This window comes from Mesorhizobium sp. M0598 (genome assembly GCF_040320865.1).
Lineage (GTDB): Bacteria > Pseudomonadota > Alphaproteobacteria > Rhizobiales > Rhizobiaceae > Mesorhizobium.
Genome location: NZ_JAMYQL010000007.1, coordinates 112120 through 225074 on the forward strand (window position 1 = coordinate 112120; position 112955 = coordinate 225074).

At 63.3% G+C, this 112955-nt stretch carries 102 protein-coding genes, 2 tRNA genes and 1 pseudogene (2 of these 105 only partly in view); 47 read left to right on the top strand and 58 right to left on the bottom strand.

Annotated features, from left to right (window positions below):
- From trmFO to NKI59_RS12070, 3 genes are all read left to right on the top strand, one after another.
- Window positions 1-442 carry the final stretch of a methylenetetrahydrofolate--tRNA-(uracil(54)-C(5))-methyltransferase (FADH(2)-oxidizing) TrmFO gene (trmFO, locus tag NKI59_RS12060; protein ID WP_352704434.1) on the top strand. It extends 968 nt beyond the left edge of the window, so 442 of the gene's 1410 nt are visible here — the last part of the coding sequence; the start codon falls outside the window, past its left edge; it ends in the stop codon at window positions 440-442.
- A 70-nt stretch (window positions 443-512) separates the two neighbouring features.
- Window positions 513-803: a type II toxin-antitoxin system ParD family antitoxin gene (locus NKI59_RS12065; RefSeq protein WP_352704436.1), complete on the top strand. Its 291-nt coding sequence runs from the start codon at window positions 513-515 to the stop codon at window positions 801-803.
- On the top strand, window positions 787-1119 hold the full coding sequence (locus NKI59_RS12070) for a type II toxin-antitoxin system RelE/ParE family toxin (protein ID WP_352704438.1): 333 nt from the start codon (window positions 787-789) through the stop codon (window positions 1117-1119). Before NKI59_RS12065 ends, NKI59_RS12070 begins: the two co-directional genes overlap by 17 nt.
- An 86-nt stretch (window positions 1120-1205) precedes the next feature.
- Here NKI59_RS12070 and NKI59_RS12075 read toward each other — a convergent pair whose 3' ends face one another.
- The 5 genes from NKI59_RS12075 to yajC all read right to left on the bottom strand — a co-directional run bounded on the left by NKI59_RS12075 (window position 1206) and on the right by yajC (window position 6700).
- A complete protein-coding gene (locus NKI59_RS12075; protein WP_502901052.1) occupies window positions 1206-2033 on the bottom strand; it encodes a phytoene/squalene synthase family protein in 828 nt (275 codons plus the stop codon).
- 25 nt (window positions 2034-2058) lie between these two features.
- Window positions 2059-2448, bottom strand: coding sequence for an Mth938-like domain-containing protein (locus NKI59_RS12080; protein WP_352704440.1), 390 nt, complete (start codon window positions 2446-2448; stop codon window positions 2059-2061).
- A gap of 15 nt (window positions 2449-2463) precedes the next feature.
- Window positions 2464-5016 carry a protein translocase subunit SecDF gene (gene secDF / locus NKI59_RS12085; RefSeq protein WP_352704442.1) on the bottom strand — a complete coding sequence of 851 codons (2553 nt, stop codon included), beginning with the start codon at window positions 5014-5016 and terminating at the stop codon, window positions 2464-2466.
- Between the two features lie 186 nt (window positions 5017-5202).
- Complete coding sequence (locus NKI59_RS12095; RefSeq protein WP_352704444.1) at window positions 5203-6303, bottom strand: SecDF P1 head subdomain-containing protein; 1101 nt, start codon at window positions 6301-6303, stop codon at window positions 5203-5205.
- Window positions 6304-6358: 55 nt separating this feature from the next.
- Window positions 6359-6700 (bottom strand): preprotein translocase subunit YajC, encoded by a 342-nt coding sequence (gene yajC / locus NKI59_RS12100; RefSeq protein WP_352451381.1) that lies wholly within the window; start codon window positions 6698-6700, stop codon window positions 6359-6361.
- Between the two features lie 291 nt (window positions 6701-6991).
- Between yajC and NKI59_RS12105 the strand changes: the two genes are divergently transcribed.
- Window positions 6992-7867: an ATP-binding protein gene (locus NKI59_RS12105; protein ID WP_352704446.1), complete on the top strand. Its 876-nt coding sequence runs from the start codon at window positions 6992-6994 to the stop codon at window positions 7865-7867.
- 97 nt (window positions 7868-7964) lie between these two features.
- Here NKI59_RS12105 and NKI59_RS12110 read toward each other — a convergent pair whose 3' ends face one another.
- The 13 genes from NKI59_RS12110 to NKI59_RS12170 form a co-directional block, all read right to left on the bottom strand.
- Window positions 7965-9497, bottom strand: a complete 1533-nt coding sequence (locus NKI59_RS12110) for a peptidoglycan DD-metalloendopeptidase family protein (RefSeq protein WP_352704448.1) — start codon at window positions 9495-9497, stop codon at window positions 7965-7967.
- A gap of 353 nt (window positions 9498-9850) precedes the next feature.
- Window positions 9851-10516, bottom strand: a complete 666-nt coding sequence (locus tag NKI59_RS12115; RefSeq protein WP_352500868.1) for a protein-L-isoaspartate(D-aspartate) O-methyltransferase — start codon at window positions 10514-10516, stop codon at window positions 9851-9853.
- Entirely contained in the window at window positions 10513-11271 is a 759-nt protein-coding gene (surE, locus tag NKI59_RS12120; protein WP_352467008.1) for a 5'/3'-nucleotidase SurE, read from the bottom strand. Before surE ends, NKI59_RS12115 begins: the two co-directional genes overlap by 4 nt.
- A gap of 244 nt (window positions 11272-11515) precedes the next feature.
- Window positions 11516-12823 carry a serine--tRNA ligase gene (gene serS, locus NKI59_RS12125; RefSeq protein ID WP_352704450.1) on the bottom strand — a complete coding sequence of 436 codons (1308 nt, stop codon included), beginning with the start codon at window positions 12821-12823 and terminating at the stop codon, window positions 11516-11518.
- A gap of 620 nt (window positions 12824-13443) precedes the next feature.
- Window positions 13444-14307, bottom strand: a complete 864-nt coding sequence (gene tatC / locus NKI59_RS12130) for a twin-arginine translocase subunit TatC (RefSeq protein ID WP_023678927.1) — start codon at window positions 14305-14307, stop codon at window positions 13444-13446.
- The gene (tatB, locus tag NKI59_RS12135; RefSeq protein WP_352704453.1) at window positions 14304-14990 is read right to left on the bottom strand and encodes a Sec-independent protein translocase protein TatB; all 687 of its coding nucleotides are present in this window, start codon (window positions 14988-14990) and stop codon (window positions 14304-14306) included. The genes tatC and tatB overlap by 4 nt, the downstream gene beginning before the upstream one ends.
- Before the next feature lie 28 nt (window positions 14991-15018).
- Window positions 15019-15240, bottom strand: a complete 222-nt coding sequence (locus NKI59_RS12140) for a twin-arginine translocase TatA/TatE family subunit (protein ID WP_254818320.1) — start codon at window positions 15238-15240, stop codon at window positions 15019-15021.
- A 178-nt stretch (window positions 15241-15418) separates the two neighbouring features.
- Window positions 15419-16198, bottom strand: a complete 780-nt coding sequence (gene scpB / locus NKI59_RS12145) for an SMC-Scp complex subunit ScpB (RefSeq protein ID WP_352704455.1) — start codon at window positions 16196-16198, stop codon at window positions 15419-15421.
- Window positions 16195-16995: a segregation and condensation protein A gene (locus tag NKI59_RS12150; protein WP_352618501.1), complete on the bottom strand. Its 801-nt coding sequence runs from the start codon at window positions 16993-16995 to the stop codon at window positions 16195-16197. The genes scpB and NKI59_RS12150 overlap by 4 nt, the downstream gene beginning before the upstream one ends.
- 58 nt (window positions 16996-17053) lie before the next feature.
- Window positions 17054-18073 carry a beta-N-acetylhexosaminidase gene (nagZ, locus tag NKI59_RS12155; RefSeq protein WP_352704457.1) on the bottom strand — a complete coding sequence of 340 codons (1020 nt, stop codon included), beginning with the start codon at window positions 18071-18073 and terminating at the stop codon, window positions 17054-17056.
- A 116-nt stretch (window positions 18074-18189) separates the two neighbouring features.
- Window positions 18190-21807, bottom strand: a complete 3618-nt coding sequence (locus tag NKI59_RS12160; protein WP_352704459.1) for an SPOR domain-containing protein — start codon at window positions 21805-21807, stop codon at window positions 18190-18192.
- Window positions 21808-21910: 103 nt separating this feature from the next.
- Window positions 21911-23668, bottom strand: a complete 1758-nt coding sequence (gene argS, locus NKI59_RS12165) for an arginine--tRNA ligase (RefSeq protein ID WP_352704461.1) — start codon at window positions 23666-23668, stop codon at window positions 21911-21913.
- Between the two features lie 61 nt (window positions 23669-23729).
- Complete coding sequence (locus tag NKI59_RS12170; protein WP_352704463.1) at window positions 23730-24944, bottom strand: deoxyguanosinetriphosphate triphosphohydrolase; 1215 nt, start codon at window positions 24942-24944, stop codon at window positions 23730-23732.
- A 73-nt stretch (window positions 24945-25017) separates the two neighbouring features.
- Here NKI59_RS12170 and erpA point away from each other — a divergent pair, with 73 nt between their 5' ends.
- The 4 genes from erpA to NKI59_RS12190 all read left to right on the top strand — a co-directional run bounded on the left by erpA (window position 25018) and on the right by NKI59_RS12190 (window position 26977).
- The gene (erpA, locus tag NKI59_RS12175) at window positions 25018-25365 is read left to right on the top strand and encodes an iron-sulfur cluster insertion protein ErpA (RefSeq protein WP_254818314.1); all 348 of its coding nucleotides are present in this window, start codon (window positions 25018-25020) and stop codon (window positions 25363-25365) included.
- A 2-nt stretch (window positions 25366-25367) separates the two neighbouring features.
- On the top strand, window positions 25368-25757 hold the full coding sequence (locus NKI59_RS12180) for a VOC family protein (protein ID WP_352451394.1): 390 nt from the start codon (window positions 25368-25370) through the stop codon (window positions 25755-25757).
- Between the two features lie 30 nt (window positions 25758-25787).
- On the top strand, window positions 25788-26582 hold the full coding sequence (gene xth / locus NKI59_RS12185; protein WP_023678937.1) for an exodeoxyribonuclease III: 795 nt from the start codon (window positions 25788-25790) through the stop codon (window positions 26580-26582).
- A 77-nt stretch (window positions 26583-26659) separates the two neighbouring features.
- Window positions 26660-26977, top strand: coding sequence for a hypothetical protein (locus tag NKI59_RS12190; protein WP_023678938.1), 318 nt, complete (start codon window positions 26660-26662; stop codon window positions 26975-26977).
- Between the two features lie 24 nt (window positions 26978-27001).
- Here the strand turns inward: NKI59_RS12190 and NKI59_RS12195 are convergent, their stop codons facing one another.
- The 8 genes from NKI59_RS12195 to NKI59_RS12230 all read right to left on the bottom strand — a co-directional run bounded on the left by NKI59_RS12195 (window position 27002) and on the right by NKI59_RS12230 (window position 38147).
- Window positions 27002-27838 carry a tetratricopeptide repeat protein gene (locus NKI59_RS12195; protein ID WP_023678939.1) on the bottom strand — a complete coding sequence of 279 codons (837 nt, stop codon included), beginning with the start codon at window positions 27836-27838 and terminating at the stop codon, window positions 27002-27004.
- Window positions 27825-29549, bottom strand: a complete 1725-nt coding sequence (gene ilvD, locus NKI59_RS12200) for a dihydroxy-acid dehydratase (RefSeq protein ID WP_352577585.1) — start codon at window positions 29547-29549, stop codon at window positions 27825-27827. The genes NKI59_RS12195 and ilvD overlap by 14 nt, the downstream gene beginning before the upstream one ends.
- A gap of 279 nt (window positions 29550-29828) precedes the next feature.
- The gene (locus NKI59_RS12205; RefSeq protein WP_352470410.1) at window positions 29829-31049 is read right to left on the bottom strand and encodes an OmpP1/FadL family transporter; all 1221 of its coding nucleotides are present in this window, start codon (window positions 31047-31049) and stop codon (window positions 29829-29831) included.
- A 425-nt stretch (window positions 31050-31474) separates the two neighbouring features.
- A complete protein-coding gene (locus NKI59_RS12210; RefSeq protein ID WP_352704465.1) occupies window positions 31475-34258 on the bottom strand; it encodes a valine--tRNA ligase in 2784 nt (927 codons plus the stop codon).
- A gap of 389 nt (window positions 34259-34647) precedes the next feature.
- Window positions 34648-35538, bottom strand: a complete 891-nt coding sequence (locus tag NKI59_RS12215; RefSeq protein WP_352704467.1) for a DUF2497 domain-containing protein — start codon at window positions 35536-35538, stop codon at window positions 34648-34650.
- Window positions 35539-35737: 199 nt separating this feature from the next.
- Complete coding sequence (locus NKI59_RS12220) at window positions 35738-37129, bottom strand: TolC family outer membrane protein (protein ID WP_352704469.1); 1392 nt, start codon at window positions 37127-37129, stop codon at window positions 35738-35740.
- 186 nt (window positions 37130-37315) lie between these two features.
- Complete coding sequence (locus NKI59_RS12225; RefSeq protein ID WP_352704471.1) at window positions 37316-37984, bottom strand: protein-L-isoaspartate O-methyltransferase family protein; 669 nt, start codon at window positions 37982-37984, stop codon at window positions 37316-37318.
- Between the two features lie 89 nt (window positions 37985-38073).
- Window positions 38074-38147 (bottom strand) — tRNA-Cys (locus NKI59_RS12230).
- A 217-nt stretch (window positions 38148-38364) separates the two neighbouring features.
- Between NKI59_RS12230 and NKI59_RS12235 the strand changes: the two genes are divergently transcribed.
- On the top strand, window positions 38365-38565 hold the full coding sequence (locus NKI59_RS12235) for a hypothetical protein (RefSeq protein ID WP_352704473.1): 201 nt from the start codon (window positions 38365-38367) through the stop codon (window positions 38563-38565).
- 64 nt (window positions 38566-38629) lie between these two features.
- Here the strand turns inward: NKI59_RS12235 and NKI59_RS12240 are convergent, their stop codons facing one another.
- Window positions 38630-38890: a hypothetical protein gene (locus tag NKI59_RS12240; RefSeq protein WP_023676401.1), complete on the bottom strand. Its 261-nt coding sequence runs from the start codon at window positions 38888-38890 to the stop codon at window positions 38630-38632.
- Between the two features lie 220 nt (window positions 38891-39110).
- Between NKI59_RS12240 and NKI59_RS12245 the strand changes: the two genes are divergently transcribed.
- Window positions 39111-39185: transfer RNA gene (locus NKI59_RS12245), tRNA-Asn, on the top strand.
- Window positions 39186-39696: 511 nt separating this feature from the next.
- Here NKI59_RS12245 and NKI59_RS12250 read toward each other — a convergent pair.
- A pseudogene (locus NKI59_RS12250) lies at window positions 39697-40591 on the bottom strand (LysR family transcriptional regulator).
- Between the two features lie 155 nt (window positions 40592-40746).
- On the opposite strand from NKI59_RS12250, the gene NKI59_RS12255 reads away from it, so the two are divergent.
- Window positions 40747-41397 (top strand): hydrolase, encoded by a 651-nt coding sequence (locus tag NKI59_RS12255; RefSeq protein ID WP_352704475.1) that lies wholly within the window; start codon window positions 40747-40749, stop codon window positions 41395-41397.
- 432 nt (window positions 41398-41829) lie between these two features.
- On the opposite strand, the gene NKI59_RS12260 is transcribed toward NKI59_RS12255, so the two are convergent.
- A complete protein-coding gene (locus tag NKI59_RS12260; protein ID WP_352704477.1) occupies window positions 41830-42699 on the bottom strand; it encodes a LysR family transcriptional regulator in 870 nt (289 codons plus the stop codon).
- An 83-nt stretch (window positions 42700-42782) separates the two neighbouring features.
- Between NKI59_RS12260 and NKI59_RS12265 the strand changes: the two genes are divergently transcribed.
- The 6 genes from NKI59_RS12265 to NKI59_RS12290 all read left to right on the top strand — a co-directional run bounded on the left by NKI59_RS12265 (window position 42783) and on the right by NKI59_RS12290 (window position 48905).
- The gene (locus tag NKI59_RS12265; protein WP_352704479.1) at window positions 42783-43856 is read left to right on the top strand and encodes an alkene reductase; all 1074 of its coding nucleotides are present in this window, start codon (window positions 42783-42785) and stop codon (window positions 43854-43856) included.
- Window positions 43857-43983: 127 nt separating this feature from the next.
- Window positions 43984-44283: an alcohol dehydrogenase catalytic domain-containing protein gene (locus NKI59_RS12270; RefSeq protein WP_352704481.1), complete on the top strand. Its 300-nt coding sequence runs from the start codon at window positions 43984-43986 to the stop codon at window positions 44281-44283.
- Between the two features lie 17 nt (window positions 44284-44300).
- Window positions 44301-44963: an NADP-dependent oxidoreductase gene (locus tag NKI59_RS12275; RefSeq protein ID WP_352704483.1), complete on the top strand. Its 663-nt coding sequence runs from the start codon at window positions 44301-44303 to the stop codon at window positions 44961-44963.
- Window positions 44964-45214: 251 nt separating this feature from the next.
- Window positions 45215-45700 (top strand): (2Fe-2S)-binding protein, encoded by a 486-nt coding sequence (locus tag NKI59_RS12280; protein WP_352704485.1) that lies wholly within the window; start codon window positions 45215-45217, stop codon window positions 45698-45700.
- The gene (locus tag NKI59_RS12285) at window positions 45697-46686 is read left to right on the top strand and encodes an FAD binding domain-containing protein (RefSeq protein WP_352704487.1); all 990 of its coding nucleotides are present in this window, start codon (window positions 45697-45699) and stop codon (window positions 46684-46686) included. The genes NKI59_RS12280 and NKI59_RS12285 overlap by 4 nt, the downstream gene beginning before the upstream one ends.
- Window positions 46683-48905 carry a xanthine dehydrogenase family protein molybdopterin-binding subunit gene (locus tag NKI59_RS12290; RefSeq protein ID WP_352704489.1) on the top strand — a complete coding sequence of 741 codons (2223 nt, stop codon included), beginning with the start codon at window positions 46683-46685 and terminating at the stop codon, window positions 48903-48905. The genes NKI59_RS12285 and NKI59_RS12290 overlap by 4 nt, the downstream gene beginning before the upstream one ends.
- On the opposite strand, the gene NKI59_RS12295 is transcribed toward NKI59_RS12290, so the two are convergent.
- Complete coding sequence (locus tag NKI59_RS12295) at window positions 48883-50082, bottom strand: amidohydrolase (RefSeq protein ID WP_352704491.1); 1200 nt, start codon at window positions 50080-50082, stop codon at window positions 48883-48885. The two genes, NKI59_RS12290 and NKI59_RS12295, sit on opposite strands and share 23 nt — an antisense overlap.
- A gap of 84 nt (window positions 50083-50166) precedes the next feature.
- Here NKI59_RS12295 and NKI59_RS12300 point away from each other — a divergent pair, with 84 nt between their 5' ends.
- Complete coding sequence (locus NKI59_RS12300) at window positions 50167-50997, top strand: AraC family transcriptional regulator (RefSeq protein ID WP_352704494.1); 831 nt, start codon at window positions 50167-50169, stop codon at window positions 50995-50997.
- A gap of 70 nt (window positions 50998-51067) precedes the next feature.
- Window positions 51068-51499 (top strand): cupin domain-containing protein, encoded by a 432-nt coding sequence (locus NKI59_RS12305; protein WP_352451930.1) that lies wholly within the window; start codon window positions 51068-51070, stop codon window positions 51497-51499.
- Between the two features lie 37 nt (window positions 51500-51536).
- On the opposite strand, the gene NKI59_RS12310 is transcribed toward NKI59_RS12305, so the two are convergent.
- Genes NKI59_RS12310 through NKI59_RS12320 form a run of 3 tightly spaced genes read right to left on the bottom strand, consistent with a single transcriptional unit; the run spans window position 51537 to window position 53616 of the window.
- Window positions 51537-52088 (bottom strand): nuclear transport factor 2 family protein, encoded by a 552-nt coding sequence (locus tag NKI59_RS12310; RefSeq protein ID WP_352704496.1) that lies wholly within the window; start codon window positions 52086-52088, stop codon window positions 51537-51539.
- Window positions 52085-53056 (bottom strand): alpha/beta hydrolase, encoded by a 972-nt coding sequence (locus NKI59_RS12315; protein ID WP_352704498.1) that lies wholly within the window; start codon window positions 53054-53056, stop codon window positions 52085-52087. Before NKI59_RS12315 ends, NKI59_RS12310 begins: the two co-directional genes overlap by 4 nt.
- Before the next feature lie 56 nt (window positions 53057-53112).
- On the bottom strand, window positions 53113-53616 hold the full coding sequence (locus tag NKI59_RS12320; RefSeq protein WP_352704500.1) for a nuclear transport factor 2 family protein: 504 nt from the start codon (window positions 53614-53616) through the stop codon (window positions 53113-53115).
- Window positions 53617-53738: 122 nt separating this feature from the next.
- On the opposite strand from NKI59_RS12320, the gene NKI59_RS12325 reads away from it, so the two are divergent.
- Window positions 53739-54647, top strand: a complete 909-nt coding sequence (locus tag NKI59_RS12325) for a LysR family transcriptional regulator (RefSeq protein ID WP_352704502.1) — start codon at window positions 53739-53741, stop codon at window positions 54645-54647.
- 27 nt (window positions 54648-54674) lie between these two features.
- Here the strand turns inward: NKI59_RS12325 and NKI59_RS12330 are convergent, their stop codons facing one another.
- Window positions 54675-55130 (bottom strand): carboxymuconolactone decarboxylase family protein, encoded by a 456-nt coding sequence (locus tag NKI59_RS12330; protein ID WP_023720025.1) that lies wholly within the window; start codon window positions 55128-55130, stop codon window positions 54675-54677.
- A gap of 242 nt (window positions 55131-55372) precedes the next feature.
- Between NKI59_RS12330 and NKI59_RS12335 the strand changes: the two genes are divergently transcribed.
- Together NKI59_RS12335 and NKI59_RS12340 are read left to right on the top strand one after the other, a co-directional pair.
- Window positions 55373-56137: a copper homeostasis protein CutC gene (locus tag NKI59_RS12335; protein ID WP_352704504.1), complete on the top strand. Its 765-nt coding sequence runs from the start codon at window positions 55373-55375 to the stop codon at window positions 56135-56137.
- Window positions 56138-56168: 31 nt separating this feature from the next.
- Entirely contained in the window at window positions 56169-56657 is a 489-nt protein-coding gene (locus tag NKI59_RS12340) for a GNAT family N-acetyltransferase (protein WP_352704592.1), read from the top strand.
- A 19-nt stretch (window positions 56658-56676) separates the two neighbouring features.
- Here NKI59_RS12340 and NKI59_RS12345 read toward each other — a convergent pair whose 3' ends face one another.
- The gene (locus tag NKI59_RS12345) at window positions 56677-57699 is read right to left on the bottom strand and encodes an acyltransferase family protein (protein WP_352704506.1); all 1023 of its coding nucleotides are present in this window, start codon (window positions 57697-57699) and stop codon (window positions 56677-56679) included.
- Between the two features lie 372 nt (window positions 57700-58071).
- Between NKI59_RS12345 and NKI59_RS12350 the strand changes: the two genes are divergently transcribed.
- The 3 genes from NKI59_RS12350 to NKI59_RS12360 are packed head-to-tail and all read left to right on the top strand — an operon-like array spanning window position 58072 to window position 60504.
- Window positions 58072-58782: a fumarylacetoacetate hydrolase family protein gene (locus tag NKI59_RS12350; protein ID WP_352704508.1), complete on the top strand. Its 711-nt coding sequence runs from the start codon at window positions 58072-58074 to the stop codon at window positions 58780-58782.
- Complete coding sequence (maiA, locus tag NKI59_RS12355; RefSeq protein WP_023676422.1) at window positions 58779-59429, top strand: maleylacetoacetate isomerase; 651 nt, start codon at window positions 58779-58781, stop codon at window positions 59427-59429. The genes NKI59_RS12350 and maiA overlap by 4 nt, the downstream gene beginning before the upstream one ends.
- Window positions 59430-59463: 34 nt before the next feature.
- Window positions 59464-60504, top strand: a complete 1041-nt coding sequence (locus NKI59_RS12360) for a zinc-dependent alcohol dehydrogenase family protein (protein ID WP_352704510.1) — start codon at window positions 59464-59466, stop codon at window positions 60502-60504.
- 19 nt (window positions 60505-60523) lie between these two features.
- On the opposite strand, the gene NKI59_RS12365 is transcribed toward NKI59_RS12360, so the two are convergent.
- Window positions 60524-61417, bottom strand: coding sequence for a LysR family transcriptional regulator (locus tag NKI59_RS12365; RefSeq protein WP_352618506.1), 894 nt, complete (start codon window positions 61415-61417; stop codon window positions 60524-60526).
- A gap of 139 nt (window positions 61418-61556) precedes the next feature.
- On the opposite strand from NKI59_RS12365, the gene NKI59_RS12370 reads away from it, so the two are divergent.
- On the top strand, window positions 61557-63005 hold the full coding sequence (locus NKI59_RS12370; protein WP_502901047.1) for an MFS transporter: 1449 nt from the start codon (window positions 61557-61559) through the stop codon (window positions 63003-63005).
- A gap of 43 nt (window positions 63006-63048) precedes the next feature.
- Here NKI59_RS12370 and NKI59_RS12375 read toward each other — a convergent pair whose 3' ends face one another.
- On the bottom strand, window positions 63049-63957 hold the full coding sequence (locus NKI59_RS12375) for a DMT family transporter (RefSeq protein ID WP_352704512.1): 909 nt from the start codon (window positions 63955-63957) through the stop codon (window positions 63049-63051).
- Window positions 63958-64061: 104 nt separating this feature from the next.
- On the opposite strand from NKI59_RS12375, the gene NKI59_RS12380 reads away from it, so the two are divergent.
- The gene (locus tag NKI59_RS12380) at window positions 64062-65465 is read left to right on the top strand and encodes an aminotransferase-like domain-containing protein (protein ID WP_352704514.1); all 1404 of its coding nucleotides are present in this window, start codon (window positions 64062-64064) and stop codon (window positions 65463-65465) included.
- Window positions 65466-65495: 30 nt separating this feature from the next.
- Here the strand turns inward: NKI59_RS12380 and NKI59_RS12385 are convergent, their stop codons facing one another.
- From NKI59_RS12385 to NKI59_RS12395, 3 genes are all read right to left on the bottom strand, one after another.
- A complete protein-coding gene (locus tag NKI59_RS12385; RefSeq protein ID WP_292664992.1) occupies window positions 65496-65993 on the bottom strand; it encodes a MaoC family dehydratase in 498 nt (165 codons plus the stop codon).
- 138 nt (window positions 65994-66131) lie between these two features.
- Complete coding sequence (locus tag NKI59_RS12390) at window positions 66132-66560, bottom strand: phasin family protein (protein ID WP_352454553.1); 429 nt, start codon at window positions 66558-66560, stop codon at window positions 66132-66134.
- Between the two features lie 84 nt (window positions 66561-66644).
- Window positions 66645-67949, bottom strand: coding sequence for a DUF445 domain-containing protein (locus NKI59_RS12395; RefSeq protein WP_352704516.1), 1305 nt, complete (start codon window positions 67947-67949; stop codon window positions 66645-66647).
- Window positions 67950-68140: 191 nt separating this feature from the next.
- Here NKI59_RS12395 and rirA point away from each other — a divergent pair, with 191 nt between their 5' ends.
- A complete protein-coding gene (rirA, locus tag NKI59_RS12400; RefSeq protein WP_352704518.1) occupies window positions 68141-68602 on the top strand; it encodes an iron-responsive transcriptional regulator RirA in 462 nt (153 codons plus the stop codon).
- A gap of 219 nt (window positions 68603-68821) precedes the next feature.
- Here the strand turns inward: rirA and NKI59_RS12405 are convergent, their stop codons facing one another.
- From NKI59_RS12405 to hemP, 5 genes are read right to left on the bottom strand one after another with little or no spacing between them, the layout of a single operon-like run.
- Window positions 68822-69610: a heme ABC transporter ATP-binding protein gene (locus NKI59_RS12405; RefSeq protein ID WP_352704520.1), complete on the bottom strand. Its 789-nt coding sequence runs from the start codon at window positions 69608-69610 to the stop codon at window positions 68822-68824.
- Window positions 69611-69620: 10 nt separating this feature from the next.
- Window positions 69621-70724, bottom strand: coding sequence for a FecCD family ABC transporter permease (locus tag NKI59_RS12410; RefSeq protein ID WP_352704522.1), 1104 nt, complete (start codon window positions 70722-70724; stop codon window positions 69621-69623).
- Between the two features lie 5 nt (window positions 70725-70729).
- The gene (locus tag NKI59_RS12415; RefSeq protein ID WP_352704524.1) at window positions 70730-71638 is read right to left on the bottom strand and encodes a heme/hemin ABC transporter substrate-binding protein; all 909 of its coding nucleotides are present in this window, start codon (window positions 71636-71638) and stop codon (window positions 70730-70732) included.
- A gap of 11 nt (window positions 71639-71649) precedes the next feature.
- Window positions 71650-72708 (bottom strand): hemin-degrading factor, encoded by a 1059-nt coding sequence (locus NKI59_RS12420; RefSeq protein ID WP_352704526.1) that lies wholly within the window; start codon window positions 72706-72708, stop codon window positions 71650-71652.
- 9 nt (window positions 72709-72717) lie between these two features.
- The gene (gene hemP, locus NKI59_RS12425) at window positions 72718-72924 is read right to left on the bottom strand and encodes a hemin uptake protein HemP (protein ID WP_352451949.1); all 207 of its coding nucleotides are present in this window, start codon (window positions 72922-72924) and stop codon (window positions 72718-72720) included.
- A gap of 199 nt (window positions 72925-73123) precedes the next feature.
- Between hemP and NKI59_RS12430 the strand changes: the two genes are divergently transcribed.
- From NKI59_RS12430 to NKI59_RS12440, 3 genes are read left to right on the top strand one after another with little or no spacing between them, the layout of a single operon-like run.
- Window positions 73124-75337, top strand: coding sequence for a TonB-dependent hemoglobin/transferrin/lactoferrin family receptor (locus tag NKI59_RS12430; protein WP_502901049.1), 2214 nt, complete (start codon window positions 73124-73126; stop codon window positions 75335-75337).
- A gap of 2 nt (window positions 75338-75339) precedes the next feature.
- On the top strand, window positions 75340-75774 hold the full coding sequence (locus NKI59_RS12435) for a hypothetical protein (RefSeq protein ID WP_502901050.1): 435 nt from the start codon (window positions 75340-75342) through the stop codon (window positions 75772-75774).
- A gap of 48 nt (window positions 75775-75822) precedes the next feature.
- Window positions 75823-77100, top strand: coding sequence for an energy transducer TonB family protein (locus tag NKI59_RS12440; protein WP_352704530.1), 1278 nt, complete (start codon window positions 75823-75825; stop codon window positions 77098-77100).
- Window positions 77101-77166: 66 nt separating this feature from the next.
- Here the strand turns inward: NKI59_RS12440 and putA are convergent, their stop codons facing one another.
- On the bottom strand, window positions 77167-80778 hold the full coding sequence (gene putA, locus NKI59_RS12445) for a bifunctional proline dehydrogenase/L-glutamate gamma-semialdehyde dehydrogenase PutA (protein WP_352704532.1): 3612 nt from the start codon (window positions 80776-80778) through the stop codon (window positions 77167-77169).
- Between the two features lie 162 nt (window positions 80779-80940).
- On the opposite strand from putA, the gene NKI59_RS12450 reads away from it, so the two are divergent.
- Window positions 80941-81393: an Lrp/AsnC family transcriptional regulator gene (locus NKI59_RS12450; RefSeq protein WP_023676441.1), complete on the top strand. Its 453-nt coding sequence runs from the start codon at window positions 80941-80943 to the stop codon at window positions 81391-81393.
- Window positions 81394-81593: 200 nt separating this feature from the next.
- Here the strand turns inward: NKI59_RS12450 and NKI59_RS12455 are convergent, their stop codons facing one another.
- Together NKI59_RS12455 and NKI59_RS12460 are read right to left on the bottom strand one after the other, a co-directional pair.
- Window positions 81594-82793 carry a cytochrome-c peroxidase gene (locus tag NKI59_RS12455; RefSeq protein ID WP_352577026.1) on the bottom strand — a complete coding sequence of 400 codons (1200 nt, stop codon included), beginning with the start codon at window positions 82791-82793 and terminating at the stop codon, window positions 81594-81596.
- A 7-nt stretch (window positions 82794-82800) separates the two neighbouring features.
- Window positions 82801-83247, bottom strand: coding sequence for a FixH family protein (locus NKI59_RS12460; protein ID WP_352704599.1), 447 nt, complete (start codon window positions 83245-83247; stop codon window positions 82801-82803).
- 157 nt (window positions 83248-83404) lie between these two features.
- Between NKI59_RS12460 and NKI59_RS12465 the strand changes: the two genes are divergently transcribed.
- On the top strand, window positions 83405-84334 hold the full coding sequence (locus NKI59_RS12465; RefSeq protein ID WP_352505788.1) for a sugar kinase: 930 nt from the start codon (window positions 83405-83407) through the stop codon (window positions 84332-84334).
- Here NKI59_RS12465 and NKI59_RS12470 read toward each other — a convergent pair.
- The 3 genes from NKI59_RS12470 to NKI59_RS12480 form a co-directional block, all read right to left on the bottom strand.
- Window positions 84327-85328: an NADP-dependent oxidoreductase gene (locus NKI59_RS12470; RefSeq protein WP_352704535.1), complete on the bottom strand. Its 1002-nt coding sequence runs from the start codon at window positions 85326-85328 to the stop codon at window positions 84327-84329. The two genes, NKI59_RS12465 and NKI59_RS12470, sit on opposite strands and share 8 nt — an antisense overlap.
- 5 nt (window positions 85329-85333) lie before the next feature.
- The gene (locus tag NKI59_RS12475; RefSeq protein WP_352704537.1) at window positions 85334-86233 is read right to left on the bottom strand and encodes an alpha/beta fold hydrolase; all 900 of its coding nucleotides are present in this window, start codon (window positions 86231-86233) and stop codon (window positions 85334-85336) included.
- A 132-nt stretch (window positions 86234-86365) separates the two neighbouring features.
- The gene (locus NKI59_RS12480; RefSeq protein WP_352451958.1) at window positions 86366-87181 is read right to left on the bottom strand and encodes an oxidoreductase; all 816 of its coding nucleotides are present in this window, start codon (window positions 87179-87181) and stop codon (window positions 86366-86368) included.
- Window positions 87182-87288: 107 nt separating this feature from the next.
- Here NKI59_RS12480 and NKI59_RS12485 point away from each other — a divergent pair, with 107 nt between their 5' ends.
- On the top strand, window positions 87289-87873 hold the full coding sequence (locus NKI59_RS12485) for a TetR/AcrR family transcriptional regulator (RefSeq protein ID WP_352451959.1): 585 nt from the start codon (window positions 87289-87291) through the stop codon (window positions 87871-87873).
- Between the two features lie 12 nt (window positions 87874-87885).
- Here the strand turns inward: NKI59_RS12485 and NKI59_RS12490 are convergent, their stop codons facing one another.
- Window positions 87886-88935, bottom strand: a complete 1050-nt coding sequence (locus tag NKI59_RS12490) for a LacI family DNA-binding transcriptional regulator (RefSeq protein ID WP_352704538.1) — start codon at window positions 88933-88935, stop codon at window positions 87886-87888.
- Between the two features lie 343 nt (window positions 88936-89278).
- On the opposite strand from NKI59_RS12490, the gene NKI59_RS12495 reads away from it, so the two are divergent.
- The 5 genes from NKI59_RS12495 (at window position 89279) to NKI59_RS12515 (ending at window position 93889) form a co-directional block, all read left to right on the top strand.
- Window positions 89279-90121 (top strand): ABC transporter substrate-binding protein, encoded by an 843-nt coding sequence (locus NKI59_RS12495; RefSeq protein WP_352704601.1) that lies wholly within the window; start codon window positions 89279-89281, stop codon window positions 90119-90121.
- 127 nt (window positions 90122-90248) lie between these two features.
- Window positions 90249-91286: an ABC transporter ATP-binding protein gene (locus NKI59_RS12500; RefSeq protein ID WP_352454570.1), complete on the top strand. Its 1038-nt coding sequence runs from the start codon at window positions 90249-90251 to the stop codon at window positions 91284-91286.
- A complete protein-coding gene (locus NKI59_RS12505; RefSeq protein WP_352704540.1) occupies window positions 91283-92170 on the top strand; it encodes an ABC transporter permease in 888 nt (295 codons plus the stop codon). Before NKI59_RS12500 ends, NKI59_RS12505 begins: the two co-directional genes overlap by 4 nt.
- Window positions 92163-92954: an ABC transporter permease gene (locus NKI59_RS12510; protein WP_352451964.1), complete on the top strand. Its 792-nt coding sequence runs from the start codon at window positions 92163-92165 to the stop codon at window positions 92952-92954. Before NKI59_RS12505 ends, NKI59_RS12510 begins: the two co-directional genes overlap by 8 nt.
- A 14-nt stretch (window positions 92955-92968) precedes the next feature.
- Window positions 92969-93889 carry a phosphorylase family protein gene (locus NKI59_RS12515; RefSeq protein ID WP_352704542.1) on the top strand — a complete coding sequence of 307 codons (921 nt, stop codon included), beginning with the start codon at window positions 92969-92971 and terminating at the stop codon, window positions 93887-93889.
- 379 nt (window positions 93890-94268) lie between these two features.
- On the opposite strand, the gene NKI59_RS12520 is transcribed toward NKI59_RS12515, so the two are convergent.
- The 6 genes from NKI59_RS12520 to NKI59_RS12550 form a co-directional block, all read right to left on the bottom strand.
- On the bottom strand, window positions 94269-94751 hold the full coding sequence (locus NKI59_RS12520) for a GNAT family N-acetyltransferase (protein ID WP_352451965.1): 483 nt from the start codon (window positions 94749-94751) through the stop codon (window positions 94269-94271).
- A 187-nt stretch (window positions 94752-94938) separates the two neighbouring features.
- Window positions 94939-96675 carry an adenylate/guanylate cyclase domain-containing protein gene (locus NKI59_RS12525; protein WP_352704545.1) on the bottom strand — a complete coding sequence of 579 codons (1737 nt, stop codon included), beginning with the start codon at window positions 96673-96675 and terminating at the stop codon, window positions 94939-94941.
- A 1316-nt stretch (window positions 96676-97991) separates the two neighbouring features.
- Entirely contained in the window at window positions 97992-99920 is a 1929-nt protein-coding gene (locus NKI59_RS12535; RefSeq protein ID WP_352451967.1) for an adenylate/guanylate cyclase domain-containing protein, read from the bottom strand.
- Between the two features lie 330 nt (window positions 99921-100250).
- Window positions 100251-101276: an aldose epimerase family protein gene (locus NKI59_RS12540; protein WP_352704547.1), complete on the bottom strand. Its 1026-nt coding sequence runs from the start codon at window positions 101274-101276 to the stop codon at window positions 100251-100253.
- An 82-nt stretch (window positions 101277-101358) separates the two neighbouring features.
- The gene (locus tag NKI59_RS12545; protein ID WP_352704549.1) at window positions 101359-102816 is read right to left on the bottom strand and encodes an NAD-dependent succinate-semialdehyde dehydrogenase; all 1458 of its coding nucleotides are present in this window, start codon (window positions 102814-102816) and stop codon (window positions 101359-101361) included.
- Window positions 102817-103007: 191 nt separating this feature from the next.
- On the bottom strand, window positions 103008-103958 hold the full coding sequence (locus NKI59_RS12550; RefSeq protein WP_352451970.1) for an AEC family transporter: 951 nt from the start codon (window positions 103956-103958) through the stop codon (window positions 103008-103010).
- Between the two features lie 149 nt (window positions 103959-104107).
- Here NKI59_RS12550 and NKI59_RS12555 point away from each other — a divergent pair, with 149 nt between their 5' ends.
- The 8 genes from NKI59_RS12555 to NKI59_RS12590 all read left to right on the top strand — a co-directional run.
- The gene (locus tag NKI59_RS12555; RefSeq protein WP_352704551.1) at window positions 104108-104362 is read left to right on the top strand and encodes a caspase family protein; all 255 of its coding nucleotides are present in this window, start codon (window positions 104108-104110) and stop codon (window positions 104360-104362) included.
- 50 nt (window positions 104363-104412) lie between these two features.
- Window positions 104413-107109, top strand: a complete 2697-nt coding sequence (locus NKI59_RS12560) for a caspase family protein (protein ID WP_352704553.1) — start codon at window positions 104413-104415, stop codon at window positions 107107-107109.
- A 106-nt stretch (window positions 107110-107215) separates the two neighbouring features.
- Window positions 107216-107764 carry a histidine phosphatase family protein gene (locus tag NKI59_RS12565; RefSeq protein ID WP_352454578.1) on the top strand — a complete coding sequence of 183 codons (549 nt, stop codon included), beginning with the start codon at window positions 107216-107218 and terminating at the stop codon, window positions 107762-107764.
- Window positions 107765-107977: 213 nt separating this feature from the next.
- A complete protein-coding gene (locus NKI59_RS12570) occupies window positions 107978-108262 on the top strand; it encodes an acyl carrier protein (RefSeq protein WP_023676462.1) in 285 nt (94 codons plus the stop codon).
- A 39-nt stretch (window positions 108263-108301) separates the two neighbouring features.
- Entirely contained in the window at window positions 108302-109489 is a 1188-nt protein-coding gene (locus NKI59_RS12575; protein WP_023676463.1) for a beta-ketoacyl-ACP synthase, read from the top strand.
- A gap of 75 nt (window positions 109490-109564) precedes the next feature.
- On the top strand, window positions 109565-110854 hold the full coding sequence (locus tag NKI59_RS12580) for a beta-ketoacyl-ACP synthase (protein ID WP_352704555.1): 1290 nt from the start codon (window positions 109565-109567) through the stop codon (window positions 110852-110854).
- Between the two features lie 82 nt (window positions 110855-110936).
- Window positions 110937-111965 carry a zinc-binding dehydrogenase gene (locus NKI59_RS12585; RefSeq protein ID WP_352704557.1) on the top strand — a complete coding sequence of 343 codons (1029 nt, stop codon included), beginning with the start codon at window positions 110937-110939 and terminating at the stop codon, window positions 111963-111965.
- Window position 111966: 1 nt separating this feature from the next.
- Window positions 111967-112955 carry the 5' portion of a lipid A biosynthesis lauroyl acyltransferase gene (locus NKI59_RS12590; protein WP_352704560.1) on the top strand. 4 nt of this gene lie beyond the right edge of the window, so the window shows 989 of its 993 coding nt (coding positions 1-989); it begins with the start codon at window positions 111967-111969; its stop codon lies off the right edge, out of view.

The following is a 112955-nucleotide window of genomic DNA, read 5'->3' on the forward strand; positions in this document are numbered from 1 at the left end:
CACCTACATCAATTCGCCGACGCTGCTCGACGCTTCGCTGCAATTGAAGTCGCGGCCCGGCCTGCGTTTTGCCGGCCAGATCACCGGCTGCGAAGGCTATGTCGAGAGCGCCGCCATCGGCCTGCTCGCCGGGCGCTTTGCCGCTGCCGAAAGGCTTGGCCATGCGCCGTCGCTGCCGCCCTTGACCACCGCCTTCGGCGCCTTGCTCAACCACATCACTGGTGGCCATATTGTCTCCGACGACGAGCCGGGAAAGCGCTCCTTCCAGCCGATGAACGTCAATTTCGGCCTGTTCCCGCCGGTGGACGCGCCGAAGATCGAAGGCAAGCGGCTGCGCGGCAAGGACAAGACGGTCGCCAAGCGGCACGCCGTGACGTCGCGCGCGCTCGCCGACTGCCGCGAATGGCTGGGGCTGCCTTTTCGGGCGGAAGCGGCGGAGTAGCTCCCTGCTTGCGGATTGCGCGGCGCAGAAGTAGGATAACATCCTACTTTGTATCGCGAGGCCAAATTCCATGGAATCCGCTGAGAAACTGTCAATCACCGTAACGCCCGCCATGGCGCGTATGATCCGCGAAAAGGTTGAAGACGGCTCCTTCGGTTCGGCCAGCGAAGTCATCCGCGCAGCGCTTCGCGCCTTCCAGCGCGAGGAGGAAGAACATGCCGAGCGCATGGCCTCGATCAGGGCGCGTATAAAGGGGTCGATCGAGGATACCAAGCCTGGCTATACCGGAGAAGAAGTGCGCGATCATCTCCGAGGACTGTTTGCTCAGTATTCAGGCCGCGCTGATGATTCAGCGGCTTGAGGTCGACTACCGTGAAACCGCCAGAAACGATCTGGCTGACATTTTCAAGCATATCATCGAGCCCGGCGGAAATCCGGACATAACGCTGAAATTCGTGCTTCGAATCGAAGATCGCTGCCGAGCATCGGCAATGCACCGCGTGGAGGCCGGCCGCGCGATGACATTTGCACCAGGGTTGCGAACGGTGCCGTTCGAGCACTCGGCTATTATCGCCTATGTTGGCAGCCACGATCTTGTTCGCATCGTCAGCATCTTCTGCGGCGGTCGCGATTATGAGACGCTGATGCGCGACGGCGGATCGAGTAATCCATCGTGATGAAAAACTACTCGGCCGGGGCGATGCTCGCCGCCTGCAGTCCAGGCTTGGCGGCCTCCCCGGACTTCCTCATTGGTCATCAGCCTTCATGCGGCCGGCCAGCCTCGCGTCGCTCGCCGGAACAAAAGCCAATGCCGGCGCAGGACAGAGAGCCGCACCGCGCTATCAAGCGGTGAGTGGCGGGAGCCCTCCATCTTGCCGAGATACGCGCCCGTCAGAGCCAGCGGCAGAAAGGCCGGGCGTAGCGAAACCGGCAGAGCGGACGCCCCCTGCTCGAAAGCGGAAAGATGCTCGCGTGCCAGCGCGATCATCGCGGCAACGGCGCGTTCCGCGCCCGGCCCGCCGTCACCTGTAACGAACTCTTGCGGCGACGATCCCGCCGCCGCCAAAATATCGGCCGGGACAAAGCACTGTCCCCGCTTGCGATGCAGCGGCAGCAGAAGCAGGAGACCGGTCATCGCCTGCGCACAACCTGCCCTGCCGGCAAGTTCGGCAAAGCGTGGTGCTTGGACCGGATCGAGCACGATCGCCGCAAGCTGGATGAGCGCGGCGGCAGTCTCGCCGCAATAGCCTTCGAGGTCAGTGCGCGACGGCATCGGGTCGTCATAGAGATCGAAGATTCGCGCTTCGAGCATGTTCTCGAAAGCGGCCTTGGGCAGATGGTGGGCGGAAATAGTCGCCTTCAGCGCGTCCGCCACGGGATGGCCGACCTCAGCCCCATCCTCTTCGGCGGCGATGACATCGCGCCACCATTGCAGCCGCACCTCGCCCGGCAGCGCCTCGCGGATGCGATCGCGAATGCCGGCAATTTCGGCGTTGAAGGCATAGAGCGAAAACAGCGCGTCCCGCTTGTCTTCGGGCGCGTAGAGCGCGGTCAGGTAGCGGTCATGATCGGCGGCGCGCACCGTCTCCATGACGAGTTTGGTGTTTTCGGCCACGTCAGTCGACGGCGATGAGTGCTGCGGCCACGGCGCGGTCTTCAGCCAGCAGCACATTGTAGGTCCGCACAGCCGCCCCGGTCGACATCGGATCGGCGGAGATGCCCGCTTCTTTCAGTGCCGTACGCAGCGCGGCGGGCAACGGCCTCAAATCCTTGCCGCTGCCGACCAGCAGGATCTCGACCTTGTCTGCCTCGTTGAACAGCTTGGCGAAATCCGCTGCCGTCAGCGCCAGCGGATCGGCCGGCTCCCAGCCATAGATGCCCGAAGGCAGGCACAGCAGCGAGCCGCGATGCGACATGTCGGCAAAGCGGAAACCGCCATTGCCGTAAGCCTCGATCGGTGCGCGGCCGGGGAAATGCGCCTCGCGGATGACGATGCCCTTGGCCACTTTTGAGGCAAGCCGTCAGGTGGCTATGGCTTTGCCGCCGCCCACCGGCTTTTCCTCGTCCGACGCTGTGGCCTGCGGCCGCAGCTTGAACAGGATAAGCAGTGGCGCGGCGATAAAGATCGACGAATAGGTGCCGAACACGACGCCGAACAGCATGGCCATGGTGAACGAGCGGATCACCTCGCCGCCGAACAGCACCAGGGCCAGCAGCGCCAGGATCGTCGTCACCGACGTCAGCGTCGTCCTCGACAGCGTCTCGTTGATGGCGTTGTTCAGCAATTGCGGCAGCGGCATTCGCTTGTATTTTCGCAGATCCTCGCGAACACGGTCATAGACGACGATCGTATCGTTGAGCGAATAACCGATGATGGTGAGGATCGCCGCCAGCGATGATTGGTTGAATTCGAGGCCGGTGATGACGAAGAAGCCGATCGTCATGACCACGTCGTGAACGGTCGCAACGATGGCGCCGACCGCGAACTGCCATTCGAAGCGGAACCAGACATAGATTAGGATGCCGAGCAGCGCGACCAGCATGGCAATGGTGCCTTGTTTGGCAAGCTCGCCCGAGACCGTCGGCCCGACCACTTCGACGCGGCGGAAATCATACTGGTCCTGCAGCTCGCCGCGCACCTTGTCGATGACGGTCTGTTCGGCGTTCTCGCCGCCCTCCTGCGTGCCGACGCGGATCAGCACGTCGTTCGGTTCGCCGAACTGCTGAACCTGCACCTCGCCGATGTTGAGTTCCGTTAGCCTGCCGCGGATGTCGGCGAGATCAGCATTGCCGGTCTTGGCCTGCACCTCGATCAGTGAGCCGCCCTTGAAATCGATGCCGTAATTGATGTCGATGGTCATGAAGCCGATGACCGACAGCACCGAAAGCACGCTGGACAGTGTGAACGTCCAGCGGCGGATGCCCATGAACGGAATTTTCGTGCCGGGTGGAATGAACGTCACTGGCGCCCGCGGCAACTCCTTCGGACGGGCGCGGCGAAGCCAGATCGACACCAGCAGGCGGGTGAAGGTGAAGGCGGTGAAGACCGTGGTCAGGATGCCGATGGCATAGGTGACGGCAAAGCCCTTCACCGGCCCGGTTCCGAGCCAGAACAGCACCACGGTTGCGATCAGCGAGGTCACGTTGGAATCGACGATGGTCGCCAGCGCCTTGCTGAAACCGGTATCGATCGCCTGAATGACCGAGCGGCCGGCACGTCGCTCCTCGCGGATGCGTTCATAGATGAGGACGTTCGAATCGACCGCCATGCCGATGGTCAGCACGATACCGGCGATACCAGGTAGGGTCAGCGTCGCTCCAAGCAGCGACAGCAGCCCGACGATCATCGCAACATGCACCGCCAGCGCGATGTTGGCGAGGAAGCCGAGGAAACCGTAGGCGACGAACATGAACGCCACCACCAGGATTGACCCGATGATACCCGCGACCTTGCCGGCATGGATGGAATCCTGGCCGAGACCAGGCCCCACGGTGCGCTCCTCGATCACAGTCAGCGTCGCCGGCAAAGCGCCGGCACGCAGCAGCACGGCGAGGTCGTTGGCGCTCTCGGCAGTAAAATTGCCCGAGATTTGGCCGCTGCCGCCAAGGATCGGTTCGCGGATCTGCGGCGCCGAAATCACCTGATTGTCGAGGATGATGGCGAACAGCTTGCCGACATTCTGCGATGTCGCCTGGCCGAACCGCGTCGCTCCCCTGGAATTGAAGGTGAACGAAACCACCGGCTCGTTGGTCTGGGAGTTATAGGTCGCACTCGCTTTGTCGAGGTCTTCACCCGAGACGATGACGCGGTTCTCGATCAGATAGGGAACGGGCGGATCGTCCTGCGAATAGAGCACCGAGGACCCCGCCGGCGGGCGGCCCTTGAGCGCATCCTGCACCGGCATCGACTGGTCGACCATCTGGAAGGTCAGCTTGGCGGTCTGGCCGAGGATCTCCTTCAGCCGCTGCGGATCCTGCAGGCCCGGCACCTGGACCAGAACGCGATCGTCGCCCTGCCTTTGCACGATCGGCTCGGTGGTGCCGAGCTCGTTGACGCGGCGACCGACGACCTCGATCGACTGCGTCAGCGCCGCCGAGGTGCGGTATTTGATGCCGGCATCGGTGACGGTGAACTTGAGCAGGCCGGGCTGGGATTCATCCAGTGTCATCTCCCGGATGGAGCCGCCGCTGAACAGGCCAGCTTGCACCGGATCGGTTAATGTCTTCAACGCATTCTTGGCTGCATCGACCTGATTGGCATCGGTGATGCGGACCTGAACGCTGCGGCCCGATCCGGAAAGCCCGGTATAGCCGACCTTGGCATTGCGCAGCAGCGTTCGAATTTCGTCGCGCGTCGTCTCCAGCTGGTCCTTGATCAGATCGTTCGGATCCATCCTGAGCAGGATGTGCGAGCCGCCCTGCAGGTCGAGGCCGAGCGTCATCTGCCGCTTCGGCACCCAGTCGGGCAACTTGGCCAGCGTGCTGGCGGAAAAAAGGTTGGGCGCAGCGAGGACCACTGTGGTGGCCACGGCCAGCCAGATCAGGATCATCTTGAAGCGCGAGAAATAGAGCATTGGTTATCGTCCGTTCAGGCGTACAAGCGGCTGCGTTCCGCCTTCAATTCGGTTATTTCTTGGCATTCTGGTTCGCCACCGGCTCGCCCTTAACCTGCACATCGTCAATTGTCGAGCGCGGTGCAGTCAATTTGGCGCCGCCGCCGGGATCGGTTCCGACGTAATTGGCTGATCTCCTGCCCTATTCTAATTCTGCCCGCCGCCAGGCGCTATAGTGCGTTCTTCAACTATTTTCAGTCTTGCCGGCAACGGACCAGAACGCAAAAGCAGGGCAAGTTCTTTGGCGCTCTCATTGGTGAAGTTGCCTGATATCTGGCCGGAGCCGCCAAGGATCGGCTCGCGGATAACTGGCGCCGAAAGCACCTGACTGTCGAGGATCATTGCAAACTGCTTGCCGACATTCTGTGAGGTCGCTTGAGCAAAACGCGTTGTACCCTTGGAATCGAAATTGAACGATACAACCGGCTCATTCATGGCCGAATTGTAGGTCGCCCGGGCATCGACGATGTTGTCACCGGAAACAATCACACGATCTTCGACCAGATAGGGAATTGGCGGATCGTCCTGCGAATAGAGCACCGAAGAGCCTCGCGGCGCCCGGTTGTTGAGCGCATCCTGCACAGGCCACGACGTATCGACCATTTGAAATGTCAACTTGCCAGTCCGTCCGAGAATGTCCTTGAACCGGACTGGGGTCCGCAAGCCGGGCACCCGAACCAGTATTTGGTCATCGCCTTGCTGCTGCACGATCGGTTCGAAAGCGCCACTCTCGCTAACCCGGAGTTTGATGACTTCCATCGACGGCACCAGCACCATCAATGTCCGAAGCCTGACGCCAGCATCCGTTATTGTGAGGCTGAGCAATCCGGGTTCCGGCTCATCAAGCGCGATCTCCTCGACTGGGTTCGTCCCGGCAACCGGATCGGTGAATATTTTCAGGGCTGTTTTGGCGGCATCGATCTGAGCCGGATCCGAAATGCGGACCTTGACCTCGCGACCCCATCCAGCAAGGCCCGTATAGCCGATCCTGGCATCGCGCAGCAGCGAGCGAACGCCATTGCGCACCGTCTCCAGCCGGTTCTTGATCAGATCCTCCTTATCCACCTCAAGCAGAATCTGCCAGCCACCTTGCCGGTCGAAACTCGCCTGCCGCTTCGGCAGCCAGGCAAGAAGGTCGACGAGCGTACCGTCCGGCTTCATAGCGCGCGCGCCAAGCATCACGCCCAAGACCACCATGCCGGCAACAGCCAGCCAGATAAGAATCTTGGTAAGGCGCGAAAACCACATATGGCGTTGCCCGTTGCGGATCGTGCCGCCCGAAGACCCGGTTATCTCCTGAGCTTTATTTCTTGGCGTTCTGGTTCGCCACCGGCTCGCCCTTGACGCGCACGTCGGCGATCGTCGAGCGCAGCGCCGTCACCTTGGTGCCGCCGCCAAGGTCGATCTCCAGCTCGTTATCGTCGATCACCTTGGTCACCTTGCCGACCAAGCCGCCGCCGGTGACAACGGTATCGCCGCGACGAACCGCCGCCAGCATCTCGCCGCGCTTCTTTAGCTGCGTGCGCTGCGGCCGGATGATCAGAAAATACATGATCACGAAAATCAGAGCAAACGGCACGATCTGGATAAACATTGCGGACGAGTCCCCGCCGATGCCTTGGGCGTATGCCGGTGTCACGAACATCGAGGTACTCCTGAATTTTAAAAACAGCCGCCAAACCGTTCTGGGAATTTGACGGCCCCGCCAAATTTGGCCGGAATATAGTCGGTAACGTTGCCAATGCAACTGCGCGGCCGGGCAAATCGGCTGCTTTTCCGGCCTGGTGAGCCGTGTTACAGGGTGATCCCGAAAAGCGACGCTCGGTTTTCGCAAAAGATCATGGCCGAACAAATGCTTGGGGCGAGTTTCGAAACCGCTGAAATCAGGTAGGTTGCGCTGCCGCACCGTCCTGAACGCGAAGCAAAAAGACAAGAGATGACCGACAGTACCATCGATATCCTGAGCCAGAAGCTCGACCGCCTGATCGAGGCGGTCGCCCGCCTCGCCTCGCCGCCGGTGCCGCAAACCAACCTCGGCGATGCCGACTGCTTCGTCTGGCAGGCAGATCCCGGCTATCTGGAACCGGTGCGCAAGGTCAACCGCGTCGACATCGGCCTGATCCGCGGCGTCGACCGCGTCCGCGACATATTGGTCGACAACACCGAGCGCTTCGCCTCCGGCTACGCCGCCAACAACGTGCTGTTGTGGGGCGCGCGCGGCATGGGCAAATCGTCGCTGGTCAAGGCGGTGCACGCCGCGGTCAACGCTTCGGCCAAGCCCGACCTGCCGCTCAAGCTTATCGAGATCCATCGCGAAGACATCGACACGCTGCCGAAGCTGATGGGCCTGCTGAAGGCAGCGCCCTTCCGCTTCATCCTGTTCTGCGACGACCTGTCATTCGACCATGACGACACGTCCTATAAATCGCTGAAGGCAGCTCTTGAAGGCGGCGTCGAGGGCCGCCCGGCCAACGTCATCTTCTACGCCACCTCGAACCGGCGGCATCTGTTGCCGCGCGACATGATCGACAATGAGCGCTCGACGGCGATCAACCCGTCGGAAGCGGTCGAGGAGAAGGTTTCGCTGTCGGACCGCTTCGGCCTGTGGCTTGGCTTCCACAAATGTTCGCAGGACGAATATCTCGACATGATCGACGGCTATGTCCGCCATCACGGTCTCGCCATCGATCCCGAGACGCTGCGCGCCGAGGCGCTGGAATGGGCGACGACGCGCGGCAGCCGTTCGGGCCGCGTCGCCTGGCAGTTCACCCAGGATCTGGCAGGCCGGCTCGGCAAATCGCTCAAGGATTAGCCGCTCAAGGACTAACAGCAGAAGAAGCCCGCACCTTGCGGAGCGGACTTCCTCGGCGGGCTGAAGGTCAGGTGGCCCGCAAATCGCTTTTCGTCGTCTATTCGAGATAGGTCGAAGGATCGACCGGCGCCGAGTTCTTGCGCACTTCGAAATGCAGTTTCGGCGAGTCGGTGGTGCCGCTCATGCCGGACAGGGCGATTTCCTGGCCGCGCTTGACCTTCTGGCCGCGCTGCACCTCGATCGAGCTGGCGTGGCCATAGACGGTGACCAGACCGTTTTCGTGACGCACCAGCACCGTGTTGCCGAATTCCTTGAGGCCGTCACCGGCATAGATGACGACGCCGTTTTCAGCTGCCTTGACCGGCGTCCCCTCGGGCACGGCAATGTCGACGCCGTCCTTGCCGCCGCCGAAGCTTGAGATCACGCGGCCGCGCACCGGCCAGCGCATCTTGCCGATGCCGGTTGCGTCCGGCGCCACCGCATCGTCGTCCTCGGCCTGCTGGATGACTTTCGCGTCCTTCTTTGGCGGCGTGTAGGAGGCGAGCGTCTGCGTCGGCGTGGCCTTGGCAGGCGGCTGGGTGGTGGCCGTCGTCACCGGATCGACCTTTGCCGGCTTCACGCCGGCGATGACAGCGGTTCCGCCTGCCGGCACTTTCAGGGTCTGGCCGATCTTGAGCAGTCCATCCTGCATGCCGTTCGCCTGCTTCAACGCGACGACGCCGACGCCGGTCTTTCTGGCGATGGCCGACAGCGTATCGCCTTGCTGAACCGTGTAGGTGCCGCCGGCACCGGCTGGCTTGGCCGTCGCCGAAGCCACTTTGGGCGCGGTCTTTCCATCCTTCGGCTGGCTTGCGGCAGCCGAGGCGTCCACCTGCGCGGCAGACTTGCCTTCCCTGAGCTTCGGCTGCTGCGGCAGCACGGCCACCTTTTCCGGCGCGTCGGCCGGCTGGTCGTGCCTGGTGCCGTTCGCAGGCTTGGCGTCGGCGACTTTCGGCGTGGCGCCGTTGCTCGAATACGCATAGGCCGGGATGACGAGCTTCTGGCCGGTCTTCAGCCCCTTGGTCGCGCTCAGCCCGTTTACTTTCATGATGGCATCGGCCGGCACGCCGTAGCGCCGTGATAGGCCGGAAATGGTCTCGCCATCCTTGACGACTATCTCGGTTGCATGTGGCGCGCCGGCGGCCGTCGCCATGCGCGGCGCGTCGGGCTCGGCGTTCTTGAACGGCCTTGCCGCCGGTGCGACGGTGCCGGTTGCCGTCCTGTCGACACGAGGGGCGGCAGGCGCCAGGGCCGGCGCGGCAGCGGTACGCACCGGACGGGCGGCGGGTGCCAGGGCGGGAGCCGGCGGCGGCAATTGCTGCGCCGTGACCGGTTCGAGGCTTGAGCGGCTGACCGACTGGGTGTGGCTGCCGTCGATCGGCGCGGCCGCAACATCGCCCGGATAGGGCTGGGCAGCATCCTGCTTGTCGATGATGGCGCGCTGGTTGTTGGTCGAGGCGGTGAACACGTCATCGACGCTGTTGAACCGCGCCACCTGGGAACTACACCCCGTCGCAGCGCCTGCGATCATGAGGACGGCGCAGCCACGCGCCAGATTGCGTCCGTTTGCCTTCAAAACACTGAATTGCATCGCACTAACCCGCACAGACCCGGTACAACTGAGTGTGATTAAAGCGCGTTAATGTTACCGGTCGGTTAAACCTGTAGAATCAGACGCAAATTTTCTTAAAATAGTCGAGGAAGGCTCTCAACTTCGTCGTCCTAGGGCGGAGCAGGAGCGAAGCTCCGTCGCGGAGACCCTGGGATCCGTTCCGTGACCTTGGCCGAATAATGCGGCGGAGCAGCATTCTGCACCCTTGCAACGCCTCAAGGGCGCGGCATGGATCCTAGGGTCTGCGCTGCGTCGCTTCGCTCCTCGCTGCGCCCTAGGATGACGAAACGACAGGCTTCGGCTGATCCCCAAGCGGCGCGATGCACCCGGAATCAGATCACCGCGGCGACACCGTGCAGAATCGGCTGCAGGCGCACCAGGCCGATATCCTCGCGTTCGAAGCGGCTGCCGACCTTGGTCAGCTTGGCCAGCACCTGCTCGCCTTCGTCGGGTCCGATCGGCGCGATGACGATGCCGCCGCTCGACAATTGGTCGAGGAGAAAGCGCGGCAGGCTGTCGAAGGCCGCCCAGGCTACGATGCGGTCGAACGGCGCTTCGTTGGCCAGCCCGTTGGAACCGTCCGCCTGGCGCACGATGACATTGCCGATGGCGAGCGCCTCGAGCCGCTGCCGGGCCTGTTCGGCCAGCGTCTTGTAACGGTCGATGGTGACGATCCGCGCGGCAAGCCGCGACATCACCGCCGCCGTGTAGCCGGACCCGGTGCCGATCTCGAGCACCCGGTTGCCCGGCTCGATGGCAAGTGCCGCGATCACCGCCGCCTGCAGGTCGGCGCCTTCGATGGCCTCGCCGCATTCGATCGGCAGCATACGGTCCGACCAGGCTATCGAGTGGAAATGCGGAGACAGAAAGCCGCGCCGCGGCGTCGCCTCGAAGGCGGCGATCAGCGCCTTCGGCACCGTCCCCCTGCCGCGCAGGCGAAGCAGGAAGGCAGCGAAACCTTCGCGCTCGTCGACCGTTGCAGCGTGGTTCAAGTTCATGCGAGCGCCTTGGCCAGTTGATCGCGGATTTCATGCGCGGTGAGATCGAGCTGCAGCGGCGTCACCGACACCAGCCGATTGCGCAAGGCATGGAGGTCGGTGCCTTGCTTGCCCTCGACTGGCTCGCGGCCGAAGCGCAGCCAGTAGTAGGGCAGGCCGCGCCCGTCGCGCCGCTCGTCGACCCACAGGCTGTGGACCAGCTTGCCCTGCGAAGTGACTACAGTTCCGGCGATCTCTTCCGGCGCACAGTTCGGAAAATTGACGTTGAGCAGCACGCCGTCCGGCAACGGCATGGCGACGAGCTTTTCGAGCAGGGCCGGCGCCAGCGCTTCGGTGGTCTCGTAGGGAACGACGCGGTCCTCGCCGACATAGGAATAGGCCTGGCTGATGGCGATCGATCGCACGCCGAGCAGCGCGCCTTCCATGGCGCCGGCGACCGTGCCCGAATAGGTGACGTCGTCGGCGATGTTGGCGCCGGAATTGACGCCGGACAGGATCAGGTCAGGCGCTTCGGGCAGGATCTTCTTCACGCCCATGATGACACAGTCGGTCGGCGTTCCGCGCACCGCAAAGTGCTTTTCGCCGATTTTCCTGAGCCGCAGCGGCTCCGAGATCGACAGCGAATGCGCATAGCCGGACTGATCCTGTTCCGGTGCCACCACCCAGACGTCGTCCGACAGCGTGCGGGCGATGCGTTCGAGCGACGCAAGGCCCTCGGCATGGATGCCGTCGTCGTTAGTCAGGAGGATGCGCATGAGACCGCCTTTGCAGAATTGGATTGACGGCAGCGCTCTACGATACCCCCCTCTGTCCTGCCCTCTTTTCCACCACTTGACATCTCCCCCTCAAGGGGGGAGATCGGCAATACCGTAGCCGCCGCCTTCCTTGCTACGCCAACAGTTGGCGAAAGCTGTGATGACGGCGCAATCTCCCCCCTTGAGGGGGAGATGTCCGGCAGGACAGAGGGGGGCGCGAAGGAACGCGGGGCCGACAATCTTGTCACTTCGATGATTCGATCTTTGCGAGACCGCCCATGTAAGGCCGAAGCGCTTCAGGAATGGTTACGCTGCCGTCCTCATTCTGGTAATTTTCGATGACGGCAATAAGCGCGCGGCCGACGGCGGTGCCCGAACCGTTCAGCGTGTGGACGAAGCGGTTGCCCTTGCCGTCCTTGTCCTTGTAGCGGGCGTCCATGCGCCGCGCCTGGAAATCGCCGCATACCGAGCACGACGATATCTCGCGATAGGCATTCTGGCCGGGCAGCCAGACCTCGATGTCGTAGGTCTTGCGCGCGCCAAAGCCCATGTCGCCGGTGCACAGCGTCATGGTGCGGAACGGCAGGCCGAGCCGCTTCAGCACCTCCTCGGCGCATTCGGTCATGCGCTCATGCTCGGCAACCGAAGTCTCCTGGTCGGTGATCGACACCAGCTCGACCTTGTAGAACTGGTGCTGGCGCAGCATGCCGCGCGTGTCGCGCCCGGCCGAACCCGCCTCGGAGCGGAAGCACGGCGTCAGCGCCGTATAGCGCAGCGGCAGTTTTTCGTGCGGCGTGATCTCGTCGCGAACGAGATTGGTGAGCGGCACTTCGGCGGTGGGGATTAGGCCAAGCCTGCCGTCCCCGTGCCGAACGAAGAATAAATCCTCCTCGAATTTCGGCAGTTGCCCGGTCCCGAAAAGCACCTCGTCGCGCACCATCAACGGCGGCTGGATCTCTACATAGCCGTGCTCGGTGGTGTGCAGATCCAGCATGAACTGGCCGAGCGCGCGTTCCATCCGCGCCAGGCCGCTTTTGAGCACGGTGAAGCGCGAGCCGGAAAGCCGTGCTGCCCGCTCGAAATCCATCATGCCGAGCGCTTCGCCGATCTCGAAATGCTCCTTCACCCAGTTCGGCCGCCTCGGCACCTCGCCGACGACACGCTTGACGACGTTGTCGTGCTCGTCCTTGCCGACCGGCACGTCCTCGAACGGCACGTTTGGCAGCACTGCCAACGCATCGTTCAGCGCCTTGTCGAGTTCGCGCTCGCGCGCCTCGCCATTCTGGATGAAGGCCTTGATCTCGCCGACCTCGGCCTTCAGCCGTTCGGCAAGGGTGGCATCGCCCGAGCGCATGGCATTGCCGATCTCCCTCGATGCGGCGTTGCGGCGTTCCTGCCTGGTCTGCAGCTCGGTCAGATGCTCGCGCCGCGCCTCGTCCCGTGCGATCAAATCATCGACCGTGGACTGCGCATCCTCAGCCGACCACGAGCGCTTCTGAAGCGCTTCGACAAGGACTGTCGGGTTGTCGCGAATCCATTTGATGTCAAGCATGGTCTGTTCGTCCTCAGGGGGGCATGTCGCCCACAAGTGCGCAGCGGATTTGGGGCAACGAGATGCCCAAAACAAAGACCAGAGGGCGTAAACCGCATCGATGCAAGACGTCAAGGCAGAGTTCCTTCGCGCCGACCTCAGGTAGGCAGCACGCGCAACGTTCGATCGAAAGAACCCTGGAAACAAAAAACCCGCCTCGGGAGGCGGGTTTTTGGAGCCAATTGGCACCATACCGAAATTAATAGCATAGCTGCCGGCACAAAGCAAGAACAAAGTTGCTCCTTCAGCGAAGAATCGTGGCCTAATTCCGGCTTGGGTTCCTCGCCCCACGAAGTGGGGAGAGGTGGCTCGGCGAAGCCGAGACGGAGAGGGGAAACCGCGCCCTACGAAAGACCCACTCTCCGGGCGCCGGGCGGCCCCCCAACCCCCCCCAACCCGGGGGGCGGGGCCCCGCGCCCCGGTAGCGGGCAACCCGCCCCCTCCCAAACCCCCACGCGCCGGCCGCTCCGCGGCCACCTCTCCCCCGCTTCGCGTGGGCGAGGAACCCAGGTCTTGAGAGGTCGAGCGCAAGACAGAGGGAGCGCTGTCCCACGGATTTCGAAAACTGCCCGCCTCAATCGCTATGTCGAAGACGCGTCCGCCGGCTTTTCGGCCACCTCTTCGGTGGCGTCCTGCTTTTCGCGGGCCACACGGTCGCGCTCCTTGCTGCGTTCGATCAGCCGGGCCGACCAGATCGAGACCTCGTAGAGCAGGATCGTCGGAATGGCGAGGCCGATCTGGCTCATCGGGTCGGGCGGCGTCAGCACCGCCGCCACCACGAAGGCGATGACGATCGCCCATTTGCGCTTCTCGGCCAGGGCCGTGGACGACAGCATGCCGACCCGCGTCATCAGGCTTGTCACCACCGGCAGCTGAAACACCAGGCCGAAGGAGAAGATCAGCGTCATGATCAGGCTGAGATATTCGGACACTTTCGGCAGCAGCGAAATCTGCACCTGGTCGTTGGTGCCGGTCTGCTGCATGGCGAGGAAGAACCACATCACCATCGGCGTGAAGAAAAAATAGACCAGCGATGCGCCCATCAGGAACAGGATCGGCGAGGCGATCAGGAACGGCAGGAAGGCGTTGCGCTCGTTTTTGTAGAGGCCGGGCGCGATGAATTTGTAGATCTGCGTGGCGATCAGCGGAAAGGCGATGACCATGCCGCCGAACATGGCGAGCTTGACCTGGGTAAAGAAGAACTCCTGTGGCGCCGTATAGATCAGCTCGACCTTGTGCGGGTCGAGCCCGGCCCATTGGGTCGCCCATCTGAACGGAATGACCAGAAGGTTGAACAGCCGCTTGGCGAAAAAGAAGCAGACCAGGAAGGCAACAAAAAAACCGCCAATCGACCAGATCAGCCGCCGGCGCAACTCGATCAGGTGCTCCATCAGCGGAGCCGACGATTTTTCTATCTCGTCCTTTTCCTTGTCCGAAACGCTCACTTGGCGGCTCCCGCCGTTTTCCTGGCGGCCGGCTTCTTCGTTGCTGACGCCGGCTTCTTCGCTGCTGACAACTGCGCTTTTTGCTCAGCTTTTGCGGCAGCCTTTGGCGCAGCAGTCTTTGCCGGCTTGGCCGGGACGGCGGCCGCGGCTTTCGCGGGCGCTGGCTTCTTCTTTGCCGCAGGTGCTTTTCTCGGCACGGCCGCTGCAGCCGTTTGCGCCTGCACTGCCGGCGCTACGACGGACTCGTCCGTCATCGCCGGAAAGATCGGCGTGGCCGGCGTCGGCTCCGGCGGGCTGACGCCCGGCATCGTCGTTGCGCCGTTCTTAAGCGGCTCGGCCGCCTGCTCCGTCGAAGCGGCGGCATCGACGGCCGGCTTGGGTTTCATCACTGCGTCGACGCCGGAACGGACGTCGGCGGCGGCCTGCTCGAATGGATTGAGCTGCTTCCTGATCTCGGCTGCCGGATTGAGGCTTCTCAGCGAATCGACCGACTTCTTGACGTCGTCGAGCTCGGCTTCCTTCAACGCATCGTTGAACTGCCGCTGGAAATCGGACGCCATGGCGCGCAGCTTCGCCGTCGTGCGGCCGAAGGTGCGCAGCATGTTGGGCAAATCCTTGGGCCCGACGACCACGATCATGACGATCGCGATCACCAGCATCTCGGTCCAGCCGACTTCGAACATAGCTATACGTTCCGACTAAAGTTTGGGCTCAGCCTTTGCTGGCCTTTTCCTTCGGTACCGAAACGGTTTCGTCGGCACGGTGTTCAACGGTCCGCTTGTCCTCGGCAGTCTCGTCGTCCGCCATACCCTTCTTGAAGCTCTTGATGCCCTTGGCCATGTCGCCCATCAGCTCGGGGATCTTGCCGCGGCCGAACACCAGCAGCACGATCACCAGAACGATCATCCAGTGCCAAATCGAAAATGAACCCATAGCAAATCTCTCTCGAACGGTTTCCCAGACGCTGATCTATGCGCTTTCGGGTTCGGATTCAAACAGAACTGCGACAGAGTTCATGAATGAGTCGCCGAAGTCACGCACTTTCGGCACGGCGGCCCGCTACCAATCGGCGCAGTTCCATCCTGCCTGTGGCTTTAAGATGGCGCTCGGCTCAATCTTCCGTGACGCGCGGCGTCAAAAGGCCGAGTTCTTCGAGGTCGATGTCGGTCAGCGGATCCTCGTCGTCGGTGAGCGCATCGGGGTCGGCCGGCGGCAGCGGCACCGAGAAATTCGACGGCATGCGGCCGGACAGCAGCCCCGCACCCTTCAATTCGTCCATGCCGGGGAGATCGCGTATCTCCTCCAGCGCGAAATGGTCGAGAAAAATGTCGGTCGTGCCGTAGGTGACGGGACGGCCGGGCGTGCGGCGCCGGCCGCGCATCCTCACCCATTCGGTCTCCATCAGCGTGTCGAGCGTCCCCTTTGACGTCTCGACGCCGCGGATATCCTCGATCTCGGCGCGCGTTACCGGCTGGTGGTAGGCGATGATCGCCAGCACTTCGAGGGCAGCGCGGGACAGTTTGCGCTGCTGCACCGTGTCACGGCTCATCAGGAAGGCGAGGTCGCCGGCGGTGCGAAAAGCCCAGGCATCGCCGACGCGCACCAGATTGACGCCGCGCCGCACATAGATCTGCTGCAGTTCGGCCATTGCCGCGGCAATGTTGATGCCGTCGGGCAGTCGCGAAGTGAGCTGTTTTTCGCTGACCGGCTCGGCGCTGGCGAATACGATCGCCTCGGCCATCCGTACGGCCTCCGCCATATGCAGCCGCTCGCCAGGATTCCGCGACAAATTCTGCCCCTGATTTTGTGCCGGGTTTTCGGCGACTGCGCCTTGCTCGGCGTCGTCGTCGACCTTGAACGGAATGACCGAAGCGTTGGCGCGTTCGCTCATGGTGTTACCTCGACTATCTTGATGGCCTGGGCGCGGCCGCGCAGATAAAGCGGCGCGAACACCTGGTCCTGCCGCATTTCCATCTTGCCTTCGCGCACCAGTTCCAGCGTCGCCGCAAACGAGCTGGCAACCGCGGTGCGCCGCTCTTCCGGGCCGGCCAGATATTCGACCAGGAAACCGTCGAGCGCCGTCCAGTCGCGCAGCGACCCGATCAGCCTGGTCAGCACGTCGCGCGCATCCTTGAGCGACCACACGCCGCGCCTGGCGATCGTCACATTGGTTATTGCCTGCTTCTGGCGCTGCTGGGCATAGGCGGTCAACAGGTCGTAGAGCGAGGCCGAATAGGCATTGCGCTTCTCGACGATGACCATTTCCGGCATGCCGCGTGCAAACACGTCGCGTCCGAGCCGGTTGCGGTTGACCAGCCGTGCCGCCGCGTCGCGCATCGCCTCCAGCCGCTTCAGCCGGAACTGCAGCACCGCCGCCAGTTCCTCGCCGCTTTCGCCTTCGTCGCCGGGCTGCTTGGGGATCAGGAGCTTCGACTTGAGGAAGGCCAGCCATGCCGCCATCACCAGGTAGTCGGCGGCAAGCTCCAGCCTCAGCGCCCTCACCTTCTCGACGAACGCCAGATACTGTTCGGCCAGCGCCAGGATCGAGATGCGCGACAGGTCGACCTTCTGATTGCGGGCAAGATGCAGCAGAAGATCGAGCGGACCTTCGAAGCCGGCCACATCGACGACCAACGCCGGATCGCCGGTCAGCCGGGAATCGTCATTCTCGGCCCACAAGCGGTCCATCGGTGCGGCCTTGCCGGCCTTCAGGTCCAATGTTTCCGCCACTTCGCTTCCTTTGATGCTAGGCCACCGCGTCGAAATAACTGGCAAATTCGGCCCGAATCTCGGTCTCGTCCGCCACGTCACGGTTCCTGATATAGGTCAGCGCCCGCTCCGCGCGCTCAAACGACTTGCCTTCAAGCCCGGTCGTGCGCGATGCAAGGCCGGCCATCTCCTCGAACACGCCGTTGCAGTGAAGGACCAGATCGCAGCCCGCCGCAAGGATAGCGGCCGCCTTTGACGGGAAATCCCCAGAAAGTGCCTTCATCGAGGTGTCGTCGCTCATCAACAGGCCGTCGAAGCCGATTTCGTCGCGGATGATCTTTTCGATGACCTTGCCGGATGTGGTGGCCGGGTTCTTCGGGTCGATCGCGCTATAGACGACATGCGCCGTCATCGCCATCGGCAAATGGTTGAGCTCCCTGAACGGGGCAAAATCATGCCGCTGCAGGTCGCCGATCGAGGCGTCGACGGTCGGCAGTTCGAAATGCGTGTCGGCGAAGGCCCTTCCATGACCGGGAATATGCTTCATCACCGGCAGCACGCCGCCCGCCATCAGGCCTTCCGCCGCGGCGCGACCCAATTCGATGACGGCGCGCGGCTCCTTGCCATAGGCGCGCGCGCCGATGACGTCGCTGGCGCCCTCGATCGGCACGTCGAGCACCGGCAGGCAATCCGCCGTGATACCGTAGCGCAGCAGGTCGAAGGCATGCAGCCGCGCCATCAGCCAGGCGGCACGGGTGCCGGCGTCATGGTCGTCGCGCCACAAGGCGCCGAGTGCACCGGCAGCCGGATAGTTCGGCGCCAGCGGCGGCCGTAGGCGCTGCACCCGGCCGCCCTCCTGGTCGATGAACACCGGCGCATCCGCACGCCCGACGCAGTCGCGCATGGCGGCCACCAGATCGCGGATCTGCTCGGTCTCGCCGATATTGCGCGCAAACAGGATGAAGCCCCACGGGCATTCGTTGCGATAGAAACGGATCTCGTCGCGGGTCAGTGATTTCCCGGCGCAGCCGAGGATCATGGATTTTGATTCGGTCATGCGGAACAGTTTAGAGCTTCGCGCCGACAAAGGGAATCGCCCGCAATTGCCTTCAGAGGTTTCCGTTCACGCAAAAAAGCCGGCGCGGACGCCGACTTTTCGAGAGGTTTTGGTGCCTAGTGGGACACGAAGCAATTGCCGCCGGCAGCCTTGTAGCTGGTGCACAGTTTGATCGCCTCGTTGCGAGACTGCGCCGGAACGCGGACGCGGTAGAAGGTGCCCTTGCCGGCGATCTCGGCCTTGACGATGTTGGCGGTGCGGCCGGAAAGCACGCTGCCGTAGCGGCGCTGCAGATCCTGGTAAGTCGCCTGGGCGCTTTCGACTGTCGGCTGCGAAGCGATCTGTATCGACCACGAACCAGCCCCGGCCGCGGCCGGATCGATGGAAGCAACCTGATCGGGCTTGACCTCGCCAACCACATCGACCGGTTGGTCGGACGGACGCTGCGGCGCCACCGGAACCGTGGCCGGGGTGCTGGCGGACTGCTTGCTGGCTGACGGCTTAGCTTCAGCCTTTGTGTCGGGCTTGGGCGCCGGCTGCAGCTTGGAGGTTTCGGCCTGATCGCCGCTCGCCTGGTCGCCACTCGGCTGGTCGCCAATCTTCGGATCACTTGTGATTTGGTCGATCAGGGGCACGGTGCCGGTCTGCGCGGCGGCGTCGGCCTGGGCCGACGGAGCGACGTGCTGCGGCGCCGGATCGGCCGGCTCGGCAGCAGCCATCTGCGGGGCGGCAGGCGCCGGATCCTCGCGCGCCACCAGCGAACCGTCAGGTTTCACGACCATGGTCCGTACCTTGCGCGGCGCAACGGCGACGATCTCGGGGGTTGCACCCTTCTCGGCCTCCTGCAGAACCTGCGCGATGCGATCCTCGGACTTGGGTGCCGGTGCGGCGACGGTTTCGGTAGCGCCAGCCGCATTGGCGCCAAGCGCATTGGTGTCAGGCGCGCTGGTGTCACGCGCGTTGGTGCCAGACGCATTGCTATCAGACGCCTCGGTGCCGGGCGCGTCGATATCGTCCGCGGCATCGGGGTCATTGGGCGAAAGATCGACGACGCGGCTCTCCGGTTCGTTGGCTTTCAGGTCCACGGGCTCTTCGGTGTTGGTGACCAGCTTCTGCTGAACCGGCTCGGCGGGCTTGGCGCCCTTGACCACAGCGTCATAAACCTTGTTGTCCTGGTTCGGCACGACGGTGCCGCCTGGATTTTCCGGCTTGATCTTGATCGGCCTGTTGTCGGCCTTGACGATAACCGGCGCATCGCCGCCGCTCTTGCCGCCGAGGGTCAACGCAAAGGCGCCAAGGCCTCCGGCGATCGCCACGGCGCCGACCACCGCTCCTATCAGCAGCCCGCGCCTGCGCGGCTGCCTTTCGGCCCCGCGTTCGGCAAGGCCCGGAACCGACATCTCCTCGTCCAGTTCGGGATCGTAGTCGAGCTCATCGAAGGTGAAATCGTCGGCCTGCGAAACCGGCTGGCCACCGGGCAATGGGCCCAGATCGAAACCGTCCGCTGCATCGGCATAGGAAGCGGCCGCCGCGCTGACGGGGGCTTCCGCAGGCTTGGCGCCATAGGCGCGCGTCTCGCTACGATCTTGCTTGTAGCCCGACGCGAAGCCGGCATCGTATTCATCGTCATAGCCAGCACTGCGCACCGGGGCAGGCGCGATGTCAGTTGCATTCATTTCGGTGAGAAGGCTGGCAAAATCGGCATCGAGATCGTCGTAGGCGGGCGCCACCGGCTCGTCATCGTCGAAGTTGAGCTCCGGAATGTCGAGATCGTCCGCCAGCGCCACCACGCGCTCGGGCACGTCGACCGTCTCGACATCGGGCATCTCGTCATAGGCGGAAGGCTGTTGATGCGAGGTTGGTGCAGCTTCCGTGTAGGCGGGCCGATCTTCATAGGACGGCCTCTCTTCGACCGGTGCGGCCCGATAGGACGGCGTTGCGGCCGGCTGCGGCGGTGGTGCCGGACGCGCCGAAGCCACCGGCTGGCTTGCAAAAGCGGGCTGAGGCTGTGCGACCGGTGTCACGCGGCTCCACGAGCGGGCCGGCTCGGGCGGTGTGGCGCGTGTTGTCAGCCAGTTCAGCGCATCGAGCGGGTCTTCCTCGGCAGCAGCTGCCGCACTCTTGTCGGCCGAGTCGTGATCCAGGCCGATATTCCTGGCGAAGTCGGCATCGAGCGCATCGCTGTCGAGATCATCCGCGCGTCCGGCAGCGGCTTCGACACCGAAATCCTCGCCTTCAAGCTCATCGAGGAGGACACTGCCAAGATCGGCGTCATCGGCGGCACTGGACTGCTGCGGCTCAGCGGGCTCGTGCTCGTCGAGTTCCCAATCCAGCTCGTCGACAGCATGCACCGGTTCGTTGGCGACGTCTTTGACCGCCGCCATTGGCTGTTCAGCGGCCACTGCTGGCTTCTGAACTACCGGCGCGATAGGCTGCTGAACAGCCATCACGGGCTTCTGGGCAGTCTGCGGGCTTGTCTGAGGTTCGTTGACCGCTTGTGCCGGCCGTGTGCTCATCGCACCGAGCAGCGCGTTCAGTTCGTCTTCCAGGCTGCGTTCCTCAGCCACTGGGGCCGTCGGGACGACAGCGGCCGGCGCCACTGGTTCGGCCGCAACTTGCGCCATGGGTTCTTCGGCTTCCTCGGCAGGCGCATCGTCGAAGCTCAGATCGAAATCGTCGTCGAACGCCGCTTCAGCGGCCGCGCCGGAAAGCCGGGCGGCCTCTGGCTCTTCGATCGACTGCTCTTCGATAAACTCTGGTTCTTCGATTTCGGCAGGCCCGTTCGAGCGAACATCGAAGTCCATGTCGACATCGGCCATGGCATCATCGAATTGGCCGGCAAGATCCTCATCGGCCGAAACCGCCTCAACCGGCGATGACGTGGCGGCGACGTTTTCCGCCGGCTCATGCTCGTCGAACATCAGCTCGTCTTCGAGCGAGCTTGCAACGGCATCGTCGAACTCGTCATCGAACGCGGCCGCTTGCGCGGCGGTTTCAACGGCGACGGTCTGCTCCATCGGCTCATGCTCTTCGAGCATCAGCTCGTCTTCGAGCGAACTTGCCACGGCGTTGTCGAACTCATCGTCGAAGGCGGGCTCGTCGACCGGCTCGATCGCCTCGGCTGCGGCCCTGGGTTCATCCTCGCCGGTCACCGCGATCTTGGCCGTCACACCGTCGTCGTGCCGAAAATCCTGGTCGAGCGATGCGGCAAGTTCGTCGTCACTCGAAAGGTCGTCCTCGAACGGCGACACGTCTTCGAGCGAGCCGGCGACGGCGTTATCGAAATCGTCGTCGAGCTCCGGCTCGACGGCGGGAGCGAACGCCCTTTCGGGGGCGGAGGCAATTTCGTCGGCGGCAACAGGAGCGGCGGCAACAGGAGCAGCATCATCCGCCGCACTGTCGTCGAATGCGAAATCCTGTTCGAACGAGGCAGCAAGCGCGTCCTCCATTTCGTCGGCGGCGGCCGGTTCGGGCGCCGGCTCGCGAAGCTTGGCCGGGGAAGCATTGTCATTGGCGTCGGCGCCGAATTCGCCCATCAACTCCTTCTCGAGATCGATCTCGAAATCGCCCTCGTCCACCGACGGTTCGGCGGCAGCGGTTTTCGGCTGGGCCGGGGTTTGCGGTTTGACCGGCTGGCGCGGGTCGAACCCCATGATCCTGGTCAGTTCCGCGAACGGATCATCGTTGGCGATGTCGTTGTGGTCGGCTGCTCTCAGCTGGGTTCTGTCTGCCATTATTGTTCCCGAACTCGCACTCATTCGGACGCCATGGACGTCGCGTAGGGTTGGCCCTTACCAGCGCAATGTGGGCAAAAGGTGACAGGTTTTTTACTCAAACCTAACGCATTTCGGTGGGCGCATTGGCTCCGATCAGCGTCAGGCCGGACGTCAAAACGTCCGAAACAGCCTGCACCAGCCCTAGTCTGGCATGCGTCAATTGTCGGTCGTTAACCTTAACAAAACGTAAGTCGGGATTATCGGTGCCCCGGTTCCAGTGTCCGTGGAAGCTGGAAGCGAGTTCGTAGAGGTAAAATGCCAGCCGGTGGGGCTCGAGCGCGAGCGCCGCGGCTTCGATCAGCCGAGGATATTCGGCGAGCTTCCTGATCAGGCCGATCTCCCCCTCATCGGTCAGCAAAGCCACTTCGGCGGCCAGCTGGTTGCGGTCGAACATGGCCTCGCCCAATTGCTCGCTCGCCTGCCGGAATACCGAATGGCAGCGCGCCGAGGCATACTGCACGTAGAACACCGGATTGTCCTTCGACTGCTCGGTTACCTTGGCGAAGTCGAAGTCGAGCGGCGCGTCGTTCTTGCGGTAGAGCATCATGAAGCGAACTGCATCTCGTCCAACTTCTTCGATGACCTCCCGAAGAGTGACGAAATTCCCAGTTCGCTTTCCCATCCGCACCGGCTCGCCGGCGCGAAAAAGCCTCACCAGCTGGCAAAGCAGCACGGTAAGCTTCACCTCGTCGCCGGCAATCGCCCGGGCAAGCGCTTCCAGCCGTTTCACGTAGCCGCCGTGATCGGCGCCAAGCACATAGATCAGGTTGACGAAGCCGCGATCGACCTTGTCCTTGAGGTAAGCGACATCGGCGGCGAAATAGGTGAAGGTGCCGTCCGACTTGACCAGCGCCCGGTCCATGTCGTCGCCGACCGCGGTCGAGCGGAACAGCGTCTGCTCGCGGTCCTCCCAGTCGTCCGGCTTCTCGCCCTTGGGCGGCGGCAGCTTGCCCTTGTAGATGTGGCCCTTCAGCGTCAGGTCGCTGATCGCCGAGCGTATCTTGCGGGCGTTGTTCGCATGCAGCGTCCGCTCGGAGAAGAAGACGTCGTGATGCACGTTGAGCAGCGCCAGATCCTCGCGGATCATCGCCATCATCGCGTCGATCGTCCTGTCCTTGACGATGGCAAGCGCCTCCTCGTCCGGCATCTGCAGCAGGGAGCGGCCGAATTCGCTGGCCAGCGCCTGACCAACGGGGATCAGATAGTCGCCTGGATAAAGCCCGGCCGGAATGTCGCCGATCTCATCGCCGAGCGCTTCGCGGTAGCGCAGCATGACTGAGCGCCCGAGCACGTCGATCTGCGAACCGGCATCGTTGATGACGTATTCCTTGGTCACGTCGTAACCGGCGAAGGCCATCAGATTGGCCAGCGCGTCGCCGACTACAGCACCCCGGCAATGGCCGACATGCATCGGGCCGGTCGGGTTGGCCGAGACATATTCGACATTGGTTTTCTTGCCGCCGCCGATAGTCGAGCGGCCATAGTTGCGGCCTTCGCCGAGCAGCGCCGTCAGATGCGCCTGCCAGAAGCCGTCCTTGAGCCTGAGATTGACGAAGCCCGGGCCTGCGATCTCGGCGGCCGCGATATCCTCGTCGGCGCGCAGCGCCTCGGCCAGCCTTTCGGCCAGCGCACGCGGGTTCTGGCCGGTCGGCTTGGCCAACACCATGGCTGCGTTGGTCGCGAGATCGCCATGGCTGGCATCGCGCGGCGGCTCGACGGCGATGCGCGACAGGTCCGGCGACACGCCATCCTTGTCTTTCAAATCAAGCGCTTCGACGGCCTTTATGATTCGCGCGTTGAAATCGGCGAAGATGTTCATTGCTGTGGCTCTGACGGTTTTGCAGGGATCCGGCTCGTTGGCCGGCAAAATCGCGCCCGCCCTAGCTCAAATCCGGCGTATGGTCAAACAAACGCCTGTGTTCCTTGAGTGCATAAGTGTCCGTCATGCCGGCCAGGAAATCGGCAACACTGCGCGCCTTGACGCGGTCCTCTGCCCGGTCGAGCCCTTCGCGCCAGCCATCCGGCATAGCGCGCGGATCGGCGAAATAGACGTCGAACAGGTCCCTCACGATCTGGTCGGCATCGGCGCGCACCCGCATGACCTCCGCATGCCGGTAGAGGTGCTTGTAGAGAAAGGCCTTCAGCTCCTTTTCCAATACGGCCGTCTCGGCGGAGAAGCTCACCATCGTCTCGCCGGCCGCCCTTACCGCTTCGGCGCTGTCAGGCTTGATGCGCGCCAGATTGGCCGTCGTCGAGAGGATCACGTCCTCGACCATGATGGTGATCTGCCGGCGCATCAGCTCGTGGCCGGTGCGTACGTCATCGAGCGCCGGATAGCGCTGACGCACGCCCTTGAGGATCGACCCCGGCAGCGAGACGCCCTCCAGCATATCCAGCGTCAACAGCCCTGCCCTCAAGCCGTCATCGATGTCGTGGGTGTTGTAGGCGATGTCGTCGGCAATCGCCGCACACTGCGCCTCGATACCAGCGAAGCGGTCGAGTTCGAGGTCGTGCAGTTCGGAATAGTCGCGGATAGCCTGCGGCACCGGCCCCTTCAGCCCTTTGCCCTTGGCATCGGTCAGCGGGCCATTGTGCTTGACCAGCCCCTCAAGCGTTTCCCAGGTGAGGTTCAGCCCATCGAACTCGGCATAGCGCCGCTCCAGCCGCGTCACCACACGCAGCGACTGCGCATTGTGGTCGAAGCCGCCCCAGGCGGCCATCTTCTCGTTCAGGGCGTCCTCGCCGGTATGGCCGAAGGGCGTGTGGCCGAAGTCGTGCACCAGGGCCACCGCCTCGGCCAGGTCCTCGTCGCCGCGCAGCGCCCGCGCCAGAGCGCGTGCGATTTGCGCGACCTCGATCGAATGCGTCAGCCTCGTGCGGTAATGGTCGCCTTCGTGTGCGACGAACACTTGCGTCTTGTGCTTCAGCCGGCGGAACGCCGTCGAATGGATGATGCGGTCGCGGTCGCGCTGGAACGGCGTACGCGTCGGGCTTTCCACCTCGTCGAACAGCCGCCCGCGCGACTTCGCCGGGTCGCTGGCATAGGCCGCGCGCGGCCGATAGCCGAATCCGATGTCGCCCAACTCGTTGGTCATAGCGTATGCCGCAGTTGACTTGCCCCGTCGCGCTTCATACCTATCATACGAAACCGAAAGCAAGGTGACGCCCATGGGCGCTGATGCCAAGACCGCCATGAAAGTCGAGATGACCGACGCCGCCGCCAGGCGAATCGCCAAGATTGTGGCGAGCGAAGCCGGTAAGACGGCGCTGCGCGTTTCGGTCGAGGGCGGCGGCTGTTCCGGCTTCTCCTACAAGTTCGACCTGGTCGACAGGCGCAATGACGACGACGTCGCCATCGAAAAGGACGGCGCCACTGTGCTGATCGACGACCTGTCGCTGGTCTATATGGGCGGCTCGGTGATCGATTTCGTTGACGATCTGATGGGCCAGTCGTTCCAGATCAGAAACCCCAATGCGGTCGCCTCCTGCGGCTGCGGCACCAGCTTCTCGATCTAGAAATGCCCGACATCGGCGCGGTCCGTCAGGTCGCGCTTTCCGCCGGGCGCGACCTCGATGCGACGCTGGCGTTCTGGCGCGAAGTGCTCGGCATGAACCTGCATGCGCGTTTCGATCCGCCGGGCATCGCCTTTATCATGGCCGGTGACGTGCGCCTGCTTTTCACCGACGGCCTGCCCGCCGGCACCGTCTATCTCGACATATCGGGCCTCGACGAGTTCCACGCTTCGGCAAGGGCCGCCGGTGTTCCCTTCACCGCGCCGCCGGCGCTCGTCCATCGCGACACCGAAGGCCTGTTCGGCCAGGCGGGGGAAAGCGAATGGATGGCCTTCCTAAAGGACCCGGCAGGCAATACGATCGGCCTTGTCGAACGTCATCCACCGGATAGCTAGTCTCCGGATCACCAGCCTATCGAGGCCGCCATGAAAATCGTCACCTGGAACATCAACGGCGTTCGCGCCCGCATCGGCAATTTGACCCATTGGCTGACGGAAAGCGCGCCCGACATCGCCTGCCTGCAGGAGATCAAGACGGTCGACGAGCAGTTTCCCCGCGCCGAGATCGAGGCGCTCGGCTACAATGTCGAGACTTACGGCCAAAAAGGCTTCAACGGCGTCGCCATCCTGTCGAAGCTGCGTTTCGACGAGGTCAATCGCGGCTTGCCGGGCGACGATGCCGACGAACAGGCGCGTTTTATCGAGGGCGTGTTCTCGACCGACAAGGGCGCCTTGCGCGTTGCCTCGATCTATCTGCCGAACGGCAACCCGATCGACGACGAGAAGAAGTTCTCCTACAAGCTTTCCTGGATGGCGCGACTTGAGCGCTGGGCCGAGGAGCGGCTTGCACTGGAAGAGCCGCTGGTTCTGGCCGGCGACTACAATGTCATTCCCGAGCCGATCGACGCGAAATATCCGGAAAACTGGCTAAGCGACGCGCTGTTCCAGCCCGCGACGCGGCAGGCGTTCCGGCGGCTGAAGAATCTCGGCTTCACCGAAGCCGTGCGTGCCGTCACCGACGCCCCGGACATTTTTACGTTCTGGGACTATCAGGCCGGCGCCTGGCAGAAGAACAACGGCATCCGCATCGACCACCTGCTTCTGTCGCCCGAAGCCGCCAACTGGTTTTCCTCGGCTTCGATCGAAAAACAGGTGCGCGCCTGGGAAAAACCCTCCGACCACGTGCCGGTGGCGATCGATCTGGCGCTGCAGCCGGCCTGACCGGAGCTGCTGTCCGGCGGCACATTGATAAGTTGACCTCTTATCGCCACAAATCGCGCGCTTGATGAGAAATCATCATGGTGGCTGGGGTTCCCATGACTACTCGATTTGCACTCTGCCCGATCGGCTGCGCGCTTGCGATGGCGGTGGCGACGCCGGCTTTTGCCGATGCAGAGTGCCTGGCTAACGGCAAATCATTCCAGATCGGCCGGGTCGCCTGCCTGACGCTTGCCGGCCAAAGCTACCTCGCCCGTTGCGAGATGGTGCTCAACAACACGTCCTGGACAAAGCAGCGGGATGGCTGCCCGGAGAACACGCTGGCCCCACATCTGCAGGGCACGCCGATCTCAACACCGGCGCCCAGCGGCATGCCGGCGGAACCGACCGATAATTGATTTCAAAACGGAATTTCTGCCGGCCTATTGGTCGCCGCCACCCTTGGTGAGGATGTCGTCGGCCAGCGAGATCGCGGTGCGGCGGTCGGCTTCGCCGGCGGCCGCAAACGCTTCTTCCTGCATGCCGCGGATCCATGGCTGGTCGGCGGGTGAGGCCCGTTCGAGCGCCGCGGTCATCATCGCCAGCCCCCGCACGATCTTGCCGCTTTGGAAAAGCAGGTTGCCGAGCGTCGCCTGCGCGCCCGCATGGCCCTTTTCGGCCGCCAGCTGGAACCAGCGTCCGGCCTGCTTGACGCTGGCCTTGACGCCGCCCTCACCCTTGAGGAACATCTGGCCCATCTCGAACTGAGCGTTCGGATTGCGGTAGTTGGCGGCGGCACGCATGTAATATTCCTGGGCTGCCACTTCGTTCTCCTCGACGGGGCTGCCGGGAATGCCCTTCCTCAGATAGTCGCCAAGCGCCACCAGCGCGTCCGAAACATAGCTTTCCTCGGGCGAACCGGGCTCGACATCCTGGTCGACGATCTCGCTGAAGAACTTGAATGCCGCGTAGTCGTCTCGCGCCACGCCATCGCCTTCGGCATACATGCGCGCAAGCTTCCAGGTGGCGCCGATCTGCCCGTTCTCCGCGGCATATTTATAGGCTTCCGCGGCCTGCTCCTTATGGCCGTTCTTGTAGGCGGAAAAGCCGAACTGGAACACCGCCCAAGGGCTCGACTGCGGCTTCACGCCGGTCTTGTCATCGAACACCTTGTCGTCGAAGGCCATGGCCTGGCCGACGGCGCCCAAGGTCGCGCCAAACGTGGCGAGCGCAACCAGTGCCGAAAGGACAGACGACCTCAACAACTCAGATGTCCGCATAGCAGTGTGTTTCTTTGGCACCGCCGGGATGGGTGACCGCGCCGTCGCGGGCAGATCCGACCGTCTGTGCGTATTTCCAGATCGCGCCCGACTGATAGTCGGTCGTGCGCGCCTTCCATGCTTTTGCCCTCGCCGCCAGTTCGGCTTTGGACAATGCAACCTCGATCGTGCCGTTCACCGCATCGATCGAGATCAAGTCGCCATCCCTAAGCAGCCCGATCGGGCCGCCCACTGCCGCTTCCGGCCCGACATGGCCGATGCAGAAACCGCGCGTTGCGCCCGAAAAACGCCCGTCGGTGATGAGCGCCACCTTGCCGCCCATGCCCTGGCCGTAGAGAGCCGCCGTCGTCGACAGCATTTCGCGCATGCCCGGGCCGCCGCGCGGACCCTCGTAACGGATGACGAGAACCTCCCCTTCGCTATAGTTACGGTGCGTAACCGCTTCGAAACATTCCTCTTCCGAATCGAAGCAGCGTGCCGGACCCGAGAATTTCAGTTCCGCCATACCAGCGACCTTCACGATCGCGCCTTCGGGGGCAAGGTTACCCTTCAAGCCCACGACCCCGCCGGTCTGGGTAATCGGCCTATTGGCGGGACGGACCACATCCTGGCTGTCATTCCAGGAAACATGTTCCATATTTTCGGCCAAAGTGCGGCCGGTCACCGTCAGGCAATCGCCGTGAAGATAGCCATGGTCGAGCAGCGTCTTCATCAAGAGCGGAATGCCGCCGGCCTCGAACATGTCCTTGGCCACGTATTTGCCGCCCGGCTTGAGGTCGGCGATATAGGGTGTTTTCTCGAATATCTTGGCCACGTCGAAAAGATCGAACTTTATCCCGGCCTCGTGCGCGATCGCCGGCAGATGCAGCGCCGCGTTGGTCGAGCCGCCGGTGGCCGAGACCACGGTCGCGGCATTTTCCAACGCTTCTATGGTAACGATGTCGCGCGGGCGGATGTTCCTTGCGATCAGCTCCATGATCTTTTCGCCGGAAGCGAAATTGAAGCGGTCGCGCATCTCGTAGGGTGCCGGCGCGCCGCAGGAATAGGGCAGCGCCAGGCCGATCGCCTCAGCGACGGTGGCCATGGTATTGGCGGTGAACTGGGCGCCGCAGGAGCCGGCCGACGGACAGGCGGCTTGCTCGATCTCGAGCAGTTCGGCGTCGCCGATCGTGCCGACCGAATGCTGGCCGACCGCCTCGAACACGTCCTGCACGGTGATCTGCCGGCCACGGTAGCTGCCGGGCAGTATCGAGCCGCCATAGATGAAGATCGACGGTACGTTGAGGCGCACCATGGCCATCATCATGCCGGGCAGCGACTTGTCGCAACCGGCCAATCCAACCAGCGCATCGTAGCAATGGCCGCGCATGGTGAGCTCGACCGAGTCGGCGATGACCTCGCGCGACACCAGCGACGACTTCATGCCCTGATGACCCATGGCGATGCCGTCGGTGACGGTGATGGTGCAGAATTCGCGTGGCGTGCCGTTGGCGGCCGCCACGCCCTTCTTGACCACTTGCGCCTGGCGCATCAGCGAGATGTTGCAGGGCGCGGCCTCGTTCCAGCAGCTGGCGACACCGACCAGAGGCTGCGCGATCTCGGCCGCCGACAGCCCCATAGCATAAAGGTAGGAGCGATGCGGCGCCCGCTCGGGACCAACGGTCACGTGGCGGCTCGGCAGCTTGGCCTTGGAGATCGCTCTGGCGTCCATACTCGTCCTTGCCGCGGGCGGTGCGGCCTGCCTCTTCGCCTAGCCTTTTGGCGCATGTCCCGAGACAAGTTCGAGGTGCGCCGGGTTTATGGCGGGAAATGGGCAATGTTCCCGGGCGGCCGGGTGGCGCGAGGGTTGTTCAGAAACTGTTGCCAAAACGTCACAATTACAGAAGCGAACATCATGGGGACAATTGTTGCGCCGGACGAATGCCGGACGCCACGCATCCAACCAACGGCCGGGCAGTGCCCGGCCGTTTTGTCGTTTAAAATTTAATAGTTAGAACTTGATCTTGACGGAAGCCGAACCGGCGAGAAGCAGGTCGTTGCCGTAGGTATAGGTAACGGCATTTGCCACGTCGCCGACACCGCTGAAAGTCGATGACCCGCTCGTCAGCACACCGATCGAGCCACCGAGCCTGACCTCGACCTGGTCGTTCGGCGAATAGGAGACGCCGCTGGCAACGGCCCAGGTATCCGATTGATAGCCGGAGGTCGTCGAGGTGCCGCGATCCCAGGTCAGCGAAACCACGCCCGACAATTGATCGGTGAACTTGTGCCCGATACCGCCCGTGACCGTCCAGCCGTCGCGATAAAGCAGGTCGAATGAAACGGGCGAGGGCAAACCGGTTACCGGACTGCGCACGCCATTGATGGCAATGACGCCAAGCTTGCTCCACTCCTGCCAGCGGATGGAACCAAAGGCCAGCCAGCCAGGAGCTATACCGCTCTGCAGCTTGAATTCCAGAGCCTGAGGTATCTCAGCCGACGCCGAGACTGGGTACACGCCGGTAGAGCCAGGAATCAGATCCGCCGGAAAGGCGCCCCTGAAGCCGGTAGTGTCGACGGTTCCCGATAGCCCGTCATATTTGTAGCTTGAAGAGTACATCAGGCTGGCGCGCAGAGCGATCTCGGGAATCTCATAGGCTGCGCCCGCACGCCAACCCCATGCCTCGTCGGATAGCTTGAAGACGCCGAGGCCGGTATTGCCGAAGGCGAGCAGTGTCTGACGGGACAGAAACGCGTCTACCTGCTGGTAGGAGACACCGCCGATGAATCGTATGGCGCCCTTGCCGACGTTCACCTTATAGGAGCAGGTGAGACCGAAATCGTCTGTGTCGACGGCGTATTTGACTGCTGTCGGCGAATAGGCGTTGTTCATGCCGAAATTCGCGTCCGCACCATACGGTCTCGTATAGGTGGCAAGACAGTCTACGGGCTCAAAGATGTTGGCTTTGATGCCGACATGCGGCACCGCATAATCGCCACCAACGTCCACCGCCGATGTCGACAAACCCGAGCCATCGAGGCGCTGCACATTCTTGAGTTTGCGCTGTGGCGAAACATAGGTGACGCCTGCGTCGAACGAATATGGCGCCGCGTCGAACAGCTGGTCGATATTGACGCCGCCCCGGTCAAAGCCCCCGGCTTGCACCGTCCCAGCCAAAGCCAGCGAAAAAGCCCCCGCGCCCAGTAGCACTTTCAGACGCGAATAACACATGAATCTCCTCCCCGAAATGTCCTTGCATCAAGCTAGAACCAATTCAGGTTAACGGCGCAACAACGAATTCGCCGTGCGTACATGTACAGCTTGGCTGAACGCATTTCCGACAAGGTGTCGGCCTTCTTACCGAGGCGGGAAAATGGCCGCCACAATACAGATCGACGAGAAAACTCGGGAAAAACCCCTAAATCACTACAAAACAGGGCATTTTGCGTGCCCAGTCAGCCATTGTTACATTACGGCAACAATGGGGCAAAAACATTCAGTTTGCCTCAAGATTTACGCTGCGGAATGCCCGTTTTCGTGGCAGGCGGCTTGTCTGGAAGGCAGATTCGTGACCGGCGAATCTATTGCGGCCAGCAGGCCCAATTTGTTTGATCAGCCGGCCCAATCTGTTCGATCAACCGGCCCAATCTGTTCGATCAACCGGCATCGCGCACCCGCGCCAATGCCACCGAAAGCTTCTCTTGCGCCTCGCGATATTCGGCGAGTTTCTCACGCTCGGCCTCCACCACCTCTTCCGGCGCGTTGGCGACGAATTTCTCGTTGGACAGCTTCTTGTAGAGCCGCGCTATTTCCTCGGTCACCTTCGCAAGCTCCTTGTGCAGGCGCGCTGCCTCGGCGGCAAGGTCGATCAGGCTGCCGAGCGGCAGGCAGATCGTCGCCTCGTTGACCACGATCTGGGCGGATCCCCTCGGTGGCGCCTCGGCGAGCGAGATGTCGCCGACCCGCGCCAGACGCTTGATAGCCGAGCCCTGACGCTCGAGCCTTTCGTGTGTCGCGTCGTTGGCGCCGATCACCACGAGCGGTGCGATAGCCGCCGGCGGCACGTTCATCTCCGAACGCACCGAGCGGATGCCGGAGACAAGGTCGACCAGCCAGTTGATATCGGCGGCGGCCGCCTCGTCCTCGAAGTCGGGCGACGGCCATGCCGCATGACAAAGCAGCGATTGCCGTTGCCTGCCCTCGCCGGCGGTTTCGGCCCACAGTTCCTCGGTCATGAACGGCATCATCGGATGCAGCAGCTTGTAGATCTCGTCGAGTACGAAGGCGACACATGCCCTGCTCTCGGCCTTGGCGGCCTCGTCGGTGCCCATGAACACCGGCTTCAGCAGTTCCAGGTACCAGTCGCAGAACTGGTTCCAGACGAAGCGGTAGGCGGCACCCGCCGCCTCGTTGAAGCGGTATGAGGTGATACCGTCCGTTATGTCCCGCGCGGCTCGCGTCAGCTCGGTCAAGATCCAGCGGTTGACCGCCAGCTTGGCGTCCTGCAGCCAGAAATCGTCGTCGCGCGCCACTTCGTTCATCTCGGCGAAGCGCGTCGCGTTCCACAGCTTGGTGCCGAAATTGCGATAACCGGCAATGCGGGCCGGATCGAGCTTAACGTCGCGCCCTTGCGCTGCCATCACCGTCAAGGTGAAGCGCAGCGCATCGGCGCCGTATTCGTCGATGAGCTCGAGCGGATCGATAACGTTGCCTTTCGACTTCGACATCTTCTGCCCGTTCTTGTCGCGAACCAGCGCATGGACATAGACGGTATGAAACGGCTCCTGATCCATGAAATGCAGGCCCATCATCATCATGCGGGCGACCCAGAAGAAGATGATGTCGAAACCGGTCACCAGCACGTCGGTCGGGTAATAGGTCTTCAGCTCCCGCGTCTGGTCCGGCCAGCCAAGCGTCGAGAACGGCCACAGCGCCGACGAGAACCATGTGTCGAGCACGTCCTCGTCGCGGATCAGGATCTCGCCAGGCTGGAAATTCTCAAGCTTGTCCTCGACCCAGGCCTTCCACGGCCCTTCCAGCGCCAGATAATATTCGACGGCGGCACCGAGCGCCTCTTCCTCGGTCTTTTCGACAAAGACATGCCCGTCCGGCCCGTACCAGGCAGGGATCTGGTGACCCCACCAGAGCTGGCGCGAAATGCACCAGGGCTGGATGTTTTCCATCCAGTCGAAATAGGTCTTTTCCCAGTTTTTGGGCACGAAATTGGTACGGCCCTCGCGCACCGACGCGATCGCCGGCTTGGCCAGTTCCGCCGCATTGACATACCACTGGTCGGTCAGAAACGGCTCGATCGGCACGCCGCCGCGGTCGCCGTGCGGCACGGCGTGGCGATGCGGCTCGACCTTCTCGAGAAAGCCGCCCGCCTGCATCAGCTCGACGATCTTCTTGCGCGCATCGAAACGGTCCAGGCCGTCGAGGCCGTCCCAGTCGGTCTGGCGCTCCGGCGTCACGTCCAGTCCGGCGAGAAAGTCCTCATTGTCCTTGAGGCTCACCGCCGCATTGACGGTGAGGATGTTGACCGCCGGCAGCCGGTGACGCTTGCCGACCTCGAAGTCGTTGAAGTCATGCGCCGGCGTGATCTTGACCGCACCACTGCCTTTTTCGGGATCGGAATACTCGTCCGCCACGACCGGGATCCTGCGGCCGACGATCGGCAGGATGAGGTTCTTGCCGACGAGATGCCGGAAGCGTTCGTCGTCGGGGTGGACGGCGACAGCCGTATCGCCCAGCATCGTCTCCGGGCGGGTCGTCGCAACGGTGATGAAGGTCTTCGGATTTTCCGGATCGAAGGTCATGCCTTCGACCGGATAGCGGAAGTGCCAGAGGTTGCCGTTGACTTCCTGCTGCTCGACCTCGAGATCCGAGATGGCGGTCAACAGCTTCGGGTCCCAGTTCACAAGGCGCTTGTCCTTGTAGATCAACCCTTCCTTGTAGAGCGTCACGAACACTTCGAGCACGGCCTTGGATAGGCCCTCGTCCATGGTGAAGCGCTCCCGGCTCCAGTCGGCCGAGGCCCCGAGCCGCTTCAGCTGGTTGAGGATGGCGCCGCCGGACTCGGCCTTCCACTCCCACACCTTGTCGATGAACTCATCTCGCGTCAGGTCGCGGCGGTGGATCTGCTTTTCCATAAGCTGGCGCTCGACCACCATCTGCGTGGCGATGCCGGCATGGTCCATGCCTGGTTGCCAAAGAACGTTCTTGCCGCGCATGCGCTCGAAGCGCACCAGAATGTCCTGCAGCGTATTGTTGAGCGCGTGGCCCATATGCAGCGAGCCGGTGACATTCGGCGGCGGGATGACGATGGTGAAGGCTTCAGCCCCCTCCTCGGCCCCGGCGCCGGCCCGAAACGCGTCGGCCTCTTCCCAGATCCTGGCAATCTTCGGCTCGACGGCTTTGGCGTCGTAGGTCTTTTCGAGCATGGGAAAACGGTCCGCGCTGTCCGGAATTTGTGGTCCGGTGTAAATCGGAAGGTTGTTGCCAAGTCAACCGCAAGGGCGGCATGGCCAATAGATAGCGCCGGGATGGTTCGGTGCAACTCGCGGAACTGAATGTTGCAAGGCAATCGCTTCAGGTTTGCGCCGCCCCTCATTGCCCTGCCGGGCATTTCTCCCCGTATAGTGACGGGGAGAAAAACGCCTGTACTGAAGCTTTCGCCAGTCACGAACGTTGCGGAAAAGGCGCCTAAATTGCGGTCAACCCCTTCTCCCCGTCACTATACGGGGAGAAGGTGCCGGCAGGCGGATGAGGGGCAGCGCCGACTTCGACAATTCGCCGGTCGAGCGCCGCCCATTGGCGGCTCTCCGAATTGCTACTGCGCGCCGCGCGCGACGCGCTCGATTTCCTCGCGCACCAGCCGCTCGACCAGCGTCGGAAGGTTGTTGTCCAGCCAGTCCTGCAGCATGGGCAGCAGCATCTCCTCGGCCATCTCGTCGAAAGTCTTCTTGCTGCGGCTGGCAAACGCGTCGGAAAGCTCGCCGAAGGCGGCGGCAACCTGCCGGCCCGTATGCTCCGAAAGGATTGCCGGACGTGCGGGCGGCGCCTCGCTGGCCGCCGGACGCGCCAATCCGATTTTCGAAGATTCCGGGCCGATTTTCGAAGATTCCGGGCCGATTTTCGAAGGTCCCGGGCCGCTTTCCGAAGGCTCCGGCCCAATTTCCGAAGGCTCCGGCACAAGTCCAGCAGTCGCCTCGTTCTCGAAAACCTCGGCTTTCGGCTCGGCTTCCGGCGTCCGGAGTGGCTCGGCGCGCTCCGGCTTGGCCATCGCGTCGCCGACCGCGGCGATCTCGCGCCGCCAATCGGCGATGATGGTGTCGGTCGTCTCGGCAGCCTTGGCTGTCGCAGGCCGATCCGGCTTTGCGGGCGGTTCGGGAGCGGCGTTCACCTCAGCCAGCGTCACCGCTGCCTTTACCGGGCCGGCGCGCAGCGGCGCTTCCAGGCGATCAACGACCGGCGCGGCCGTTGGCTGCACCTCGGCGCGCGTGGCCGGCTTGGCGATCTCCAGTCCGCCGCGCAGTTCGGAGCGGAACGCATCCCCCTCCGCTGCCCGTCCGGCTGCCGGCGCCGGTTGCAGATCCTGGCGCAGCTCGTCCGCGTCGCCCGGCTGCTTGCGGCCGGTATCGCTGTCCTCGATGATCCTTCTGATGGAAGCCAGTATTTCTTCCATGGAAGGTTCGCGCTGTACGCTGCTTGCCGTCGCCATCGTCACATCCGCCGCCCTTGTGACTCGTTCTCAGATTTCCTGTCCGGCAATGCCGGATTCGAATCATGGCAACAGCGTAACCGACGGAACGGCTTGCGAGAATCCCCAATCTGGCGACATCTCGGATTTCAACAGATTAGGGTCGGGAGTTGAAAGCCCGCGCGTCGTTCGAGCGCGGGCTGAAAAGACGGCTTGGCGATCAGCGGCCGTCCGGCGTGCGCAGACCGATCCACTTGTCCTTGACGGCGTTGTAATGCTCTTCGGGCCTGTACTTCGTCACGTTGAGCGCAAGGCGCTCCGCCGACAAATGGCCAACCGCCGAGAGGATGGCGTAGCTTGCCACCACCACGTCGCGTTCGGCGCTGACAAGATTGATCTTGGCGGTGATGAGGGTCGCTTGCGCGTTGAGCACGTCGAGCGTGGTGCGCTGGCCGACATTGCGCTCTTCGATGACGCCGTTCAGGGCAAGCTGCGCGGCGGCGACCACCTGCCGGTTGGCCGTGACGCTTTGCTGCGCGGCGGTGTATTGCGACCATGCCGATGTCACGGCCTGACGCACCTGGTCGCGACTAACGTCGACTTCGATCCGCGCCTGGCTGAGCGATTCCTTAGACTGGCGCACAGTCGCCGAGGTCCGTCCGCCCGAATAGATCGGCACAGTCAGCGTGGCACCGATGTTCGCCGACGTCCTTGTGCCGTCCTGCGTTGCCCCAAGGACGCCCGGAACCGTGTTGCGATAGTCGCTGGAGACGCCGGCGCTGGCCGAAAGCTGCGGCAGCAACGCGCCTTCGGCCGATTTCACCGAAAACGCCGCCGCGTCGACCAGATGCGCGGTGGCGAGGATGGCCGGATGCTCGGCCGACGCGATCGCGATCGCCGCATCGAGGCTCGACGGCAACAGCTTCGAAAGCGGCGAAGCCGGCCTGAGCCTGCCCGGCTCGTCGCCGACGATCTGGCGATAGGTCGCAGCACTTGCCAGTGCCGTGGCGCGGGCGGCGCTCAACTGCGCCACCGCGGAGGCACGCTGGGCGTCGGCTTGCGCGACGTCGGTGCGGGTACCCTCGCCGACCTCGAAGCGCGAACGCGCCGCACGCGCCTGCTCGGTCAGGAATTGCAGGTTCTGTTCGGTCAGCACAGCGATCTGACGATCGCGGATAACGTCCATATAGGCGCTCGCCGCGTTGAACAGCGTGTTCTCTTCGGTGTTGCGCAAGCTTTCGAACGATGCGCTGACTCGCGCTTCGGCGGCGGCGACGTTGTTCTTAGTCTGGAAGCCGTCGAACAGGGTTTGATTGATCTGGACGCCAAAGTTGCCCGTGGTTATGCGCGCGGTTCGACTGGTACCATTGATGTGGGTGCTGGTGTAGTCGATGTCCGCGGAACCGGTGACGGTCGGACGCCAGCCGGACTTGGCGATGGCGACGCCCTCGTCGGTGACACGAACGCCGGCGCGTGAAGAATTGAGCGAGGAATTGTTTTGATAGGCCTTTGAAAGGGCTCCGAGAATGGTTTCGGCCGAGGCGGCCATTGGAGACAGCGCTGTCGCCGAAACGAGGACAGCGGTAAAAAGCAACTTGCGTACAGACGGCACGTTATATTCCCTCATTCGTTTTGCACGGGAACTGCGCCACGCTGGCTTCTCCTTCTGATCAGCCGGCGCCGCGTTTTTTATCGTTCCCCCGCTGAAAGCCCCCAGAAACGCCCGGTTATGCAGATCAGCAACGATTGTTCAAACGCAAGCGATCATGACAGCGCCTTCGCTGCAAGGCAAAATCACTCAGAATTCGAAGGCGGGAATGCGTTCGAATCCCGGTAGTGGCTTAATTGCCGCATTAAATGCGCGTCTTCCCGTTACAACCCCTCCAGTCTTAAAAAAAAGCCGGGCTACGCCCGAATTGCCCTGCCCCTCCACGGCGACGAGTCGGCCGCCTTCGGCAAGCTGGTCGAACAGCGCCGCCGGCACCTCGCCGACGCTGCCGCCGATCAGGATGACGTCGTAAGGCGCCTTATCTGCGTGGCCTTGCGGCAGCGGCCCGTGGACCACGGTGACATTGCCGCAACCAAGTGCCGCAAGCGTCGAAGTGGCGGTCTCGGCCAGCACCGGATCGCTTTCCAGCGCCACCACGGACCTTCCCAGCCGCGACAGGATCGCCGCCGCATAGCCGGTGCCGCAGCCGACATCGAGTGCCGAATCGCTTGGGCCGATATCGGCCAGTTGCATCAGCTTGGCCAATGGCGACGGCTCCATCACATAGCGCGGGCCATCGGCCGTATCGGCGATGCGGATGTCCTCGTCGATATAGGCAAGGTCACGCTGGCCGGCGCCGACAAAGGCCTCGCGCGGCACGACAAGCATCGCCTCGAGCAGCGGTGCGCTGGTCACGTCGGTGGTGCGGATCTGGCCGTCGACCATCTTCACCCGGCGTTCGGCAAAATCAGCGCTCATGTTCCAACCATCCGCTTGCCGCGCAAAGGCCGCGGCTGTTTCGACCGGAACTGAAGCCCCCTGGCGCTGACGCGCGGGAGCTCGGGCATTGGAGGCCTCGCCCGGAATCGAACCGGGGTGCAAGGATTTGCAGTCCTCTGCGTAACCACTCCGCCACGAGGCCTCATTGCTCCCGGCGTTCCACCCGGCTCCAATAGGTTGCGGCGAAAATGCCGTCAAGCGGCCACCATGCATTCCCAACGGTTCCTCGACATTCCATGCCCTGCCTTATCAACGCAATGCCCATGTTAGCAATAACATATTAGCTTATCGTTAAGCATGATTCTGGGCGGCGGGAACCCGAAACCGGCGGCCACGTTGGGCAAAGAGGAGGCTCCGCCATGCGTCGAGCAGCTACGAAGGACGGCACGTCGCGCGGATTGTCGCAGTCTGCAGAGCTTGTGCGCTATGTCATCGACCGCCTCAGCATAGAAGGCGCAAACAGCCTGCCGCCGCGCGACCGGGCGCGGCTGGCATCGGCTACCGCCGTTCTCAACGAGCTTTGCGAACGTCTGGAGAGCTGCTTCGACCAACCTCGGTGATGCCTGGACGGACCACGCCGCTCTCCGACATTTTGCCGGATACCGGCCTGTCAGCAGGGCAGTCTCAATCCGGCCGGCGCCGTCGCTCCCACCAGACGACGAAGCGGCGCCGGTGACGGCGCACCAACGCGAATTCGTAGGAGAGCACCAGCAATCCGATCGGCACCATCCAGAAACCCAGGATCGGCAGGAAGCCGAGAATGCCGCCGATGATCAGCACAACGCCGATCGCAATCCGGAGGCCGCGCGAGCGCGGCATGGTGAACTGGCGGCCGAAGACCGAGATTTTCCGGGCCGGTGGCTGTTCGTCGCTCATTGCCGTCATGTGAAATGTCGATCCGTTTGCATCAGTAGCACCGTCAGCCGGAGAAAGCCGCAACGGCCTTTTCTGTTCCGTGACATGCGAGAGATAGCTCATATGAGGGCGCTCGCCGGCCATTGCCAGCAAGCCCTGCGCCAAAAAGCACCGAAAAAATGCGAAATGCTTCTTTGCAAAGCCGAAACGGGTTTGCTATAGGCTGCCCCACTCACGCAAGAGCCTCTGTTCCCCGGTAGCTCAGTGGTAGAGCAACCGGCTGTTAACCGGTTGGTCGCTGGTTCGAATCCGGCCCGGGGAGCCACCGCCTCTTCTACGCCATAGCGCGATATTGCGCGCCAGCGTGCAATTTCTCCCCACGCGTCGATCTCGATAGTCCTGCCTCCAGAGTGTCAGAGCATCGAGGACCGATGAAATCAGGCGTAGAATAGCAGGGCTCGCCCGCCCACGCCTATTCGGCGGCTACCGGGCGGAAATACTGATGACCGGCGGCTTCGCGCCCGAGTGCGCCGTTCAGTTCGCCGCGGCGGCGTCCGAACGTTGCCGCCCGTTATTACTTGCCGTCGCTGCCTCAACGACAGCAGCTTACAGACGGGCGCGAGGTGTTCGTGGACGGCGGATTGCATAGCTTTGAGCCTGCGCGCGCGAGGCGTCGCTGGGACAAAGCGGAGAGGCCTCGCGCCAGATCTGCACAGGCAAGATCTCAACGCCTACTCGGTTGAACATGATCCGCGTGGACGTCGCGCCTGCGGCGTTGCCTGGAGAATTTACCCCCGTGCCTCCTGCCGGTGGGGAGGCTTCGCACCGTTCGTGTCCTAGTTGTCAAGACCCCAAAGATCCGTGTTCCGTTTGAAGTACTCAATCAGCATCTCGGTGAGCACCCGCACTTTCCGCGTGGGATGCTGACCCGGCGGTCGGACGACATACGCGGCCCCCGGAGGTACCGGATAGCGTGTCATGATCGGGACCAGCGCGCCGGAGGCCACATATTCATGTGTGATGCAATCGGGGAGCCAGGCGATGCCGAGACCTGCCGCCGCCGCGGCGGCAAGCGCCGTGGCGCTATCGGCCTTGAACCTGCCCTGCGGCTGGACCGTAACAATCTTGCTGCCATTTATGAACTGCCAGGCTTCCGTTCCCTGCATGAGGGCCTGATGGGTGACGAGTTCGTCCAGAGTCTCGGGTGACCCGTGCACCTCGATATAATCCGGGCTTGCGACAAGCTTTCCATGGATCGGCCCGACGCGCTTCGCGATCAGGTTGGAGTCTTGAAGGTAGGCGCCCCGGATCGCGCAATCGAAACCTTCTGCGATGAGATCGACGAAGCGATCGCTGTAGGAAGTATGGATGTGAAGCTTCGGGTGCAGACGCGCCATTTCCGCGAGCACGGGGGCGAAGTGGGTCCGCGCCGAAAGTAAGCGGCATGGCAACCCTCAGGCGGCCGCGCAGCTCACCGGTGGGGAGGATCGTTTCCCGAGCCGTATCGATCTCTGCGCTGGCCCGGGCCGCATGGTCTCTGAACGCGATTCCCGCTTCGGTGAGCGCGGCGCCGCGGGTCGTTCGTGCAAGAAGCTGGACGCCAAGTTCCGCTTCAACCCGAAAGAGCCGCCGACTGACGATTGACTTGGAGACGCCGAGCCGGCGCGCGGCGGCCGATACGCCCCCTGCATCGGCCACTGCGACGAATGTCTGTAGATCTTCGATGTCCAATTCAGCGTTCCTCATTTCGCGACACAGCTTGCCTGATTATGGCACTACTGCATCACCATAAGGAACGGCAAATTGCGTCCAGGCAACGCTCGCCCGCTGGCGCATGTCTCCCGTGAACCCATTGCCGTCCATAGCGGCAGAGAAAGGAAGTCTTGATGACCCCTCGCAACGGCCTTGATTCGCTTCTTCGTCCTGAAGACTCGGTACTCGTTCTGATCGACCACCAGCCTTACCAACTCGCGAACCTGAACAGCCACGATCCGCAAGCTGTGGTCAACAACGCGACCGCGCTGGCGAAGCTAGCAAAAGGCTTCAATGTTCCGACCATTCTCACCAGCGTGATCGCGGGTCGTGGCGGCATCCTCTTCAAGCAGATCACTGACGTCTTCCCGGGGCAGGAAGTGATCGACCGGACTTGGGTGAACACCTGGCAGGACGAGAACGTGGTGGACGTGGTCAAGGCGACCGGCCGCAAACAACTGATTATCGCAGGCCTTTGGACCGAAGTCTGCGTCGCGATGCCTGTCATCCAAGCCCTCGGCGAAGGCTGGGACGTGTCCGTGATCACCGATGCGTCGGGCGGCGTTTCGACCGGGTCCCACCAGATCGCCATCCAGCGGATGATCGCGGCTGGCGCAAACATGATGACCGTGATGGCGCTCGCTGGCGAATGGCAGCGCGACTGGGCGCGCACCGAGCATGTCGAAGAGCTGACCGAGATTCTCATCCAGCACTTCGGCGGCAGCGGCATCGCCTTCCTGTGGGAGCAACAACTCCTCAAGACACCTGTGCCGAGCGAAGGCTGATTCGGGCCGGGATGGCGAGCATTTCGGTGAGGGTCGGAATCGATCCGTTTGCCGGCCCTCGCCATCTCACCTCACAGGGAAGCCTTGTGATGCCGAATCCACCTTCACGAGCAGTCGCTCGTCGCACATCCTGGATAGATAGCATCGGGGATGCCGATGGCCGTGAGTTCAGCCGTGCGCACCTCGCCCCGCCCTCGCGGTAGAGCGATGGCCCGCTCCCTGAGCGTCGGTGTCGGCCCGCCGGCGAGGCGTAGGGCTTCTGCGCCGTCCGGTCACGTTTGCGCATTTTTGGCGACTCTGGTGTATCTGGTGTAGGGGTATGGCAAATTCGTATTTCTCAGCTTCATCGACTCCGGCGAGCCACCGTCTTTTCGACGCTAAGGCGTGATGCAGCGCGCCGCCGTCCGACTTTTTTCCGCGTAACGATCTGGGTCAAGTTTCCACCAGCCTGGCGGACAGGAATTCGATGAAGCGCTGGGTCTTGGCTGGAATGAGGCGAGTTTCGGTGACGGCGTGAATGCTGACCGACGATCCCTGCCATTCGGGCAGGACACGCCGGAGCCTGCCCGAGGCCAAATCTTCGGCGACGATCTTCTCGGCAAGCAGGGCGATGCCCTGGTGGTTGACCGCCAGGGCGCGGATCATCCCAACGCTGTTGACAGTGAAGCGGCCTCCAACCTCGACTTCGACCTTGTTCGTCCCCTGATGCAAGGTCCAGATCTTCGGCATGCAGATGCATTCATGCTCCGCCAGATCCGCCGGTGTCGCCGGCTCGTCGGACGCTTCGATGTAGCCAGGAGACGCATAGAGGTGGCGCGCGTGGCGCCCGATCAGGCGAGCGATCAGGCTGGAGTCTTCCAGCTCGCCGATGCGGATCGCTACATCGAACGGCTCGGCCACCAAATCGACGCGGCGCGGGGTCAGGTCGAACTCGAAGGTGATGCCGGGATAGTGCCGCACGAAATCGACGATGATCGGCGTCAGGTAAAGCGTGGCGAAGTCGACCGGGAGCGAGACCCGCAGGACACCGCTCGGCTGCTCCAGCATGGCGCCGAGCTGCTCGTGTGCGAGCCGTGCCTCGTCGACGATGCGCTTGCTTCGTTCGTAATAGAGCTGGCCGGCCTCGGTGAGCTCGATCTTGCGCGTCGTTCGATGCAGAAGCCTCAGGCCGATCGCCTTCTCCAGCGCGCTGATACGTCGCGACAGAGTCGAGTTGGGCATGCCCAGAGCCTCAGCCGCCTTCCGGAAGCTCCTCGCTCTCGCCACCTCCACGAACAGCGCCATGTCGTTCAAGTGGCTCACACTATTGCTCCATATTTGGAATATTGATTTCACTTCTGCCGGATTTATCCCGACATTGGAATAGTGGACAAGCGCTCCAGCAAATGGAGATCCCAATGAGTCCCTTATTCACCCCTGTCCGCGTCGGCCGCTACACTCTGCCTAACCGCCTCGTCATGGCCCCGATGACCCGCAGCCGCGCCGGGTTCGACGGTACGCCGGGCGAGCTTGCCACAGAATATTACTCCCAGCGCGCCGGCGTCGGCCTGATCGTCACCGAAGGCACCCAGCCCTCTGATGACGGCCAGGGCTATCTCACCACACCGGGCATCTACACGCCTGGCCATGTCGCCGGCTGGCGGAAGATCACTTCCGCCGTGCACGACAAGGGCGGCCGCATCTTCATCCAGCTGATGCACGCCGGGCGCATGTCGCATCCCGACAATACGCTGCATCACCGCCAAGCCGTCGCGCCTTCCGCAATCGCGCCGGCGGCGGGTATGTTCACGATGACCGGGATGCAGGATATTCCTGCGCCACGCGCGCTTACGACCGAAGAGGTGCGCCAGACGGTCGCCGATTTCCGCCATGCGGCCCGCTCGGCGATCGAGGCGGGCGCCGACGGCATCGAGATTCACGGCGCGAACGCCTACCTGGTCCAGCAGTTCTTCGCGCCCAGCGCCAACACGCGCACGGACGAATATGGCGGGTCGATCGAGAACCGAGCGCGCTTCGCCATCGAAGTCGCCACGGCGATCGCCGAGGAGATTGGCGCGGACCGCACCGCGATCCGCCTGTCACCGGGGACGACGATATGGGGGATCGACGAAGGCGCCGAAGGGCCGGACCTCTACCGCTATCTGGTCGCCGAACTCGACAAGCTCGGGCTCGCTTACGTGCACATCATGCACCAGGGCGACGAGGCGCTGCTGGCCGATATCCGCAAGCTCTGGCACCAATCGCTGACCCTCAATCGGCCAAGTCGTCCGCGTGACCAGATCGGCGCCGACGTAGCTTCGGGGCTGGCCGATCAGGAGTCCTACGGCCAGATGGTCCTGGCCAATCCGGACTTTGTGGAACGGTTGAAGACCAATGCGGCGCTGAATGCGGCAGTCCAAGCCACTTTCTATGGTGGCACCGCCCTGGGCTACACCGACTATCCTGCTTTGAGCGCGTAAAGCGCAAGCAAGTAAATCCCCAAGCGCCGGTAGTCTAATAACATTTCTCACCCGAGGTGGACTGCATAATTCGAAGTTCTTCTTGAGAGACTTCAAACTATATCGTCCAACAGGAAGGAGAAGCCTGATGAACCAACACAATGACTTCCAAAGCGCCCCCGGCCGGGCTGAACCGCTTGGCTCCGGCCGGGCCCTACGTCTTCAAGCATATGGCGGCACAGAGAGCTTGAAAGTCGATTGGCTATCCGCCCCCGAGCCTGGTCCCGACCAAGTGCTCGTCCAGGTCAAGGCTGCCGGAGTAAACGGAATCGACTGGAAAATCCGTGAAGGCTACGTCCGCGACAAGTTCAAGTTATCTTTGCCCGCGACGCTTGGCATCGAAATGGCGGGGGTCGTGCTGCGGACCGGCTCCACGTCGAAGGCGTGAGGGTCGGAGACCGGGTCATGGCCGCGCTGGGTGGCCTGGGCGCTTATGCCGACCACTTGCTGATAAATGCCGAAAAACTCGTCAAGACGCCTGCGGTCCTGTCAGACATTGACGCAGCGGCAGTACCGGTGGCGGCGATGACGGCATGGCAAGTCCTTCAGGTCGCCGATTTCAACCTTCGGGGGCGGCGGGTGTTGATCCACGGCGCGGCTGGTGGGGTGGGCAGCTTCGCTGTCCAGTTCGCCAAGACGGCTGGAGCGACCGTCTATGCTACAGCCTCAACCAAGAGCGTGGCCCATGTCCAAGCCTTGGGCGCTGACGAAGCGATCGATTACCAGAAACAGAACTTCGAGGTTCTTGCGAGCGACATTGACCTTATCGTCGATCTTGTCGGGGGCCAGGTCTTAGACAAATCTTGGTCGGTCCTATCGCCTAGCGGCGTCCTGGCCAGCATCGCTGCAACTGATGTGGTTTCGCGCGCCCCGGCAGGCCGTCATGGCATCTGGTTGTCAGTCAAACCTGACACCGCGCGCCTAGCCACAATCGCTCAAGAGATCGCTGACGGCTCGCTGCGGTCCACGATTGCAGAAATGGTCGGCTTCGACGATCTGGCATCCGCGATCGAGCGCAATCGCACCGGCCACGCTCCCGGAAAGATAGTCTTAGACCTCACCAGGTGACTTCAGCTCATGGTAATCGTCCCTAAAGGGGGACCGTCTGCATTCGGCTCATGTTGGGATGGCCGTGAACCACAGTTATGCAGGGCCTTTCCGCTCCGCCGCAAATCTCAAATGCGCGTTTTTTAGCCTTCCCTGACCGGCGGCGCCTTTTCACCGGAATCGACCGCCCTATTTTCGCCTCGACAGGTGGGTGGCTGCTTGCTGGACGAGTCCCTGCGACGAGTACGGCATGTGCTTCGAGGTAACCCCCAATGGACTTCCACGATCGGCACCTATTGCGGTTGCGGGTGAACGGAGAGGACCACAGCCTTTCCGATCTCGATCCCCGCGTCACGCTGCTCGACCTGCTGCGCGAGCGGCTTCATCTGACCGGAACGAAAAAGGGATGCAATTTCGGCGAGTGCGGCGCCTGCACCGTGCATCTCGACGAACGGCGTGTGAATGCCTGCATGATACTTGCCGTGTCCTGCGAGGGACGCGAGGTCACGACGATCGAAGGCCTGGCAAACGGCGATGCGCTTCATCCCGTGCAGCAGGCGTTCATCGATCATGATGGTTTCCAGTGCGGATTCTGCACGCCCGGCCAGGTGATGTCGGCGGCGGCGCTGATCGAGGAGGGACACACCGGCTCCGATGCCGAGATCCGTGAATGGATGAGCGGCAATCTGTGTCGCTGCTCCGCCTATCCGCAAATCGTCGAGGCGGTGCGCGCGGCGGCCGGGAGGGTGAGCCAATGACCCCATTCGTCTACGCGCGCGCCGATAGCCTGGGCGAAACGATCGCAGCCGGTGCCGCGCCGGACAGCGCCTTTCTCGCCGGCGGCACCGAATTGCTCAACTGGCTGCGCCTTGGCATTGCCGAGCCGACCCGGATCATCGACATCTCCCGCCTCGACGGGCTGGATCAGGTCGAGGCACTGCCCGGCGGCGGCTTGACGATCGGCGCGCTGACGCATCTCAACGATGTCGCCCAGCATGCGCTGGTCATGCGCGACTATCCGGTGTTGAGCCAGGCGATCCTCAACGCCGCGTCGCCGCAGCTGAGAAACCTCGCAACGATAGGCGGCAATCTGCTGCAGAAGACGCGCTGTGCCTATTTCCGTGCCGAAGAGCAGTTGCCATGCAACAAGCGTCAGCTCGGCTCCGGCTGCTCGGCATTGCATGGCATCAACGACAATCACGCAATATTCGGCTGGACCGAGGATTGCGTCGCCACCCAGCTATCCGACCCGGCCGTGGCGCTGGCAGCACTTGATGCGGTCATCGTCACCGCGCACCGCAGCGGCGGCCGGCGCATTCCGGCAGCGGAATTCCACCTGCTTCCCGACACGCGGCCCGAGGCAGACAATGTGTTGCAGCAAGGTGAACTGATCACGGCAATCGAGTTGCCGGCGCCGGCGCCGCGATCGGCTCACCTCAAGGTGCGCGAGCGCGAATCCTACGAATACGCCATCGTCTCTGCCGCCGCTGTGCTGGAGATGGACGGCCAAACCATCCGTCGGGCGGCCCTGGCGCTGGGGTCCGTCGCGCTGCGGCCGTGGCGGCTGAGCGCCGCCGAGGAGCAGCTCGCCGGTGCCGAAATCGGCGATCGCGAGGCGTTGAGCACCGCTATCGAGCAATCCTTCGCCGAAGCGCGTCCCTTGTCGCAGAACGCCTACAAGATCGAACTGGCCAAGACCGCCGCTTTGCGGGCGATCGAAAGAGCAGCAAGGATGCCGTCATGATGATCAGCCAGCCTGTTGCCCGCCCTGACGGCGGCGTCAAGGTCACCGGCCGCGCCCGCTATGCGGCCGACTATTTCGCCCCCGACCTGCTCTATGCGGTACTCGTGACCGCGCCCGTTCCGGCCGGCCGCGTGACGTCGATCATGGTCGACGACGCGCTCGCCGAGGAGGGCGTCGTGCGTGTGCTCACGCATGAGGACATGCCCAAATTCGGCCGGTTCGCATCGCCGAGAGCCGAGCCCGATACGCAGATGCAGCAGGCCGAAGGCCCGCCGGCAGCGCAGAGCTTCATGCCCATGCAGGGCGACGAGATACGTCACGAGGGTCAGCCGCTTGCCATTGTGCTGGGCGAGACGCTGGAGGCAGCGGAGGCCGGCGCTCGCCGCGTCGCATTGCGCTACGAGTTCGCCGAGCCGGAATTGCCGGCACCGCCGGAGTGGACCGCCATCGACAAGGCTGCGGTCGTGCCGAGGGAGAGCGGCTTCCTGTTCCTGGAGCCGACGTTTACCAAGGGCGACGTCGACCGCGGGCTTAGCGACGCAGCCGCCATGGTCGAAGCCGTCTACCTGCAGCCGTCGCGCCATCACAACGCCATGGAGCCCTCGGCGACGCTCGCTGAGTGGAATGACGGAGAGCTGACGCTGCACGACGCCACGCAGCACGTCTACGGTGTCCGCCAGGTGGTTGCCGCCCGCATGAATGTCCCGGCCGAGAAGGTCCGCGTGATTTCCCGCCATACCGGCGGCGGCTTCGGCGGCAAGGGCTGGATCTGGCCGCATCAGGTGCTGGCCGCCGCCGCCGCGCGCATCATGCAGCGCCCGGTCAGGCTGGCGCTAAGCCGAGCCAATGCCTATTCCTGCCTCGGCTATCAGCCACGCATGGCACAGAAGATCGTGCTGGCTGCGGACAGGTCGGGCAAGCTGACCGCCGTACAGCAGGACGTGATCAACCTGACCACCGTGAGCGACGATTTCGTCGAGTTCGCCACCGAAGCCTCCAAGGGTCTCTACGCCACGCCGGCCATGCGTCTCAGCCAGCGCGTCGAGCGCGCAAACGTCGCCATGCCAACGGCGCTGCGCGCGCCGGTCGAGGGTCCGGGTACCTGGGCGCTCGAAAGCGCGATGGACGAGCTCGCCCACCGCCTCGGCATCGATCCGCTCGATCTGCGTCTGGTCAACCATGCGGACACGGATCCGGCCACCGGCCAGCCCTGGTCGTCGAAGAAGCTGCGCGAGGCTTATGAGGAAGGCGCCCGCCTGTTCGGCTGGCGCGAGCGCCCGCGCAAGCCGCAACGCGACGGCGATTGGCTGATCGGCTACGGCATGGCGACCTGCAGCATGGGCTGTTTCCGCAACCCGACGCCTGCAGCCGAGGTCAGGTTGCACCGGGATGGCACGGTGCTCATCCGCACCGGCACCCAGGACATAGGGACCGGAACACTCACCATCTTTCCGCAGATCGCAGCCGACGTGCTGGGCCTGCCGATCGAGAGGATCGAGTTGGAAATGGGCGATACACAGCTGCCGGAGGCGGGACCGACCTATGGCTCGTCATCGACCATGGGGGTGGGCGCGGCGGTGCTTGCCGCCGCCGAAGATGCGCGTTCGCAGCTTGCCCGTCTTGCCAATCTGCTGCCGGACGAGGTGGAGATGCAGGACGGCAAGATTCGCCGCAGAGGCGCTGCCGGCGGTCAGACGATCGCCGACGTGATGAGCCATACCGACATCGGCGAGATCACCGGCTCCGGCTCGTTCGATCCGGCGCAGCATGGCAAAGGCCTCGCGATGCGCACTTTCGGCGCGATTTTCATGGAGGTCGGCGTCGATCCGGGGCTCGGCCTGCTCAGGCTTCGTCGCGCCGTGGGCAGCTACAGCGCCGGCCGCATCGTCAATCCCCGCACCGCACGCAGCCAGATGACGGGCGGCATCATCTGGGGCTGGGGCATGGCGGCAATGGAGCAGAGCAGGCACGAACCGGTGCTTGGCCGGTTCCTGTCGAAGAACCTTTCCGGAGTCGCCATTCCGGTCAACGCCGACATTCCCGGCGACATCATAATCCACTTCGTCGATGAGGTGGACGAGCATGCCAGCCCGATCGGCGGCAAAGGCATCGGCGAACTCGGCGCCACCGGCGTTGCCGCTGCTGTTGCCAACGCCGTCTTCGACGCCACAGGCAAGCGGATCCGGGAGTTGCCGATCACGCCGGAAAAACTGCTGTAGAAGGACCGGCCCGCGGAAGCGTCTGCTCGACGAGGTTGACGTAATAGCGCATCACCGTCGGCACGATCTCGTCGTTGAAAACGTAGCGGTCGCCGTGCAGGCCTTCGCCCGGGCCGACCTCGCCGGCACCGATCCACGCATAACAGCCGCCGGCGTCGCGGATCATGAAAGCGAAATCCTCGCAGCCGAGACTGGGGCTGAACTCGGTCAAGACATTCTCCCGGCCGACGACGGAGGCGGCGGCCTCGACGGCGCGGGCTGTCGCATCCGCCGTATTGATCAGCGGCGGATAGCCCTTCCTGTAGTCGAGCCTGGCCTTGAGCGAATGCGCGGCGGCAATACCTTGTGCGATCTCGCCGATCAGCCTCTCGCAATGGTCGGAAAGGCCGTGCTCGAAGAAGCGGCAGGTGCCTTGCAGCCAGACCTTGCCCGGCACGATGTTGCCGACATTGCCGCCATGGATCTGCGTGATGCTGACGACAAGCGCGCTCTGCGGGTCGACCGAGCGGCTGACGATGCGCTGGACGGCTTGCACGAAGGCGCTGGCGGCCAGGATCGGGTCGTCGCCGAGCTGCGGCATCGCGGCATGCGCGCCAAGACCCTCGAAGGTCAGTTCGAAATTATCGACGGCCGCCATTTGCGCATCAGCGCGGGCGGCGATCGTCCCCAGCCTGACGCCCGGCCAGTTGTGGACCGCATAGACCGCCTCGACCGGAAAGCGCTTGAACAGGCCGTCCCCGATCATGCGCATGCTGCCGCCCTCGTTCTCCTCGGCCGGCTGAAAGATGAAAGTGACGGTGCCGTCGAAGGTGCGCGACTCGCTAAGCAATTTGGCGGCGCCGAGCAGAATCGCGGTGTGGCCGTCATGGCCGCAGGCGTGCATCACGCCCTCTTGCCTCGAAGCATAGGACAGGCCGGTTTTCTCCAGCACCGGAAGCGCGTCGAGCTCGGCGCGAAGGCCGATAGCGCGTGCGCCGCCGCCGCTGCGCAGGACACCGACGACGCCGGTGCCGCCGATCCCTTCATGCACCTCGTCGACGCCGAAGGAGCGCAGTTTCTCTGCAACGAAACGCGCCGTTTCGTGTTCATTGAATGCGAGCTCCGGATTGGCATGGATATGGTGCCGCCAGCCTATGACCTCTGGTGTCAGCGCGGCGATCCGGTCATTGTGCAGCATGATGGCTCCTTTCCGCCGACAAAAAGCGGCTTGGTTTGCCAGCCATAGAAGGCCCCGCGAGAGGCGTCTTGAACCGGATTGACCATGGCAAGGACAAACGAAGCGGCAGAGACCGGGAAATACTGGCGCCATCCGTGCTTCCCCGACCTGGGCCTGTTCGAGGCGCGCTTCACCCAGCACCGCTACGACCTGCACACGCACCCGACCTATGTGATCGCCCTGATCACCTCGGGCTGCGAGCGCATTCGCATCGGCCGTCAAAGCGTTCTCGCTCCGGCGGGCACCATTGCCGTCGTCAATCCCGAGGAGTGGCATGACGGCGAACGCGGGGCGTATGAAGGCTGGGCCTACCGGACGTTTTATCCTTCGGTGCCGCTGATGAGCGCGCTTGCCGACGAACTCGGCCGCGACGGCGCTCCGGTGTTTTCGCGCGCGACGATCGAAGACAGCAGTCTCGCCGCAGCATTGACGGTAGCGCACCAGGGCTCGACATCCGCGGACACAATGACGGCCGAGACGTCCCTGCTCATGGCGCTGCGACGGCTGATCGTTCGCCATGGCGATTCGAGCGGACAGGCCGAAGAGATCGAAAGCTCCGGATCGCAGCGAAGATTTTCGATCTACCGCGATCTTGTCGAAAGGGAGCTTGGCTCACGGCTCGATCTCAAGCGGCTTGCCGGCGCGGCTGGCGTGACCCGGTTCCAGGTCATCCGCGACTTCAACAAGGCAATTGGCCTGACGCCGGCGGCCTATATCCGCGACCGGCGATTGCGCCGGGCGAGCGCGCTGATCGAACGGGGATTTGGCCTTGCCGACGCCGCCATCGCGGCAGGTTTCGCCGACCAGAGCCATCTGTCCCGTACATTCCGGGCCATGCATGGCATGACGCCGGGCATGTTCAGAAGAGCGGGATAAACGCTCCTGAACAGGACAAGCTTGCGCGCCAATGCCCGCTGCGCAATGCTGGCGCAGCTCGGGGGGAATCATGCGAAAAATCTTGGTATCGACGCTGCTGCTCGCGGCTGCACTGTTTGCAAACAACGCCCAGGCGCTCGATGCCAGCGGGACGCCGGTTGTGGTGACCCCGCTTGCCTCTCGCACCGAGACCGCGTCCGGCCAGCCGATCACGCTGCCGCAGAAGAACGTCCAGGTCCTGGTCTCGGCCTATCAGATCGCGCCGGGCGCCACCTTGCCGGTCCACAAGCATCCGTTTCCGCGCTATGCCTATGTCGAGGCCGGCACGCTTCAGGTCACCAATGTCGAGACCGGCAAGAGCAACACCTATCAAACAGGTGATTTCATCATCGAGATGATCGGGCAGTGGCATCAGGCGACCAATGTCGGCGCCGATCCGGTCAAGCTGCTGGTCATCGACCAAGTCGAAGAAGGCACCAAGAACACGGTGTTGCGCCAGTAACCGCGGTCGTCGGGCACTCCAGCAAGGAACACTGGATTCACTCCGCAGCCTTCACCCGGTCGGCGGCGGCGGCCAGAATGGCGCGATCCCCCTCCTCGTACAACCGATGGATGGCAATGGCGTTGACGCGCCAGCCTTCCGGCGTCCGCACCAGCCGGTGGAGATAGCTGCCACCGACCGTCCAGAACCGCGAACCGATCCAGTGGGTTGCGCGGACATGGCTGCGTGCGACCGCGTCATTGCCCGCGCCCTCGACGGTGATGTTGGTGATGAGGTGCTGGGTGGCCTCGAAGCCCGGCAGCAGCCCTTGCCACTGAGCGACCAGCGCATCGCGATCGCTGGTCGCGACCTTACCGCCGAAGAGGCTCGTATAATCGGTCGTGACACTTGCCGCGAAATAGGATTTGACCCGGTTCCAGTCACGCAGGTCGGCATAGAGGCCGATTCCGGCAATCGCCTCGGCGATGGCGATCCTGTCCTCGACCGTCAGCGCGGTTCCCGGGACGCTCAAGGCAGGCGCCGAGATAGCGGAAACCATTATCGCGGAAACGGCTGAGGCCAAGACGCGGCGACGGGTGACGGGGTTCATTGTCCCGCCTCCCCCGCGCTGCCCAGCGTGGCGCGGAAGTGCGCGGCGACGGCATCGCTCGCAGCCTTCACCGGCGCAGCGCGATCGTAGAAGTCGAATTGGGTGACGTTCTCGAGCCATAGCTCCTGCTTGGAGTTGGTCAGCCGGGCGTAGAATTTATGCGCGCCCTGCGGGATGGCGGCAGCCTCGCTATGCACCATCAGAAAGGGCTGACGCAGGCGTGGAGCAGCCTGGATGGCATCGAATGTCAGCCAGCCGCGCCAGAAGGCCGGATCGGCCTCGTTGCGCCAGGCCGGGATCATGCCGCGATCGGGCTCGCTGTAATAAGGCACCTTGAACATGATCGCGCGCTCGTCGGACAGGCTGGCGGCGGGCAAGAACGCCTGTTTGCCGGTGCTGCGATACTGGGCCTCGGCCGTGTCGCCCAGAGCTTCAAGCCTGGCGATGCCGTCCTTGCCGCCATAGGTCTGCTCGACCACCTCGGCATCCTGCAGCCAGGGCGCGACGAGGGCGACCGACTTGATCGCGGCGGCGGCGGAGACCATGTAGCCGGAGCTGGCGCAAATGCCGAGCCCGCCGATGCGGTCCTTGTCAATCTCGGACCGGCCCGCGAGATACGCGACCGCCGCTTTGATATCGGCGATCTTGGCTTTGGGATCCTCGTACTGGCGGCGGGCGCCGCCGCTTTCGCCCCAGCCGCGGAAGTCGAAGGTCAAAGCGACGAACCCGCGGTCGGCCATCTCGCGGGCGTAGCGGGCCGGCATTTGTTCCTTCACCGTCATCCAGGCGCCGGTCACGACCAGCGCGGGCGCAGGCTTGGCCGCCAAACCTTCGGGCAGATAAAGCTCGCCGACGATCTGCTCGCCGTGCGAGGCGAACGTGACGCGCTCGATGCGTGGTGCGGCTTCGGCATTGGAGGCGGCGAGCGCGACGGCGGTTGCCGCGGCTAGCGTCAGGGTTTTCAGCATCGCAAGTCTCCTTTGCTTGGAGTGAGAAGCGCGGCGCGTTGAGAAAAGCCGCCGTCTCAGCGGTCATCCGCCAGTCGGCCGGGCAGCGATTTCAGCGGGTAATGCGCCCAGTAGAAGGCGTCCGACTGGTACATGTCGGTCAAAAAATTCTGTGTCTCGGCGATCTTGCCGTCCTTGATGCGAAACATCAGCGCGTAGAGCTGGTCGATCTCGGGACCTGAGCCGACATTCGACCAGCCGCGATGAATGTCGACGACGAGGTCGCCCTGCGCCTGGAAGAAGATCGGATCGGCCCTGAACTTGCCGTCCGCCAGGCCGCGGAAGAAGGCGACCACTTCGTCCGGCCCGCGCTTGTCGCCGGCGAGCGGATGATGACCGGGAATACGCCACACGACGTTGGGCGCGAGGAAGGGCCGCATGGCCTCGGGATTGCCGGTCGCGTAAGCTGCGTAATAGTCTTTGATGAGCTGGATATTGCGGTCTTCCAGTGGCCCGCTGTGCGCCGGGGCGGCAGACACCGCCAGAAGAGTGCCGGCGGCGAGTAAAGCAAGCCTGGTCATCGATCCTGTTTCCTTGTCTTTTCGAGCCGTTCCCGAGGCCCGTTCGTCGGACCCAACATGACGCCTTTTGTTCGCCGGAAAAACCAGTAGAATTCGACAGGGCTATTTGGAAAATCCTTACAATGCGCCTCGACCAGTTCAGCGGCATCGTCGCCTTCGTGAAAGTTGCGGAGGCCAAAAGCTTCACCCGCGCCGCCGCCGAGCTCGGCGTCGCTCCGGCCTCGTTGAGCGAGGCGGTCAAGGGGCTCGAGGAGCGCCTGGGGGTGCGGCTGCTCAACCGGACGACCCGCAGCGTTGGCTTGACCGAAGCTGGCGCCCACTACCTCGACCATGTGCGCCCGGCAGCCGAAGACATCTGGGCGGCTGGTGCGGCTCTGCGCGACAGCCGCGATCGTCCCGCCGGCACGCTGCGGCTCAGCCTGCCGTGGATCGCCGCTCCGCTGCTGATCGAGCCGCTGATGCGGCCGTTCATGGATGCTTATCCCGAAGTGCGGCTTAGTCTGATTTTCGACGACAGCTTCGTCGACATCGCCGCCGAGGGCTTCGATGCCGGCCTGCGCATCGGCGAGCTTCTCGAGAAAGACATGATCGGCGCGCGTCTGGGCGGGCCACTGCAGATGGTCGTGGTGGGTAGCCCCGATTATCTGGCGCGCAAAGGCACACCGAAGCGGCCGGCCGACCTCGCCGCCCATCGCTGCATCGCATTCGCCCTCACCCGCACGCGCGCGATTTCGCCCTGGGAGTTCACCGTGGATGGACGCGAAGTCGCATTCACGCCGGACGCATGTCTGGTCGTGAACACACTTCCGCTGTGCATTACCGCCGCCGCGCAAGGGCTGGGCCTCGCCTTCGCCGTCGAGGGCCTCGCCGTGCCGCTTCTCGCCTCAGGCGCGCTGGTCAAGGTGCTGGAGCCTTTCTGTCCCGCTTACGAGCCGCTCCACCTCTATTATCCGAGCCGCCGCCTGGTACCGCCGAAGCTGCGGGCCTTCATCGACTTCGTCCGCGCGAATTCGCACAAGCTGCGGATCTGAAGTGGCTTTTCGAGAACCCGGCCCCGTTCAGCCCCAGGCGCCGACCATCTGCCTGGTGGTTGCGTTGAGCCGGTTGAATGCGTTGATCAGGGCAATCTGGACGACCAGGGCGGCAAGCGCCTTTTCGTCATAGTGCCGGGCGGCCTCGTCCCAGACTGCATCCGGCACCGGATCCGGCCGGTCGGCCAACCGGGTCGCCGCCTCGGTCAGCGCCAGTGCGGCGCGTTCGGCGTCGGTGAAGTAAGGTGTTTCGCGCCAGGCTGACACGGTGAAGACGCGCTCGTCCTTTTCGCCGGCCTTCTTCAATTCGCGCGCATGCATATCGATACACACGCTGCATCCATTGATCTGGCTGGCGCGTAAATGGACGAGCTTGCGCGTCACATAGGACAGGTCGGCCGTCTCCGTCGACTTGTCCAGCGCGAGCAACGCCTGCAAGGCGCCGGGAATGAGCATCACCGGGTTTTTCAATCGTGCTTGCATGGTGGTCTCCTTAGGCGTGTTTTTGCCGGCCACACATTTCAGCTTTCGGCCGGCTGTGCTGTTAATCAATCAATAACTCTCTAGCTATGAATCGACATATAGCTGAACGGTTATGGATGTGTCAAGCGGCAAAATTGGAGCACCGCCGGCCGCCCTGTCGCGTGTTGAGCCAACACTTCCGGCTTTCATCGCACCATGCCCGATGCTACCGCTGGCCAGCTGAAATCATCGACGGATCGCCCATGACCGAGACCGAACGCCCTCGCCTCCCGCTGATCGAGATCTGCGTCGAAGGCATAGACGGCCTGCTGGCCGCGCAAGCCGCAGGCGCCGACCGTGTCGAGCTCTGTGCCAGCCTGATCGAGGGCGGCATCACGCCGAGCTTCGGCACGGTGCGCACGGCGCTCGAGCTGGCGACGATCCCGTTCCACGTCATCGTGCGGCCGCGCGGCGGCGATTTTCTCTATAGCGAAGTCGAATATCGTTCGATGCTCGCCGATGTCCGTGCGCTTGCCGAGCTTAGCGTCGCCGGTGTCGTTATCGGCTGCCTTAATGCCGACGGCACGATCGATGAGCAGCGCATGAGCGAACTGGCGCAGGCAGCGGGGAGCTTGAACGTCACCTGCCACCGCGCCTTCGACATGACCCGTGACCCGACCGAGGCGCTGGAAACGCTGATCCGCTGCAAGGTCGGCCGCGTGCTGACCAGCGGCCAGCGCGACACGGCACTGGAAGGCGCGGACCTGCTCGCCGATCTTGTCAGGCAGGCCGACGACCGCATCATCATCCTCGGCTGCGGCGGGCTTGATCCCGAGAACATCGGCAAGGTGCGGAGGAAAACCGGGTTGAGCGAAATGCACTTCGCCGCGCTCAAGGACGTGCCGAGTGCCATGCGCTACCGCAACCCGAAAGTCGGCATGGGCGGCACCGACCTCGACCGCGAATACCGCAACACCGTGACCGACGAGGCGCTGGTGGCGGCGACCATCGCCGCTGCCCGGACATGATCCTGGAAGATCGAACAAAAACATGATCGAAATGCGTTTGCCGATCGAACGGGTTTCGCCGCAGGATGAGCCCGCCATCCTCGCGCTCAACAACGAGCACGCTGCGGAATTATCATGGCTCGAACCTGAGCGCCTGTCCTTCCTGCTCGGCGAAGCGTTTTACGCGCGCCGTATCGGTGCGCTCGAAGCCTTCATCATGACCTTCGACCAGCACGCGAGCTACGACAGCCCGAACTTCCTGTGGTTTCGCCAGCGCTACCCGCGGTTCGTCTATGTCGATCGCGTCGTGGTCGCCGCCGCAGCGCGCGGGCGCGGCCATGCCCGCCGGCTGTACGAGGATCTGTTCGAGCAGGCGTCACGCGCGGGCCAGGCGATCGTCACCTGCGAAGTCAATGCCGAGCCACCCAATCCGGCTTCGGACGCCTTCCATGCCGCACTCGGCTTTGCGGAAGTCGGCGACGCGGTAATCCACGGCGGCAGGAAAGTCGTGCGGTATTATGCAAGACGGATCGCCGGCTGAACGGCGGGCGCCGTTCGCCCTACCAATTGCGGTTCAGCCAGGAGCGGGCCGGCTTTTCGATGATGTAGTAGCTGCACAGCGCGCAAGCGAACGCCGCCGCAAGCATCAACCACGGCGAACTGCCTTTTGTGTCGACGAATTGATAAAAGGGCTGCTGCCAAAGATAGAGCGAATACGACCACAGCCCCAGCATCGTCATCGGCAGGGACGATAGAAACCCGGTCAGATAACGGCTGCTGAAGTCGAGCAAATTGACGGCGAGCGCCAGCAGCGGCACCGCTACCAGATAGTGGATGGGGGTTGGCACGGCAGCCATGAAAAGGAGCACAGCCACGACTGAGGCCGCCAGGGCGACATGCGGCCCCTTGAGCAGCGCCGGCAGCCTGTCGTCGGCCTTGAGCAGGCATATCACCGCCGACAGCAGGATCGAGGCGATGTGCACGTCGGTGCGCCAATAGGTGCCCTCGTAGCCGATTGCGAGCGCCCGGTAGGAGATGGCGCCGTTTGCCATGGCCAGCACCGACAATGCGCCGAGCAACACGATGACCCGGGACCGCCCCGAGACGACGACGCTGATCAGCGCCAGGATGATATAGGCATGCTCTTCGACGCAGAGCGACCAGATATGGTCGAGCGCGCCGGCGCGGGTGACGAGAATTCCAGCATAGTTGTAGGTGAACGTCAGCGCCGTCAGCGCCGCCTTCCATTTGAAGGCGATGAATGTGCCGGACAAGGCAACCATCGTGGCGACGACAAAAATCAGCAGTGCCGGGTAGATGCGGGAGAACCGGCGCTTGAAGAATTTCTTCAGCGGATAGTATTCGACAAACAGGATCTCGGCCATCAGCCGGCCGCTGAGCACGAAGAAGAATTCGACGCCCAGGACGCCGAGATTGATGCCGGGAACGGGGAAGAAATGGCCGATCAGCACCAGCGCGATCGACAGGCCGCGCCAGCCGTCGAGATAGGCAAGCCTGGTTCTTGCCGAGCTATCGGCGACAGGCCTGGACACGACAAGACGCGTCACGGAGATGTCCGTCATGCCGGTCCCTTCATTGAACCTGCGAAAGGCGGGCTGGAGGCCGCATTCCTCCAGCTATATTGCAGCGCACCAGAACTTTGTGCAAGTGCGAGATAACGACACGCCCGAAGCACAGGACGGACCGAAAGGGGCTGTCACGTCCGTTCCCCGAAACCAACGGTCGACAGTCTCAGGCGTTGGCGGCAGGCGCTGCGCGTCATGGCCGACCTAACGGCAAATAGTACATTGCCATCTTGGCTGGCTAAAGCAGAATGTACCCACGATTTCCGCGGCACCGTGCGGCAGGCCTGCTCTTCCGCCAACCAATGCCTTGCCCGACCGGCCAAATCAGCCGAATGTGCCGGGGACAGATCCACTGAACAGAGACAGTGCGTGACCGGCTTCGTCCTTCCCCTGCCCGCAACCCCGTCGGTGGCCGTGGCCGGCTCGCCGGAGCGTTTTGCGGTGCGCCGGATCTTCTGCGTCGGCCGCAACTACGCCGCTCATGCCCGCGAGCTCGGCAATGACGAGCGCGACCCTCCCTTCTTCTTCACCAAGCCGGGCGACGCGGTGGTCGACGCGGCAGTCGGTTCGGGCACCACGATCCCCTACCCGCCGCTGACCCAAAACCTGCATCACGAAATCGAGCTGGTCGTCGCGATCGGCGGAGCCGGCTTCCGCATCCGGCGCGAGCGCGCACTGGACCATGTCTGGGGTTACGGCGTCGGTGTCGACCTGACCCGCCGCGACCTTCAGGACGAGGCGAAAAAGGCGGCAAGGCCGTGGGACTGGTCGAAAGCCTTCGACCGTTCAGCGCCCTGCGGCCCGCTGGTCCCGGCGCAAAAATCCGGTCATCCCGAAAAGGGCTGCATCTGGCTCGCGGTCGACGGCGAGATCAGGCAGGACGGCGACCTTGCCGAACTGATCTGGCCGGTTCCCGACATCGTGTCGATTTGCAGCGAGGCGGTAGAACTCCGGCCAGGCGACCTGATCTTCACCGGAACACCGGCTGGCGTCGGCGCCGTCGGGCCGGGCGAAAAGATCACCGGTGGCGTCGACGGCATCGGCGAAATCGAACTGACCATCGGCCAACCGATCCGATGAGCGACATCGTCCTCCATAACTATTACCGCTCCTCGACCTCTTACCGGGTGCGGATCGCGCTGGAGATGAAGGGCCTGTCCTACGACTACGTGCCGCATCATTTGCGCCACGGCGAGCATCTCGAACCCGCCTACCTCGCGGTCAATCCGCAAGGGCTGGTGCCGGCACTGGTCCTGGACGACGGCACGCTGCTGACGCAATCGCTGGCGATCATCGAATATTTCGACGAGACCACGCCTGAGCCGCCGCTGCTGCCCAAGGATGCGCCTGGCCGCGCCCGCGTCAGGATGCTGGCGCAGATGATCGCCTGCGACATCCATCCGGTGAACAATCTGCGCGTGCTGACCTCGCTGCGCACACTGTTCGGCGCCGGCGACCAGGATGTCGTCAACTGGTTCCGGCACTGGGTCAACGAAGGCTTCCAGCCGCTTGAAAAGATTCTGGCTTCCTCGCCCGAGACCAAGACATTCTGCCATGGCGACACGCCGGGGCTGGCCGACATCTGTCTGGTCGCACAGGTCACCAGCAATGCCCGCTTCGGCGTCGACATGACGCCCTACCCGACGATCTCGCGCATCAATGCCGCCTGCATGGCGCTGCCGGCGTTCCAGAAGGCCGCGCCTGAGAACCAGATCGATGCCGAATAGACCGCAAATTGCATGAAGTCATAAGGAACTGCCGATGAAAGCCGTCGTCTTCGAAAAGTTCGGCGAAACGCCAACGATCCAGACCGTTCCCGATCCGGAGCCGGCACCGGAAGGCGTCGTCATCAAGGTGGAGGCGACCGGCCTCTGCCGCAGCGACTGGCATGGCTGGATTGGCCACGACGACGGCATCCGCCTGCCGCATGTGCCGGGCCACGAACTGGCCGGCGTCGTGGTCTCCGCAGGCAACCAGGTGACCCGCTGGAAGGGCGGCGAGCGCGTCACCGTGCCGTTTGCCGTCGGCTGCGGCCGCTGCTTCGAATGCACGTCGGGCAACCACCAGGTGTGCGAACATCAGTTCCAGCCCGGCTTCAGCGCCTGGGGTTCGTTCGCCGAATATGTCGCCATCGACCATGCCGACACCAATCTCGTGCGCTTGCCCGACGAGATGGAATTCGCCACCGCCGCCAGTCTCGGCTGCCGCTTCGTCACCTCATTCCGCGCCATCGTCGACCAGGGCCGGGTGACGCCCGGCGAATGGGTGGCCGTGCATGGCTGCGGCGGCGTCGGCCTGTCGGCGATCATGATCGCCAGCGCCATGGGCGCCAATGTCGTCGCCATCGATCTGACCGACGAGAAGCTGGACTTTGCCAAAAAGATCGGCGCGGTGGCGACGATCAACGCGGCAAAGACGCCGAACGTGGTCAAGGCGGTCAAGCAGATCACCAATGGCGGCGCGCACATGTCGATGGACGCGCTCGGCCACCCCAGTACCTCGTTCAACTCGATCGCAAACCTGCGCCGCCGCGGCCGCCACGTGCAGGTCGGCCTGATGCTCGGCGACCATGCCAGGCCGCAGATACCGATGGACAAGGTGATCGCATTCGAGCTCGAAATCCGCGGCAGCCACGGCATGCAGGCCTTCCGCTACCAGGCGATGATGGAGATGATCCGCACCGGCAAGCTCAAACCCGAACTGCTGATCGGCAAGAAGATCAGCCTCGAAGAGGCGCCGGCCGCATTGATGGCGATGGGCGGCTTCGAAGGCATAGGCATCGGCGTGGTGACCAGATTCTAGATCACGCCCTGAGTCTGGATCAGCGAAACGACGCGCAGACCTCCCGCACGCAGGCTCGCAGCCAGCGTTGTGCCGGATCGGCATCGAGTCGCGGATGCCACAGCATCGAAATGGTGACCTCCTCGATATCGACCGGCAACGGGAAGCTGTACATGCCCGTGCGCGCGCCCAGCGTGTGCCGTTCCGGGACGCTGGCGATCAGATCGGAGGCGCGCGCCATGGCGAGCGTGGCCGAGAAGCTGGAAACCATGCACACAATCGTCCGCTGGAGACCGAGCAGTTTCAAGGCCTCGTCGATCGGGCCCTTTTCGCGGCCACGCCGCGAAACGCTGATGTGGCGGCCGGCCGCATAGCGTTCCGGCGTCATTGGGCCCTCGCCCAGCCTGTGACCCGTTCGCACCGCACCGATGAAGCGGTCGCGAAACAGGGCCTGAATGCGCATTTCAGGGCTCGTTTCACTGGCAACCCCGATTTCGAGATCAACCGCCGCGTCACGCAACGACATGTCGTTCTTGTCGGATTTCGGCGCAAAACGCAGCCGCACGCCAGGTGCATCCGCTTCGACACGGGTCAGAAGACGCGGTGCGAACTCCTCGACGAAACTTTCGTTGGCGCGCAGCGTGAAGACGTTGTCGAGAGCAGAGAGGTCGAGGAGCTTGGCCGGGCGCAGCAGCGCTTCCGCATCCTGAACGACGCGGCCTACCTGTTGCTGCAATTCGAGCGCGCGCGGCGTCGCAACCAGGCCACGGCCGGCCCGGACCAACAATGGGTCGCCTGTCGCCTGGCGCAACCGCGCCAACGTCCGGCTCATCGCCGAGGGACTGAGGCGCAGCCGCCCGGCCGCGCGCGCCACACTGCCCTCGGTCAGCAGCACATCGAGGGCGACAAGCAGATTGAGATCTGGCGACGACATGGAAGGACCGTAGCACAGCTCGGCCGCGATGTGGCGTTTCATGCATGAATAAGATGCAAATACTGCACCTTCCGCCACATCATGCGAGCGAATAGCGTCCGACAGCTCCGATTGGGGGCTGCCGGCAAAGGAGTTCACCTTGGCATCGACCGCTGAAAAGACCTGGGACGAAGTTGCCCCGGTGAGCGCACGCTCGACCCGATGGGCATTGGCAAGCCTGTCGCTTTCAACGCTGCTGTCGTCGCTCGCCACCAGCATCGCCAGCGTCGGGCTGCCATCGCTGATGCAGGCGTTCGACGCATCGTTCCAGCTCGTGCAATGGGTCATCCTGGCCTATCTGCTCGCCATCACCACCTTGATCGTCAGCGTCGGGCGGCTCGCCGACATATTCGGCCGCCGACCGCTATTGCTCGGCGGCATTGCCCTGTTCACCTTCGCATCGGTGCTTTGCGGGCTCGCGCCGACGCTCTGGCTGCTGATTGCCGCACGGGCGGCACAGGGGCTCGGCGCGGCCGTCATGATGGCTCTGACGCTGGCCTTTATCGCCGACGCGGTTCCCCGGGAAAAAACCGGCAGCGCCATGGGCCTGCTCGGCGCCATGTCGGCGATCGGCACCACACTTGGCCCCTCCCTTGGCGGACAGTTGATTGCCGGCCTCGGCTGGCGCGCGATCTTCCTCATCAATCTGCCGTTGGGGGTGCTGGCCTTTGCGCTTGCCTGGCGCTTCCTGCCGGCCGGAAAAAAGACGCCAGGTCGGCGCGGTTTCGACGGGATCGGCACGGCTTTGCTCGCGCTGACGCTAGCCGCCTATGCGCTCGCCATGACCCTTGGGCGTGGCAGTTTTGGTTCTCTCAATGTCGGCTTGCTGATTGCCGCAACCGTGGCTGGCCTGCTGTTTGTCATTGCGCAGACAAGGGTCCAGAACCCTTTGATTCAACCTGCGAGGTTCCGCGACCAGGCGTTGAACGCAAGCCTCGCCATGAACCTGATCGTCGCCACGGTGATGATGGCGACGCTGGTGGTCGCACCATTCTATCTGTCGCGCGCGCTTGGGCTAGACGCAGCCATGGTCGGGCTGGTTCTGTCGACCGGCCCTCTGGTTACCGCATTGGCGGCGCTGCCGGCCGGACGCCTGGTAGATCGTTTCGGGGCGAACCGGATGATGATCGTCGGCCTGTTCGATCTCGCTATTGGCACCTTTGCTCTGTCGCGGGCGGAATTCGGTATTGCCGGCTATGTCGTGCCGATCATCATCGTCTGCACCGGCTACAGCCTGTTTCAGACCTCCAACAATTCGGCCGTGATGACCGGCGTCGCATCCGACCAGCGTGGCGTCGTCTCCGGCCTGCTCAATCTGTCGCGCAATCTCGGCCTGATCACCGGTGCGTCGGTGATGGGCGCGGTGTTCGCCTTCGCATCGGCTGGGGAAGGCACTGGCTTGGCAGTGTTGGCACCTGCGGCAGCGGCAAGAGGGATGCAGGTCACTTTCCAGGTGGCGACGGGCCTGGTGCTGATGGCGCTGATCCTTGCGGTATTTTCAGCCCGCGCCACTGCCGGGCGAACTGATATCGTTGCCAAGCATCCTTGAGGATTTCCACCCGGTTCGCATGCAACTCCGGCAGCTGGCGCACCTATCTCGCATATCTCTTGGCACCGACGACGCAAAGCACGACGGCGGCGGTGACGGCGATCATGGCGGGACTGACCTGCTCATGCAGCAGCGCTGCCGCCAGCCCGAGGCCGAAGAAAGGCTGCAGCAGTTGCAACTGCCCGACCGCGGCGATGCCGCCTTGCGCCAGGCCGCGATACCAGAACACGAAACCGATCAGCATGCTGAACAGCGAGACATAGGCCAGACCAATCCAGGCGCCCCTGCCGGCACTTTCGAACGACGGCGGCATGGTGATGAACGTCAGGGCCAGCATGAGGGGCAGCGACAGCACCAGCGCCCACGAAATCACCTGCCAACCGCCGAGTTTGCGCGACAGCGCCGCTCCTTCGGCATAGCCCAATCCACACACGATGATGGCGGCCAGCATCAGGATGTCGCCGAGCGGCGAGACCGACAGGCCTTGGGTGACTGCGAAACCGGCGACAAGGGCGCTGCCGAGGCACGAGAACAGCCAGAACGCCGGCTTCGGGCGATCACCGCCTCGAACCACACCGAAGATCGCGGTCGCCAACGGCAACAGGCCGACGAAAATGATGGAGTGAGCCGACGTGATGTGCTTGAGCGCCAGCGCCGTCAGCAGGGGAAAGCCGACCACGACGCCAAGCGCCACGATCGCCAGCGGGAACAGATCTCGCCGCTCCGGACGCTTCTGACGAAAAACGAGCAGAAGCGCCAGGCCGAGGATGCCCGCCGAAGCCGCACGGGCGACCGTTACGAACACCGGATCGAAATCCATCACCGCCACGCGCGTCGCCGGAAGCGAACCGCTGAAGATCAGCACGCCTATGAACCCGTTGACCCAGCCACTCGCCGCCCAACCACTCGCCGCCCACCTACTCGCCGCCCAACTACTCGCCGCCTTGTCCATCGATGCCCCGCTGATTTCGCCCTCTATCGGGCCGGGCGTCTGGCTCCGCCAGAGACAATCAGGTACAGTTTGACAAAACCGTCATGGTAGGGCGAGCAGTACGGATGGACGAGCAGACGACAACAGATGAGGGCAGCCGGACGCTTGTCGAAAGCGTCATGGCGACGATCAGGCACAGGATCGCCGCGCGCAGCCTCACACCGGGAGTGCGGCTGCCTTCGATCCGGGCGTTCGCCAAGGCCATGCAGGTTTCCAAATCCACCGTGGTCGAAGCCTATGAGCGTCTTGCGGCGGAAGGCATGATCCGCTCGCGGCCGGGCTCGGGTTTCTATGCCGCCGGACCGTTGGCTCCGTTGTCGCTGGCCGAGATCGGCCCCAGGCTTGACCGTGCCGTCGACCCGCTCTGGGTCTCGCGCCAATCGCTGGAAGCCGGCGACAGTGTGCTCAAACCCGGTTGCGGCTGGTTGCCGGCCGCATGGATGCCTGAGGCCGGATTGCGCCGGGCACTGCGGACGACGGCCCGCGCCGACGACGCCGCGCTGACCGACTACGGCACGCCGCTCGGCTTGCCGGCGCTACGCCATCTGCTGGCGCGGCGCATGGCCGAGCACGGCATCGAAGCCTCTCCGGACCAGATCATGCTGACGGAATCGGGCACTCAGGCGATCGACCTGCTGTGCCGGTTCCTGCTCGAACCGGGTGACACGGTGTTGGTCGACGATCCCTGCTACTTCAACTTCCATGCCCTGTTGCGCGCCCATCGTGCCAAGGTGATCAGCGTCCCCTACACGCGCTCGGGTCCGGACATCGAGTTGTTCGCGCAGGCGCTGAACGAGCACCGGCCGCGCCTCTACATCACCAATTCGGCGCTTCACAATCCGACCGGCGCGATATTGTCGCCGGTCGTTGCCCATCGGCTGCTGAAGCTCGCCGACCAGTCGGGGCTGACGATCATCGAGGACGATATCTTCGCCGATTTCGAACACACACCGGCGCCCAGGTTGGCTGCCTTCGACGGCCTCAGCCGGGTCATCCATATCGGAAGCTTTTCCAAGACGCTTTCGGCATCGGTGCGCTGCGGCTTCATCGCCGCTCCTCGCGACTGGATGGAAGGTTTGACCGATCTCAAGATTGCCACATCCTTTGGCAGCGGGCGACTTGCATCCGAACTGGTGCTGGCGCTGCTGAAGGACGGGCTCTATCGCAAGCACGTCGATCTGCTGCGCGCGCGGCTCTCGCGCGCCATGGAAGAAACCGGCACCCGCCTCAGGGCGATCGGCATCGTGCCATGGATAGATCAGCCCGCCGGCATGTTTCTATGGTGCAGGCTGCCGGAGGGGATAGATGCCGCGGATGTCGCCCGCCATGCCCTGTCGGCCAATGTCGTGCTTGCGCCCGGCAATGCGTTCAGCCTGTCCCGTTCGGCCAGCCGTTACATGCGCTTCAATGTCGCCCAATCGGGAGACGACCGGGTTTTCAGGGCGCTTGAAGAGGCGATGTCGCGTTGATTGCGCTGCCGCAAAACTGAGGCTGAACTCTCAGGTGCCGGCCCGCTTGCGGCGTGCGTAAAGCATGACGAGCGTCTCGGCGGTCAGCGCCGGCCTCTGCTCGCCTTCGATCTCGACCGTATTGGCGGCCTTCATTAGATATTGCCCCGGACCTTTGTCTTCCATCGACAACAGCGTGGTGCGCAGCCTGATACGCGAGCCGACCCTGACCGGCGCCACGAAGCGCACTTTGTCGAAACCGTAATTGAACGCGGCCTGCGTGTTTTCGGGTACGATCCCCATCTCGAGCGCCAGCGCGCCGATGATCGACAGGGTCAGATAGCCATGCGCGATCGTGGTGCGGAACGGGCTTTGCCGCTTCGCCCGCTCGGGATCGACATGGATCCATTGATGATCGCCCGTGCATTCGGCAAACTGGTCGATGCGGTGCTGATCGACCAGCGTCCAGTCCGAGACGCCTAATTCCTGCCCGGCCATCGCCCTGAGTTGCTCGAAGGTCGGCGGCGTCCTCGGCCGTATCTGCGTCATTCCTGCTTTCCCGATCGCTTGCCTGTTCCGGACCACGACGGGCCGCCCCTGTCAATTCGCCAGTGCGATTCCAGCCCATAATCTTCGGCCGCGAACCGCCAGTCTTCGCCGCCGGCAAGCGTGCTGCCGGGGAACAGCTTATTTCTTGTCGTGGCCGGCGCGGATCTCCTCCATCGCCTCCTTGATGCGGCTGCGCAGGATTTCGATCGATTCGGTGCCGGACGCCCTCGCCAGTTCGGCCATCTCGCCGGCATTCTTCAGCGCGGTCTCGAAGGATTTCCTGGCGAACGCCGCCTGCTTCTGCATCATTTCCTGCGGATTGCCGGGCGCTCTGTAGCTTTGTGCCATGTCGGTGATTTCGCGCAGCGTGTCCTGCAGCATCTCGCGTTGCCTTGACAACAGCGCGGAGGCTCCAGCGGCGCTCGCCCGTGCCGACTTCTCCAGCGCTTCCAGGTTCTTGGCGTGGTGGGCGAGGATCGCCTCGACGTCGACATTCGGCAGCTTCAGGTCGCGGCCGAACTTGCCGAACATGTCGATGAAGGACTCGGACTCCGGTCGTTTTGCCATGCTGGTTCTCTCCCCCTTGTTGCCGTGAGCGCCGCCACTGCACGGAAGATAGTGCAGCGAAGCTCAGCGGTCCATTCGGACGAGTCAGCCGACAAGAAACAGCCGTTCGGCAGTGTAGAGCACGAGCCCGGCAAGGCCACCGATGATCATGCCGTTGAAGCGGATATATTGCAGGTCCTTGCCGATGTTCATTTCGATAAGCCTTGTCAGTTGCGCGAGGTCCCAGCGCTTGACCTGGTCGGCGATGAACTTCGACACGCCGCTCTTCTGGCTTTCGACGAAGGACGCCAGCGCCACGATGAACCCCTGGTTCATGTCGGCCCTGATCTGCGCGTCGTCGGCAAGATGGCGGCCGACCTCGACGAACATGGTGGCGAGATGGTCGCGGATCATCGAATTCGGCGCCTTGGCGTCCTGTTCGATGAACAGCCGCAGGCTGTCCCACATATCGCCGGCCAGCGCGCTGAGCTCCGGCCGGGCAAGGAAATCGCGCTTCAGCTTTTCGGCGCGCCTGGCATATTGTTTGGATGTCCTCAGCCGCTCGACGAAGGTTTCGACGAAAAGGTCGAATTCGGCTCGCATCGGATGGTGCGGATCGGCCCGCACCTCATCGAGCAGCGAGCCGGCCGACGCAATGATCTTCTTCAACAGATAGGCGTCGGCGCGAAACAGGTTGAACAGCGACGGCAGTTCCTCGCGGATCTTCTCGCGCATCGTCGCCAGCGCCTGCTCGTCGCTCAGGAAGCGGCCGACCACCTTGGTGAACTCGTCGAATAATTTCTGGTGGCGGCGATCGTCGGTCAGCGCCGACAGCAGCTCGGCGGCGAGCGGCGCCAGCGGCACCTTTTCGATCTGCTCCAGCATGCGGCTGGTGACGAAGCCGCGCAGTCCGGATTGCTCGACCGCCGCCAGGGTCTGCGGCACCAGCCGGCCGACGAAGCGCGACAGGTCGGCGGCGCGGTTCGGGTCGGCCAGCCAGTCCGCGACCAGCGCCGAAAAGTCGACTTCGGCGAGCTTTTCGCGCACCGGTTCCGGCGCCAGGAAATTGACCTCGATGAAGCGGCCGAGATTGTCGGCGATGCGGTTCTGGTTCTCCGGGATGATGGCCGTATGCGGGATCGGCAGGCCGAGTGGCCGCCGAAACAGCGCCACCACCGCATACCAGTCGGCCAGCCCGCCGATCGTCGCCGCCTCGGCGAAGGCGGCTACGAAGCCCAGCCACGCATGCCGGCTCTCGAACGATTTCGCCACCGCAAAGACCAGCACGCAAAACGCAAGTGCTGCGGCGGCGATGAACTTGGTGCGCCTGAGCGCCGAAAGCTTGGCGTCGGCATCGGCGTCGAACCGGACGGACGCAACGGATGCAAATGCCGGGGCTGGTCGTGACATGATGGGCCGCTCCTGATCGTGTATGCGAATTTATCTAGTGTCGCCTGCCCCAGAAAGCGCGCCGCTGGTTCCGGTGCGCGCAATCGTGCACGCAAACTTGACGCCGGAATTCATCTATTATGCAGCGCCAGTCTGGAATTGTTCCAAACTATAGGCCATATTGACGCCAACCACTGTTATGTGAGGACACAATGCGGCTTACCCGTCAGACCAACTACGCCATGCGCATTCTGATGTATTGCGCCGCCAACACCGAGCAGTTGAGCCGCATCCCCGAGATCGCCGCCGCCTATTCGGTATCGGAACTTTTCCTGTTCAAGATCCTGCAGCCGCTGGTCGAAAACGGCCTGATCGAAACGGTGCGCGGCAGGAATGGCGGCGTCAGGCTCGGCCGCGCGGCCGAATCAATCAGCCTGTTCGATGTCGTGCGGGTAACGGAGGAAAGCTTTGCCATGGCCGAGTGCTTCGAGAACGACGCCGCCGAATGTCCGCTGGTCGACAGCTGCGCGCTGAATTCAGCATTGCGCGAAGCGCTCAACGCCTTCTTCGCCGTGCTGTCGCGCTACACGATCGCCGATCTGGTGGCGGCGCGCCCGAATGTGCGGCACCTGCTCGGCATCGACATGCTGGTGCAAAGGGCGCCGGCCGCCTGATTTCTGGTCGCATCTCAGTTGGTGAGGTCTGTTGAGATTCAGGTCAGGCCGAGCCGAAAATGGCGCGTTCCGAGAACCGGAACGGAGCGTACGTTTGGGTACGTGAGTACCGGCCTGCGCCGGCCATAGCCTTAACTGCCGCACCTCTCATGAATGCTTCGGCCGGCGAAGGCCGGAAGCGCAGGAAACCGCCATTTGCAGGCCGGCATCACCTGAATATCAACAGACCGATTGCGGCAATACGAACGGCATGTTTGCCGCCGGCAACACGCCGACCTTCAGCCGGCAATCGAAGACCTTTTCGATCAGCTCGTCGCTGAGCACCTGTTGCGGCGAACCTGTAGCGGCGAGCCTGCCGCGATGCATGACGAAAATCCGGTCGGCATACATCGCCGTCAAATTGAGGTCGTGCAGGATGGCGACCACGCCGCCTCCCCGTCTGGCGAAATCACGCGCGATGTCCATGATGATCAGCTGGTGCTTGATGTCGAGGCTGGACACCGGCTCGTCGAGGAACAGATAGCGCGGCTTGCCGTCGAGCACCGGCGCCCAGACCTGGCAGAGTACGCGGGCAAGCTGCACGCGCTGCTGTTCGCCGCCGGACAGCTCCTGGTAGAAACGGCCGGCAAAACCGTCGAGGTCGACGCGAGCCAGCGCCCGTTCGGGCAGGCGCTGGTCCTCGCCGGACAGCGCGCCGGAGCGCCCGCCGACCAGGCCCAGCCTGACGATCTCACGCACGGTGAACGGGAAGGACAGCGTCGTCGCCTGCGGCAGCACCGCACGGACCGTCGCCGCCTCGACCGGCTTCATCGCCGATAGATTGCGGCCGTTGACGGTGACCTCTCCCGAATAGCCAAGATCGCCGGACAGTGCTCTGAGGAAGGTCGTCTTGCCCGAACCGTTGGGGCCGACGATGGCCGCGATTTCGCCGGGCCGCGCCTCGAAATCGACATTGGCGACAATGCGCTTGCCGCCGATCGCCACCGAGACATCGCGCGCTTCGATCATAGGCAAACTTTCACAGGTCGATGACGCCGCGCTTGCGCAGCAGGATCCACAGGAAGAACGGCGCACCGGCGACAGCGGTGACGATGCCGATCGGCAATTCGGCCGGCGCGACGATGGTGCGGGCGACGGCGTCGGCCAAAAGCAGCAGCGCCGCACCAAGCAGGGCCGATGCCGGCAGCAGGTAACGGTTGTCGGGGCCGATCAGCAGACGCAGCAGATGCGGCACGACGATGCCGACGAAGCCGATGCCGCCGCTGACGGCGACCGACGCGCCGACCGCTGCCGAGACGCCGACGATCGCGGTGTATTTCAGCCGCTGCACCGGAATGCCGAGATGGCCGGCCGTGGCCTCGCCGAGCGCCAGCGCGTTGAGGCCGCGCGCCAGGAACGGCATTGCCGCCAGCGCCAGCACGATGACCGGCCCGACGGAGCCGATCTTCTGCCAGGTTGCTCCGCCCAGCGAGCCGAGCTGCCAAAAGGTCAGGTCGCGCAATTGCCGGTCGTCGGCCATGAAGATCAGGATGCCGGTCAGCGCCATGGCAAGCGCTGCCAGCGCGATGCCGGCGAGCAGCATGGTGGCGACCGATGTTTGACCTTGTCGCGTGGCGACCTGATAGAGCAGCAATGTCGTCGCCAACCCGCCGCAGAACGCAGCCAGCGGCAGAGCCAGCGTGCCGAGCGCCGTAGTCAGCGGCGCCAGCATGGTCGAGCCAAGCACGATGACGGCGACCGCACCGAGGCTCGATCCGGCCGAAACGCCGATCAGGCCTGGGTCGGCCAGCGGATTGCGGAACAAGCCCTGCATGACGGCACCGGAGACGGCAAGCGATGCGCCGATCAGCACGCCCAGAACGACGCGCGGCAGACGGATGTCATGGATGATCAGGCGGTCGCGGGCGCTCAACGCCGCGTCGCCGGGCAACGCGCCGAACAGCCAGTCATGCATGACGCCGATGGCCGAGGCATCGGATGCGCCGGAGGTCAGCGACAACAGCACGGCGATAGCCAGCCCGACGCAGAGCAGCACGATGACGAGGCGGGCGGGCCGCGAACGGTCACCCTCGGCTGCCATCGCCATGATGCCCGCCGCACCGGCGATCGAATGATCGGCCATCGCGCTCAATCCGTGACCTGGCCGCCATAGAGCGAGACGGCGAGGTCGTGGATGGCGTCGGCCGTGCGCGGGCCGAACCCGAGCAGATAGCCGCCGTCCATGCGGATCAGCTTGCGGGCGGCACCCGCCGGCGTCGAAGCCACGGCGGGGTTCGAAAACAATTCGTCATCCGCGGTGGCCGACCCCGCATTGTTCATCATCAGGATCACGTCGGGCCTGGCGGTGATGACCGCCTCGTCCGACAATTGCTTGTAGCCGGCAAAGCCGTCGACGGCGTTGATGCCGCCCGAAAGCTTGATGATGCCGTCGGCGGCGGTGTCGCTGCCGGCGGCAAGCAGCTTGCCGCCCTGCATCGACAGCACGAACAGGACGCGCTTGCGATCCTTGATCGAGGCGGTCTGCTTTTCGGCTGCCTTCAGCTTGGCGTCTATCTGGGCCGCCAGCGCATCGGCCTTGGCCTCGGTGCCGAGCGCCTTGCCGACGATGTGGATCTTTTCGAGAATGCCTTGATTATCATAGCGCTCGGTCACCTCGATGAACGGGATGCTCGATTTCTTCAAGACGTCGACGGCTTCCTTCGGTCCGCTGCCGTGCAGGGCCAATATGCCCGACGGATTGACCGAGAGCACACCCTCCGGCGATAGCTGGCGCATGTAGCCGATATCCGGCAGTTCCACCGCCGCTTGCGGATAGCGGCTGGTCGAATCGCGTGCGACAAGGCGATCCTGTTCGCCGAGCGCGTAGACGATCTCGGTGATCGAGCCACCAATAGCCACGATCCTCGAGCGATCGGCGAAAGTCGCGATGCCCTCGGCGGCTTGAGCCGGCATCAGCGTGGCGAAGGCCAGGAAAACAGCGGCCACAGGACCAGGCGCCGACCTGGAGACCGATGCCAGCCTGGAGAAAAGAACCATCGTCGTTTTCCTCAGGCTGCGGTCGGGCTTGGGATACGCGGCAGGTTTTCGGCCAGAAAGCGCCAGTCTTCGCGCTCGCTTTCGCCTTCATGCCGCTTACCGAAGAACTGGATGATCATCTTGCCGTCGGCGCCATAGACTTCGAGCGACGTGACATAGCCGTCCTTGGTCGGCTTGCGCACGGCCCAGACCTCATCGATGTGGTCGGTCCGCAGGTGCAGATGGAAGGTCTCGTCGAGCACGTTGAGCCATGGTCCCATCGGCTTGATCGAGGCGACGGGGCCGGAATGGATCTGGATGCAGCCGCGATTGCCGACAAAGCACATGATCGGCATGGCACCGGCAGCGGCGTGATGGAACATGGCGCTCACCGCATCCTTGTCGACCAGCCAGGCGTAGTCCTGGCCGACCATTCGCACCGCCTGTCGGCGGCTGATCTTCAGTGTCTTCAGCATGCCGAAGAACTGGTGCACGTCGGTCAGCTGGCTCCAGCGGTTGCGCAGATCGTCGACGCTCGCCGAATTGTCCGCGGTCTCGGTCTCGTCAGCCGTGCCCGCTGAAATCGCCACCGCCGGCTCCTGGTTCGGCGATTCCAGCCCGGCCATCAGTTTCTGATAGGCGTAAAGGTTGGAGGCTGGCCTGAGATGCACCTTGTGTACCGCCTCGCCTGCGGTGTCGAAGAACTGCAGGCTGCGGCGGATGTCGGCGCCGTCGCGCTTTTCCACGGCAAAGCCGTGCGCCCAAACTTTTGGGAAAATACGCAGGTCGATATTTTCGCCGAGCACCATGGCATTGTGATTACCGGTGACGACCTTGTCGTAGACGCCGATCTTCTCGTGCACCGCGCTTTCGTTGCGGGTCAGCGCCATCACCTCACCGACAGCTTCGAGGCCAGTCAAAAGGTCGTTGACACGCGGCTCGACGCGCACGACGCCGTCGCCGCAATGCGCGGCGACCAGTTCGGCCTCCGAAATACCGAGCTGGGCGGCGAGGTCGCGCTCGCGCATTTTCGGATTGTCTGCCCGTGCCCGCCGGATCTCGTGCGGGGCGGGTTTTACGCGCTGGTCCATTTCTGCCACCTACTTGTTGAGGATGAGCTTGCCCTGCCGGGTGATCTTCAGCCGGTACAGCGCACCATGATGCTCGATGCCGATCTCGTGCTCGCCCTGGAACAGCGTGTTGCTGGACAGCGTTCTCACGGCCGATTGGACCCGGTCGAAACGGACGGAATTTTCGTCGGAACGGCGGACGCGATAGCGAAAGTCGCTGGGATTGTGCGTGTTCATGGGTTCGATCCCTTTCCTGTGCCTGGCATCTGGCTCGGCGCCTGCGTGAAATGCCGATTCAATTCTTGACTCGAATGATCATGTTATCTAGCAGTGCAATACCGGAGTAAATGAGTCAACATTTAAGACGCCGGACGATGAAAAATGCCAGCGAGCCCCAAGCCAGCCAGCATCGAACATGGATTCTTGGAGTTGCAGCATGGGGTTGGCGAATTGGGGACGGCTGGCGGGCAGCGGCCTGACACATTGTTCTATGACAAGCAAAATGGCCGCGTTGCTGGCCGGCGCGGCGGCGATCCCGCTGCTCGCCACACCGGCCGGCGCCCAGCAGGCCGCCCAACCGGCAGCCGACCAGCAGCAGACTGACCCGTCTCAACAGCCCGAAAAGGTAAAGCCGGCCCCGGCGGGTACCACACTGCTCGACAAGATCCTGATCCTCAGCCGTACCGGCGAGACGGCGATCGAGTCGCTTGCTTCAGCCAGCCATGTCGACGAGGAACAGCTCGAGCGCCGCATGGCGACGACGCCCAACGAAATGCTGTTCGGTGTGCCGGGTGTCGCCGTCCAGGCCGACGCAAGGCGTGTCAGTTCCAGCATCAACATCCGCGGCCTGCAGGATTTCGGCCGCGTCTCCGTCATCGTCGACGGCGCCCGCCAGAATTTCCAGCGCTCGGATCATGGCACGCAATCGACCTTCTACATCGATCCCGAACTGATCAAATCCGTCGATGTGATCCGCGGCCCGGTCGCCAACACCTACGGCTCCGGGGCGATCGGCGGCGTCGTATTTTTCGACACCAAGGATGCGCAGGATTTCCTCAGGCCCGACGAGACCTGGGCGGCATCCGCGACCGGGCGCTACGAAACCAACGGCGAAGGCTGGACCACCAGCGCCACCGGCGCCTATCGGATCAACGAGAACTGGGACGTGCTCGGCAATATCGTCTACCGCGACTATGACGACTACAAGCATGGCGGCGGCGACACTGTAGCGGGCACCGGCTTCGACGTCTTGAGCGGCCTCCTCAAGACGACCATCCGCCCCAGCGAAAACAGCGAGCTGAAGCTGGGCTGGATCGGCTCGAACGACGGATGGACCGAGACCAGCGGCAGCGCGCCGGTGAACGACGCCGACCTGAAGGCGAATACCTTCACGGCCCGCTACAACATCACCGACGAAGACAAGAGCTGGCTCGACCTCCACATCAACGCATCCTACAACGAGACCAAGCTCGATCTGACGACCCTTGTCGCGCAAAACCGGTTTGATCCGGTCACCGGTCTGCCCGTGGTTTTGCCGGCGGGTTCGAAATCGACGTTCGACATCGGCACCTCCGGCATCGACATTTGGAACACGTCGAGGTTCGAGACCCTGGGCATCGCGCATGAGCTGACCTATGGCGGCGACTGGGTCGGCGACGATGTCGACACGGGCGGCACGGCAGGCGGCGACAGTTTCTACACGCCCTCGGGCGATAGAAACGTCTCCGGCGCCTACGTCCAGGACAAGGTCACCTGGGACTGGCTCGAGGTCATCGCCGGGCTGCGCTACGACAGCTACAAGCTCGACAGCGATGTCGGCGAAACCTCGGGTGACCGGCTGTCGCCACGCATCACGGTGGGCGTGTCGCCCTTCGAAAGCGCCAGCCTTTCCGGACTGCAATTCTACGGCACCTACGCGGAAGGCTATCGTTCTCCATCGCTGTCGGAGACCCTGATCAGCGGCAACCATCCGGCAGGCGTCAGCTTCCCGTTCCTCCCCAATCCCAATCTCAAGCCCGAAACCGGCAAGACCGTGGAGTTTGGCGTCAATTACAGCACCAACGGCGTCATTGAGGCTGATGACGCGCTGCGGCTGAAGGCGGCCTATTTCAACAACAATGTCGATGACTACATCGACGGCGTGACGCTCTCGGCGTTCGACCCGACCAGCGGCTGCCCGTTCGGTCCGGGCATACCGATCTGCTTCCAGTATCAGAATTTCGCCAAGGCCAAGATCCACGGCTTCGAGATGGAGGGCGTCTATGATGCCGCCTGGGGCTTTGCCGGGCTTTCGGCGTCGTTCACCGATGGCCACACGATTTCCTATGAAGGCGAACGGGCAGACCTTGTCACCGTCCCCTCCTCCCAGATCACCGGGCAACTCGGCTTTCGCTTCCTCGAGGACAGGCTGACCATCGGCGGCGAGGTGCAGTACAACGGCAAGCCGCAGGGCAACCCGGTGGCCAAGGACTATACGCTGGTCAATGCCTTCGCCAGCTACCAGACGACCGACAATTTCAAGGTCGATTTCCGCGCCGACAATCTGTTCGACGTCAAATACGCCAACCCGCTGAACGCATCGACGACGAGCGTCGTCTACGAGCCCGGCGTCACCCTGAAGCTGGCGGCGACGATGAGGTTTGGAGGCTGACGATGAGGCAAGGCGTGACAGCATCCCTTCGTCTGTTCGCCGCGGCGCTGGCAATGTCGCTTGTTGCGGCTCCGGCGTGGACACAACAGCAAGCACCGGCGCTGATCCTCGAGCTCAATGGCGCGCAGCCCTCCGACAAGGGCTGCCGCCTGACCTTCGTCGTCACCAACAATCTCGGCGCCGGTCTTTCCAAGGCGGCGTTCGAGATCGCGCTGTTCAACGAGGCCGGCGTCGTCGACCGGCTGACCGTGCTCGACTTCAAGGAGCTGCCGGCAGGCAAGACCAAGGTGACGCGTTTCGATCTTGCCGGCACGGATTGCGGCAAGGTCAGCCGCGTGTTGATCAACAGCGCCACGGAATGCGCCGGCGCCGAGCCGAATGCCTGCATGCGCGGGCTGAAGACGCAGACCAGGACCGGCATCGCCTTCGGGGTCTGAATTTTGGGACCGGAACCCGCATTCGCACGAAACCCCGTCGCGTGGCCATTGGCCGGTTTCCTGCCGCCGGAACCGGACGATCCGGATTTCGCCATCCCGCGCGGGGCGCTGCTTGTTTCGCCGCGCGACAGGCCGGAAGACAGTTACATCGCCGATGCCGACGGCGACTTGCCGACGGTGCCTGCGGAGCCATTGCGGCAGACCCGAAAGATGCAGCGGCGCCGCAACTGGACGGTCGCGATCGCCTGCTCTTGCGCATTCCACGTGGCGGTGGCGCTGGCCTTCCTCACGCTGGCGGACGACCGGCCAAGGATCGAAGGTGCCGACCAGCAAGGCGAAATGCTGCTCGGCGCCGACCCGCAGCAGGCAGCCGGCGATGCCGCAGACGACCCGGACGTCGCCAACGTGACGATGGTGACCATGCTGGACGCCAAGCCGGTCGAAACGGTCGAGGCGCAGGTGGCCGCGGCAGAGGAGACGCTCCAGCCGGCCACCGATGCGGCGGAGACATCGGACAAAGAAGTGGTTGAGCCGGTCAACGAGGCCGCCACGGAAACTGCTGCGCCTGCCGATCGCACCGAACCAGCACCCGCGCAGCCGGCGCGCCAGGACCCATCGCCCGACGTTCTTGTGACCGACAGGCTGGTGCCTGCCGACGACAATGCCGTGCCGCCGCCAGTCGGTGCGGCCGAAACGGCCGAGCCTGCCGAGACAAGCGCACCGGCACCAGCCGATCCGAAGCCAGCCGAAACAGTTCAGACGACCGAGACAGTCGGCGCGGCGGAAGAACCGAAGCCGGACAGGCCGGAGCCCAAGCAGCCGAAGAAGGCAACCGCAAAGAACAAGCCGGCCAGGAAGGCCGAACCAAACGAGCCTGAAAAGCCGGCCCTGCGCAGGAAGGCGAGCAAGGCACTTGCGAAAGCCGATTCCAAGAAGAAAAAGACCGGCTCCGGCGGCCGCGACGAAACGGATGTCGCGCGCGGCATGGCCGACGGCAAGAAGGACGGCAAGATCCTGACCGCCAGCAGGGGCGGCAAATCAGGCATCGGCAATGCAGCCGTCACGAACTATCCCGGCAAGATCAGGTCAAAACTGGTGCGGGCCTTCAATTCGACACGCACGCGCGCCACCGGCACAGCTACGGTTGCCTTTACCGTCGGCTCGAACGGCAGCGTCCGGTCGGCCAGGCTGACGGGCAGTTCGGGTGTTGCCGCGCTGGACAAGGCCGCACTCGACGCAGTCCGCCGGGCTTCTCCCTTTCCCCCTATTCCAGACGGAGCCGGTCGCTCGGCCTGGCAGTTCGAGGTGCCGCTCGGTATCAGGTAGCGATCGTCCCCATGCCGGCACCAGTTGGCGCCGCCTGCCCGCGACACGCGAGCCCTGGCGAAACCCTCAGGCCGCGGCCAGCAGGCTGGCATTGCCGCCCGCCGCCGTGGTGTCGACGCAGACGGCGCGCTCGTGGGCGTAGGCGGCCGGATAATAGACTTCGCTGATCAGCGGCACGATCGGGCCGGCGCGCTCGGCGATGACCTTGCGCACGATGCGCGCGGCCTCGGGCGTGCCGGAAAAGGCGACGACATCGACCCGCAGCGAGCGCGCTTCGACCGGGTCCGGCCGCCCATCGATCGCCGCGAGCGGCAGGCCCTTGCCGGTCAATGATGAAAGTGCCGCCGGCGCGCCGGGTGCGACGGCGAGCACGGCATTGCCGGCGGCCAGCGCCTGGATCGTCTGCGCAAGCAGCGTATCCGCGTCGGGACCCAGACACAGCACGCGCCCGCGCGGCGACAGCGACAGCGTGTTGGCCTCGCCGGTCGGCCCGGGCAGATCGACCTGGCCGAAATCGATGCCGGCGGCAGTGCCGATAGCCGCGGCGCCCTTGCCGCGCAGATGTTTCCTCAGGATGGCGACGCGATCCGGCCGCGTCGACCAGCCGCCAAACGCCGGGTCCGGCAGATTGTCGGCGAGCTCGGTCGCCGTCACCTTGCGGCCTTCGGCAAGATGGGTGCCGGCCTCCGGTCCCTTGCGGAAGCGTCGAAGATAATGTGGGCCGCCGGCCTTCGGCCCGGTGCCGGAAAGGCCCTCGCCGCCGAACGGCTGCGCGCCGACGACGGCGCCGATCTGGTTGCGGTTGACGTAGATGTTGCCGGCATGGATGCCATCGACGAAATGCTGGGCGCGGCCTTCGATGCGGGTGTGCAGGCCAAAGGTCAGGCCATAGCCTTTGCGGTTGATCGCAGCGATCACCGCATCGATCTCGTCGGCATCGAAGGTGGCGACATGCAGCACGGGGCCGAACACCTCGCGCTCCAACTCCTCGATGCCCTTGACCCGAAAGACGTGCGGGGCGACGAAGCGGCCGTCCTTCGGCGCTTCGAGCTTGGCGATCAGCCGGCCCTGCAGGCCCATTTTGGTGCAATAGTCACGGATCGACGCTTGCGCCTCGTCATCGATGACCGGGCCGACATCGGTCGAGATCCGCCACGGGTCGCCGAGGCTGAGCGCTTCCATCGCGCCTTTCAGCATCTCAAGCATCTTCTTCTCGACGTCCTTCTGGACGTAGAGAATGCGCAATGCCGAGCAGCGCTGGCCGGCGCTCTGGAAGGCGGAGGCGAGGATGTCGCGCACCGCCTGTTCGGGAAGTGCGGTGGAATCGACGATCATGGCGTTGAGGCCGCCGGTCTCGGCAATCAGCATGGCGTCAGGCGCGGCGGTGTCGGCGAGCTGCTTTTCGATCAGCTTGGCGACCTCGGTCGAGCCGGTGAAGCAGACGCCGGCAATGCGCGGATCGGCGGTCAGCGGGCCGCCGACCGTGGGGCCGTCGCCGGGCAGAAGCTGGATGATATCTTCCGGCACGCCGGCCTCGCGCAGCAGCTGGACAGCGCGGAAGGCGATCAGCGGCGTCTGTTCGGCTGGCTTGGCGATCACCGAATTGCCGGTGACGAGTGCCGCTGCAATCTGGCCGGTGAAGATGGCGAGCGGAAAATTCCACGGCGAGATGCAGGCGATGGCGCCGCGCGCCTCGGTGCCCGCCTCGGCATTGGCGGCCTCGGCCGCATAGTAGCGCAGGAAATCGACCGCCTCGCGCACCTCGGCAACGCCGTCGGCGAGCGACTTGCCGGCCTCGCGGCTGGCAAGCGCGAAAAACTCGACGGCATTGGCTTCGTAGAGATCAGCCGTGCGGTTGAGGATGGCGGCACGCTCGGCGACCGGGCGTCTTGCCCATGCCGGTTGTGCCTCGACGGCGATGCGCACGGCGGTCTCGACCTGCTTGGCGCCGGCCTCGCTGACCGTGCCGACCACTTCGGAAGGTTTTGCCGGATTGACCACCGGACGCTGCTTGCCGTAGCCGGCGGCGCGGCTGACCGGCTTGGCGTGCCAGCGCTCCGGCCCGGCGAACTCGGCCCTCGCCTTGTCGATCGCAGCCAGCGTCAGCGTGTCGGTGATATCGAAGCCCTTGGAATTGCGCCGGCCGGGGCCAAAGATCGCCGACGGCGGCACGATCGCCGGATTGGCGGCGGGGCCTTGTTTCTCCATCGTGTCGATCGGGTCGCGGGCGATGTCCTCGGGCTCGACCTCTTCATCGGTAAGCTGGTGGACAAAGGAGGAATTGGCGCCGTTCTCCAGCAGCCGGCGGACCAAATAGGCGAGCAGGTCGGAATGCGCGCCGACCGGCGCATAGATGCGGCAGCGCGTGCCTTCGGCCCGCCGCACCGTCTCATGCAGCGCCTCGCCCATGCCGTGCAGCCGCTGGAACTCGAACGTATCGCGGTCCGTCGTCATCGACAGGATGGCGGCGACGGTGTGGGCGTTGTGGGTGGCGAATTGCGGGTAGATCCGGTCGGTCATCGACAAAAGCTTCTTCGCGCAGGCCAGGTAGGAGACGTCGGTATTGGCTTTGCGGGTAAAAACCGGATAGCCGTCGAGCCCGAGCGTCTGCGCCCGCTTGATCTCGGTGTCCCAATAGGCGCCCTTGACCAGCCGCACCATGATGCTGCGGTCGTATTTCCTCGCCAGCTCATTGAGCCAGTCGATGGTGAAGGCCGCGCGCGGACCGTAGGCCTGCACGACGACGCCAAAGCCGTTCCAGCCGGCAAGCTCCGGTTCGGCCAGTACCCGTTCGATGACGTCGAGCGACAGGTCGAGGCGGTCGGCCTCCTCGGCGTCGATGTTGAGGCCCATGCGCGAATGGCGCGCCGCCAGCGCCAGCGACAGCAGCCGCTCGGCCATGACGGGCAGCATCGTTTCCTTCTGCGTCACTTCATAGCGCGGATGCAGCGCCGACAGTTTTACCGAAATGCCGTGGTTCTGGCGGATGTCGGGGCCGTTGGCGCCGGCATCGAGCGAAGAGACGGCATCGGCATAGGCCTTGAGGTAGCGCAGCGCGTCGGCCTCGGTGCGGGCCGCCTCGCCCAGCATGTCGAAAGAATAGAGATAGCCCTTCTGCGTCATCGGTCGGCCGCGCCTGACCGCCTCGGCAATGGTGCGGCCGAGCACGAACTGCTCGCCCATCTCGCGCATCGCCGCCGCCACCGCCTTGCGGATGACCGGCTCGCCGAGCCGGCGCACCATGGCGCGCAGCGTGCCTTCGATGCCGCCCTCGCCCTCGTCGAGCACGCGACCGGTCAGCATCAGCGCCCAGGTCGACGCATTGATGAAGATCGAGCTCGAGCCGCCCGAATGCGCCGACCAGTCGTGCGGCGCGATCTTGTCGGCGATGAGGTCGTCCATCGTCTCGGTGTCGGGCACGCGCAGCAGCGCCTCGGCCAGGCACATCAGCGCCACGCCCTCCTTGGTCGAGAGGCCATAGGCGGACAGGAAGACCTCCATCAGCCGCGGATCGGACGAGCCGCGCACCGCGCGCACTAGATCGGCGGCACGGGCCGAAATCGCGTTGCGGTCTTGCGCGGACAGCCCGGCCGCCTCGGCCAGCCGCTTCACCGCCTGGTCTTCGTCGGGCAAATAATTGGCACGGATTTGCTGGCGGATGGTGTCGAGCGCTGGCATGGCGGTCCTGTAGAGCGAGCATAAGGGAGCGGGCCGGCGGTCACCGGACCGAACGGCGCAAGCTAACATAAGTAGGGATTGCAGTCGGTCCAAAGAAGTCGACAGAACAGATCGATCGATCTATCATTAGGACTGATCACCTCCAATTCGACCAGGAATCCAGTGACAGAAGACCAATTGGACCGGATCGACAGGAACATCCTGTCGGCTCTGGGCAGCAATGGCCGGCTTTCCATGTCGGAACTGGCGGCGAAAGTCGGCCTGTCGAAGACGCCGGTGCAGGCACGAGTCAAACGGCTGGAGAAGGACGGCTTCATCAGGGGCTACCAGGCGATCATCGACCGTGAGCGCATGGGCGAAGGCCATGTCGCCTTCGTCCAGGTGAAACTGTCCGACACCCGCTCGGCCGCGCTCGACGCCTTCAACCGCGCCGTGCAGGCGGTGCCGGAGATCGAGCAGTGCCACATGATGGCATCGAGCTTCGACTATCTGCTGAAGGTCCGCACCACCGACATCGCCGCCTACCGCCGCGTGCTCGGCGAGCGCATCTCCGCCCTGCCGCACGTAGCCCAGACCTCTACGTTTGTCGCGATGGAGACGGTGAAGGATCGGTAGGAAACGCCGGCGGGACAGCGCCCCCCTCTGTCCTGCCGGACATCTCCGCCTCCAGGGGGAGATCGGTTGTCACTGCCGCTTTCGCCAATCTCTAAACGTCGCAGGAGTGAACGGCGCACCGAAGCTGCCAATCTCCCCACTAGAGGGGGAGATGTCCGGCAGGACACAGGGGGGCGCGAAGGATCGCTACCCCGCCAACCTCACTCCGCCAGCGTCTTCAGAAATGCCACCAGCGCCGCGCGCTCGCGGTCCGAAAGCTGCAGCGGGTGGACCTCCGACACACCCTCGACACTTGCCGGCGCCTTCGAATAATGCGCCACCACCTCGTCCAGCGAGGAAAACTGCCCGGCATGCATGTAGGGCGGACGGGTGGCGCCACCGCGCAGCGACGGCGTCTTGTAGGCGCGGACGAGTTCCGGCCCGGTCTTGACCATGAAGCGCAACTCGCGGCAGGCGCTGGCATCGCCGTCGCGAAAGGCGCCGAAACAGTTGAACGGATCGGCCTCGACCTGCGCCACCGCCTCGACGCGGCCGCGATCCGGCGGCAGGCCCGCGACCGGCGGCACGCCGGTGTTGTGGAAGCTGCCGTCGGTAAAACGCGGGCCATTGTGGCAGGTCACGCAATTGGCCTTGCCGATGAACAGCTTCAGGCCGAGGATTTCCTCCGGCGAAAAGGCGGCGCCGCCTTTCGGCTCGGCGCCCGCAGCCAGGTCGATGGCAAAGCGGTCGAAGCGTGTCTGCGGCGGCGCGATCGAGCGCTCGAAGGCAGCGATCGCCTTGCCGATATTGGCAAAGACGCGGTTGACGTCCTCGGCTTGGCTGGCGGGCATGGCGTTCCAGGCCGCCTTCTCGGCATCGGTGCCGAGCGGGCCGGCATTGGCCGGCACGCCCGAAAGGTCCGGCAGCGGCCCGAAGATGCGCTCGTAGCGCTCGCCGAAGCGGGCCTTGATGTAATGCGCGAAGGCGGCGCGGTTGCCGGCCTGCTCCAGCGGATTTTCGAGCGGTGTCAGCGCTTGCGCCCACAGGCTGTCGCGCCGCCCGTCCCAGAAGAACCAGGGATCATGCGCGACGCCGGCCAACGGCATGGTACGACGGTTGGTGCGGCCGACGCCGACCGCTTGCGGCAGGTCGTCCTGGAACTGCCGGTCGATCTTGTGGCAGGTCGAGCACGATACCGTGCCGTCGCCGCTCATCCCGGTGTCGAAAAACAGCGTCGAGCCGAGTGCCGCGGCGGCCGGCACATCGGCGAAGCGATTGGTGGTATCGGGCTTCAGCGGCGGCAGCTTGGACAGCGCCAGCGAGGCGATGGTCTGCTTTTCGGCATCGGAAAACTCCGGTCTGCCGCAGCCGGCAAGCACGGCCACCACCAGCAACGCGAGAAGACTGGGAAACCGGCTCATCAGTGGCTCACAGCACCACATTGAAGACGACAGTGTCCGAACCGGCCGCAGCGGAAATGGCAAAATGCAATTGCCACCACCCGCTCATCGTGAATTTGACCCCGTCGATGCGATAGCACCCCGCGCCGAGGTAATCGGTCGCCTGCGGGCTGGTCGGCAGACCGTGCTTGTGCTGCGGCATGCCGCCGGAAATCGTTATCGCAGCACCTTCCACCGGCGCACCCTCGACGGTTTTGAGCGTGAGCAGCCAGGATTCCAGTTCGCCCTGCCGGATGACGCCTTTCTCGGGCTCGAAAGTCGCCACGAACAGCTTGTTCGCCGTCGTCTTGGAACGGCCGACATCCGAACTTGGTTGCGGTGCATGCGGCGCCGTCAGATCGACGATTGCCAGCACGCCGGCGAGTAAGGCAGCCAAGCCGAGGCCTCCAAGAAGATAACGCCATAACGATGCCAAACCCATTCCTGTTCTGCGGATAACGTTTCGCTGGGCAGATCGCGTCCCACGCCCCTGTGGGAAATCGCGCCCAGTGCAAGAATCCGCCGTCACCAAGCATGGCGCTGCCGGCTGCAAAAAGCTACAGCACCGCAATTGCAGGATGGAGGAGTGCTTCATGGCAGGAAACGGCATCGCCTCGATCGGCGAGTGCATGCTAGAGCTTTCGGGCCAGGCCGGGCCGAACTGGCGCATGGGCTTTGCCGGCGACACGTTCAACACTTTGTGGGCGCTGCATGCCTTGAGCGGCGAGCGGCCAGCGACCTATGTGTCGGCCTTCGGCGACGACCCGTTCTCACGGGACCAGATCAAGTTCCTGGCCGAGAACGGCATCGGCATCGGCGCCAGCCCGGTGATAGCGGGCGCCCGCCCCGGCCTCTATGCGATCACGCTGACCGGCGCCGAACGTTCTTTCACCTATTGGCGGGCCGATGCGGCCGCAAGGCAGTTGGCTTCGGACCCAGCCGCTTTGCAGAAAAGCCTTGAAAACCAGGCGCTTGTCTATTTTTCCGGAATCACTTTGGCAATCCTCGACGAGGCTCCACGCAAGGTACTGCTGACGGCCGTGGCCACGGCGCGCGCGGCCGGCTCGCTGATTGCCTTCGATCCCAATTACCGGCCGCGGCTGTGGCGCCGGCGCGAGGACGCGCAGGCCGCGATCCTCGAGGCACTCGCCGTCGCCGACATCGCGCTCCCGACCTTTCCCGACGAGCAGATGCTGTTTGGTGATACGACACCGCAGAAAACAGCCGAACGGCTGCGAAAGCTGGCCGGCGAAGTCGTCGTCAAGAACGGTGAGGAACCGGCGCTGATCGCGCAAAACGGAACCTTGCAATCGGTTCCGGCGGTGCATGTCGCCGCGCCGGTCGACACCACCGGCGCCGGCGACTCCTTCAACGGCGCCTACCTCGCCGCCCGCCTTGCCGGCCATGCCCCGGCAGAGGCGGTGCTGCGCGCCCATCGCGTCGCCGCCGCCGTCGTGCAGGTGCGCGGCGCCCTGGCGCCGTTCGAGACGCTCAAGGCTGCGTTCGAGGCAACTGCTATCTGACCTTGATGACGACCTTGCCCTTGGCGCGTCCTGTTTCGACATAGGCCAAGGCGTCATTGGTCGCTTCGAATGGAAAGACCCGATCCACAACCGGGCGGATCGCGCCGGCTTCGATGAGAGCGGTGATTTTGCTCAGCTGATCGCCCTGCGCCCACATGAAAAGGAACGAAAACTGCACACCACGGCGCTTGGCTTTGGCCCGAATTCCGCGACTCAGGAAGCGCAGCACCAGCCTCAGCATCAAGTTCAGTCCCTTTTCCCTGGCAAATTCGGCATCCAGTGGACCGGAGATGGAGATGAGCTTGCCACCCGGTTTCAGCACGCTCAGGGATTCTTCCAGTGTCTTGGCGTCCTGGCTGTTCAAGACGACATCGTAGCCCGACAGAACTTTCTCGAAGTCGTCTTTCCTGTAGTCGACGACGACATCGGCGCCGAGACTTTTGACCAGATCGGCACTCGCCGCGCTCGCGGTTGTCGCAACGGTCGCGCCGAGGTGCTTGGCCAACTGAATAGCAAATGTCCCGACGCCGCCGGAACCAGCCTGAATGAAGACCTTCTGCCCCTTCTTCAGGTTTGCCCGTTCGATGAGCGTCTGCCAGGCGGTGAGACCGACCAGGGGAATCGACGCCGCCTCTTCCATACTGAGATTCTCGGGCTTCAAGGCTACGTCGGCCTCATTCACGGCAATGAATTCGGCGAATGTCCCAATCCGGCCGTCGCGCGGCCGCGCATAGACCTCGTCGCCGGCCTTGAACTTGCTGACTTTCGATCCCACGCGGATAACCTTCCCAGCCACGTCGTGGCCCAGGATGAAGGGCCGGCGATAGGGCAGGATGAGCTTGAATTCTCCGGTTTTGACCTTGGAATCGAGCAGGTTCACCCCTGCGGCATGGACCTCGACCAAGACATCGCTGTCCTGGAGCTCCGGCTCCGGCATTTCGGCCAGCCGCAGGGTGCCCTTTTTATTATACTTATCGACAACGAATGCCTTCATGGCAGTTACTTTCTAAGAATGTCTGTTGCTGTTCGGGACGAAACAAGCCGAACGTTTTCAGCTGCATGGCCGCCCTGCGGCAAGGCCTCAGCCTCGAGGAAGGACAGCGCCTTCGGGACAAAATCGGCGTAGTTCTGAAATACCCCGCCATGCCCGGCATCCGGGTAGATGACCAGATGCGCCCCAGGGATACGCCCGGCGAGATCGTAGGTATTGCTGCTCGGCACCATCCTGTCCTGGTCGCCATTCGCAACCAAAGTGGGAATGCGGATGGTGCTCAGGTCTTGTGGCGCCTGGAGTCCGTAGGCCTTGATCGCCTTGAGTTGCGCGCCGAACGCGCTCAGCGATATCGCCTTGTCCCGGTTGTTCCGGCGCTCCTTCAGCCGTTCCAGAAATGCGTTTGCGGCGCGGCGCCCATTCGGCGTTCTTGTGAAGAAGAGATAGTACTTCGGATCCCGAAAAGTCAGCGCGCCCTTGATCATGTCCACGATCGTCAGCGGCGTCACCTTGTCGATGCCTTGCCCACCGGCCGGCCCCGTGCCAGCCAGGATGAGTTTGCGCACAAGCTTGGGCTCGGTCAGCACAATCTCTTGCGCCACGAAGCCGCCGAGTGAAAAGCCGAAGAGATCGACTTCTTCGAACCCCAGCGCCCGGACAAAGGCGATTGCATCCCGCGCCATGCCGGAAATGGTCGACGGAGTTTTGCCACCCGAAGCACCGATGCCGCGATTGTCGAAGGCAATTACCCGCCGGGTCGCAGCGAGGCCATCGACGATGCGCGGATCAAAATTGTCCAGCTGAGCAGCCAGATGGTTGAGCAGGATCACTGGCACGCCCGTCCTGGGCCCGAGTTCCCTGTACGCAAAAGCTATGCCGCCGACATCGACGGAGCGTTGGCGCGTCATGGAACAACGCCGGTGAACGCGGCGACCGATTGGATCTATGTGTCATGCTTGGCGCCTCCGTTTCGTAGGGCCTGGCCAAATGTGTCGTAGTTGCTAGTCGCATGTGCGTGAAATCCTCTGGCTCGCCGTTGTTCAGACCGGCAGTCGGAACTGCTTGCGCAGGCTCTTGTCGAAAATCCCCGCGGGGGCAAAGCGGCGCAGCAGGCTGACCTGGCGCGCTGCGTTGCCAGCGGTATAGCGCCGTCGCGGGCGGGCATCGGTCGCTGCCTTGACAACCACATCCGCCACCACTTCCGGCCGATCGGCTTTGGGCATCACATCGCCCAGCAGCGCCTTGAGCCCGGCTCGAGCCCGATCGTATTCCTTCAACAGCGAATCCGGCTCGATGCCGTTCTGGTCGAAGACGGTGCGGACGAATGCCGGCTCGATGACGGAAACGCGGACGTTGAAGGCGCGCACCTCGTGGTCGAGCGATTCCGAATAGCCTTCGAGCGCGTGCTTGACCGCCGAGTAATGAGCTGAGTATGGCGCGGGTACCAGTCCCAGAATGGAGCCGATATTGATGATGCGCCCTTCGCCGCGCCGCCGCATCGACGGCAACACCGCATTGGTCATTCGCATGACGCCGAACAGATTGACGTCGAACAGGGCTTGTACCTGGGCGACCGAGGATTCCTCGGCGCCTCCTAGCAGACCGACACCGGCATTGTTGACCAGGAGGTCGATCCGGCCGGTCTGCGCGAGCACGGTGGCAACGAGCGCATTGACGGCCGCATCATCGGTCACGTCGCATGCCAGCATGGTCACTCCGCCCGGACCATTACTGGTCTTGCGGCGACTTGTCCCGAAGACAGTGAAACCCGCCCGCGCCAAGGCCTCGGCGCTGGCGCGGCCGATGCCGGAGGAGGCTCCGGTCACGATTGCGGTTTTTTCAGAATTCCCATTCATTTTTGATGTTCCAGGTTCGAGAGGTCTAGCTTATTTCCACAAATTGAATTATGGTCGTAATATCAGATTATGAGCATAATGCAATAGCAGGACAGGAAAGAAAGACCATGCGCTACGAAAAGGGCCGAAAAGACGCGTCACGCAGCCGGATCATGGAGGTCGCCGCCGAACGTTTTCGATCTGACGGCATCGCGGCGTCCGGGCTGGCAACCATCATGAGCGACGCCGGGCTGACGAACGGCGCCTTCTATCCGCACTTCCAGTCGAAGGCGGAGCTCGTCCGTGAAAGCGTGGCGGCGGCCTTGGACGCGCAGTCGCATGAAGTGCAGGAAGCATTGGCCGCCGGCGGTCCGGAAATGGCCATAGAGACGTATCTATCGGCCGAGCACCGGGACAATCCTGGAAAGGGTTGCGCTTCGGCCGCGTTGTTGCCGGAAATCGCGCGGCAGCCGCCTGAAACGCGAGCCCTCTATGCCGAGCGCGCTCAATCCCTGGTGCGCCAGATAGCTGAAGCTCTGCCGCAGACGAACGATCCCGAGGGCGCTGCGTTGGGCATGTTTGCAACGCTCATCGGCGCGCTTCAACTCGCACGCGCCGTGGAAGGAACGGAATTGTCGGATCGTATCCTAGCGGCGGGAGCAGCTGCCGCAAAGGCGCTGATCCGGCCGGTTCAAGACGAGGTGGCCTCCTGATGGCAGCCCGGATTATTCGGCCGGCTCGAATCTGCCTTGCACCAAGACTGTCTCCACCGGCCCAAGCGGATTGATGATCCGGCTAACCAGGACTTCGATAAGTTTGCGTCCAACACCCGCCATATCCACGGAATGAACTCCGATCTTTGCCGGCAGGAAGCGTGCCAGCCGCGTGCTGTCACGGGTGACGATGTGGACGTCGCGGCCTGGTGTAAGATCCCGCTTGCCGAGAGCGTGCAACGCTCCCAGAAGGCCCAGTTCGTTGGCGCACGCCAAGCCCGTTGGCGGATCTGATGACGCCAGCAAGCGATCGAACCAGCCTGCGCTCGATTCCATGGTGAACATGCCATGACCGATCAGCGATTGGTCGATCGGAATACCGGCCTCGGCCATTGCCCTTCCATACCCGGCAAGACGCATAGCACTCGTCTGGTCCTCCGGAACGAGAAGTTGCAGCGCAATGCGTCGACAGCCCTTATCCATGAGCCGCCGGGTCGCCTCGTAGGCAATCTGTTCATTATCGACATCGACATAAGGATACGCGATATCCAGGTCGGTTCTTCCAAACGCAACGAACGGCATGCGTTTATCCAGCAGCAGCTTGACGCGCGGATCAGCCGACATCAGGCGCGTGATGATCAGGCCGTCTGCGCTGTGCGCCTGAAGCTGCCGCTGCACACTCTCAACGGGATCGTCGTCGGGAGTGGTGGAATAGATGGACAGACTATAACCGGCTTGCCGCGCCGCCAGCGTCATGCCTTCGATTAAAGGAAGCTTCAACAGATCGGACAGATGGTCTCGTGTTTCCATCGGGAGTACGGCCGTCAGCGTCTGCGTTCGACCGGTTTTGAGCGCGCGACCATGATGATTTGGTAAATAGCCGACCCGCTTAGCCGCCTCCTTGACGCGGGCTATGGTCGAGGGCTGCACTTCCGGTCCATCTTTCAGAGCGCGGGAAACCGTGGTCACCGAGAGCGAAAGTTCCGCGGCGATCTGCTTTAGATTGGCCATTGTTCGCCCGACTTCATTTGCGAAAGCGCCGGCTGATTTGCTGACCGCCATAACGTTACCGAATTCGACATCCCGGTCAATCGAACTCCCGTAGGAAGCAGCTTGACTCCAGTGCATTGAGATGCAATCGTAACGTTACGATTACAAAAATAATGGCTCTTTTGAGCGATGTTTGATAAAGTTGGGGAGGAGAACCTATGTCCTGGCTACGCATTTCCTTAACAGCATTCGCAATCTCGGCTGCCCTGCCCGTTCATGCGCAGACGGTCACCATCACGACCGCAGGTGGGGATTATGGTAACGCCATGAAGGACGCCATGTGGGGCCCGGCTGCAAAAGAGCTTGGTATGATGTCCGCGAGGAGACCCTAAGCGACGGCCTGGCCGCCTTGAAGATGCAGGTCACCTCGGGTGCGGTCACGACCGACGTCATTCACCTGGGTTCGCCGGAAGGTGCCCAGGCGGCCGCACAATCGCTGCTGGAGCCGCTCGACTACAAGATCATCGATCCGAAATCCGTGCCGGAGGGTGCGAAGTCCGACTACTGCTATCCGTTTGACTCCTATGGCACCGTCATGTCGTGGAACACCAAGACCTATGGCGAGAACCCGCCGAAGACGTGGGCGGAATTCTGGGATGTTGCCAAATTTTCTGGCCGTCGCGCGTTGCGCGCCAATGCGCAAGACTCGATCGAGATCGCGCTTCTCTCCGATGGCGTGGCACCGGCGGACGTCTATTCCGTGCTCAGCACCCCGGAAGGGCTAGAGCGCGCCATCAAGCGGCTTGAAGCGATCAAACCAGATGTCGCCGTGTGGTGGACCTCGGGCGCCCAGTCCGCGCAGTTGCTGAAAGACGGTGAGGCGGATTTGGTCATTACCTGGAACGGACGCGCCCAAACCGTGAAAGCAGATGGCGGCGCGGCTGACTACACGTTCAAGGGTTCGGTCATCGGCACGGACTGTCTTGGGGTGCCGAAGGGAGCGCCGAACAAGGAAGCCGCGATGAAGCTCATCGCAGCGATGACGCAGCCCGCGCGGGTTGCCAAGCTGACCGATTTCATTGCCTACGGCCCAGTCAATCCTGCGGCATATGAGGGTGGCCTTATTCCCGAGGACCGTCTGAAGACCCTTGCGACCGCGCCTGAAAATGCTGGCACTTCGGTGTTTTCCAATTCAGAATGGTGGGTCAAGAATGGCGAGGCTGCCCAAAGAGCCTTCGATGAAATGATGGCTCGCTGACTCTCAGCTCTGACGCATGTCGCGCAAAAATGTGCAGCGCGCGACAACGACATGCATGAAAACAAGAACCTAAAGCGCGTCGCGTGAAGCCGGTCGAACGCGACGCGCTTTAAGGCTGGAGCACATCATGAAGTCGCTCGCGATCACCATCGAAAGCGTGCACAAGGCTTATGGGTCCTACGTCGCACTGGATGATGTTTCGCTCGACATTCAGGCTGGCGAATTCCTCACGCTGCTAGGGCCATCGGGATCGGGCAAGACCACGTTACTCATGGCTCTGGCCGGTTTTGTCCGGCCGGATTCCGGTAAACTTTTCTTGGGCGATCGAGACATCACCCGCCTGCCGCCCAACAAACGAGACATCGGCATAGTATTCCAGAATTACGCCTTGTTTCCCCACATGAATGTCCTGGCGAACGTCGCGTATCCGCTGGTGCTGCGCAAGGTACCGAGAGCGGAGGCGCGTCAGCGGGCGCTTGATACCTTGGCCCGCGTGAAGCTGGATGGTCTGGCGGAGCGCAATATTGCCGCACTATCCGGCGGCCAACGTCAACGGGTGGCATTGGCGCGGGCTATCGTCTTCGAACCGCGCGTGATGTTGATGGACGAGCCGCTGTCGGCGCTCGACAAGAACCTGCGCGAGACCATGCAGTATGAGATCCGGCGTCTGCATGATCATCTACGGATCACCACGATCTATGTAACCCACGACCAGCGCGAAGCGCTGATTATGTCTGACCGGATTGCGGTGATGAATTCTGGCCGCATCCAGCAGATAGATACGCCGCAGCGGATTTATGATCGTCCATCGACCCGCTTCGTCGCGGAGTTCATGGGCGAGGCCAACATTGTGGCCCCGGGCTCAGCGCGCAGAATCGACGGCGCCGAAGCATCACGCGAAACTCTGATGATCCGCGCCGAAAGCTTCCATCTTGATGCGAAGCTCGTCGGGGGAGACGGAGTGGCTCTCGAAGGAATACTGCGCGCCAAAGCGTTCCGCGGCGAGAACTGGCTTTTGACGCTGGCGCTTGACGGCGGGCAAGAGGTTCTTGTCTGCATTCCGGCAGCGCTGGCCGGCGGCTGCGCCGAGCTTGCCGCCGGTCAGCGGATGACCGCATATGCACCGGCAGCGAAGGTTCACGCGATACCGGGAGCGATGGCGTGACCGTCGTCCGGGACCCGGCGCTCGCGGCGGATGCGCGGCGCGAGCGGCGGTTTTTTCTTTCACTTTCGCTCCCGGCGCTGTTCATCGTTGGACTGGCGGCGATACTGCCCATCCTTTGGATCATCCGGCAATCCTTCCTGACCACCGGGGGCGAGTACTCCGTCGGCAACTACGAGAAGGTCCTTTCGAGCGGACTGACGTGGTCGGCGCTCGTCACGACCCTCGAACTATCCTTGGGTACGCTGGCGGTCTGCATTGTTCTCGGTACCCCTCTGGCGCTGGCTCTGGCCAGCGTCAGACCAAGGCTGGCCAACGTGCTCATGGCGTTCGTCATGCTGCCGCTGTGGACCTCTATTCTGGTGCGTACCTATGGTTGGCTCGTGCTCTTGCGGCGCGACGGCCTGATCAACGCGGCTTTGACCGGTTCAGGCCTGACGGCGGAGCCATTGCCGCTGGTCTACAACTTCACGGGAACGCTCATCGGCATGGTGCACTACATGCTGCCACTTTTTCTGCTGCCTGTTTATGCTGCGATGCGCGATATCGACCCAAATCTCATTCGCGCGGCTGCGAGCATGGGAGCCACTCTCAGGCAGGTCATCCGCACAGTCATTATGCCGCTTTCGGCGGGCGGCATCTTCTCGGGTTCGATCATCGTCCTCATCTACGCCATAGGTTTTTTCATCACGCCGGCGGTGCTTGGCGGCGGCAAGGTAAATCCGCTCTCTACCCGGATCGAGCGTACACTATCGACCTTTCAGGACTGGGGGTCGGCAAGCGTCCTGGGCATTCTGCTCCTCGTTCTTATGGCGCTGATCGGTGTGATGTTGCTGGCGGCACGCCGCCTGGTGGCCCAGAACACCGTGGAAGCCTCCCATGCTTGAAGCCTATCCGCAAAACAGGCTCGCCCGCATTTTGCTCTGGAGCTTTGCCGCTCTTGTCATGGCATTTCTGATGCTGCCGACGCTCGTGGTGGTGCCGCTTTCCTTTTCGGCGTCGAATCTCCTCGAGTTTCCGCCGCACGCCTACTCGTTGCGCTGGTACGAGAACTTCTTCGGCTCGGCAACGTGGATGGCCGCGCTCAGAACGAGTTTGATCCTTGGGACTTTGACGGCGTCGATCACGGTGCCTTTCGCGCTGCTCGCCTGCATTTCAATGAATCGGCTGGGCGGAAAGACCGCTGCGGCCATCCAGAGCGTCCTGCTGACCCCCTCGATCACCCCAGGTATCCTGCTTGCGATCGGTCTCTTCTTTGTGTTGGCCGCACAACATCTGATCGGAACGCTATTCGGTGTGCTGGTCGGACATGTGGTGCTGGCAGTTCCGGTCGCCTGCATTGTGTTGCTACCCGCTGTCGCCCGCTTTGACTGGAACCAGGTTCAGGCGGCGCGCAGCCTCGGTGCAAACTGGGCCAGGTCCATTGGCGGAATCATCGTTCCGCAACTTCGGATCAGCTTGCTGTCGGCGACATTGATGGCGTTCCTGACTTCGCTCGACGAGTCCGTGATTTCGATCTTCATCGCAAGCGGTCGCAACAGCACGATGCCGAAGCTTATGTTCCTGTCGCTGCGCGATCAGATCGATCCGACCATTGCGGCGATCTCGACATTGTGGACCGTCATCGTCGTGGCCGTGGTCCTGATTGTGACCCTTCGCCAAAAATCCTGACCGAGACTGGAAACATGCCCACCAATTACCATGCAGCCGACGATCTGACGGATCATTCGACGGACATCCCTCAGGTAGGGTTGGCCATCATCACCGGGTCGGCAAACTGGGGGCTTGCCTTCCCGGAAGATGTCGAATTCGATGGTGTGCGCACCTTGCGGCGCGACATGAGTTTTGAAACACCTTTCGGTCGCACCGACAACTGGAAGCTGCTCGAATTCGATGCGTCGATCACAGCGGAAGGGAGAGCAAAACGCGCGCTGTGCATGTATTCGCACGGCAATCCCCGCGACCGTATCGACCATTCCTGCCATCGCCGCGCGTTCTGGGTATTGATGCGGGCGGGTGTACGGCAAGTTCTCGCCTGCTCGACTGTAGGCGCCGTCAACAAGGCGATCCAGCCGGGCGACATGGTGGTGACCGCCGATATCATTGAACTGACGCAGACCCCGTTTTCACTGCTTCCTGACCGTCAGAGCTTTGACTGTTCGGGCAAGCAAATCGTGTGTCCAAGATGTGCGGCGGTTCTGGTCGAAACGGCCCGCCGTCATTGGCCAGCCGAATGCCGCGTTTATGGCATCGAACAGCAGTTGGTGGCTGCCCATTGTTATGGGCCCCGGCTGACAACGCCTGCCGAAGCCTTGGCATATCGGGGCATGGGGGCGGATGTACTCAACCATTCCATCGCCCCTGAGGCGACCTTGTCGCGCGAGATCGGCGCGTGTTTCGTGCCTTGCGCGTTAGTGACGGCGGGCTTCAACGACTATATGGATCGCAATCGCCAGAAATTGCTGCAGGAGGACGTGCTGCCCAGTCTCTCCATGACAGCCTCGCGGGTCGCGCTGGAGACCGCCGCGCGACTTCCCGCTGATCCAGAATGCTCCTGTCACGGCTTGAAGTCGCCTCAGCCGAAAGAACGCTCCAGCCGGTTCTGAGATAACCCGCCAGATAGCTGAGGCTCTGCCGCCGACCAAAGATCCCGAGGGCGCTGCATTAGTCGGCGGGAATGAGCACAGAGCGCCATTTGCTGACAATCATGGCGCTTCACCATTGCGGTCGTTCTCGCTACGACCTGATGCGGACCCGAAGCGGATGGTCGTTTGATCCGGTTAAACTCAACGCGCCACCCGACCACGTGCGCCATCTCGAGACGTTCGCGAAAACCTCCACGTCGGTCGCGACTCGACCATGGAGCGGAAGTACAGGCGAAGTACTGTTTCGTTCGAGATGGCCTGGTTCAATCTCCAGCATCCTCCTCCTGCCAAACTGGCCGGAGCGAATGCCGGCCGCGAGCGAGTGGCCTTTGAGCGTAGCTCAGAGCGTCTTGCTCATCATCAGGATCGGAACCGGAGCGCCGCCACGGTCATCGACGAATTTCTCGGCGGGTTGGTAGCCGCAGGCTCGATAGAGCGGCTCTCCTGCCATCGTGGCTGCCAGATCGGCACGGCGAAAGCCCTCAGCCTTAGCGGCACGTTCACACAGCGAAAGGATAAGGCGGCCGACGCCTCGCCGGACAAAGTCCGGATGCGTATACATGGCTCTGATACGCGCCGCGTCCGTGGCTGGATCAAGCAGTGCCGCGTTGCGTCCCGGTGACTGATCACCACCATACATGGTCGTGCGCCGGCTCCAGCCACCGCAGCCTGCCAGGACGCCCTCGTGCTCCACGACGAAATAGGTGCCATCATCGACAAGCTGCGTGTCCAGCCCCATGATTGCGCGGCTGGATCGGATCTGGTCATCGTCGAGAAACGGTTTCTGGAGTTCGGAGATCGCTGCATCCATGAGCGCAATCATGGAGGCGAGGTCCTCGCGTCGCGCTATCCGGTGCCGAAAGTCTTCACTGGCCATGTTCAAGCACGCCATGAGGCGAAACAAACGCACGATATGGCGAATTTCGTTCCGTCAGAAGACCAAAATATTCGCTGCTGCGGCAGCCTTGGGACGCCTGTCGACAGCAGGCCGAAGGTATAACCAATGACAGTCATTCTGGCAGACCCGCCATGCGATAACCTTCCACGATATGCCGGCGCACGTCTTCGGCTGGGAATGGCTGCGAATCCGACCAGTGCCGGATAGTGAAGTGCGGATTGCTTATCATGAACATTTTCGCCTCCCAGCGCGCTTCCTCCAAACGGCCAAGTTGCGCAAGGCTTGCTGCAAGCAGGCGTCGTGAAGTCGTGCGATAGGTTTCGGGCCTGCGCAGCGTTTGGATCGCCGATTCGTAGTCGCCCAGGGCATATTGGGCCTGGCCCAACATCCAGTAATACCAACCGGGCGGGTGAGGGTTGAGTCGCAGTGCCCTGCGGACCTGCTCTATGGCTTCGGCAGGTTGGCCCTTTTCCGTCGTCAACTCGGCCTGCATTGCCCAGGCGTCGGCGTGGTTGGGGTCCAACTCGTGGGCAGCATCGAATTCGGCATCCGATTCCACCCAGCGACTCTCATGTCCAAGTATGACGCCCAATACCCATCTGTTCCCGGCGTCGTTCGGGTCGAGTTCGACCGCCAGCTGTGCTTCGGCGAGCGCTCTTGCGCGGTTGGGGTCCATCGGTTCGTCCCAGAACTCCCAGCCCAGCCAGAGGTTGAGTGCCAGCCAACGGTGCGCCTCCGCGTATTCCGGGTCGAGCGCGATTGCCCGGTCTAGCAGCAAAATGGCCTCTTTCGCGGTGAGCGCGGTTTGCAAGCCAAGGGCCCGGGCACGCACACAGAGATCATAGGCCTCCAGGTTGCTCGGTCTGTTGCGCGCCGGCGCGGTGGTCAGGCGTCCAACCAGAGCCTCGACAATCTTGCCGGTCACCTCGTCCTGAGCGGCGAAGATATCTTCTAGGCTCCGGTCGAATCTTTCGGCCCAAAGGTGGTCACCCGCGATCGCGTCGATCAGTTGGGCGTTGATACGCACCCGTCCAGCGGCCCGCCGTGCACTACCTTCAAGAAGATGGCGAACTCCCAGTTCTCGCGCGATGCGACGCACATCCACGTGCCTGCCTTTGTATGCAAATGCCGAGTTGCTGGCGATGACGAACAACTCGCTTGTCCTCGACAGATCCGTGATCAAGTCTTCGGTGAGGCCATCGACAAATGCCTCCTGCTCCGGATCATTGCTCATGTTCGTAAAGGGGAGGACGGCAATGGAGGGCTTGGCGGGGAGCTGCAGAGGCGCTTTCTCCGCGAACCCGCCATCGTCCGATGCGGTCGACAGCCGGATCCGGTAGACAGACACTGGTTCGGTGACGTTCTTGATCGCTTGCGGACCAAGTTCGTCGAAGCCGCAATCGAGCTTCCGCTTGACTTGGTCGTAGACGCTGCCGGACACACAGACGTCTCCTGCCCCGGCCATTGCCTGGAGCCGCACTGCGACAATGACGCCGTCGCCGAACAGATCGCCGTCCTCGACAACGACATCGCCCAGATTGATGCCGATATGCAGGTAGATTCTCCGGTCGGCGGTCACACCCTCGTTTGCGGCCGCCATCCGCTTCTGAAGGTCCACGGCGCATGACACGGCGTTCACCGCGCTTCCGAACTCGACCAGAACGCCATCACCCATCAGTTTCACAATACGGCCATGACGGTCGCGGACGAGTGGTTCGAGGATTTCCTTCCTCCTCCTCCTTAAAGCGGCCAACGTTCCTTGCTCGTCCTGGTCCAGAAGTCGACTGTAGCCCACCACGTCGGCAGCCAATATGGCGGCAAGGCGGCGTTGGGCGCGTTCTTCGGCCATTTCGCGTTGCTTTCATTGAAAGCAGAAAAGCGAATTTTATGCCGCCCATTTCAAAAGTCTATCAGGTTGACTTCGAGGCTCGATCGCCAAGCAGCTACATAGGGTGATCGCGCCTGTCGATTGTCCCCACTGGGGCCACGACTTGCGCTTGGGGCTCGTCTTGGAGAAGGTCAGCAAGGGGTCAGTGCCGAGTGCCGCGAATGTCGGCTATCGGGCAGTGAAATGGGCCGACGAAGGGCAGCTCAGGGTCAGATCGCGTCATGCGACGCTCGCAACTGATCGACTGCAAGGGTCGGAACTCGGTCGTCTTAGAGTGATTTGGGTTTTGGCGGCTAGAGCGACCCGGCATGAGGTGGTCCGGACTGTGAACGAGGGGGTCGGCAGAGCGCGTCTCATAGGGGGCCACAAGCCAGTGCCCCGCCGCCGACAAACACCGGCGGGCGGGTGCCTCGGGGACACGATGGTAGATTGCCAATGCGTTCGCGGGTGTGGCCTTAAGTCGCAAACTATTGGCTTCAGAAGCAGGGCGTCGGGCTTCATTGACGGTGCTACCAACACCATATAGTCCGTAGCCCTCCCAAACGAGAGAAGCTCGCCCCGACGGGTCGCACTGCGGCCGTCAGCCGGCAATTGCTGTGAACTAGGAAACCATCATGCCTGAAAATATCAGACTAACTTCGAGAGACGTCCCTCTCATTCAGCTAGGCCTCTATCAGTGCCGCTTCCCGGTGAGCGAAGACCCGTCAGTACCCGGCGGCTATCGTTTTTGTGCTGGGCCAACTTCGCCGGATCGCGTCTACTGCGATCACCACCACCACATTGTGACCGCCGTGGACCCTCGTCGAGCCCGTTCGGGTCTCCACCTCGCTCAACGACGCGCCGCGTAAGTCTGGCTGGCGGCGGCCTCCCGGCCAGGCGCTATGCGCTCCAATGGCTACGACCTTTCCGTCGGCTCGGTCTGGCCCATCCTCCCTTATGCCGTCTTCGCCGATGTCTCCCCCTTCGCCCGATTGAGAACGACGACTTCTCGCCGAAGCGATCGCTTCGGAATGCCGTCGTAGCCCGACCCGAAGCTCAGTGAGCTTTTGTAGAGGTCGAGGGTCCAATCCAACGTCTGGACTCCACTGGAGTGCCTGCACTCGAGAGCGATTGGCTCTCCGGCAGCCGATAAGGACCCAAATTTAAGCGCCACTTGCCGCCATTCATCGTTTGGCCAGTGAACTGTCGCTTTCGATGCACAGCGGTCGTTCCTGGCAACGCGCGCCGTTCGCGCGCTGGCGAGCAGCGGCCCTCGCCTTTCTTTGCACAGGGGTGTTCTATGGCTGCCCGAGAGGCTTCGCCTCCCCCGTCTCGCATTCCGACAATCGCACAGGTTTGGCGAGTTTCGCCAGCGCCTCGGGCTTGGCGCAAGCCGGAAAGCCGGCGAGCGGCATTGTTTCAATAAACCGGCTGCGCTCTTTAGTGCTCAAGCCCACTTCATTAATCATGCTCTCGACGGTCAGGTCCGGGTACTGCTTGAGAGTTTCCCTAACCGAAGCATTCGCCTCATCCATTCGACCCAGAGCCGCAAGGGAGCTGCTAAGCACCACCCACTTCCACTTGTCGTAGTTGTTAGGCGTCATGCGCTCCAGCATCTTCAACGCGTCCTCATATCGGCCGGCCATAAAATAGGCAGGGGCGAAGAAGTTGGACGTCCACATCGGGTAGTTCGGGTCGAGCCGCATTACTTGGTCGACCATCTGAGCGCCGCGTTCGGGTTCATTGAAGCGTGCCGCAAAGCCGGTATAGAATGTCAGGATTTCGGACGAACCGGGAGCTAGACGAAGGGCCGTGTCCAGCTCAGCCTTGGCGCGGGCGTTGTCGCCCTTCTGGCTGAGGCTCATACCAAACACGGCGTGTGCCTCAGCGTCACTTGGATCGAGCCGCACCGCGCGTTCGGCCACATCGGCAGCCGCCTTGATCTCGCTCTCGGGATTGATACCGAAGCCAGCCAATATACCATGAGCATGATAAAGTTCTACCCAGGCCCGGGCCAGCCCGGGGTCCAGCTCAACGGCGCGGTTGAGAAGCGCGATGGCCTCCTCCTCATCCGCTATGGTGATCTTTTCAATCTTCTCGGTCCCGAGCAGATAATAATCATAAGCATTCAGGTTTTCAGGTCGTTTACGTTTGGCCGCGGCCCGCCCGGCCGCCTGAATCAACCCTACGCCGCCGCCCAGACGGTTGGTGACTTGCTCTGCGATCTCGGTCTGGACGGCGAAAACGTCCTCAGCAGGCCGGTCCCAACGATCCGACCAAAGATGGTTGCCGGTTTGTGCATCGATCAACTGCGCGGTGACCCGCACCCGCCCATTTTGCCGCTGGATAGAGCCTTCTAGTACGAAGCCGACATGGAGCGCACTTGCTACCTGGCGGGCATCCACCGGCTTGCCTTTGTAAACTTCCGTCGAATTCCGGGCCACGACCTCAAGTTCGGGAAACCGCGCGAGGTCGGTTATGATATCCTCAGTCAAGCCATCGGCCAAACGCCCGGTGGCCTCGTCGCCGCCATAATTATTGAAGGGCAGCACCGCGACCGATGGCTTGGCCCCCAGCGGCGCGGGCTGAAAGAACCACCAGGTCCCTCCACCCGCCAGAGCCAGCACGACGATGGCCGCTGCAGTCGTCCTGGTCCAGCGCGGCATCGCCTTGCGTAAGGTCCAACGCACCCGCTTGCCATCGAGCCTCAGTCGGTACATCCGCACGGGGCGGCTGATGTTCTTGACCTGCTGCTCGCCGGCGAAATCGAGGGGCAAATCAAGCTTGCCCTGCAGATGGTCAAAGGCCGTGCCCGATACGATCACGCCGCCCGGCTCAGCGAGTTGCTGCAACCGCGCGGCGACATTGACGCCGTCGCCATAGACATCGCCGTCAACCAGCGCAACGTCGCCCAGATTGACCCCGATGCGGAACACGATGCGCTCAGGCTCTGGCAGACCTTCATTGCGCGCGGCCGCCGCGCTTTGGATTTCCGCTGCGCAGGCGACTGCGTCGACCACGCTTTCGAAGGCGACAAGCGCGCCATCGCCCATCAACTTGACGACGCGGCCATGGTGCTGGGAGATGGCGGGGTCGAACACCTCGGAACGAACGGTTTTCAATCGCTCAATGGTTCCGGCCTCATCGGCCTCCATCGCTTTCGAGTAGCCAACCATATCGGCCGCCAGGATCGCCAGCAGCTTCCGATTGAGAGGGGGAACCGCCATATGCGCCTCTTTATGGCACAACCCTACACCCATGGAAGCGTCGGAGCCAGAACGCGCCGTTGGCCGCGCGGTGAATGACCGCTCGTCAGCCGTTCCTGACTTTCGACCGGGTGCGGATGAACGTCTTCAACGGGTCAACTTGCGTCGTCAGGGCTCTCGGCGTCAAAGGTCCGAGAGGGTTCGAAGTCGGTCGTTCAGAGTGATTTTGACTCCAGAGCGCCGCGCGTCATTGGACGCGCAAAGGACGCTATAACACTTTGAATTTTGCATGATCCTTTCCGAACCGGAGGTCAGCGCAGCAAAACCATGCCGGTTTCCGGGGGTCATGCCCTAAGGCAGCCTGAACCGGTATTCCGTCACGTGATGGTAGATCTGGCCCGGCCACAGCGTGGCTTGCGGGAAATACGGCCGGTTCGGCGCATCCGGCCAGATTTGCGGCTCCAGGCAGAAGCCCGAAAAGGCCTTGTACTGGCGTCCGCCTAGTCCAGGCGAGGACGGTGCCAGGTACTGGCCGGTATAGAGCTGGACACCTGGCTCGGTGGTCCAGAGCTCCATCTCGACGCCGGAATTCGCGCCTTGCGCCCACGACGCCTGCTTCAGCGGCCCGCGCGTCGAGGCGAGGCAGAAATTCTGGTCGTAAGGGAGCTGCTCGCCCTCGGTCTCCATGCGCAGCGGCCGCGCCTGGCGAAAATCGAAGGGCGTGCCGTCGACCGGCTTGACCGTGCCTGTCGGGATCAGATCCGCGTCGACCGGCAGATAGGCGCCGGCATTCAGCATCAGCCGGTGGTCGAGAATGTCGCCGGTGCCGCCGTCATCCAGGTTGAAATAGGAATGCTGCGTGAGGTTGCAGAGCGTCGGCTCCTCGCAGGTGGCGGTCAGTTCGACGCTGAGCGTGCCGGGGATCTTGAGCCGGTAGGTGCAGGTCACGTCGAGCGCGCCGGGAAAGCCCATCGTGCCGTCGGGGTCGTGCAGGGTCAGCGTTACAAAATCCCTGCCATGCAGCGAAACCGCCCAGGCACGGCGCGAAAAACCTTGCGAACCGCCATGCAGCGTGTGCTTTTCGAGGAAATTGCGCTCGGTCTGGTAGCGTTTGCCGGCAAGCGTGAAGCGGCCGTCGCGGATACGGTTGGCATAGCGCCCGACGACGGTGCCGAAGAAGGCGGTATCCGTCTCATAGTGCTCGAAACGATCATAGCCGAGCACCAATGGCGCCTCGTGCCCGGCCAGGTGCAGATCCTGGATGATCGCACCCAGGCCGATGATGCTGGCGGTAAGGCCGCCGCCACGAATGGTGAAACGGCGGACTTCCTCGCCCGCCTGCGTCGTGCCGAAAACCTCGCCGTCCTTCATCGCCATGCTCGCAAGTTCGTTGCTCGACGCCAGCCTGGCCTTTTCCGAAGCGGCTCAGGGTCTTTTTCGGTATTACCGCATGAGGCTTCTAGAGACCAAGTCCGCCGATGCAGACATATTTGGTGTCGAGATAGTCCTCGATGCCCTGATGGCCGCCTTCCTTACCGAGGCCCGATTCCTTGACGCCGCCGAACGGCGCCTCAGGGGTGGTGATGAGCCCTTCATTGACGCCGACCATGCCGTATTTGAGCCCTTCCATGACCCGGAAGGCGCGGCCGAGATCGCCGGTGTAGAAGTAGCAGGCCAGGCCGAACTCGGTGTCGTTGGCGAGTGCCACGGCCTCTTCCTCGGTCTCGAACTTGAACACCGGCGCCACCGGGCCAAAAATCTCTTCCTTCATGAAGCGCATCCTCGGCGTGGCATTGGCGATCACCGTCGGCTGGAAGAACGAGCCGCCGAGCGCGTGGCGCTTGCCGCCGGCGACGACCTTGCCGCCCTTGGCGGTGGCGTCGGCAATCAGCTCCTCGACCTTCTCCACCGCCTTCTCGTCGATCAACGGCCCCTGCTGGACGCCGTCCTCGAGGCCGGAACCGACCTTCAGTCCGTTGCTCGCAGCAGCCAGCTTTTGGACGAACTGGTCATAGATGCCGGCCTGCACCAGGAAGCGGTTGGTGCAGACGCAGGTCTGGCCGGAATTGCGGTACTTAGCGGTGATGGCGCCGGCGACGGCCCGCTCGATGTCGGCGTCATCGAAGACGATGAACGGGGCGTTGCCGCCGAGCTCCATCGACACTTTCTTGACGGTCACCGACGACTTCTGGATCAGGATCTTGCCGACCTCGGTCGAGCCGGTGAAGGTGATCTTCTTGACCAGCGGGTTGGCACAGATCTCGTCGCCGATCTCACCGGCAGCGCCGGTCAGGATATTGATCACGCCTTTGGGGAAGCCGACTTCCTCGGCAAGCGCGCCCCAGGCAAGGCCGGAGTAAGGCGTCTGCGACGCCGGCTTGACCACGGCGGTACAGCCGGCGGCAAGTGCTGGGCCGAGCTTGCGGGCCAGCATCGAGGATGGGAAATTCCATGGCGTGATGGCGGCAATGACGCCGACCGGCTCCTTGGTCACAAGGATGCGGCGGTCGGCCCAGGGTGACGGCACGACATCGCCATAGGTGCGGCGGCCCTCTTCGGCGAACCACAATATGTAGGACGCGGCCGAGCCGATCTCGCCCTTCGACTCGAACAGCGACTTGCCCTGCTCGATGGTCAGCAATTCGGCCAATACGTCCTGATTGTCCATCATCGCGTCGTGCAGCTTGCGCAACAGCTTCGAGCGTTCGAGCGCGGTGGTCTTGCGCCATGTCTTGAAGGCAGCGTCGGCGGCCTCGATGGCGCGGCGAGTCTCGGCCTTGCCCGACTTCGGCACGGTGCCGATCTTGAGGCCGGTGGCAGGATTGTTGACGTCGACCGTCTGGCCTGAATCGGCCTGCACCCATTCGCCATTGATGAGATTGGCCTGCCGCATGAAATGGCTGGTTTTCTGAAGCATGATCTCGCCTCCGTTCGGCACCTGGCGGGCCGGTCGCTGATTTCGTGAATGGACGTGCGCGATAGCATCGCTAGAGCCACTGCTCTTAGCCCAGGGCAAGCCCCGCAAGCAATCACAAGATGGCATATAGGGTTTGGGCCAGCCAAAGCGAGAGGCGATGCAGCCGGGTCCTTATCCAAAAACCCGGGTTCTTATCCAAAAACATGGACGACCACTGTCAGCCAAAACGCAGTGGTCACGACCGCACAGGCGGTGGCGATGGTCATCTGGTTCGACGCCAGCGCCTGGCCGGTGTTGAACTGCACCGCGATGAGATAGGAATTGATGCCGGACGGCAACGCCGCAACCATGACCGCCACCTTGGCCGTCAATGGCGGCAGGCCGATCAGCCAGACCAGGCCGAGAACCAGCGCCGGCATCAGGAACAGTTTCAGCGCCGACAGCGCCAGCGCCGGCCTTACATTGCCGGAAATGCCGAAACGGCGCAGGCTGAGCCCCATGGCGAACAGCGCCACCGGGGCGGCCGTGCCGGCCAGCGCGTCGCTCAGCCGCGTCGCAAGCACCGGCAGCGGCGCACCGGTGAAGCGCCACGCCAGCCCGGCCAGTATGCCGATGATCAGCGGATTGATGAATACCCGCCTGAGAAAGCTCCTGACGACGCGGAGCGGATGTACAGGCTCGCTGCCGCCGCGGCCGAACATCTCGAACAGGATGATCGAGGCCATCATCATCACCGGCAGGTGAATGGAGACGAGCAGTGACAGCACTTCGAACCCGGCCGGCCCGAACACGCCGATGATGAAGGGCGCGCCGAGCAGGACAACGTTGGAGTAGGACGACGACACGCCGCCGACGACGCCGGCGCGGGCGTCCCGCCCGAAGATGCGCGTAATGACCAGATGGCCGGTGGCCCAGGTGAGCGCGACCGCCGCGAAATAGGCGCCCCACAGCGACCACGGCGCCACGCCGTGGAAATCGGCCTTTACCATGGTCTGGAACAGCAAAAGCGGCATTGCCACGTTGATGGCGAATTCGGATACGCCCTCGCCGCTCGCCGGCTTCAAATAGCCGGTCAACCCGGCAAGATAGCCGAGCCCGACGAGACTGAAGACGAAGAGGACGGTTTCGGTAAGCGGAGACATTTTTCCCGTGATAGGCGAGCCCCGGCGGCGGCGCAATCGCCCTTCCCTCGCGAATGTACCGGCCAACAATCCGGCCGCTCGGATCTTGCCCGAATTTGCTCATGGTTGGATGCCAGCGCTATACAGGGTTGTCGGGGGACACGCGGCGAATGGGCCTTGTCGGAAATCAGCACTTCTTCAAGCAGGCGTGGCTGACGGCTTTCGTCGGCGCCGTGCTTTGCCTCGTGGTGACCTCGGCTCATGCCGCGGAGCCGGCGAGCCTCAAGGGCGTGGCGCTGATTGTCGGCCAGTCGAAATACCAGCACATAGCGGCTCTTCCCAACCCCGCCAACGACGCCCGCGACATCGCCAAGATGCTGACCGATCTCGGCTTCGACGCGCGCAGCGTCACACGGCAAAGCTGAAGCGCGACCTCGAGCGTTTCGCCGAGGATGCAGAGGACGCCGACGTCGCCTTGATCTACTATTCCGGCCACGGCATCGAGGCCGGCGGCGAAAACTATCTGGTGCCGGTCGACGCCGACGTTTCTTCATTGAAGGACGCCGATCAGGCCCTGGTGCCGATCTCCGCCGTCATGGACGAATTGAAGACGACCGTGCCGGTAACGATCATGCTGCTCGATGCCTGCCGCACCAACCCGTTTCCGGCGGATGCGGTGCTGCGCCGGGCGCCGACGGCCTCGGCCTCGCCGATCAGCGCCGGCGGCCTGGAGCCGGTGCGCGGTGCCAGGGCACTGGCAAACGCGACCGCGACGGAAAATCTGGGAACGGTGATCGGCTTTGCCGCCGAGCCGGGGCGGCCGGCACTCGACGGCATCGTCGGCGAAAACAGCCCCTACGCAGCGGCACTTCTGCGCCACCTAGCGGCAATGAAGGGCACCGAGTTCGGCTCGGTCATGCGCATGGTGACCGAGGAGGTCTATCTCGACACCAAGGCAAAGCAGCGGCCATGGGTCAATGAAAGCCTGCGCCGGCTGCTCTATTTCGGCGATGCACCGCAGGAGCCGACCAGCGACGACGACCTGATAACCGGCGAGCGGCGGCAATTGCTGCTGACGATCGCCGAGTTGCCGGACCCCAAGCGGGCACAGGTCGAACTGACCTCGCTGCAAGACGGCGTGCCGCTCGACGCGCTTTATGGCGTGCTGAAGGCGCTCGGCACCGAAAAGATGCCGGAGGACCCCACCGACCTGCAAAAGCTGCTCGACGCCCAGGCCGAGCGTCTGAAGAAGATGATCACCGAGCGCGACGCGCTGCGCACCGACGACCCCGAGATCAGCCGCCTCGTCGCCTCGGCCGACAAGGCGATCGGCCAGGGCGCCATCGTCACCGCGCGCAACTTCCTCGACCAGGCGGTGGGCCGGGTCGAGCAGGCCAGCGGCGTGGTCGATCGGGCAGAGGATCTGGTCAGGCAGAAGCGTCTTGCCGACGCGACGGTCTATGCCAGCCGTGCCGACGCCTCGGCGCTGGTCTTCGACTATCTGTCGGCCGCCAACGATTACGGCAAGGCCTTCTCGCTGGTCGAGAGATGGGACGACAGGCTGCGCTGGAACTACAAGAACCAGGAGGCGGAAGCGCTTAACGCGCATGGCAACGCCACCGGCGACAGGCAAGCGCTGCAGCACGCCATCGACGCCTACCGCGTCATCCTGAACTTCATCCCCAATGGCGAGCAGAACCGCGACTGGGCGATCACCCGCAACAACATGGCTGTGGTGCTGCAGACGATCGGCGAGCGCGAGCGCGAAACCGACCGGCTGGAAGAGGCAGCGAAAATCTTTCGCGATTCGCTTGCCGTGTTCGAGCGCGAGAAGGACGACATCAACTGGGCCGCGGCCCAGAACAACCTGGCCAATGTGCTGTTGAAGATCGGCGAACGCGAGAGCGACCCGAAACGCCTGAACGAGGCGGTGGTGGCGATGCGCGCCACGCTGGAGAAGCGGCCGCGCGACCAGGTCCCGCTGGACTGGGCCGCCTCGCAAAGCAACCTTGGCCTTGCGCTTTACGCGCTTTCGGAGCGCGAACCGGACGGCGAACGCCTGACTGAGGCCGAGGCCGCCTATCGGCTGGCGCTTGAAGAATACACGCGCGAAAAAGCCCCCGTTCAGTGGGCGATGGTCCAGAACAATCTCGGCAACACGCTGGTGTCTCTCGGCACGCAACGCAACGACAAGGCAAAAATCGACGAGGCAGCCGCGGCATTCCGCGCCGCGCTCGAAATCCGCACCCGCGACACCTTCCCGCTCTCCTGGGCGAGCAGCCGTCTCAATCTGGGTAACGCGCTGAGCAGTGCTGCCCGTTTCGATCTCGGCACCGGCCTGCTCGAAGAGGCGGCTGCCGCCTATGGCGACGCGCTGACCATATTCACACGCCAGCGTTTTCCGACGGATTGGGCTTCGGCGGAGAACAATCTCGGCTCGATCTACCAGACGCTCGGCCAGCGCACGCGCGATCCTGCCAGGCTTGAGCAATCGGCCGCTGCATACCGGGCGGCAAGGCGCGTCTATACCAAAAAGGAGTTTCCGCTCGACTGGGCGATGACCCACTACAATCTCGGCAACACGCTGCAACTGCTCGGCGGCGTGACCGACAAGCCGGTGCACTACGAGGAGGCGATCGAGGCCTATCGCGATGCACTTCGCGAATACAAGCGCGAGACGACGCCGCGGCAATGGGCACTGGCGCAGGCCGGTCTAGGCTCGGCGCTGCAATGGCTGAGCATGAGCGAGGCCGATCCCCGCAAACTGGCCGCTTCGATCGCCGCGCGCCGGGCAGCGCTGGAGGTGCTGACCTTCGAGACCTCGCCCGTCGACTGGGCGAACGCGCAGAACGGCATCGGCATGAGCCTGATCAATCTCGGCAATCTCGAACGCACCGGCAAATATCTGGACGAAGCCGAAGCCGCCTTCGAGGCAACGCTCAAGGTCTTCACCCGCGAAGGCCAGCCGATGCAATGGGCCTTCGAGCAGAACAATCTCGGCGACGTCCACTGGAACCGCGGCAGCTATGGCGGTGGCAATGCCGAATACCGAAAGGCGATCGAATTCTTCGAGAACGCCAAGCAGGGCTTTACCGAAGCCGGCTACACACTCCCCATCCCCCTGACCGACCGCAAGATCGATCTGGTGAAGAAGCAGATAGCGAAGAAATAGGCGTCTCGGCCGCAGGTTGCACTCGGCTTGTCTTTCAGCCGGCTTTGCCGTCCCTATATGCCGGTCACCGGGGACCTGCCTGCCGGTCACCCGAAAAGGATGTCTGATGCTTCGATTTGTGCTGGCGCTGCTGTTGCTCGCCGTTTCCGCCACAGCCCATGCGACGGAAGCCGGCTGGGCGCTGCTGCGCGACGGCGGGCATGTCGTGCTGCTTCGCCATGCCATGGTCACCGGCACCACCGATGCGGCCAATTTCGACCTCGGCAAATGCGCCACCCAGGTCAATCTCTCGGAGCGCGGCAAGCAACAGGCGCGCAAGATCGGCGCGCTGTTTGGCGCCCGCGCCGCACCGGTCGAGCGCGTGCTGTCCAGCCGCTATTGCCGCTGCCTCGAAACCGCCCGCATAGCTTTCGAAAGCGAACCGGAGCCGTTCGCACCGCTTGACCTGCTGAAGACCGACGAAAAGGAGAAGGCCGCCCAGATCGCTGCGATCCTGGCCGAGATCCGCGGCTATTCCGGCTCCGACAATCTGGTCATGGTCACGCATCTCGAAGACATCAAGGAATTGACCGGCATCTCGCCGCGTGAAGGCGAAGCCGTGGTCGTCGAGCCGCAGGGCGACGGCCTGCGGGTGCTCGGCCGCGTTACCTTCTGACCGCGCCGGTCGCTCCTCGCGTCGAGCGAGATAGGTGTTGCCGAAATGCCACTGCCACGAGAAGCCGTGATTGGATTCCGATCTCATCTTGCTCTGCCTGGGCAGCAATCCCATCTGCGCGCGGCGCATCAGGCCTTTTCCTGCCCGGAAAAACCGATTAGACAGCCCAAAACACATGCGGACAGATTCCGCCCGCAATCGAAGGAAAAGCCCTTGTCCACCACGTTCGACAAAGTCGCCAAGATCATCGCCGACACCAGCGAGATCGACATCGAGACGATCACGCCCGAAAGCCACACCATCGACGATCTCGGCATCGACAGCCTCGACTTCCTCGACATCGTCTTTGCCATCGACAAGGAATTCGGCATCAAGGTGCCGTTGGAAAAGTGGACGCAAGAGGTCAACGACGGCAAGGCTTCGACCGACGACTATTTCGTCATGAAGAACCTATGCGCCAAGATCGACGCGCTCGTCGCCGCCAAGAACGCCATCTAAGCACAGCGCTTGACGCGCCCTCACCCACAACAGCCGCCCATGAACCCCCGCGACGTCGTCATATCAGGCATCGGCCTTGTCTCGTCGTTGGGCGAGGGTCCGGATGCGCATTGGCAAAAGCTCGTCCAGCCGCGCCTTGAACCGGTTCTGGAGGCCTCGCGCTTCTCGCCCTATACGGTCCACCCGCTGCCGGAGATCGACTGGAACCTGCAGATCGCCAAGCGTGGCGACCAGCGGCAGATGGAGACCTGGCAGAGGCTCGGCACCTATGCGGCCGGCCTTGCGCTCGACGATGCCGGCATCAAGGGCAATGACGAACTCTGCGCGACCATGGACATGGTGGTGGCCGCCGGCGGCGGCGAGCGCGACGAGGCGGTCGACGCGGCCATTCTCGCAGCATCGGAAAGCCGCAATGACCGCGACGTGCTGCTCAACGAGAAGCTGACCACGGAATTGCGCCCGACGCTGTTTCTGGCACAGCTCTCCAACCTGCTCGCCGGCAACATCTCGATCGTCCACAAGGTGACGGGATCGTCGCGCACCTTCATGGGCGAGGAAGGTGCCGGCGTTGCCGCTGTCGAGACGGCGGCCGCGCGCATCCGCTCCGGCCAGTCGACGCATATACTGGTCGGCGGCGCTTTCCAGACCGAACATTCCGACATGCTGCTCGGCTATGAACTGGCCGGCTACCTGCATCGCGGGGCGTGGCGGCCGGTCTGGCAAAGGCAAGGTGCCGAAGGCGGCGGCGTGGTGACCGGATCCGGCGGCGCGTTTCTCGTCCTGGAGCAACGCGAGCATGCGGAAAGCCGTGGCCGGAAGATCTATGCGGAACTCGGCCCGGTCCTGTCCGGCCGCGCCAGGCGCCGGCGGGGCGAACTCGATGGCGAGATCGACACGCTGCTGAAGCAGGCCGCATTGCCGAATGGCGAGCTGCTCGCGATCTCCGGCGCTTCGGGCGCCCATGCCGCGACCGCCGCCGAGAAATCGGCGCTCGACGCCAATCCGGCGATCGCCGCACGCGGCTTTTCGACGTTGACCGGCCACATGAAGGAAGCGCAGTTCCCCTTTGCCGTTGCGCTGGCGGCCCTGGCTGTCGACCGCAAGGCCGCTTACCCTGTCTTCGACGCCACAGTCGAAAAACCGTTTGCCGGTGTCCCGAAGACCGTCCTTGCAACGGCGATCGGCTATCACCAATTCGAGGGCATGGCGCTGATCAAAGCCGCCTAGAGCATCGGACCGAAAAGTGTGACGCGGTTTTCGGGCGATCCGACGCTCCAAGAGAAACAGGTTTTTGGACAACAAATGGCCAATTTGAACGACCACATGGGCAGGCCCATCGTCGCCGTCACCGGCATCGGCGTGGTGACGTCGCTCGGTGTCGGCAAAGCCGACAATTGGGCGGCGCTGACATCGGGCAAATCCGGCATCCATCCGATCACCCGCTTCCCGGTCGATCATCTCAACACCCGCATCTCCGGCATGGTCGACTTCCTGCCGTCGAGCTCCAAGGGCGCCAGTCTCCTCACCTATGAGCTTGCCGAAACCGCCGCCCAGGAAGCGATGTCGGAGGCAGGCCTCGATGCCGGCGATTTCGGCGGACCGCTGTTCCTCGCTTCGCCGCCGGTCGAGCTCGACTGGAGCGAGCGCTTTTCGCTCTACAATTCCGACAAGCCCAATAATTCAGACAGGCATGATTCCGGCGCCGAAAGGCTGCTGCGGGTGGCGCGCGGCCTCAGGGAACTCGACATCTTCGAGACCACCCAGTTCGGCTCGATTGCCGACCGGCTTGCCGACCGTTTCGGCACGCGCGGCCTGCCGATCACGCTGTCGACAGCCTGCGCTTCGGGCGCCACGGCGATCCAGCTCGGCGTCGAGGCGATCCGCCGCGGCGAATGCGACAGGGCGCTGTCGATCGGCGCCGATGGCTCGGCGACCGCCGAGGCGCTGATCCGCTTCTCGCTTCTATCGGCGCTCTCCACCCATAACGACATCCCCGAAAAGGCCTCAAAACCCTTCTCGAAGGATCGTGACGGCTTCGTGCTGGCGGAAGGCTCGGGCGCCCTTGTGCTGGAATCGCTGGAGGCAGCACTTGCCCGCGGTGCCACCGTTCTCGGCATATTGCGCGGCTGCGGCGAAAAGGCCGACGACTTCCATCGCACCCGCTCCAAGCCGGACGGTTCGCCGGCGATCGCGGCGGTGCGCGCCGCCCTTGCCGATGCCGGCTTGAGCGAGGACGGGATCGATTATGTCAACGCCCACGGCACCTCGACGCCCGAAAACGACAAGATGGAGCATTTGTCGCTGTCGACGGTGTTCGGCGAGCGGATCTCGTCAATGCCGGTCTCGTCGAACAAGTCGATGATCGGCCATACCCTATCGGCTGCCGGTGCCGTCGAGGCAGCATTTTCGCTGATGACGATGCGCGAAAGCGTCATTCCGCCGACCATCAACTACGACAATCCCGACCCGGCAATCGTCCTCGACGTGGTGCCGAACACCAAGCGCAATGCCGAGGTCGGCACCGTCCTGTCGAACTCCTTCGGCTTTGGCGGCCAGAACACCTGCCTTGTCATGGCGCGGGAACCGGTCTAAGCGACCGTTCGCTCTAGCACTGTTGTCGTGCGCATGATCCCTTCCGAAACGGTTCTCGGTCATGCGCAACCTGGGATCTGGCATGCGCGCATTGCAACTTATCGAGGATCGCCGGCTTGAAACGGTGGACCTGCCGCCGCCGCCGCCGCCTTCGCTCGGCGAGGTGACGCTGCGCATCAAGGCCGTGGCGCTGAACCATATCGACGTCTGGGGCTGGCGCGGCATGGCTTTTGCCAAGCGCAAGCTGCCGCTGGTCGTCGGCGCCGAGGCTTCCGGCGAGGTCGAGGCGGTCGGCCCCGGCGTTTCCAGCCTTGTGACCGGGCAATTGGTGTCGATCTATGGCGCCCGCACCTGCGGTCTTTGCCGCGCCTGCCGCGAAGGCCGCGACAATCTCTGCGAGCATGTTTCGGGCGTGCACGGCTTCCATCTCGACGGCTTTGCGCAGGAAAAGATCAACCTGCCGGCGCGCCTTCTGGTCCCAGCTCCGCCCGGCGTGAGCGAAATCGGCGCGGCGGTGGCGCCTGTCACCTTCGGCACGGTCGAGCACATGCTGTTCGACAATGCCCGGCTGCAGCCCGGCGAGACGATACTGGTCCATGCCGGCGGCTCCGGCATCGGCTCCGCCGCGATTCAGCTGGCCAAGAAGATGGGCTGCACGGTCATCACCACCGTCGGCTCGAACGACAAGATCGACAAGGCCAAGGCGCTCGGCGCCGACCACGTCATCAATTACCGCGACGACCGCTTCGAAGGCATCGTGCGCAAGCTGACCAAGAAGAAGGGCGTCGACGTGGTGTTCGAGCATGTCGGCGCCGACACCTTTGCCGCGTCCATGCTGTGCCTCAAACGCGGCGGTCGGCTGGTCACCTGCGGCTCGACCTCCGGCGTGTCGACACAGATCAATTTGATGCAGTTGTTCCAGCAGCAGTTGAAGCTGCTAGGCTCGTTCGGCTGCCGCATGGAAAACATGGCCGACGCCATGCAGAAGATGGCCGCGGGCCTGGTCGCGCCGGTGATCGACACCGAGGTCGGCTTCGACGGCATCGATGCGGCGCTGAAGCGCATGGAAGGCCGCGACGTCTTCGGCAAGATCATCCTGCGCGTCGGCTGAAATGATCGGCAACGCCTTCAGGAAGATCCGCAGGGACGTCGGATTCCGCTATGGCAGGCGGCTTCGCCAGTTCAACTACTGGCTGGTCGCGCGCGTCGCGATGATCATCATCTCCGCGCTGCGCCTGCTGCCGCCCGACAGGGCGCTCAATTTCGCCGACCGCGCTGCCCGCCGCATTGGCCCTTGGGTAGCGCGCCATCAGGTTGCTGTCGACAATCTGCGCAAGGCCTATCCGGAAAAGAGCGATGCCGAGATCGAGGCGATCGCTTCCGACATGTGGGGCAACATGGCCCGCCTGGCCACCGAATACATCTTTCTCGATGCTTTGTTCGACTACGATCCCACTGCGACGAAGCCGGGCCGTGTCGAGGTCAAGGGCGTGGAGCATTTCGTGCGCATTGCCGGCGAGGACAAGCCGCATATCGTCTTCACTGGGCATCTCGGGAATTTCGAGCTGCTGCCAGTAGCGGCGGCGACCTTCGGCATGAACATCACGGCGCTCTTTCGCCCGCCCAACAACCCTTACCTCGCCGACTACATCCTCTCGACCCGCCGCTCGAGCATGGGATCGCTGCTGCCGTCTTCGACCGGTGCCTCGTTCGCACTTGCGGCCATCCTCGAGAAAGGCGGCAATATCGGCGTGCTGGTCGACCAGAAATTCACGGGCGGGCTCGAGACGACATTCTTCGGCCGCGCCTGCGAGAGCAACCGGGTTCTCGGCACCCTGGCGCGGCACTACGATTGCGATGTCTACCCGGCGCGCTGCGTGCGCCTGCCGAACAACCGTTTCCGGCTCGAGATCGAGGACAAGCTCACCTTGCCGCGCACCGCCGGCGGCAGTGTCGACGTCCGCGCCACCACCCAGCTTCTCAACGAGGTGGTCGAGCGCTGGGTGCGAGAAGACCCCGGCCAGTGGATGTGGTTCCACAAGCGCTGGGAGATCAGCGGCCGCAAAAAGCGTCGACCGGCGACAGTGCGCGACAAAGCCGC

What these genes read in the sequence shown, in the direction of transcription:
- NKI59_RS12095 (WP_352704444.1), bottom strand. Translation starts at nt 6,303, where the DNA reads ATGTGGTTTTCGCGCCTTACCAAGATTCTTATCTGGCTGGCTGTTGCC.
- NKI59_RS12465 (WP_352505788.1), top strand. Translation starts at nt 83,405, where the DNA reads ATGGCAGGAAACGGCATCGCCTCGATCGGCGAGTGCATGCTAGAGCTT.
- NKI59_RS12065 (WP_352704436.1), top strand. Translation starts at nt 513, where the DNA reads ATGGAATCCGCTGAGAAACTGTCAATCACCGTAACGCCCGCCATGGCG.
- NKI59_RS12475 (WP_352704537.1), bottom strand. Translation starts at nt 86,233, where the DNA reads ATGACGCGCCAACGCTCCGTCGATGTCGGCGGCATAGCTTTTGCGTAC.
- NKI59_RS12070 (WP_352704438.1), top strand. Translation starts at nt 787, where the DNA reads ATGATTCAGCGGCTTGAGGTCGACTACCGTGAAACCGCCAGAAACGAT.
- NKI59_RS12480 (WP_352451958.1), bottom strand. Translation starts at nt 87,181, where the DNA reads ATGAATGGGAATTCTGAAAAAACCGCAATCGTGACCGGAGCCTCCTCC.
- NKI59_RS12535 (WP_352451967.1), bottom strand. Translation starts at nt 99,920, where the DNA reads ATGGCGGTTCCCCCTCTCAATCGGAAGCTGCTGGCGATCCTGGCGGCC.
- NKI59_RS12550 (WP_352451970.1), bottom strand. Translation starts at nt 103,958, where the DNA reads ATGTCTCCGCTTACCGAAACCGTCCTCTTCGTCTTCAGTCTCGTCGGG.
- NKI59_RS12545 (WP_352704549.1), bottom strand. Translation starts at nt 102,816, where the DNA reads ATGCTTCAGAAAACCAGCCATTTCATGCGGCAGGCCAATCTCATCAAT.
- NKI59_RS12585 (WP_352704557.1), top strand. Translation starts at nt 110,937, where the DNA reads ATGCGCGCATTGCAACTTATCGAGGATCGCCGGCTTGAAACGGTGGAC.
- NKI59_RS12315 (WP_352704498.1), bottom strand. Translation starts at nt 53,056, where the DNA reads ATGCTGAAAACCCTGACGCTAGCCGCGGCAACCGCCGTCGCGCTCGCC.
- NKI59_RS12405 (WP_352704520.1), bottom strand. Translation starts at nt 69,610, where the DNA reads ATGATCGAAGCGCGCGATGTCTCGGTGGCGATCGGCGGCAAGCGCATT.
- NKI59_RS12580 (WP_352704555.1), top strand. Translation starts at nt 109,565, where the DNA reads ATGGCCAATTTGAACGACCACATGGGCAGGCCCATCGTCGCCGTCACC.
- maiA (WP_023676422.1), top strand. Translation starts at nt 58,779, where the DNA reads ATGAGCGACATCGTCCTCCATAACTATTACCGCTCCTCGACCTCTTAC.
- NKI59_RS12115 (WP_352500868.1), bottom strand. Translation starts at nt 10,516, where the DNA reads ATGAACTTGAACCACGCTGCAACGGTCGACGAGCGCGAAGGTTTCGCT.
- NKI59_RS12205 (WP_352470410.1), bottom strand. Translation starts at nt 31,049, where the DNA reads ATGTGTTATTCGCGTCTGAAAGTGCTACTGGGCGCGGGGGCTTTTTCG.
- erpA (WP_254818314.1), top strand. Translation starts at nt 25,018, where the DNA reads ATGGGCGCTGATGCCAAGACCGCCATGAAAGTCGAGATGACCGACGCC.
- NKI59_RS12515 (WP_352704542.1), top strand. Translation starts at nt 92,969, where the DNA reads ATGCCCACCAATTACCATGCAGCCGACGATCTGACGGATCATTCGACG.
- NKI59_RS12565 (WP_352454578.1), top strand. Translation starts at nt 107,216, where the DNA reads ATGCTTCGATTTGTGCTGGCGCTGCTGTTGCTCGCCGTTTCCGCCACA.
- NKI59_RS12140 (WP_254818320.1), bottom strand. Translation starts at nt 15,240, where the DNA reads ATGGGTTCATTTTCGATTTGGCACTGGATGATCGTTCTGGTGATCGTG.
- NKI59_RS12210 (WP_352704465.1), bottom strand. Translation starts at nt 34,258, where the DNA reads ATGCTCGAAAAGACCTACGACGCCAAAGCCGTCGAGCCGAAGATTGCC.
- NKI59_RS12280 (WP_352704485.1), top strand. Translation starts at nt 45,215, where the DNA reads ATGGACTTCCACGATCGGCACCTATTGCGGTTGCGGGTGAACGGAGAG.
- NKI59_RS12150 (WP_352618501.1), bottom strand. Translation starts at nt 16,995, where the DNA reads ATGGACCGCTTGTGGGCCGAGAATGACGATTCCCGGCTGACCGGCGAT.
- hemP (WP_352451949.1), bottom strand. Translation starts at nt 72,924, where the DNA reads ATGAACACGCACAATCCCAGCGACTTTCGCTATCGCGTCCGCCGTTCC.
- NKI59_RS12310 (WP_352704496.1), bottom strand. Translation starts at nt 52,088, where the DNA reads ATGAACCCCGTCACCCGTCGCCGCGTCTTGGCCTCAGCCGTTTCCGCG.
- NKI59_RS12240 (WP_023676401.1), bottom strand. Translation starts at nt 38,890, where the DNA reads ATGACGGCAATGAGCGACGAACAGCCACCGGCCCGGAAAATCTCGGTC.
- NKI59_RS12490 (WP_352704538.1), bottom strand. Translation starts at nt 88,935, where the DNA reads ATGGCGGTCAGCAAATCAGCCGGCGCTTTCGCAAATGAAGTCGGGCGA.
- NKI59_RS12380 (WP_352704514.1), top strand. Translation starts at nt 64,062, where the DNA reads ATGGACGAGCAGACGACAACAGATGAGGGCAGCCGGACGCTTGTCGAA.
- NKI59_RS12495 (WP_352704601.1), top strand. Translation starts at nt 89,279, where the DNA reads ATGCAGGTCACCTCGGGTGCGGTCACGACCGACGTCATTCACCTGGGT.
- NKI59_RS12340 (WP_352704592.1), top strand. Translation starts at nt 56,169, where the DNA reads ATGCGTTTGCCGATCGAACGGGTTTCGCCGCAGGATGAGCCCGCCATC.
- NKI59_RS12105 (WP_352704446.1), top strand. Translation starts at nt 6,992, where the DNA reads ATGACCGACAGTACCATCGATATCCTGAGCCAGAAGCTCGACCGCCTG.
- NKI59_RS12575 (WP_023676463.1), top strand. Translation starts at nt 108,302, where the DNA reads ATGAACCCCCGCGACGTCGTCATATCAGGCATCGGCCTTGTCTCGTCG.
- NKI59_RS12325 (WP_352704502.1), top strand. Translation starts at nt 53,739, where the DNA reads ATGCGCCTCGACCAGTTCAGCGGCATCGTCGCCTTCGTGAAAGTTGCG.
- NKI59_RS12330 (WP_023720025.1), bottom strand. Translation starts at nt 55,130, where the DNA reads ATGCAAGCACGATTGAAAAACCCGGTGATGCTCATTCCCGGCGCCTTG.
- NKI59_RS12190 (WP_023678938.1), top strand. Translation starts at nt 26,660, where the DNA reads ATGGTGGCTGGGGTTCCCATGACTACTCGATTTGCACTCTGCCCGATC.
- NKI59_RS12385 (WP_292664992.1), bottom strand. Translation starts at nt 65,993, where the DNA reads ATGACGCAGATACGGCCGAGGACGCCGCCGACCTTCGAGCAACTCAGG.
- NKI59_RS12265 (WP_352704479.1), top strand. Translation starts at nt 42,783, where the DNA reads ATGGAGATCCCAATGAGTCCCTTATTCACCCCTGTCCGCGTCGGCCGC.
- NKI59_RS12485 (WP_352451959.1), top strand. Translation starts at nt 87,289, where the DNA reads ATGCGCTACGAAAAGGGCCGAAAAGACGCGTCACGCAGCCGGATCATG.
- NKI59_RS12195 (WP_023678939.1), bottom strand. Translation starts at nt 27,838, where the DNA reads ATGCGGACATCTGAGTTGTTGAGGTCGTCTGTCCTTTCGGCACTGGTT.
- NKI59_RS12180 (WP_352451394.1), top strand. Translation starts at nt 25,368, where the DNA reads ATGCCCGACATCGGCGCGGTCCGTCAGGTCGCGCTTTCCGCCGGGCGC.
- serS (WP_352704450.1), bottom strand. Translation starts at nt 12,823, where the DNA reads ATGCTTGACATCAAATGGATTCGCGACAACCCGACAGTCCTTGTCGAA.
- scpB (WP_352704455.1), bottom strand. Translation starts at nt 16,198, where the DNA reads ATGAGCGAACGCGCCAACGCTTCGGTCATTCCGTTCAAGGTCGACGAC.
- NKI59_RS12510 (WP_352451964.1), top strand. Translation starts at nt 92,163, where the DNA reads ATGCTTGAAGCCTATCCGCAAAACAGGCTCGCCCGCATTTTGCTCTGG.
- NKI59_RS12275 (WP_352704483.1), top strand. Translation starts at nt 44,301, where the DNA reads ATGGCCGCGCTGGGTGGCCTGGGCGCTTATGCCGACCACTTGCTGATA.
- NKI59_RS12335 (WP_352704504.1), top strand. Translation starts at nt 55,373, where the DNA reads ATGACCGAGACCGAACGCCCTCGCCTCCCGCTGATCGAGATCTGCGTC.
- NKI59_RS12375 (WP_352704512.1), bottom strand. Translation starts at nt 63,957, where the DNA reads ATGGACAAGGCGGCGAGTAGTTGGGCGGCGAGTAGGTGGGCGGCGAGT.
- NKI59_RS12345 (WP_352704506.1), bottom strand. Translation starts at nt 57,699, where the DNA reads ATGACGGACATCTCCGTGACGCGTCTTGTCGTGTCCAGGCCTGTCGCC.
- surE (WP_352467008.1), bottom strand. Translation starts at nt 11,271, where the DNA reads ATGCGCATCCTCCTGACTAACGACGACGGCATCCATGCCGAGGGCCTT.
- NKI59_RS12435 (WP_502901050.1), top strand. Translation starts at nt 75,340, where the DNA reads ATGAGGCAAGGCGTGACAGCATCCCTTCGTCTGTTCGCCGCGGCGCTG.
- NKI59_RS12285 (WP_352704487.1), top strand. Translation starts at nt 45,697, where the DNA reads ATGACCCCATTCGTCTACGCGCGCGCCGATAGCCTGGGCGAAACGATC.
- ilvD (WP_352577585.1), bottom strand. Translation starts at nt 29,549, where the DNA reads ATGGACGCCAGAGCGATCTCCAAGGCCAAGCTGCCGAGCCGCCACGTG.
- yajC (WP_352451381.1), bottom strand. Translation starts at nt 6,700, where the DNA reads ATGTTCGTGACACCGGCATACGCCCAAGGCATCGGCGGGGACTCGTCC.
- NKI59_RS12255 (WP_352704475.1), top strand. Translation starts at nt 40,747, where the DNA reads ATGACCCCTCGCAACGGCCTTGATTCGCTTCTTCGTCCTGAAGACTCG.
- xth (WP_023678937.1), top strand. Translation starts at nt 25,788, where the DNA reads ATGAAAATCGTCACCTGGAACATCAACGGCGTTCGCGCCCGCATCGGC.
- NKI59_RS12525 (WP_352704545.1), bottom strand. Translation starts at nt 96,675, where the DNA reads ATGGCCGAAGAACGCGCCCAACGCCGCCTTGCCGCCATATTGGCTGCC.
- NKI59_RS12215 (WP_352704467.1), bottom strand. Translation starts at nt 35,538, where the DNA reads ATGGCGACGGCAAGCAGCGTACAGCGCGAACCTTCCATGGAAGAAATA.
- rirA (WP_352704518.1), top strand. Translation starts at nt 68,141, where the DNA reads ATGCGGCTTACCCGTCAGACCAACTACGCCATGCGCATTCTGATGTAT.
- NKI59_RS12320 (WP_352704500.1), bottom strand. Translation starts at nt 53,616, where the DNA reads ATGACCAGGCTTGCTTTACTCGCCGCCGGCACTCTTCTGGCGGTGTCT.
- NKI59_RS12295 (WP_352704491.1), bottom strand. Translation starts at nt 50,082, where the DNA reads ATGCTGCACAATGACCGGATCGCCGCGCTGACACCAGAGGTCATAGGC.
- NKI59_RS12075 (WP_502901052.1), bottom strand. Translation starts at nt 2,033, where the DNA reads ATGGAGACGGTGCGCGCCGCCGATCATGACCGCTACCTGACCGCGCTC.
- NKI59_RS12540 (WP_352704547.1), bottom strand. Translation starts at nt 101,276, where the DNA reads ATGGCGATGAAGGACGGCGAGGTTTTCGGCACGACGCAGGCGGGCGAG.
- NKI59_RS12420 (WP_352704526.1), bottom strand. Translation starts at nt 72,708, where the DNA reads ATGGACCAGCGCGTAAAACCCGCCCCGCACGAGATCCGGCGGGCACGG.
- NKI59_RS12160 (WP_352704459.1), bottom strand. Translation starts at nt 21,807, where the DNA reads ATGGCAGACAGAACCCAGCTGAGAGCAGCCGACCACAACGACATCGCC.
- NKI59_RS12390 (WP_352454553.1), bottom strand. Translation starts at nt 66,560, where the DNA reads ATGGCAAAACGACCGGAGTCCGAGTCCTTCATCGACATGTTCGGCAAG.
- NKI59_RS12360 (WP_352704510.1), top strand. Translation starts at nt 59,464, where the DNA reads ATGAAAGCCGTCGTCTTCGAAAAGTTCGGCGAAACGCCAACGATCCAG.
- NKI59_RS12170 (WP_352704463.1), bottom strand. Translation starts at nt 24,944, where the DNA reads ATGACCAACGAGTTGGGCGACATCGGATTCGGCTATCGGCCGCGCGCG.
- NKI59_RS12410 (WP_352704522.1), bottom strand. Translation starts at nt 70,724, where the DNA reads ATGGCCGATCATTCGATCGCCGGTGCGGCGGGCATCATGGCGATGGCA.
- NKI59_RS12270 (WP_352704481.1), top strand. Translation starts at nt 43,984, where the DNA reads ATGAACCAACACAATGACTTCCAAAGCGCCCCCGGCCGGGCTGAACCG.
- NKI59_RS12455 (WP_352577026.1), bottom strand. Translation starts at nt 82,793, where the DNA reads ATGAGCCGGTTTCCCAGTCTTCTCGCGTTGCTGGTGGTGGCCGTGCTT.
- NKI59_RS12300 (WP_352704494.1), top strand. Translation starts at nt 50,167, where the DNA reads ATGGCAAGGACAAACGAAGCGGCAGAGACCGGGAAATACTGGCGCCAT.
- tatB (WP_352704453.1), bottom strand. Translation starts at nt 14,990, where the DNA reads ATGTTCGAAGTCGGCTGGACCGAGATGCTGGTGATCGCGATCGTCATG.
- NKI59_RS12365 (WP_352618506.1), bottom strand. Translation starts at nt 61,417, where the DNA reads ATGTCGTCGCCAGATCTCAATCTGCTTGTCGCCCTCGATGTGCTGCTG.
- NKI59_RS12500 (WP_352454570.1), top strand. Translation starts at nt 90,249, where the DNA reads ATGAAGTCGCTCGCGATCACCATCGAAAGCGTGCACAAGGCTTATGGG.
- NKI59_RS12520 (WP_352451965.1), bottom strand. Translation starts at nt 94,751, where the DNA reads ATGATTGCGCTCATGGATGCAGCGATCTCCGAACTCCAGAAACCGTTT.
- NKI59_RS12555 (WP_352704551.1), top strand. Translation starts at nt 104,108, where the DNA reads ATGGGCCTTGTCGGAAATCAGCACTTCTTCAAGCAGGCGTGGCTGACG.
- NKI59_RS12395 (WP_352704516.1), bottom strand. Translation starts at nt 67,949, where the DNA reads ATGTCACGACCAGCCCCGGCATTTGCATCCGTTGCGTCCGTCCGGTTC.
- argS (WP_352704461.1), bottom strand. Translation starts at nt 23,668, where the DNA reads ATGAACATCTTCGCCGATTTCAACGCGCGAATCATAAAGGCCGTCGAA.
- secDF (WP_352704442.1), bottom strand. Translation starts at nt 5,016, where the DNA reads ATGCTCTATTTCTCGCGCTTCAAGATGATCCTGATCTGGCTGGCCGTG.
- NKI59_RS12290 (WP_352704489.1), top strand. Translation starts at nt 46,683, where the DNA reads ATGATGATCAGCCAGCCTGTTGCCCGCCCTGACGGCGGCGTCAAGGTC.
- NKI59_RS12470 (WP_352704535.1), bottom strand. Translation starts at nt 85,328, where the DNA reads ATGAAGGCATTCGTTGTCGATAAGTATAATAAAAAGGGCACCCTGCGG.
- NKI59_RS12110 (WP_352704448.1), bottom strand. Translation starts at nt 9,497, where the DNA reads ATGCAATTCAGTGTTTTGAAGGCAAACGGACGCAATCTGGCGCGTGGC.
- nagZ (WP_352704457.1), bottom strand. Translation starts at nt 18,073, where the DNA reads ATGACCGAATCAAAATCCATGATCCTCGGCTGCGCCGGGAAATCACTG.
- NKI59_RS12430 (WP_502901049.1), top strand. Translation starts at nt 73,124, where the DNA reads ATGGGGTTGGCGAATTGGGGACGGCTGGCGGGCAGCGGCCTGACACAT.
- NKI59_RS12235 (WP_352704473.1), top strand. Translation starts at nt 38,365, where the DNA reads ATGCGTCGAGCAGCTACGAAGGACGGCACGTCGCGCGGATTGTCGCAG.
- NKI59_RS12305 (WP_352451930.1), top strand. Translation starts at nt 51,068, where the DNA reads ATGCGAAAAATCTTGGTATCGACGCTGCTGCTCGCGGCTGCACTGTTT.
- NKI59_RS12225 (WP_352704471.1), bottom strand. Translation starts at nt 37,984, where the DNA reads ATGAGCGCTGATTTTGCCGAACGCCGGGTGAAGATGGTCGACGGCCAG.
- NKI59_RS12415 (WP_352704524.1), bottom strand. Translation starts at nt 71,638, where the DNA reads ATGGTTCTTTTCTCCAGGCTGGCATCGGTCTCCAGGTCGGCGCCTGGT.
- putA (WP_352704532.1), bottom strand. Translation starts at nt 80,778, where the DNA reads ATGCCAGCGCTCGACACCATCCGCCAGCAAATCCGTGCCAATTATTTG.